102 protein-coding genes, 2 tRNA genes and 1 pseudogene (2 of these 105 running past the window's edge) are annotated in these 113,908 nt (G+C 71.7%); 61 read left to right on the plus strand and 44 right to left on the minus strand.

Features of this window, described 5'->3' with window-relative positions; translation table 11 throughout:
- From ACGF3C_RS08995 to ACGF3C_RS09010, 4 genes are all read left to right on the plus strand, one after another.
- On the plus strand, positions 1-2,103 hold the 3' portion of the coding sequence (locus ACGF3C_RS08995) for a UvrD-helicase domain-containing protein (protein WP_393220202.1). Its footprint begins 1,413 nt before the window's first position; only the last 2,103 of its 3,516 coding nucleotides appear in the window; the start codon falls outside the window, past its left edge; the stop codon is at positions 2,101-2,103.
- A 226-nt stretch (positions 2,104-2,329) separates the two neighbouring features.
- Positions 2,330-2,533 (plus strand): cold-shock protein, encoded by a 204-nt coding sequence (locus tag ACGF3C_RS09000; RefSeq protein ID WP_007464836.1) that lies wholly within the window; start codon positions 2,330-2,332, stop codon positions 2,531-2,533.
- A 224-nt stretch (positions 2,534-2,757) separates the two neighbouring features.
- Complete coding sequence (locus tag ACGF3C_RS09005) at positions 2,758-4,071, plus strand: DEAD/DEAH box helicase (RefSeq protein WP_357223465.1); 1,314 nt, start codon at positions 2,758-2,760, stop codon at positions 4,069-4,071.
- Between the two features lie 245 nt (positions 4,072-4,316).
- A complete protein-coding gene (locus tag ACGF3C_RS09010) occupies positions 4,317-4,517 on the plus strand; it encodes a hypothetical protein (protein WP_357223468.1) in 201 nt (66 codons plus the stop codon).
- Between the two features lie 243 nt (positions 4,518-4,760).
- Here ACGF3C_RS09010 and ACGF3C_RS09015 read toward each other — a convergent pair whose 3' ends face one another.
- From ACGF3C_RS09015 to ACGF3C_RS09030, 4 genes are read right to left on the minus strand one after another with little or no spacing between them, the layout of a single operon-like run.
- The gene (locus ACGF3C_RS09015) at positions 4,761-5,216 is read right to left on the minus strand and encodes an Rrf2 family transcriptional regulator (protein WP_357230300.1); all 456 of its coding nucleotides are present in this window, start codon (positions 5,214-5,216) and stop codon (positions 4,761-4,763) included.
- A gap of 1 nt (position 5,217) precedes the next feature.
- Positions 5,218-6,102, minus strand: a complete 885-nt coding sequence (locus ACGF3C_RS09020) for an ABC transporter permease (RefSeq protein ID WP_357230298.1) — start codon at positions 6,100-6,102, stop codon at positions 5,218-5,220.
- On the minus strand, positions 6,092-6,871 hold the full coding sequence (locus ACGF3C_RS09025; protein WP_355008194.1) for an ABC transporter ATP-binding protein: 780 nt from the start codon (positions 6,869-6,871) through the stop codon (positions 6,092-6,094). The genes ACGF3C_RS09020 and ACGF3C_RS09025 overlap by 11 nt, the downstream gene beginning before the upstream one ends.
- Complete coding sequence (locus ACGF3C_RS09030; RefSeq protein WP_393220208.1) at positions 6,868-7,932, minus strand: ABC transporter substrate-binding protein; 1,065 nt, start codon at positions 7,930-7,932, stop codon at positions 6,868-6,870. Before ACGF3C_RS09030 ends, ACGF3C_RS09025 begins: the two co-directional genes overlap by 4 nt.
- Before the next feature lie 173 nt (positions 7,933-8,105).
- Here ACGF3C_RS09030 and ACGF3C_RS09035 point away from each other — a divergent pair, with 173 nt between their 5' ends.
- Genes ACGF3C_RS09035 through nudC form a run of 4 tightly spaced genes read left to right on the plus strand, consistent with a single transcriptional unit; the run spans position 8,106 to position 12,879 of the window.
- On the plus strand, positions 8,106-9,221 hold the full coding sequence (locus ACGF3C_RS09035) for an LLM class flavin-dependent oxidoreductase (protein WP_357230292.1): 1,116 nt from the start codon (positions 8,106-8,108) through the stop codon (positions 9,219-9,221).
- A 10-nt stretch (positions 9,222-9,231) separates the two neighbouring features.
- Entirely contained in the window at positions 9,232-10,542 is a 1,311-nt protein-coding gene (locus tag ACGF3C_RS09040) for a M16 family metallopeptidase (protein WP_393220212.1), read from the plus strand.
- A complete protein-coding gene (locus ACGF3C_RS09045; RefSeq protein ID WP_393220215.1) occupies positions 10,539-11,882 on the plus strand; it encodes a M16 family metallopeptidase in 1,344 nt (447 codons plus the stop codon). Before ACGF3C_RS09040 ends, ACGF3C_RS09045 begins: the two co-directional genes overlap by 4 nt.
- Before the next feature lie 37 nt (positions 11,883-11,919).
- The gene (nudC, locus tag ACGF3C_RS09050) at positions 11,920-12,879 is read left to right on the plus strand and encodes an NAD(+) diphosphatase (protein WP_357204788.1); all 960 of its coding nucleotides are present in this window, start codon (positions 11,920-11,922) and stop codon (positions 12,877-12,879) included.
- 128 nt (positions 12,880-13,007) lie between these two features.
- Here nudC and ACGF3C_RS09055 read toward each other — a convergent pair whose 3' ends face one another.
- The 3 genes from ACGF3C_RS09055 to ACGF3C_RS09065 form a co-directional block, all read right to left on the minus strand.
- Positions 13,008-13,283, minus strand: a complete 276-nt coding sequence (locus ACGF3C_RS09055) for a hypothetical protein (RefSeq protein ID WP_357230283.1) — start codon at positions 13,281-13,283, stop codon at positions 13,008-13,010.
- Between the two features lie 234 nt (positions 13,284-13,517).
- Entirely contained in the window at positions 13,518-13,757 is a 240-nt protein-coding gene (locus ACGF3C_RS09060; RefSeq protein ID WP_357204785.1) for a DUF397 domain-containing protein, read from the minus strand.
- 74 nt (positions 13,758-13,831) lie between these two features.
- Complete coding sequence (locus tag ACGF3C_RS09065) at positions 13,832-14,812, minus strand: helix-turn-helix transcriptional regulator (protein ID WP_357204783.1); 981 nt, start codon at positions 14,810-14,812, stop codon at positions 13,832-13,834.
- A 214-nt stretch (positions 14,813-15,026) separates the two neighbouring features.
- Between ACGF3C_RS09065 and ACGF3C_RS09070 the strand changes: the two are divergent.
- Positions 15,027-16,244: pseudogene (locus ACGF3C_RS09070) on the plus strand (MFS transporter); the annotation flags it as partial.
- Positions 16,245-16,434: 190 nt separating this feature from the next.
- Here the strand turns inward: ACGF3C_RS09070 and ACGF3C_RS09075 are convergent.
- Entirely contained in the window at positions 16,435-16,677 is a 243-nt protein-coding gene (locus ACGF3C_RS09075; protein ID WP_112681335.1) for a mycoredoxin, read from the minus strand.
- Positions 16,678-16,769: 92 nt separating this feature from the next.
- Here ACGF3C_RS09075 and ACGF3C_RS09080 point away from each other — a divergent pair, with 92 nt between their 5' ends.
- The 3 genes from ACGF3C_RS09080 (at position 16,770) to ACGF3C_RS09090 (ending at position 19,801) form a co-directional block, all read left to right on the plus strand.
- Positions 16,770-18,935 carry an ATP-dependent DNA helicase UvrD2 gene (locus ACGF3C_RS09080; RefSeq protein WP_393220222.1) on the plus strand — a complete coding sequence of 722 codons (2,166 nt, stop codon included), beginning with the start codon at positions 16,770-16,772 and terminating at the stop codon, positions 18,933-18,935.
- Between the two features lie 154 nt (positions 18,936-19,089).
- Positions 19,090-19,305 (plus strand): hypothetical protein, encoded by a 216-nt coding sequence (locus tag ACGF3C_RS09085; RefSeq protein WP_393220773.1) that lies wholly within the window; start codon positions 19,090-19,092, stop codon positions 19,303-19,305.
- Positions 19,306-19,435: 130 nt separating this feature from the next.
- The gene (locus ACGF3C_RS09090) at positions 19,436-19,801 is read left to right on the plus strand and encodes a WhiB family transcriptional regulator (RefSeq protein ID WP_030490434.1); all 366 of its coding nucleotides are present in this window, start codon (positions 19,436-19,438) and stop codon (positions 19,799-19,801) included.
- Between the two features lie 340 nt (positions 19,802-20,141).
- Here ACGF3C_RS09090 and ACGF3C_RS09095 read toward each other — a convergent pair whose 3' ends face one another.
- The 3 genes from ACGF3C_RS09095 to ACGF3C_RS09105 all read right to left on the minus strand — a co-directional run bounded on the left by ACGF3C_RS09095 (position 20,142) and on the right by ACGF3C_RS09105 (position 22,989).
- On the minus strand, positions 20,142-21,488 hold the full coding sequence (locus ACGF3C_RS09095) for an ABC1 kinase family protein (protein ID WP_393220227.1): 1,347 nt from the start codon (positions 21,486-21,488) through the stop codon (positions 20,142-20,144).
- Entirely contained in the window at positions 21,485-22,597 is a 1,113-nt protein-coding gene (locus ACGF3C_RS09100; RefSeq protein WP_357232357.1) for a TOMM precursor leader peptide-binding protein, read from the minus strand. The genes ACGF3C_RS09095 and ACGF3C_RS09100 overlap by 4 nt, the downstream gene beginning before the upstream one ends.
- A gap of 221 nt (positions 22,598-22,818) precedes the next feature.
- Positions 22,819-22,989 carry a DUF5679 domain-containing protein gene (locus tag ACGF3C_RS09105; protein WP_167457767.1) on the minus strand — a complete coding sequence of 57 codons (171 nt, stop codon included), beginning with the start codon at positions 22,987-22,989 and terminating at the stop codon, positions 22,819-22,821.
- 513 nt (positions 22,990-23,502) lie between these two features.
- Between ACGF3C_RS09105 and ACGF3C_RS09110 the strand changes: the two genes are divergently transcribed.
- Complete coding sequence (locus tag ACGF3C_RS09110) at positions 23,503-24,036, plus strand: M48 family metallopeptidase (RefSeq protein WP_357207139.1); 534 nt, start codon at positions 23,503-23,505, stop codon at positions 24,034-24,036.
- Positions 24,037-24,207: 171 nt separating this feature from the next.
- Complete coding sequence (locus ACGF3C_RS09115; RefSeq protein WP_357207137.1) at positions 24,208-24,816, plus strand: hypothetical protein; 609 nt, start codon at positions 24,208-24,210, stop codon at positions 24,814-24,816.
- A gap of 141 nt (positions 24,817-24,957) precedes the next feature.
- On the opposite strand, the gene ACGF3C_RS09120 is transcribed toward ACGF3C_RS09115, so the two are convergent.
- On the minus strand, positions 24,958-26,274 hold the full coding sequence (locus ACGF3C_RS09120) for a zinc-dependent metalloprotease (RefSeq protein WP_355008179.1): 1,317 nt from the start codon (positions 26,272-26,274) through the stop codon (positions 24,958-24,960).
- A gap of 115 nt (positions 26,275-26,389) precedes the next feature.
- On the opposite strand from ACGF3C_RS09120, the gene ACGF3C_RS09125 reads away from it, so the two are divergent.
- From ACGF3C_RS09125 to ACGF3C_RS09150, 6 genes are all read left to right on the plus strand, one after another.
- Entirely contained in the window at positions 26,390-27,403 is a 1,014-nt protein-coding gene (locus tag ACGF3C_RS09125; protein ID WP_393220233.1) for a PDZ domain-containing protein, read from the plus strand.
- 96 nt (positions 27,404-27,499) lie between these two features.
- On the plus strand, positions 27,500-30,478 hold the full coding sequence (locus ACGF3C_RS09130; protein WP_393220236.1) for a UPF0182 family protein: 2,979 nt from the start codon (positions 27,500-27,502) through the stop codon (positions 30,476-30,478).
- Between the two features lie 191 nt (positions 30,479-30,669).
- Positions 30,670-31,179, plus strand: a complete 510-nt coding sequence (locus tag ACGF3C_RS09135) for a SigE family RNA polymerase sigma factor (protein ID WP_357229886.1) — start codon at positions 30,670-30,672, stop codon at positions 31,177-31,179.
- Entirely contained in the window at positions 31,169-32,092 is a 924-nt protein-coding gene (locus ACGF3C_RS09140; protein WP_357229884.1) for a hypothetical protein, read from the plus strand. Before ACGF3C_RS09135 ends, ACGF3C_RS09140 begins: the two co-directional genes overlap by 11 nt.
- Positions 32,093-32,179: 87 nt before the next feature.
- A tRNA-Met gene (locus ACGF3C_RS09145) sits at positions 32,180-32,253 on the plus strand.
- Positions 32,254-32,388: 135 nt separating this feature from the next.
- Positions 32,389-32,465: transfer RNA gene (locus ACGF3C_RS09150), tRNA-Met, on the plus strand.
- A 118-nt stretch (positions 32,466-32,583) separates the two neighbouring features.
- On the opposite strand, the gene ACGF3C_RS09155 is transcribed toward ACGF3C_RS09150, so the two are convergent.
- Complete coding sequence (locus ACGF3C_RS09155) at positions 32,584-36,357, minus strand: S8 family serine peptidase (RefSeq protein ID WP_393220241.1); 3,774 nt, start codon at positions 36,355-36,357, stop codon at positions 32,584-32,586.
- A gap of 163 nt (positions 36,358-36,520) precedes the next feature.
- Here ACGF3C_RS09155 and ACGF3C_RS09160 point away from each other — a divergent pair, with 163 nt between their 5' ends.
- Positions 36,521-36,769: a hypothetical protein gene (locus ACGF3C_RS09160; protein WP_030336617.1), complete on the plus strand. Its 249-nt coding sequence runs from the start codon at positions 36,521-36,523 to the stop codon at positions 36,767-36,769.
- A gap of 40 nt (positions 36,770-36,809) precedes the next feature.
- Here ACGF3C_RS09160 and ACGF3C_RS09165 read toward each other — a convergent pair whose 3' ends face one another.
- Positions 36,810-38,165, minus strand: a complete 1,356-nt coding sequence (locus tag ACGF3C_RS09165) for an ABC transporter substrate-binding protein (RefSeq protein WP_393220245.1) — start codon at positions 38,163-38,165, stop codon at positions 36,810-36,812.
- Positions 38,166-38,302: 137 nt separating this feature from the next.
- On the opposite strand from ACGF3C_RS09165, the gene ACGF3C_RS09170 reads away from it, so the two are divergent.
- A complete protein-coding gene (locus ACGF3C_RS09170) occupies positions 38,303-39,136 on the plus strand; it encodes a phosphoribosylaminoimidazolesuccinocarboxamide synthase (RefSeq protein WP_355008173.1) in 834 nt (277 codons plus the stop codon).
- A gap of 5 nt (positions 39,137-39,141) precedes the next feature.
- Here the strand turns inward: ACGF3C_RS09170 and glpK are convergent, their stop codons facing one another.
- On the minus strand, positions 39,142-40,626 hold the full coding sequence (gene glpK, locus ACGF3C_RS09175; protein ID WP_393220250.1) for a glycerol kinase GlpK: 1,485 nt from the start codon (positions 40,624-40,626) through the stop codon (positions 39,142-39,144).
- A 101-nt stretch (positions 40,627-40,727) separates the two neighbouring features.
- Here glpK and ACGF3C_RS09180 point away from each other — a divergent pair, with 101 nt between their 5' ends.
- A complete protein-coding gene (locus ACGF3C_RS09180; protein ID WP_091406120.1) occupies positions 40,728-41,666 on the plus strand; it encodes a ribose-phosphate pyrophosphokinase in 939 nt (312 codons plus the stop codon).
- Positions 41,667-41,961: 295 nt separating this feature from the next.
- On the opposite strand, the gene ACGF3C_RS09185 is transcribed toward ACGF3C_RS09180, so the two are convergent.
- On the minus strand, positions 41,962-42,417 hold the full coding sequence (locus ACGF3C_RS09185) for an ATP-binding protein (RefSeq protein WP_393220255.1): 456 nt from the start codon (positions 42,415-42,417) through the stop codon (positions 41,962-41,964).
- Between the two features lie 119 nt (positions 42,418-42,536).
- On the opposite strand from ACGF3C_RS09185, the gene macS reads away from it, so the two are divergent.
- Together macS and ACGF3C_RS09195 are read left to right on the plus strand one after the other, a co-directional pair.
- A complete protein-coding gene (gene macS, locus ACGF3C_RS09190; RefSeq protein ID WP_393220258.1) occupies positions 42,537-43,661 on the plus strand; it encodes a MacS family sensor histidine kinase in 1,125 nt (374 codons plus the stop codon).
- A 23-nt stretch (positions 43,662-43,684) separates the two neighbouring features.
- A complete protein-coding gene (locus ACGF3C_RS09195; protein WP_196924633.1) occupies positions 43,685-44,338 on the plus strand; it encodes a response regulator transcription factor in 654 nt (217 codons plus the stop codon).
- A 7-nt stretch (positions 44,339-44,345) separates the two neighbouring features.
- Here ACGF3C_RS09195 and ACGF3C_RS09200 read toward each other — a convergent pair whose 3' ends face one another.
- The 3 genes from ACGF3C_RS09200 to ACGF3C_RS09210 all read right to left on the minus strand — a co-directional run bounded on the left by ACGF3C_RS09200 (position 44,346) and on the right by ACGF3C_RS09210 (position 46,796).
- A complete protein-coding gene (locus tag ACGF3C_RS09200) occupies positions 44,346-44,918 on the minus strand; it encodes a DUF5709 domain-containing protein (protein WP_099848385.1) in 573 nt (190 codons plus the stop codon).
- Positions 44,919-45,006: 88 nt separating this feature from the next.
- Positions 45,007-45,798, minus strand: coding sequence for an ATP-binding protein (locus tag ACGF3C_RS09205; RefSeq protein WP_393220262.1), 792 nt, complete (start codon positions 45,796-45,798; stop codon positions 45,007-45,009).
- Positions 45,798-46,796: an SDR family oxidoreductase gene (locus tag ACGF3C_RS09210; RefSeq protein ID WP_393220266.1), complete on the minus strand. Its 999-nt coding sequence runs from the start codon at positions 46,794-46,796 to the stop codon at positions 45,798-45,800. Before ACGF3C_RS09210 ends, ACGF3C_RS09205 begins: the two co-directional genes overlap by 1 nt.
- Before the next feature lie 222 nt (positions 46,797-47,018).
- Between ACGF3C_RS09210 and ACGF3C_RS09215 the strand changes: the two genes are divergently transcribed.
- Positions 47,019-48,218: a glycosyltransferase gene (locus ACGF3C_RS09215; protein WP_355008166.1), complete on the plus strand. Its 1,200-nt coding sequence runs from the start codon at positions 47,019-47,021 to the stop codon at positions 48,216-48,218.
- Positions 48,219-48,263: 45 nt separating this feature from the next.
- Here the strand turns inward: ACGF3C_RS09215 and ACGF3C_RS09220 are convergent, their stop codons facing one another.
- Genes ACGF3C_RS09220 through aroA form a run of 4 tightly spaced genes read right to left on the minus strand, consistent with a single transcriptional unit; the run spans position 48,264 to position 52,458 of the window.
- Entirely contained in the window at positions 48,264-49,118 is an 855-nt protein-coding gene (locus ACGF3C_RS09220; RefSeq protein ID WP_355008243.1) for a hypothetical protein, read from the minus strand.
- A gap of 59 nt (positions 49,119-49,177) precedes the next feature.
- On the minus strand, positions 49,178-49,996 hold the full coding sequence (hisN, locus tag ACGF3C_RS09225) for a histidinol-phosphatase (RefSeq protein ID WP_393220270.1): 819 nt from the start codon (positions 49,994-49,996) through the stop codon (positions 49,178-49,180).
- A 28-nt stretch (positions 49,997-50,024) separates the two neighbouring features.
- Complete coding sequence (gene rsgA, locus ACGF3C_RS09230) at positions 50,025-51,101, minus strand: ribosome small subunit-dependent GTPase A (RefSeq protein WP_355008164.1); 1,077 nt, start codon at positions 51,099-51,101, stop codon at positions 50,025-50,027.
- Between the two features lie 55 nt (positions 51,102-51,156).
- A complete protein-coding gene (gene aroA, locus ACGF3C_RS09235) occupies positions 51,157-52,458 on the minus strand; it encodes a 3-phosphoshikimate 1-carboxyvinyltransferase (protein ID WP_393220274.1) in 1,302 nt (433 codons plus the stop codon).
- Between the two features lie 103 nt (positions 52,459-52,561).
- On the opposite strand from aroA, the gene ACGF3C_RS09240 reads away from it, so the two are divergent.
- From ACGF3C_RS09240 to rsrA, 5 genes are all read left to right on the plus strand, one after another.
- The gene (locus ACGF3C_RS09240; protein ID WP_357226185.1) at positions 52,562-53,272 is read left to right on the plus strand and encodes an SOS response-associated peptidase; all 711 of its coding nucleotides are present in this window, start codon (positions 52,562-52,564) and stop codon (positions 53,270-53,272) included.
- A 195-nt stretch (positions 53,273-53,467) separates the two neighbouring features.
- A complete protein-coding gene (locus ACGF3C_RS09245) occupies positions 53,468-53,860 on the plus strand; it encodes a WhiB family transcriptional regulator (protein WP_091406097.1) in 393 nt (130 codons plus the stop codon).
- Between the two features lie 51 nt (positions 53,861-53,911).
- Positions 53,912-54,529 (plus strand): alpha/beta family hydrolase, encoded by a 618-nt coding sequence (locus ACGF3C_RS09250; RefSeq protein WP_357226181.1) that lies wholly within the window; start codon positions 53,912-53,914, stop codon positions 54,527-54,529.
- A gap of 235 nt (positions 54,530-54,764) precedes the next feature.
- Positions 54,765-55,589 (plus strand): sigma-70 family RNA polymerase sigma factor, encoded by an 825-nt coding sequence (locus ACGF3C_RS09255; RefSeq protein WP_112583674.1) that lies wholly within the window; start codon positions 54,765-54,767, stop codon positions 55,587-55,589.
- Between the two features lies 1 nt (position 55,590).
- The gene (rsrA, locus tag ACGF3C_RS09260) at positions 55,591-55,878 is read left to right on the plus strand and encodes a mycothiol system anti-sigma-R factor (protein WP_030490399.1); all 288 of its coding nucleotides are present in this window, start codon (positions 55,591-55,593) and stop codon (positions 55,876-55,878) included.
- 133 nt (positions 55,879-56,011) lie between these two features.
- Here the strand turns inward: rsrA and ACGF3C_RS09265 are convergent, their stop codons facing one another.
- A complete protein-coding gene (locus ACGF3C_RS09265) occupies positions 56,012-56,086 on the minus strand; it encodes a 50S ribosomal protein bL37 (protein WP_369814844.1) in 75 nt (24 codons plus the stop codon).
- A gap of 221 nt (positions 56,087-56,307) precedes the next feature.
- Between ACGF3C_RS09265 and ACGF3C_RS09270 the strand changes: the two genes are divergently transcribed.
- The gene (locus ACGF3C_RS09270; protein WP_181518367.1) at positions 56,308-56,529 is read left to right on the plus strand and encodes a biotin/lipoyl-binding carrier protein; all 222 of its coding nucleotides are present in this window, start codon (positions 56,308-56,310) and stop codon (positions 56,527-56,529) included.
- Entirely contained in the window at positions 56,526-57,035 is a 510-nt protein-coding gene (locus ACGF3C_RS09275; protein ID WP_357202775.1) for a GNAT family N-acetyltransferase, read from the plus strand. Before ACGF3C_RS09270 ends, ACGF3C_RS09275 begins: the two co-directional genes overlap by 4 nt.
- A 78-nt stretch (positions 57,036-57,113) precedes the next feature.
- On the opposite strand, the gene ACGF3C_RS09280 is transcribed toward ACGF3C_RS09275, so the two are convergent.
- The gene (locus ACGF3C_RS09280; RefSeq protein ID WP_355008158.1) at positions 57,114-57,692 is read right to left on the minus strand and encodes a helix-turn-helix domain-containing protein; all 579 of its coding nucleotides are present in this window, start codon (positions 57,690-57,692) and stop codon (positions 57,114-57,116) included.
- A 111-nt stretch (positions 57,693-57,803) separates the two neighbouring features.
- On the opposite strand from ACGF3C_RS09280, the gene ACGF3C_RS09285 reads away from it, so the two are divergent.
- Positions 57,804-59,390 carry an MDR family MFS transporter gene (locus tag ACGF3C_RS09285; RefSeq protein WP_357226173.1) on the plus strand — a complete coding sequence of 529 codons (1,587 nt, stop codon included), beginning with the start codon at positions 57,804-57,806 and terminating at the stop codon, positions 59,388-59,390.
- 97 nt (positions 59,391-59,487) lie between these two features.
- On the opposite strand, the gene ACGF3C_RS09290 is transcribed toward ACGF3C_RS09285, so the two are convergent.
- Positions 59,488-61,314 carry a tetratricopeptide repeat protein gene (locus ACGF3C_RS09290; protein ID WP_393220283.1) on the minus strand — a complete coding sequence of 609 codons (1,827 nt, stop codon included), beginning with the start codon at positions 61,312-61,314 and terminating at the stop codon, positions 59,488-59,490.
- 189 nt (positions 61,315-61,503) lie between these two features.
- On the opposite strand from ACGF3C_RS09290, the gene ACGF3C_RS09295 reads away from it, so the two are divergent.
- Positions 61,504-62,535, plus strand: coding sequence for an SIS domain-containing protein (locus tag ACGF3C_RS09295; protein ID WP_357202824.1), 1,032 nt, complete (start codon positions 61,504-61,506; stop codon positions 62,533-62,535).
- A 25-nt stretch (positions 62,536-62,560) separates the two neighbouring features.
- Positions 62,561-64,159, plus strand: coding sequence for a histidine kinase N-terminal domain-containing protein (locus ACGF3C_RS09300; protein WP_357226165.1), 1,599 nt, complete (start codon positions 62,561-62,563; stop codon positions 64,157-64,159).
- A gap of 150 nt (positions 64,160-64,309) precedes the next feature.
- On the opposite strand, the gene ACGF3C_RS09305 is transcribed toward ACGF3C_RS09300, so the two are convergent.
- The gene (locus ACGF3C_RS09305) at positions 64,310-65,809 is read right to left on the minus strand and encodes a glycosyltransferase family 39 protein (RefSeq protein ID WP_393220779.1); all 1,500 of its coding nucleotides are present in this window, start codon (positions 65,807-65,809) and stop codon (positions 64,310-64,312) included.
- Between the two features lie 329 nt (positions 65,810-66,138).
- Between ACGF3C_RS09305 and ACGF3C_RS09310 the strand changes: the two genes are divergently transcribed.
- Genes ACGF3C_RS09310 through ACGF3C_RS09325 form a run of 4 tightly spaced genes read left to right on the plus strand, consistent with a single transcriptional unit; the run spans position 66,139 to position 69,552 of the window.
- Positions 66,139-67,851: a nitrite/sulfite reductase gene (locus ACGF3C_RS09310; protein ID WP_393220287.1), complete on the plus strand. Its 1,713-nt coding sequence runs from the start codon at positions 66,139-66,141 to the stop codon at positions 67,849-67,851.
- Positions 67,848-68,009, plus strand: a complete 162-nt coding sequence (locus ACGF3C_RS09315) for a hypothetical protein (RefSeq protein WP_165435836.1) — start codon at positions 67,848-67,850, stop codon at positions 68,007-68,009. The genes ACGF3C_RS09310 and ACGF3C_RS09315 overlap by 4 nt, the downstream gene beginning before the upstream one ends.
- Positions 68,006-68,767: a phosphoadenylyl-sulfate reductase gene (locus ACGF3C_RS09320; protein ID WP_393220291.1), complete on the plus strand. Its 762-nt coding sequence runs from the start codon at positions 68,006-68,008 to the stop codon at positions 68,765-68,767. Before ACGF3C_RS09315 ends, ACGF3C_RS09320 begins: the two co-directional genes overlap by 4 nt.
- A complete protein-coding gene (locus tag ACGF3C_RS09325) occupies positions 68,749-69,552 on the plus strand; it encodes a sirohydrochlorin chelatase (protein WP_393220294.1) in 804 nt (267 codons plus the stop codon). The genes ACGF3C_RS09320 and ACGF3C_RS09325 overlap by 19 nt, the downstream gene beginning before the upstream one ends.
- A gap of 115 nt (positions 69,553-69,667) precedes the next feature.
- On the opposite strand, the gene ACGF3C_RS09330 is transcribed toward ACGF3C_RS09325, so the two are convergent.
- Entirely contained in the window at positions 69,668-69,925 is a 258-nt protein-coding gene (locus tag ACGF3C_RS09330; protein WP_088950012.1) for a WhiB family transcriptional regulator, read from the minus strand.
- A gap of 449 nt (positions 69,926-70,374) precedes the next feature.
- The gene (locus tag ACGF3C_RS09335; RefSeq protein WP_355008151.1) at positions 70,375-71,325 is read right to left on the minus strand and encodes a diacylglycerol kinase family protein; all 951 of its coding nucleotides are present in this window, start codon (positions 71,323-71,325) and stop codon (positions 70,375-70,377) included.
- Between the two features lie 43 nt (positions 71,326-71,368).
- Between ACGF3C_RS09335 and ACGF3C_RS09340 the strand changes: the two genes are divergently transcribed.
- On the plus strand, positions 71,369-71,758 hold the full coding sequence (locus ACGF3C_RS09340; RefSeq protein ID WP_357224917.1) for a hypothetical protein: 390 nt from the start codon (positions 71,369-71,371) through the stop codon (positions 71,756-71,758).
- Between the two features lie 22 nt (positions 71,759-71,780).
- On the opposite strand, the gene ACGF3C_RS09345 is transcribed toward ACGF3C_RS09340, so the two are convergent.
- Genes ACGF3C_RS09345 through sodN form a run of 3 tightly spaced genes read right to left on the minus strand, consistent with a single transcriptional unit; the run spans position 71,781 to position 73,186 of the window.
- Positions 71,781-72,188, minus strand: a complete 408-nt coding sequence (locus ACGF3C_RS09345) for an ATP-binding protein (protein WP_355008149.1) — start codon at positions 72,186-72,188, stop codon at positions 71,781-71,783.
- 24 nt (positions 72,189-72,212) lie between these two features.
- Positions 72,213-72,785: a GNAT family N-acetyltransferase gene (locus ACGF3C_RS09350; protein WP_357224921.1), complete on the minus strand. Its 573-nt coding sequence runs from the start codon at positions 72,783-72,785 to the stop codon at positions 72,213-72,215.
- Positions 72,782-73,186: a superoxide dismutase, Ni gene (gene sodN, locus ACGF3C_RS09355; protein WP_030490383.1), complete on the minus strand. Its 405-nt coding sequence runs from the start codon at positions 73,184-73,186 to the stop codon at positions 72,782-72,784. Before sodN ends, ACGF3C_RS09350 begins: the two co-directional genes overlap by 4 nt.
- 84 nt (positions 73,187-73,270) lie before the next feature.
- Here sodN and ACGF3C_RS09360 point away from each other — a divergent pair, with 84 nt between their 5' ends.
- The 3 genes from ACGF3C_RS09360 to ACGF3C_RS09370 all read left to right on the plus strand — a co-directional run bounded on the left by ACGF3C_RS09360 (position 73,271) and on the right by ACGF3C_RS09370 (position 75,996).
- A complete protein-coding gene (locus tag ACGF3C_RS09360; RefSeq protein WP_220090464.1) occupies positions 73,271-73,621 on the plus strand; it encodes a S24/S26 family peptidase in 351 nt (116 codons plus the stop codon).
- Between the two features lie 145 nt (positions 73,622-73,766).
- Complete coding sequence (locus tag ACGF3C_RS09365) at positions 73,767-74,945, plus strand: NADP-dependent malic enzyme (protein ID WP_357224926.1); 1,179 nt, start codon at positions 73,767-73,769, stop codon at positions 74,943-74,945.
- 88 nt (positions 74,946-75,033) lie between these two features.
- Complete coding sequence (locus tag ACGF3C_RS09370) at positions 75,034-75,996, plus strand: zinc-binding dehydrogenase (RefSeq protein WP_355008145.1); 963 nt, start codon at positions 75,034-75,036, stop codon at positions 75,994-75,996.
- A 124-nt stretch (positions 75,997-76,120) separates the two neighbouring features.
- Here the strand turns inward: ACGF3C_RS09370 and ACGF3C_RS09375 are convergent, their stop codons facing one another.
- Positions 76,121-77,074, minus strand: a complete 954-nt coding sequence (locus ACGF3C_RS09375; protein ID WP_357224931.1) for a chlorophyllase — start codon at positions 77,072-77,074, stop codon at positions 76,121-76,123.
- Between the two features lie 97 nt (positions 77,075-77,171).
- Positions 77,172-78,221 (minus strand): aldo/keto reductase, encoded by a 1,050-nt coding sequence (locus ACGF3C_RS09380; protein ID WP_357224937.1) that lies wholly within the window; start codon positions 78,219-78,221, stop codon positions 77,172-77,174.
- Positions 78,222-78,312: 91 nt separating this feature from the next.
- On the opposite strand from ACGF3C_RS09380, the gene ACGF3C_RS09385 reads away from it, so the two are divergent.
- The gene (locus ACGF3C_RS09385; RefSeq protein ID WP_393220304.1) at positions 78,313-78,774 is read left to right on the plus strand and encodes a MerR family transcriptional regulator; all 462 of its coding nucleotides are present in this window, start codon (positions 78,313-78,315) and stop codon (positions 78,772-78,774) included.
- Here the strand turns inward: ACGF3C_RS09385 and ACGF3C_RS09390 are convergent.
- Both ACGF3C_RS09390 and ACGF3C_RS09395 read right to left on the minus strand, forming a co-directional pair.
- A complete protein-coding gene (locus ACGF3C_RS09390; RefSeq protein ID WP_357224945.1) occupies positions 78,656-79,201 on the minus strand; it encodes a nucleotidyltransferase domain-containing protein in 546 nt (181 codons plus the stop codon). The genes ACGF3C_RS09385 and ACGF3C_RS09390 overlap by 119 nt on opposite strands.
- Before the next feature lie 27 nt (positions 79,202-79,228).
- Complete coding sequence (locus ACGF3C_RS09395) at positions 79,229-80,125, minus strand: alpha/beta hydrolase (protein ID WP_357224949.1); 897 nt, start codon at positions 80,123-80,125, stop codon at positions 79,229-79,231.
- Positions 80,126-80,282: 157 nt separating this feature from the next.
- On the opposite strand from ACGF3C_RS09395, the gene ACGF3C_RS09400 reads away from it, so the two are divergent.
- Entirely contained in the window at positions 80,283-80,456 is a 174-nt protein-coding gene (locus ACGF3C_RS09400) for a hypothetical protein (protein ID WP_355008141.1), read from the plus strand.
- 117 nt (positions 80,457-80,573) lie between these two features.
- Here ACGF3C_RS09400 and ACGF3C_RS09405 read toward each other — a convergent pair whose 3' ends face one another.
- The 7 genes from ACGF3C_RS09405 to ACGF3C_RS09435 all read right to left on the minus strand — a co-directional run bounded on the left by ACGF3C_RS09405 (position 80,574) and on the right by ACGF3C_RS09435 (position 90,757).
- A complete protein-coding gene (locus ACGF3C_RS09405) occupies positions 80,574-81,689 on the minus strand; it encodes an acetate/propionate family kinase (protein WP_393220309.1) in 1,116 nt (371 codons plus the stop codon).
- Complete coding sequence (pta, locus tag ACGF3C_RS09410) at positions 81,686-83,755, minus strand: phosphate acetyltransferase (protein ID WP_393220312.1); 2,070 nt, start codon at positions 83,753-83,755, stop codon at positions 81,686-81,688. The genes ACGF3C_RS09405 and pta overlap by 4 nt, the downstream gene beginning before the upstream one ends.
- A 92-nt stretch (positions 83,756-83,847) precedes the next feature.
- Entirely contained in the window at positions 83,848-84,033 is a 186-nt protein-coding gene (locus tag ACGF3C_RS09415) for a DUF6104 family protein (protein ID WP_355008138.1), read from the minus strand.
- Positions 84,034-84,169: 136 nt separating this feature from the next.
- Positions 84,170-87,949 carry a multifunctional oxoglutarate decarboxylase/oxoglutarate dehydrogenase thiamine pyrophosphate-binding subunit/dihydrolipoyllysine-residue succinyltransferase subunit gene (locus ACGF3C_RS09420; protein ID WP_393220316.1) on the minus strand — a complete coding sequence of 1,260 codons (3,780 nt, stop codon included), beginning with the start codon at positions 87,947-87,949 and terminating at the stop codon, positions 84,170-84,172.
- Positions 87,950-88,223: 274 nt separating this feature from the next.
- A complete protein-coding gene (locus ACGF3C_RS09425; protein WP_393220319.1) occupies positions 88,224-89,036 on the minus strand; it encodes an ABC transporter permease in 813 nt (270 codons plus the stop codon).
- Positions 89,033-89,968, minus strand: a complete 936-nt coding sequence (locus ACGF3C_RS09430; RefSeq protein ID WP_355494508.1) for an ABC transporter ATP-binding protein — start codon at positions 89,966-89,968, stop codon at positions 89,033-89,035. Before ACGF3C_RS09430 ends, ACGF3C_RS09425 begins: the two co-directional genes overlap by 4 nt.
- 141 nt (positions 89,969-90,109) lie before the next feature.
- A complete protein-coding gene (locus ACGF3C_RS09435; protein WP_393220323.1) occupies positions 90,110-90,757 on the minus strand; it encodes a hypothetical protein in 648 nt (215 codons plus the stop codon).
- A gap of 149 nt (positions 90,758-90,906) precedes the next feature.
- On the opposite strand from ACGF3C_RS09435, the gene ACGF3C_RS09440 reads away from it, so the two are divergent.
- From ACGF3C_RS09440 to ACGF3C_RS09480, 9 genes are all read left to right on the plus strand, one after another.
- Positions 90,907-91,680: a GNAT family N-acyltransferase gene (locus ACGF3C_RS09440; RefSeq protein WP_357228713.1), complete on the plus strand. Its 774-nt coding sequence runs from the start codon at positions 90,907-90,909 to the stop codon at positions 91,678-91,680.
- On the plus strand, positions 91,677-92,615 hold the full coding sequence (locus ACGF3C_RS09445; protein WP_357228710.1) for a lysophospholipid acyltransferase family protein: 939 nt from the start codon (positions 91,677-91,679) through the stop codon (positions 92,613-92,615). The genes ACGF3C_RS09440 and ACGF3C_RS09445 overlap by 4 nt, the downstream gene beginning before the upstream one ends.
- A 128-nt stretch (positions 92,616-92,743) precedes the next feature.
- Positions 92,744-93,568 carry a DUF4097 domain-containing protein gene (locus ACGF3C_RS09450; protein WP_393220326.1) on the plus strand — a complete coding sequence of 275 codons (825 nt, stop codon included), beginning with the start codon at positions 92,744-92,746 and terminating at the stop codon, positions 93,566-93,568.
- Positions 93,565-94,176, plus strand: a complete 612-nt coding sequence (locus ACGF3C_RS09455; protein ID WP_357205138.1) for a PadR family transcriptional regulator — start codon at positions 93,565-93,567, stop codon at positions 94,174-94,176. The genes ACGF3C_RS09450 and ACGF3C_RS09455 overlap by 4 nt, the downstream gene beginning before the upstream one ends.
- 86 nt (positions 94,177-94,262) lie before the next feature.
- The gene (locus ACGF3C_RS09460) at positions 94,263-94,964 is read left to right on the plus strand and encodes a response regulator transcription factor (RefSeq protein WP_030336721.1); all 702 of its coding nucleotides are present in this window, start codon (positions 94,263-94,265) and stop codon (positions 94,962-94,964) included.
- Positions 94,961-96,517, plus strand: a complete 1,557-nt coding sequence (locus tag ACGF3C_RS09465) for a sensor histidine kinase (RefSeq protein ID WP_393220329.1) — start codon at positions 94,961-94,963, stop codon at positions 96,515-96,517. The genes ACGF3C_RS09460 and ACGF3C_RS09465 overlap by 4 nt, the downstream gene beginning before the upstream one ends.
- Before the next feature lie 62 nt (positions 96,518-96,579).
- Complete coding sequence (locus ACGF3C_RS09470; protein WP_393220331.1) at positions 96,580-98,199, plus strand: trypsin-like peptidase domain-containing protein; 1,620 nt, start codon at positions 96,580-96,582, stop codon at positions 98,197-98,199.
- 177 nt (positions 98,200-98,376) lie between these two features.
- Positions 98,377-99,048 (plus strand): BON domain-containing protein, encoded by a 672-nt coding sequence (locus tag ACGF3C_RS09475; protein ID WP_357229568.1) that lies wholly within the window; start codon positions 98,377-98,379, stop codon positions 99,046-99,048.
- 151 nt (positions 99,049-99,199) lie between these two features.
- Positions 99,200-100,255 carry a glycosyltransferase family 4 protein gene (locus tag ACGF3C_RS09480; RefSeq protein ID WP_357229574.1) on the plus strand — a complete coding sequence of 352 codons (1,056 nt, stop codon included), beginning with the start codon at positions 99,200-99,202 and terminating at the stop codon, positions 100,253-100,255.
- An 18-nt stretch (positions 100,256-100,273) separates the two neighbouring features.
- Here ACGF3C_RS09480 and ACGF3C_RS09485 read toward each other — a convergent pair whose 3' ends face one another.
- A complete protein-coding gene (locus ACGF3C_RS09485) occupies positions 100,274-101,764 on the minus strand; it encodes a serine/threonine-protein kinase (RefSeq protein WP_393220335.1) in 1,491 nt (496 codons plus the stop codon).
- 165 nt (positions 101,765-101,929) lie between these two features.
- Here ACGF3C_RS09485 and ACGF3C_RS09490 point away from each other — a divergent pair, with 165 nt between their 5' ends.
- The 6 genes from ACGF3C_RS09490 to ACGF3C_RS09515 form a co-directional block, all read left to right on the plus strand.
- Complete coding sequence (locus tag ACGF3C_RS09490; RefSeq protein ID WP_355008125.1) at positions 101,930-102,763, plus strand: patatin-like phospholipase family protein; 834 nt, start codon at positions 101,930-101,932, stop codon at positions 102,761-102,763.
- On the plus strand, positions 102,763-103,767 hold the full coding sequence (locus ACGF3C_RS09495) for a 1-acyl-sn-glycerol-3-phosphate acyltransferase (protein WP_355008124.1): 1,005 nt from the start codon (positions 102,763-102,765) through the stop codon (positions 103,765-103,767). Before ACGF3C_RS09490 ends, ACGF3C_RS09495 begins: the two co-directional genes overlap by 1 nt.
- Before the next feature lie 21 nt (positions 103,768-103,788).
- A complete protein-coding gene (gene cutA, locus ACGF3C_RS09500) occupies positions 103,789-104,109 on the plus strand; it encodes a divalent-cation tolerance protein CutA (RefSeq protein WP_091406014.1) in 321 nt (106 codons plus the stop codon).
- Between the two features lie 48 nt (positions 104,110-104,157).
- Positions 104,158-107,619, plus strand: coding sequence for an SCO7613 C-terminal domain-containing membrane protein (locus ACGF3C_RS09505; protein ID WP_393220340.1), 3,462 nt, complete (start codon positions 104,158-104,160; stop codon positions 107,617-107,619).
- Positions 107,620-107,755: 136 nt separating this feature from the next.
- Positions 107,756-108,808 (plus strand): acyl-CoA desaturase, encoded by a 1,053-nt coding sequence (locus ACGF3C_RS09510; protein WP_357235658.1) that lies wholly within the window; start codon positions 107,756-107,758, stop codon positions 108,806-108,808.
- Between the two features lie 389 nt (positions 108,809-109,197).
- Positions 109,198-113,908, plus strand: partial view of a DNRLRE domain-containing protein gene (locus ACGF3C_RS09515; RefSeq protein WP_393220344.1) — the 5' portion only. It continues 3,923 nt past the right edge of the window; only the first 4,711 of its 8,634 coding nucleotides appear in the window; the start codon lies at positions 109,198-109,200; the stop codon falls past the right edge of the window.

The following is a 113,908-nucleotide window of genomic DNA, read 5'->3' on the forward strand; positions in this document are numbered from 1 at the left end:
TCGGCGCTGCGTGAGCGGGGCCTACCTGTCGAGGTGGTCGGGCTGGGCGGCCTGCTGGACACCCCCGAGGTACGTGACGTGGTCTGCACGCTGCGGGTCCTGGCCGACCCGACCGATGGCGCCGCGCTGCTGCGGTTGCTCACCGGCGCCCGTTGGCGGATCGGGCCGCGTGACCTGGTGGCGTTGCACAGGCGAGCCCGGGCCATCGCGAACGCCCGGCGACAGGTGGCCGCCGACGAGGCCTCGGAGATCAGCCCCGACCTGTTGGACGAGGCGACCCTGGTGGAGGCGTTGGCCGACCTCGGGCCGGCGCAGGCGTACTCGGCCGAGGGTTTCGCGCGGCTGCGCGCGTACGGCCGGGAGTTGGCGCTGCTGCGCTACCGGCTGGACCAGGCACTGCCGGACCTCATCGCGGACATCGAGCGGACCATCGGCCTGGACGTGGAGGTCGCGGTGCGGGCCGGCCGGGACGGTGCCGGCGACGCGGGCCTGGCCCGGGGGCATCTGGACGCGCTCGGCGACGTGGCGGCCCGGTTCAGCGGGGAGACGCCCGGCGCGACCCTGTCCGGGTTCCTGTCCTACCTGGCCGCCGCCGAGGACGAGGAGCGCGGTCTGGCGCCGGGCGAGGTCGAGGTGGTGGAGGGCGCGGTGCAGGTGGTCACCGCGCACGCCGCCAAGGGCCTGGAGTGGGACGTGGTGGCGGTGGCTGGGCTCAGTCGTGGGCTGTGGCCGGGGCCGGTCCGCAACTCCGACCACTGGCTGGGTGGGCTGGGCGTGCTGCCGTTCCCGCTGCGCGGCGACGCCGACGGGCTGCCCGAGTTGGCGCTCGACGAGGCGGGGGACCAGCGGGCCGCGGCGCGGGCGGTGACCGACTTCACCGACGCGTGGCGGGCCCACGACGAGCGGGAGGAACGCCGGCTGACGTACGTGGCGGTCACCCGGCCGCGCCGGCTGCTGCTCTGCTCCGGTTACTGGTGGGGAGAGGGCACGAAGCGGCCGCGAGGTCCGTCGGTCTTCCTCCGTGAGGTGTACGACGCCTGCCTCGACGGCGGGCCGGGGCACCTGATCGACGCGTGGGCGCCCGAGCCGACCCCGGACGCGACGAACCCCACGGCCGAGGTGGTGCTCCGCGCGGAGTGGCCGGCCGACCCGCTGGGCGGTCGCCGGCCGGTGTTGGCCGAGGCGGCCGGGCTGGTGCGTCGCCTGATGGCCGACGGTCCGGCGGCGGCGCTCCCCGGGCCGGTCGGACCGGCGCTCCCCGGGCCGGCCGGGCCGGTGCTCGCCGGGCCGGTCACGCCGGTGCTCCCCGGGCCGGTCGGGCCGGCGCTCCCCGGGCCGGTCACGCCGATCGGCTCGACTGTCGAGTCAGGCGAGCCGGTCGAGCAGGTCGAGCCGGAGGTGGATCCGGAGGTGGCGCGCTGGCGGCGCGAGGCGGACCTGCTGTTGGCGGAGCGCGCCGAGCTGACCCGGCTCTCCGGTGCGGTCGAGGTGGCGCTGCCCGGGGCGCTGAGCGTCACCCAGTTGGTAGCGCTGCGGCGTGATCCGGCGGCGCTGGCGCGTACGCTGCGTCGCCCGGTGCCGTCCGAACCCAACCCGTACGCCCGTCGAGGCACCGCCTTCCACGCCTGGTTGGAGCAGCGCTTCGGCGCCGACCGCCTGTTGGACCTGGACGAGCTGCCCGGCGCTGCCGACGCCGACGCCGCACCCGACGAGGCGCTGGTCGAGCTTCAGGAGCGGTTCCTGGCCAGCGAGTGGGCCGACCGGTCACCGGTGGAGGTGGAGGTGCCCTTCGCCACGGTGATCGCTTCAGTGGTGGTGCGGGGCCGGATGGACGCGGTCTTCGCCCGGCCGGGTGGCCGGTTCGACGTGGTCGACTGGAAAACCGGCGCGCAGCCCACCGGGCCGGCAGCCGACGTGGCCGCCGTGCAGCTGGCGGTGTACCGGCTGGCCTGGGCGGAGTTGGCCGGCGTGCCGGTCGACCGGGTGGGCGCGGCGTTCCACTACGTCCGCCACGGGGTCACTGTCCGGCCCGCCGATCTGCTGGATGTGACCGGCCTCACGGCCATGATCGCCCAGTTGCCCGAGGATTCTGCCCAACATTGACCACTGCGGGGAAAACCGTGGTAGGTTGACCGGGTTGCAGTTTTGGTTACCAGAGACTCTGTGTGCGCCTGGCGGGATTGTGGCCCCAGGCGCTCTTTGTTGTGTCCGGAGTTCTCCGGGCGGGGCGACCAGAAGCGACAGGCGATTCGCGCATCCCCGCGCGGAGCGCTCCTCTTCGGGCACGCAACACGTGCGTGTCCGACGTTCCGTCAAGGAGACGAAACACATGGCTATTGGCACCGTGAAGTGGTTCAACGCTGACAAGGGCTTCGGCTTCATCACCCCCGACGGCGGCGGCGCCGACGTCTTCGCCCACTTCTCGGCGATCCAGTCCTCCGGCTACCGGAGCCTGGACGAGAACCAGCGGGTCGAGTTCGAGGTGACCCAGGGCCAGAAGGGCCCGCAGGCGGAGAACATCCGCCCGCTCTGATCTTCGGATCGGTCAGCATTACCTGTCGCGCCCTCCGGGTGTGACGGTGACGGGACCGGCCCGCCCCGCCGCCGCCTGCCTACGCAGGCGGCGGCCCGGCGGCGGGCCGGCCTGTACTCCCTTTCGGTTCGTGCTTGTGAGTCCTGGCGGCCTTGTTCCGCTGGTTGACAGCGCCGATTTCGGTGCCCTCCCTCGACACGTGCCGCGTCGAGGAAGGCTTCCGCATGACCACAGTTATTCCCTCTTTCGCTCATACCGGTCTGGCGCCGGCGCTGCTCACCGCGCTGACCGCGCAGGGCATCACCGAGCCGTTCCCGATCCAGACGGCGACGCTGCCCGACTCGCTCGCCGGCCGGGACGTGCTGGGCCGGGGTCGCACCGGCTCCGGCAAGACCCTCGCCTTCGGGCTTCCTCTGCTGTCCCGCACCGTCGGCCGTAAGGCGCGGCCGGGCCGCCCGCTGGCCCTGGTGCTGGTGCCGACCCGCGAGTTGGCTCAGCAGGTCACCACCGCCCTGGCCCCGTACGCCCGCGCCGTCGGGCTGCGCTGCGCCACAGTGGTCGGCGGCCTGTCGTTGCAGCGGCAGGCGGACGCCCTGCGCGCCGGCGCCGAGGTTGTCGTCGCCACCCCCGGTCGGCTGCACGACCTGATCAACCGTGGCGACGCCCGGCTCGACCAGGTCGAGATCACCGTGCTCGACGAGGCCGACCAGATGGCCGACATGGGTTTCCTGCCGCAGGTCACCAAGCTGCTGGAGCAGGTCGCGCCGCAGGGGCAGCGGATGCTCTTCTCCGCGACCCTGGACGGCGGTGTGGACCGGCTGGTCCGCCGCTTCCTGAGCAACCCGGTCACCCACTCGGTCGACCCGGGCACCGCGACGGTCACCGCGATGACCCACCACGTGCTGCACGTCGACGCTGCGGACAAGCCCGACGCGTTGACCCGGATCGCCGCCCGTGAGGGCCGCACCATCCTGTTCATGGGCACCAAGCACCGCGCCGACCGGCTGGCCCGCCAGCTGCTCTCCAAGGGCGTACGCGCGGCGGCGCTGCACGGCGGCAAGTCCCAGCCGCAGCGCACCCGGATCCTGGAGCAGTTCCGCAACGGTCAGGTGACCGCCCTGGTCGCCACCGACGTGGCAGCCCGTGGCATCCACGTGGACGGCCTGGACATGGTGGTCAACGTGGACCCGCCGACCGAGGCGAAGGACTACCTGCACCGCGGCGGCCGTACCGCCCGGGCCGGCGAGTCGGGTTCCGTGGTCACCCTGGTCCTGCCGGAGCAGCGCCGGGACGTGTCCCGGCTGATGGCCACCGCCGGTATCCGGCCCGAGTCGGTCCAGGTGCGCGCGGGTGACGGAGCGCTGGCCCGGGTGACCGGTGCGCGCGAGCCGTCCGGTGTGCCGGTGACCATCGTCGCTCCGCCGGCACCCGCCTCTCGGACCCGTACCTCCGGCGGCTCGGCCACCGATGGTGGCGCCCGTCCGGCGCACCGCGCGTCGGGCCGGTCCCGTCGGCCGCGTCGCCCCCGTACCGTCTGATCTTCTGCGCGTCGACCGACCCGTCCCGCTTCGGCGAGGCGGGTCGGTTTTGTCTGCGCGGTGACCCCGGCCGGTCGGCTGTCGGCCCGGCCCGACCGGTCAGCCGGCCGCGCCGGGTGGCCCCCTCTGCTGAGTCGGTAATCAGCCTCGTCCGGGTCGGCTGGCCGACTGCGCCCCGGTCGGTCGTGGTCGAGGCTGACCGACGGGGGGAAGTCGGGCGGGGGCCCGGCTCGGGAGGGGTGACCATGGCGGGCGAAGCCGGCTCGGGTGCGCTGCGTGAACTGATCCTGGTGGTCGCGGTCGCGCTCGCCGGGTTGTTGCTCGCCATGGTTGCGGCCTTCGCGCCCTGGCATGCCACCCCGGCGGGTAACGCTCCCGCCGGTCTGGTGGAGCTGCGCAGTCCTGGCGACCCGGGCCTCAGCCCGGCGACCGCACACGTGGGCTGAGCAGCGACCGGCCTACCGGTGCCGGCGGAGGGGCAGGCCCGGTCAGGATCGGTACGAGATGTGGTCGGGTCGGCGGGGCACCGACCCGACCACATCGCCCCCACACCCCACACCCCCCACCCCACACCAACCACCGCGCCGATCTTGCAGTTTCTGTTGCCGGTATGGGCCGTTACGTCTCATACGCGGCGACAGAAAGTGCAAGATCGCGAGACGGAAGTGGGCGGGGTGGGGTGGGGCGGGTCAGGCGGGGGGTGTGGGGATGGGGCTGACGGGGGCGTGGGTGAGCAGGTCGGCCAGGGTGGCGCTGTCGACCACAGTGGCGATCGCCCCGTGCACCGCCAGCCAGACGTCGGTGAGCCCGGCGGCCACTCCGTGATAGCCGGCCCGCTCGGCCGGCAGACCGCGCACCGTGGTGAGCGACCCGCCGACCGCACGCAGTACGTCTCCGACGGTGATCTCGTCGGCCGGGCGGGTCAGCGCGTACCCGCCGTCGGCGCCGCGATGGCTGTGCAGCAGACCGGCCCGGCGCAGGTCGAGCAGGATGCCCTGCAGGAAGCTGAGCGGGATGTCCTGTACCTCGGCCAGGCTGGCCGCCTTCGCCAACTCGCCGACCCGGTCACCGTCGCCGCCACCACCGGCGGCGGCGACGGCGAGCATCGCCCGGAGCGCGTAGTCGCTGCGCGCGGAGACGAACACGTCACTGACCAGCCTGGTCCAGTACGCCCCAGCGGCGCCGGATCGCCTTGTCCGCAGCGCCGAACGCGGTGTCTACGAGGAGTCCGACGACCAGGATGACGATCATGATGGCCATCAGCCGTTCCGCGTCCGAGAAATCCCTCGCGTAGGTGAGCTGAGCGCCGATCGACGTTCGCGCGGCGATGACCACGAGCAATTCACCGGCCATCAGACTCCGCCATGCGAAGGCCCAGCCCTGCTTGAGGCCGGCGACGATCGCGGGCAACGCGGCCGGCGCGATGACGTACCGGTACAGGTTCAGACCTCGGGCACCCAGGTTGCGGCCGGCGCGCTGCAGCAGCGGCGGGACGTAGTCCACGCCATGGATGACACCGTTGGCGATGGACGGCGCGGCACCGAGCACCACCACGAAGAAGATCGCCTGTTCGCTGAGTTCGAACAGCAGGATCGCCAGGGGGAACCAGGCAATCGACGGCATCGTCTGTAGTGCCGTGATCATGGACCCGATGGCGGCCCGGAGCACCTTCGACCGAGAGACGCCGAGGCCGAGCAGCAGCCCGACGGCCACTGCGGCGGCAAAGCCGATCACCGCACGCCGTGCCGTGGTGGCCAGCCCGTCCCAGAGCGCTTGACTCAGGAAGTAGTCGGCGAGGTCGGCGAAGACCGGCCCTGGGCCCGGCAGGGCCCACGGGTCCTTCCACCCGGTCCAGACCACGGCCTGCCAGATTGCGATGGCGATGGCCAGTGCGGCGAGCTTGGGCCAGGTGGCCGCCCAGATCCGGGCGCCCCGGGAGACCTCCTTGTCCCGACCGGCGATTTCCAGCGCGTCGAGGCCGGTGATCTCCGCGTCGGTACGCGCCGAACTGGTGAGGGTGTCACTGGCCATGGCGGCCCACCTCCGTACGGAGCCGCTCGGTGACCTCGGCGGCGATGGCGGCGACCTCGGGGGAGTCGATCCGGCGAGGGCGCGGGATGTTCACCTCGGTGGAGTAGATGATCCGGCCGGGTCGGCTGGAGAGCAGGATGATCCGGTCGGCCAGCCGGGCCGCCTCGCGGACGTTGTGCGTCACGAAGAGCACCGAGAGCTTGCGCTCGGACCAGATCCGTTCCAACTCGTCGTGCAGGATGTCCCGGGTCATCGCGTCCAGCGCGCCGAACGGTTCGTCCATCAGCAGCACCGGAGTGTCCAGGGCCAGCGTGCGGGCGAGCGCGACACGCTGCCGCATCCCGCCGGAGAGCTCGTGCGGGCGCTTACGGCCGAAGTCGGCCAGGTGGACGGTGCGCAGCAGCTCGGCCACCCGCTCGCGACGCTGGGCCCGGGGCAGTCGGCGAAGCTTGAGGGGCACCTCCACATTGGCGTCGACGGTCAGCCACGGGAAGAGCGCCGGCTCCTGGAACATCAGGCCCGGGTTGACGTCGCCGCCCAGGGTGATCTGCCCGCCGCTGACCCGGTCCAGCCCGGCCACCAGGTTGAGCAGGGTGCTCTTGCCGCAGCCGGACGCGCCGACCAGGCAGACGAACTCGCCGGGTGCGACGTCCAGCGACACTCCGTCCAGGGCCAGGACGGCGTTCGCCCCGCGCCCGTACACCTTTGTCACGCCGGAGAGCGCGACCGCTGTGGTCGCGCTCTGCGGCGTCGTCGTGGTCGACGTCATGGCTGGACGACCTCGGGCTTGCCCTGCGCCTTGAGCGCGTTGTTGAGGTATTTCAGGTCGTACAGGCCCTTGAGGTCCACCGGTTCGGTCAGGCCGACGTCGACGGCGTGGTCGAGCCCGGCCTTCAGGGAGGACGAGATCGGGTCGTTGGTGAACTCCAACGTCGGCCACGCCTGCTTGATGAGCTTCAAATCGAGCGGCTTTCCGGTGATCTTGCCGATCGCGTCGGAGATGGCCTGCTGCGCCTCGTCCGGCTTGGTGTTGACGAACTCGTTGGCGGCCACCTGACCGTCCACCAGCCTCTGCACCACGTCCGGGTGTGCCTTGAGGAACTTGGTGCTCACCAGCAGGTTGGTGATGACGAACTTCTTGTCCGGCCACAGGTCGCGCTCGTCGACGAGCACCTTGCCGCCGGCGTTGACCAGGCGGGAGACGAACGGCTCGGGCACCCAGGCGCCGTCGATCGCGCCGCTGTTGAACGTCTCGACGGTCTGGGAGTTCTCCTGCGGCACGATCTTGACGTCGCCGCCGCCCTCCTTGGTGGTGGTGAGGCCCTGCTGCTTGAGCCAGTACCGGATCGCCACGTCCTGGGTGTTGCCCAGCTGTGGGGTGGCGATCTTCTTGCCCTTCAGGTCCTGCGCGCCGGTGATGCTGGGCTTGACCACCAGCGCCACGCCGCCGGAGGCCGCGCCGGAGATGACCCGGACGGCCTCGCCTTTGGACTTGGAGAAGGCGTTCACCGTCGGGTTCGGACCGATGTAGGTGGCGTCCAGCGCACCGGAGAAGACCGCCTCGATGGCGGCCGGGCCGGCGTTGAAGGTCTTCGGGTCCAGCTTGACGTTGGTGCCGAGCTTCTCCGTGAAGATGCCCTTCTCCACGCCGACGACGGCCGGCGCGTGGGTGATGTTGGGGAAGTAGCCGAGGCGCAGCGTGACCGGGCCGGAGCTGCCGCCCGCGCCCTCGCTGTCGTCGCCGCACGCGGCGGTGCCGCCCAGGGTCGCCGCGCCGACCACGGCGAGGGTGGCCAGGGTGACCAACCGGCGCAGGGGGAGCCGTCTCATCGTCCATCCAATCCGCAGTATTCCTACTTAGTTGGTAGGAAGAGTGGGCCAGGCTGCGGTCAGCGTCAAGGCCCATCCACATGGCGGGATGGAGCATCTCAATTATGTCGGTATTTCCTACCAGCTTGCTAGGGTAATCGGCGATCGGTCACCGGCAGAGAGGCGACTTCGCGATGACCTTCCACTGGTTCCTGCCCACCTCTGGCGACGGCGACCAGGTCGGTGCCGCCACCGTCACCGCGGGCGCCGCGAGGCACGACCGGGCCGCGACGGTGGCCTACCTGGCCGAGGTTGGCCGGGCCGCCGAGACGAACGGGTTCACCGCCGTTCTCACCCCGGTGGGTGCCGGCTGCCCCGACCCGTGGATCGTCTGCGCCGCGGTCGCCCAGCACACCGAACGGCTCGGCATGCTGGTCGCGGTCCGGGCCGGTTTCGCGCTGCCCACCCTGATCGCCCAGCAGGCCGAGGCGTTCCAGGCCGTCTCGGGCGGCCGGCTCTCGCTCAACATCGTGACCGGGGGCGACCCGGCCGAGCAGCGGGCGTACGGCGACTTCCTCGGGCACGACGATCGCTACGCGCGCACCGGCGAGTTCGTCGAGGTGCTTCGCCGTGCCTGGGCCGGCGGGCCGTTCGACTACGCCGGAAAGCACTACCGGGTCGACGGCGGTGGCCTGGCCACCCCACTCGCCGCGCCGCCGCCGGTCTACTTCGGCGGCGCGTCCCCGGCCGCCGAGACGGTGGCCGCCCGGCAGGCCGACGTGTACCTGATGTGGGGTGAACCACCGACGTCCATCGCGGCCCGGGTCGCCCGGGTCCGGGCGCTCGCCGCCGAGCACTGCCGCACCCTGCGCACGGGCCTGCGGCTGCACGTCATCGCCCGCCCCACCAGCGCCGAGGCGTGGGCCGAGGCCGACCGGCTGCTGGCCGGGATGAGCCCGGAGCGGATCGCCGCCGCCCAGGCCCGGTTCCGTCGGATGGACTCGGTGGGTCAGACCCGGATGGCCGCGCTGAACGCCGGCCGCACCGACGGCCTCACCGTCGCACCGAACCTCTGGGCCGGCGTCGGCCTGGTCCGCGAGGGCGCCGGCACCGCGCTGGTCGGCAGCTACGCCGAGGTCGCGGCCCGAATCGACGAGTACGCCGCGCTCGGCGTCGACGAGTTCATCCTCTCCGGCTGGCCGCACCGCGAGGAGGCCGAGCGGGTCGGCGCCGAGGTGCTGCCCCTGGTGACAGCCCCGGTCGCGGCGGCTCCGGGAAGGTCGCGGGTGGCGGAGGTGTCGACGCGCTAGGGTCGACTCCGTGGCGGCGCGGAGATCCAGAATTCCAGCGACGAAGTATCCGGTCGAGCGGTTCACCCTCGACAACGGCCTGCGGGTGGTGCTCACCCCCGATCGCAGTGCCCCGGTGATCGGGGTGGCGGTGGTCTACGACGTGGGCATCCGCTCGGAGCCGGAGGGGCGTACCGGCTTCGCCCACCTCTTCGAGCACCTGATGTTCCAGGGCTCGGAGAACCTGGAGAAGCTGGCCCACTTCCGGCACGTGCAGGGGGCGGGCGGCACCTTCAACGGCTCCACCCACCTGGACTACACCGACTACTTCGAGACGCTGCCGAGCAACGCGCTGGAACGCGCGCTGTTCCTGGAGGCGGACCGGATGCGGGGCCCCCGGCTGACCGAGGAGAACCTGCGTAACCAGGTCGACGTGGTCAAGGAGGAGATCCGGGTCAACGTGCTCAACCGGCCGTACGGCGGCTTCCCGTGGCTGACCCTGCCTCCGGTCATGTTCGACACCTTCCCCAACGCCCACGACGGCTACGGCTCCTTCGACGACCTGGAGTCGGCGACCGTCGCCGACGCCGCGGACTTCTTCCGCCGCTACTACGCCAGCGGCAACGCCGTACTGGCCGTCAGCGGGGACATCGACGTGGCCGAGGCGACCGAGCTGGTCACCCGGCACTTCGGCGACGTGCCGGCCCGGCCGGCACCGCAACGGCCCGACTTCACCGAGCCCGACCTGACCACCGAGCGGCGCACCTCGTACACCGACGCCCTGGCGCCGCTGCCGGCGGTGGCCGGCGCCTGGCGCGTGCCCGACCCGGTCTCCGACTTCGCCGGCTACCTGCCGTACGTGGTGCTGGCCGAGGTGCTCACCGACGGCGACGCGTCGCGGCTTGTCGAACGACTGGTGCAGCGGGACCGTACGGTGACCAGCCTCGGCGGATACCTCGGTTTCATGGGCGACCCGTTCGACGTCCGCGACCCCACCGCGCTGCTGTTGCAGGCGCACCTGCCGCCCGGTGGCGACGTGGACAAGGTGCTGCGCACCATCGACGAGGAACTGGACCGGCTGGCCACCGACGGGCTGACCGACGGCGAGCTGGCCCGCACCCAGGCCCGGATGGCGACCCACCTGCTGCGGGACACCGACGCTGTGCTCGGTCGGGCGCTACGCATGGCAGTGCTGGAGCAGCAACGCGGCGAACCGGGTCTGCTCAACGAACTGCCCCGGCTGGTCGGCGAGGTCACCGAGGAGCAGGTCCGGGCCGCCGCGGCCACCCTGCGCCCGGAGCGCCGGGCCGCCATCGAGGTCATCGCCGGAGGCGCCCGATGAGTGTCACCACCGCTCCCGCCCACCCGCGTACGCTGCCGCCGCTCGGGCCGAACCGCAAGCTCAAGGTGCCCAAGCAGGCCGAGCGCACACTGCGCAACGGGCTCACCGTGATCGCCGTACGCCGGCCCGCCGTACCCCTTGTCGAACTGCGGCTCTGGGTGCCGTTCGGCCGGGTCCACCTGGCCCGCGGCGCGATGCTCTCGCAGACCATGCTCTCCGGCACCGGGTCGATGTCCAGCGTGCAGATCGCCGCCGAGTTGCAGAAGGTGGGCGGCGGGCTCTCCGCGGGCGTCGACCCGGACCGGCTGATGCTCTCCGGCGCCGGCCTGGTCACCGGTCTGGACCGGATGCTGGAGCTGCTGGCCGAGGTGCTGACCGGCGCCAGCTACCCCGGTGACGAGGTGGCCACCGAACGGGACCGACTCGTCGACCGGATCCAGGTGGCACAGAGCCAGCCTTCGCACCTGGCCCGGGAGGCGCTGCTCAAGCGGATCTACGGCCGGCACCCGTACGCGACGCAGACGCCGGAGCCCGGCCAGATCCGTGCCGTCCGACCGGCGGCGCTGCGCACCCTGCACTCGGAGCGGGTCCACCCGACCGGCGCGCAGTTGGTGCTGGTCGGTGACGTCCAGCCGGAGAAGGCACTGGACGCGGCCGAGCGGGCGCTCGGTGGCTGGTCGGGTGCCGGGCGGGTGGCCGAACTGCCGGCGACCCCGCCACTGGAGCCGGGGCCGCTGGTGCTGGTCGACCGGCCGGGCTCGGTGCAGTCCTCGCTGCGGATCGCGCTGCCGGCGGTGTCTCGCACCGACCTGGACCATGCCCCACTGCAACTGGCCAACCTGATCTTCGGCGGCTACTTCTCCTCCCGGTGGGTGGAGAACATCCGCGAGGACAAGGGCTACACGTACGGCCCGCACTCGGTGATCGAGCACTCCGTCGCCGGGTCGGTGCTGGTCGCCGCCGCCGACGTGGCCACCGAGGTCACCGGCCCGGCGCTGCTGGAGACGACGTACGAGCTGGGTCGGTTGGCGTCGCTGCCGCCGAAGCCCGAGGAGTTGGAGCAGGCCCGGCAGTACGCCCTGGGCACCCTCCAGCTCGGCATGTCCACCCAGGCCGGGTTGGCGGCGTTGACCAGCGCGTACGCCGGCAACGGTCTGCGCCTGGACTTCCTCGCCGAGTACGCGGCGAGGTTGGCGAAGGCGAGCATCGACGACGTCGCGCAGGCGGCGGCCCGCTACCTGGCCCCGGCCCGGGCGGCGATCGTGGTGCTCGGCGACGCGGAGCGGGTCACCCCGGGGCTGGCCGCGCTGACCACTGTGCAGACCGAGCAGCAGGCGTGAGCGAGCAGGCCATGGGGCTCAGCAGCGGGGCGCTGACGTGAGCGGGGAGGCGGCGCCGCCGTTGGCGCGGTCCACGCTGGATCGGGCCGCGCACCGGCGTGGTGACCCGCAGTGGTTGACCGAGGCGTGGTTGCGCGCCCGGGTGCTGCTGCTCGACTCGACCGACGAGGGTCGGACGCTGGCCCGTACCGAGACGTCGCCTCCGACGTTGGTGCTGTTCGGGGCGGCCGACGTGCCCGCCGGGTCGGAGTCGGTGGCGATGTTCCTGGGTGTCGAGCCGGACGGAGTGCCGGTCTTCGCTGTCGACGCGCCTCTTCCGGCGATCCCGGGAACCCGGGCTGTCCACCTCCGGGAGGTGGGTCACCTGCTCGCCGACCGGGAGGCCGGCATCTTCACCACCGCGTTGGCGCTGGTCAACTGGCACACCCGACACGGTTACTCGACGAGCACCGGCGCGCCGACCGCGATGGACGAGGCCGGTTGGTCCCGGGTGGACCGCAACGGTGGGCGGATCTGGCCGCGTACCGACCCGGCGATGATCGTGCTCGTTCACGACGGCGTGGACGGCCCGGACGGCCACTGCCTACTCGGCAACAACGCCGGCTGGCAGGGCACCCCGGGTGGTCGCCGCTACTCCTGCCTGGCCGGCTACGTCGAGCCGGGGGAGTCGGCGGAGGCGGCTGTGCTGCGCGAGGTCCGCGAGGAGGTGGGCATCGGCGTCGAGCGCATCGGGTACGTGGGCAGCCAGGCCTGGCCGTTCCCCGGTTCGCTGATGCTGGGCTTCCTGGCCACCGCCGATCCGGCCGAGCCGGTGCGGGTCGACCCGTCCGAGATCGCGTACGCCCGGTGGTTCTCCCGCCGGGAGATCGGGGCGGCGTTGGCCGGGCAGACGGTGGACGTGGGCGACGGGGCCCGGCTGATCCTGCCGCCTCCGTCGTCGATCGCGCTGTTTCTCATCCACCGCTGGCTGGACGGCTGGACGGACGCCGACAGCTGAGCACGGTCCCGACCCGTGGCCGCCGTTGCCGCGGCGGTCACGGGCCGGGAACACGGGCCGTCGTGGTCAGCGGGTGCGATCAAACGCGGCGGGGGAGCCGGTCCGACCACGACGGACGACCTGTGGAATCAGGTGCCGGTGCGGCCCGGTCTGCGTCGGAAGGCGGGCCGCGCCTCGATCAGCGGGAGGACCTTGACCCGTTGCTTGCCGGCGCGGACCGCGCCGACGGTGGCCAGGGCGCGGGCCAGTTGCAGCGCGGCGTCCCGGTTCTCGGCGTGGACGGTCTGCCGGCGCGGCTCGGGCGTGGTCGTCTCGTCGCGAAGTCGGTGGCCGTCCGCCCAGGCGGCGGCGATGTCCCCGTCAGCGACGGCGCGGATGTCGGTGCGAACGATCAGGAACCGCATGAGGGTCTCCGGATGAACCGCGACGGATGAGCCAGTGTGGAAGTTCCACGTACTCGAGGCCATGTTACGCCCCGTGTTCGTCGCAGCAACTGAAACGCGCCTATCGGTTTCGAGCCTCGTCCGATCGGCGGATGCCTGCTCAGCAGGGTCGCGGGTCGCGGAGCGACCGAGCCTGCGGGTACGACGCGACGGGGCCGCCGGCAGTGCGCCGACGGCCCCGTACCAGTCACCGGATCAGTTCAGATCGAACTGGCCCTTCTTCGCCCCGGTGATGAAGCCGAGCCATCCCGCGCGGTTGAACAGCAGCACCGGGCCGCCCCGGTCCTTGCTGTCGCGCAGGGCGACCGCCGACGGGCCGGCGGCCAGTGGGGCGACCTCCACGCAGTTGGAGGTCTGACTGCGTGTGCTGGTACGCCACGGGGCGTCCGCCAACGAGTGGGCGGAGACGGACGGCGTGTTGCGGATTTCGTTCATGGTTCTGCTCCTGATGTGCAGCGATCCGATGGGACGAGTGGTGCCGCACGTCCCGACGGCAGGTCCCCCGTGGATCACCGGTCCGTCAGTCGCCCCGATTCCCGGCGGCGTTGGGTCGGCGCCGTTGCCGGACCGAACGCCACTGTGGATGGGGGCGTCGCCTCGGTCAGCCGTCCCGTCGCCTCGATCAGCCAGGAGAGGGTGTCCGAGGCGTTAAGTGCCGCCTTGCATAGCCACTCGAACACCACTTTATAGCGATTTAGCGTGATTGCCTCGGTCGACATGACGTCGGTGAAGCCACCTTCGATGGCCAATGTCTCCGGATCGAGGGGATCGGCGAACCGATAGACCGAGAAGGCGGTCGGCGGAAGGTACCAATCGCCGATCTGGGTGTCCCGGGGTAGCACGTGCAGGGCCACGTTCGGCAGCAGCGCCAACTCGCAGAGCTGGAGCAGCTGTTCGTGCAGCACCTCCGGCGGCCCGGCCCGGCGGCCGAGAGCCGCCTCCTCCAACACGGCCGTGTAGCGGGGAGCGTGCGGCTCGCGGGTCAGCAGCGACTGGCGGGCCAGCCGCGCCTGCACCTCGGTCTCCGGCTCGTCGCCGGGCTCCGGCTCGCCCGCGCCCGCGTTCACCTGCCGGGCCGACACGATCCGGAGCTGGGCGTACCCGGGGGTCTGCAACAGGCCCGGCACCAGCACCGGGTTGTACTCGGAGATCTCCGCGCAGCCCGCCTCCAACTCGGCCCAACCGCGCTGTTGCTGCGTCATCACCGGGAAGTTCTTCAACCAGCCGCGCATGTCGCCGGCCTCGTTGGTGATGCCCAGCAGCTCGTCGTGCAGTGCCTGGTCGGCGCCGTAGAGGTCGAGCAGGTCGCCGACGTCCTGCGGGTCCGGTCGGCTACGGCCGTTCTCAAGGCGGGACAGTTTGGAGGCGGAGGCCCAACCGATACGCTCGATGACCTGATCGCCGGTGAGGCCCGCGGCCTCACGTAGGCGGCGCAGTTCGATGCCCAACCGGCGACGACGCAGGATCGGGCTGGGTGCGGCAGGAGGCACAGTGTCCTCTTTCCCGTCGACCGCCGCAGACGCGACGGTAACTGTATGAAATTCGCCCCCCACGGTCAGTATGGACGGCGCGACCGGTGTCGGAGGTTCCGGCGAGGGCGTGTCTTGCGAAAATCGCACCACGGGAATGCCGGATGACGACGGACCCGCGGTCGCGGCCCGTCGACCTCGCCCACCCGGGCACGCCATCCCGCCGGAGGGACCCATGCGCACGATCCTGCGCCGACCCGACTTCCGCCTGCTCTTCGGCGGTCTGCTGGCCAGCATGACCGCCGAGTCGATCCTGCTGCTCGCACTCGCCATCTGGGTCAAGGATCTGACTGGCTCGAACGGGTTGGCCGGTGCCACGATCTTCGCGGTCATCGCTCCGATGACGATGGCGCCGCTGGTCGGCTGGGTTGTCGACCGTTACCCGCGCCGACCGTTCTTCGTGGCCGCGAACGTGTTCACCGCAGCCCTGCTCGCTCCGTTGTTCACCGTCCGCGACGCGGGCGACGTCTGGGTCGTCTATCTGGTGGCGGCCCTGTACGGGCTCTCGTCCATCACGCTCGGCGCGGCCCTCAGTGGACTCATTCGCGAGATGGTGCCGATCGAGCTGCTGGCGGAGGCGAACGGCGTTCTGCAGACCGTACGTCAGGGGATTCGACTTGCCGGCCCGCTGGTGGGCGCGGCGCTCTACGCGGCGCTCGGCGGATGGGCGCTGGCCGGGATCGGCATGGTCGGATTTCTGATCGCGGCGGCGGTGGTCACCGCGCTGCCCACCCCGCAGCAGCGGCCACCGGCCGTCCGGCTGCGGTGGCCGGCCGAACTGGTCGCCGGTCTGCGGCACCTGGCCGGCGAGCCGGCCCTGCGGCGGGCCCTGCTCGGCTACGGGCTCGGGTCACTGGTGATGGGCTTCAGCGAGTCGCTCATCTTCGCCTACGTCGACCAGGGGCTGAACCGGGATGCCGCGTTCGTGGGGGTGCTGTTCACAGTGCAGGGCATCGGTGGGTTGCTCGGTGGACTCTGCTCACCGACGCTGGTCCGCCGGCTCGGAGAGGTCGGCACACTGGCCGCCGGGGTCGCCTTCTTCTCTCCGGCCGCGCTCGCGCTCGCGTTCCCCGATCTGTGGCTCGGGTTCGCGGCGGTGCTGCTGGCCGGGGTCTCGCTTCCGCTGACGATGGTGGGTCTGCACACGCTGATCCAGCGCCGCACGCCGCCTTCGCTGGTCGGCCGGGTCGCCGCCGCCACCCAGGCGGTGGTCCGCGGGCCGCAGGCGGTCTCCATCGGGGCGGGGGCCCTGCTGGTCGGGTTCCTGGACTACCGGCTGCTGTTCGCGCTGGTCGGGATGGCCACCCTGGCCGCCGGCAGCTACCTGTGGCGGGGCCGGCACCTGAGCGCCCCGGCCGGGGCCCGCCCGCCGACGCCGCCCACCCGCCCGACGCTCCCGGCACCCCGTCGTCCGGCCGAGGACGCCGACCGACCAGGGCTCCCGGCACCCCGTCGTCCGGCCGAGGACGCCGACCGACCAGGGCTCCCGGCACCCACCGACAGCGGCCACCGTGACCCGTTCCCGAACACGACGAGCGGCCGCCCCGGGTGGGGCGGCCGCGCACCGAGATTGAACCGGCGGATCAGGCGTTGAGCGTCTCCAGGTGCTGCTTCACCTGGGTGATCGAGGGATTCGTCAGGGCGCTGCCGTCGGCGAAACGCAGCGTCGGCACCGTCTGGTTACCGCCGTTGACGCTCATCACGAAGTCCGCGGCCTTCGGGTCCTGCTCGATGTCGACCACCTCGTACCCGATGCCCTCCCGGTCGAGCTGCGACTTCAGCCGGTGGCAATAGCCGCACCAGGGGGTGGAATACATCGTCAGCATGGTCGGATCCTCCAACTCCTCCGGCCGCGACTTGGGGATCAAGCCGAGGCTGTTCGCTGCAACGCTGGGAGGAGCTGAGATGATTCCTGGTTGTGGTGGTTCACTCAGCGTCGGAACAGGTGCTCGCCGGGCTGGACCCGGAGCAACGCGCCGCCGTGACCGCACCTGCGGGCCCGGTCTGCATCCTGGCCGGCGCCGGCACCGGCAAGACCCGGGCGGTCACCTCCCGAATCGCCCACCGGGCTCTCTCCGGGGAGATCTCCCCCCGCCACGTGCTCGCTGTCACCTTCACCGCCCGGGCCGCCGCCGAGATGCGACACCGTCTCACCCTGCTGGGGGCGCAGGGTGTCCAGGCGCGGACATTCCACGCGGCCGCGCTGCGCCAGGTGCGGTACTTCGCCCCCCGGCTGCTGGCCGGCCGTGCCATGCCCGAACTGCTGGACAGCAAGGTACGACTGGTCACCCTCGCCGCCGCGCGGGTCGGCCTGCGTACCGACCGGGCCGCCGCCCGCGACCTGGCCGGCGAGATCGAGTGGGCGAAGTCGTCGCTGGTCGAGCCGACCGAATACGTGGTGGCCGCTGCCCGGGCCCTGCGCGACACACCGCACGAGCCGACGAAGGTCGCCGACGTGTTCACCGCGTACGAGCAGCTCAAACGGTCGAACGGCGTGATCGACTTCGAGGACATGCTGCGGGCCGCGGTGTGGGGCATCGAGGAGCACCCGGACGTCGGCGAGCAGATCCGCAGCCAGTACCGGCACTTCGTGGTCGACGAGTACCAGGACGTCAACCCACTCCAGCAGCGGTTGCTGGACGCCTGGTTGGCCGGCCGCAACGACCTGACCGTTGTCGGCGACGCCAGCCAGACGATCTACTCGTTCACGGGGGCGACCTCGGCGTACCTGGTCGACTTTCCCCGCCGGCACCGCAACGCCACGGTGGTCCGGCTGGTCCGTGACTACCGCTCCACCCCGCAGGTGGTCGGGCTGGCCAACGCGGTGATCTCCCAGGCCCGGGGCACCGAGGCGCGCCTGCGGCTGGAGTTGAGCGGGCAACGTCCACCCGGCCCCGAGCCGGACCTGCGGATCTTCACCGACGAGCCGGCCGAGGCGAACGCGGTGGCCGCGCGCTGCCGGTCGCTGATCGACGCGGGCACACCGGCGAAGGAGATCGCCGTGCTGTTCCGCGTCAACGCGCAGTCCGAGGCGTACGAGAAGGCGCTGACCGAGGCCGAGGTGCCGTACGTCGTGCAGGGCGCCGAGCGGTTCTTCGAACGGACCGAGGTGCGCCAGGCGATGGTGGCGCTGCGGGCGTCCACCCGCTCGATCCCGGGGGAGACACCGCTGCCGGCCGCCGTCGTCGAGGCGCTCACCGCCGTCGGCTGGGCCCCGGACGCACCCCCGGCCGGCGGCGCCGCCCGCGAGCGATGGGAGGCGCTGTCCGCGCTGGTCCAGCTCGCCGAGGAGTACGCGGCCACCCCCGAGGTAGTGCCGATCGGCGAGGCCGCCTCGGTGGAGCCCCCGGTCACCCTCACCGACTTCACCGAGGAGTTGGCGCGCCGGGCCGCCCAGCAGCACGTGCCGACGGTGGACGGCGTGACGCTGGCGTCCCTGCACTCGGCCAAGGGGTTGGAGTGGGACGCCGTCTTCCTGGTCGGCCTCGCCGAGGGCACCCTGCCCACCACCTACGCCAAGACCGTCGAACAGGTCGAGGAGGAGCGCCGGCTGCTCTACGTCGGGATCACCCGCGCCCGGGAATGGCTCTGGCTGTCGTACGCCGCGGCGCGCTCGCCGGGCGGACGGGCCCGGCGGCCGTCGCGGTTCCTGCCCCAACTGGACCGCTCCGGCGGCACGGAACGAGCCACCGGCGGCACCGGTCCGGCCCGCGGTCCCGAGCGACGGCGAACCCAGATCGTCTCCTGCCGGATCTGCGGCGCGACACTGCTCGCCGGCCCGGACCGCAAGCTCGGCCGCTGCCCCACCTGCCCGTCCGACATAGACGATGAGCTGCACGAACGGCTGCGCGAGTGGCGACAGCGGGTGGCTGGTGCGCAGAAGGTCCCGGCCTACGTGGTCTTCACCGACGCGACGCTTGTCGCCCTGGCCGAGCGGCGACCGGGCCGCTCGGAGGAGCTGATCGCCATCGCCGGTATCGGTCCTCGCAAGCTGGGCCTCTACGGGGAGTCTGTGCTGGCTCTCGTAGCCGGCGCCGGGGTGGACGATGTCTGCCCGGAGAAAACTTTCGAAATCTCGTCGTAAATTCGTTTGCCCTCGCCCCGGCGCGAGGAATAGCCTCAGGACACACCACGCGAGCGGCGCCATTCCGGCTGCTCACGAGGTCGGTCCAGTCGATTCGAGGAACGTGAGGGAGGTGGCACCCGTGAAGATCTTCACCTATGAGCGTCTGGCGGCGATGCCGTCTGTCTGCGCTCCGCTGTCGGCTGTCCGGGTGGCCCTTGCGGCTGCACGACCGTCGGTTCCACAGGTGCACCAGGTTCAGGCCGAGCTGACCCTGACCGTCGCGCCCGCTGGAGTCGAGGGGACCAGTGGCTTCACGGGCAATGGCATCCAGGTCGCCAAGAAGCGCATGGATGTCCGCGGCGTTCCACCTCGAGGTAAACCGGTCTGACCATCAGACTCCGGCTCACCTCGAGGCCGCGGAACCCGCTTACCGGGATCCGCGGCCTCAGTTTTTTGCCCGCCGTAAGTACGTCGGAATGCGATCCACGAGATCGAAGTGAGAGAGAGGTGACCGGGAGATGAGTCTGGCGTTGGCCCCCCTCGACATGAGCGTCGAGATGGAGGCGAACCTGCCCTGCCGGAAGTTCGACCCCGACCTGTGGTTCTCCGACTCGCCCACCGAGCTCGAGCTGGCCAAGTCACTCTGCGGGGACTGCCCGCTGCGTGTCGAATGCCTGGCCGGAGCCGTTGAGCGAGCGGAGCCGTGGGGCGTCTGGGGCGGCGAGATCTTTGAGCGTGGCGCGGTTGTCCCGCGTAAGCGGCCTCGTGGCCGTCCGCGTAAGGAGGACGTCGCCCGTGACGCCGAGCTTCGGGTCGAGGCCGAGGCGCGCCTGGCGGCCAGTGGGCTGTCCGAGGTGCGCGGCGCGGTCCGGCTGGCAGCCTGACATGTTCCCGACCCGTTCCAACTACGCCGGTGGCACACCGGCAGTGAGTGAGAAAACGATGTTGAACGTTCCGAGTGGAGCCTTCGAAATGCAACTACTCCACGAAGCGTTGACCCGGGCTCGAATGCGTCGGCCTCAGGCCGGTCGTACCACCACGAGCACTGAGGCAACCCGATCCGCCCGTACCGTCGCCATGACCAGCCGCAACAAGGCGGCCCGCGACCTGGGCGTTCTCTAGTACCACGCCACGCAGAAGGGCGGGTGCCGACTGGCACCCGCCCTTCCCCATGTGATCAGCCGCCCGGGCCTCGACGTGATCAGCCGCCCCGGGCCTCGACGGTCAGGCGACCGGGGCGAAACCGGGCAGCCAGCGCTCCAGGATGCTTCGGTAGGGCGCCTTCGCCTCCAACTGGCAGAGCACCCCGATCGACCCGAGCGTCACCCGGTGGATCAGCAGGTACGACGGCGGCAGGTTGAGCTGCCTGCTCAGCTGGTACGTGGGGGAGCGAGGGCTGGCCAGTCGACCCGCCTCGGCCCGTAGCCAGGCCCGGGTGAACCGGAAGCCGTCCGCCGCTATGGGCTCCAGCATGGGGCGGATGAAGTCGAGCACCCCCTCGGCGTCGATCTCCTCGGCTGAGCCGATGAACCCCTCCGACCGCAGCCCCGCCACGACCTCGTCGGCATCGCCGCGCAGCGCCGTCGCGGCGATACGACCGATCGGCTCCGGGGTGCCCTCCGGCATCCGGGCCACCGCACCGAAGTCGATCACCCCGAGTCGACCGTCGGGCAGCAGCCGGAAGTTTCCCGGGTGCGGGTCGGCGTGCAGCAGCCCGGCCCGTTGCGGCGCGGAGAGGTGCAGGGTGGCCATCAACCGACCCGCCTCGTCCCGATCCTCCTCGGTGCCCTCACGGATGATGTCGGCCAGCGGGGTGCCGGTCATCCATTCGGTGACCAGCACTCGGGGCGAGGCATTGATCACCTCCGGGATGTAGATCTCCGGGTCGTCGGCGTACGCGGCGGCGAAGGTGCGCTGCGACTCGGCCTCCAGCTCGTAGTCCAACTCCTCGGTGATCCGTTCGCGAAGCTCGGCCAGGAGCGGCTTGACGTCCAGGCCGGGCTGGATGGCCCGGAACATTCCGCCCAGTCGGGAGAGCTGCTTGAGGTCGGCGAGCAGGGCGTCGCCTGCCCCCGGATACTGGATCTTGACCGCCACGTCGCGGCTGTTCGGTTCGTCCGACTCGTCGAAGCCCGGCTCGCGCCACCGCGCCCGGTGCACCTGACCGATGCTCGCGGCGGCGGCCGGGACGTCGTTGAACTCGACGAACAGGTCCCGCCAGTCGGGGCCGAGCTGCTCGGCCAGCACCTTGTGCACGCTGGCGGCCGGCAGCGGTGGCGCCGCCTCCTGCAGCTTCGTCAGCGCCTGCCGGTAGGGCGCGGCGATCTCCTCCGGCAACGCGGCCTCGAAGACCGACAGCGCCTGGCCGAACTTCATCGCCCCGCCCTTGAGCTGGCCCAGCACGCTGAACAGCTGCTCGGCGGTGCGCTGCTGAATCTCCGCGGAGATCACGTCGGAGGCCAGCCCGGTGACGCGCTTGCCCATCCCGAGAACGGTCCGGCCGGCGAAGCCGAGCGGCAGGGCGGCGAGCTTGGCGGTGCGGGACACGGCGCGGCGCGGGATGTCGGTCACCCGGTCATTGTTACCGACCGGAGGGCCCCGCTGCTGCTCTGCGGCGGGGCTGGTGCGGACACTCGCCCTCGCGAGCACGCACACGCCGGGTGTGGCGGCCAGCCCCGACGACGGAAACGGCCGGCAGCGGTGATCTCCATGGCGCTGCCCAGCGTCTCCGGGTGGCCGCCGTCCAGCTGCGTCAGCGCCTCGGCCAGGGCGTACCCGCAGGCGACGAGCAGCGTGCCGGTCGTCGCGGCGGCCACCGGGTCGGCGGCGGCGAGTTGCGCGGCGAGCCGGGGCCAGTCCGGGTCGCGGTCGGCCCGGTGCAGCTCGACGCAGTGCAGGCAGGGCCCGGCGGGTGGGCGGACCAACGGCCCGATCACCGGTACGCCCTCGCGCAGTGTGACCAGCAGGTGCGGCTGCCGGCGCTGGGCGAGACCGGCGGCCAGCAGCGCCGGGGGCCGGTCCGTGCCGAGCTGGATCACCAGGTCGATCCGCCCGGTGCGGCTCGGACGGGTGCCGGTGCCGGGTGCGACGCGGTTGACCGCGGCCCGCACCGCCGGTCCGAGTGGCCGACCCAGTTCAGCGGCGGGGATGCCCGTGCCGATCAGATCGACGGGGCGTACCGAGCCGGTGAGCTGGGGAATCACCTGTCCCACGCCGGACTGGGCCAGTGCCACGGTCAGCGGCCCGCCGAGCGCCCCGGCACCGGTGAGCAGGACGCGGGCCGCCCGCCGCCTACGCAGGACCTGCGCGGGGGTGCCGGGCAGTCGGGCGGCGGCCAGTGCCAGCGCGCCGGCCTCCGCCGCGAGCCGGGCGCGGACCGGGCCGGTCAGGTCGCGGGGGAGCAGGCTGTGCGCGGCCACCAACAGGCCGGCGGCCCGCAGGGTGTCGAGCAGGGTACGCGCGTCGTCGGCGCTGACCTGGGCGGAAGCCGCCTGGATCAGCACGGTCCGCTCGCTGCGAGTGCCGTCGAGCAGGTCGAGCAGGTGGGCGGCGCGGGGATTGGCCAACTCCAGTAGGGCGGCTGGCCCGGGGCCGACGCCGAGTTGGAGGGTGTGTCGGTCCCGCCAGAGCCGGTTGAGGCCGGGCAGCAGGGTGGGGCGGGGCAGTACGGTGCGGCTCATGGTCACGAATCGTGACCGCATCTTCGCGTTCGGTCGATCGTTGTCCACAGGCGGTCAGGCCGCTATCCAGCGCTATCCACAGGATTTCACGAGTTTTCCACAGCCCTTCCCGCCTGTTGTCGGCCACCCGACAGGGGTGCCGCAGCGGTGTCACCACTCCCGATCTGGCGACGGGGGTGGGGTGGCCACCCGGCCACCCCACCCCCGTTCACCCGTTCGGGTCAGACCTTGGCCTTGCCCAGGATGCGGTTCACTGTTGTACCGCATACCGGACACTTGCCCTTGGCCATGTTCATTCCGGTCTTCGAGACCTCGACGTGCCCCTCGAAGTCCCGCTTCTCCTTGCACTTCACGCAGTAACCGTTGTAGGTCGTCTGGGCCTGGTCGGCCACGGTGCCCTCCTCGTCTCGTCCGCCGGTCAAAACCGTCCCGGCGGGGTGCCCGGCGGCGGGCCACACGGGGCGCCGGCGCTGGGTCTCACTCCGCGGCCACCTTCGTGACCGCTGGTCCGCGGACCCTACCCAGGTCTGGGCAGTTCCATGTCAGCTGTGCATCGACACTGTGAGGAAGTCGACGTCGAGAGTGTGCATGGCGAAATAGGTCGGATAAGTCAGTTTGGCGGGGACACGCCGACCAAACCCTGACAGCCACCCGTGCGAGTACCTCCACAGCGCATCCGAGGCGGTGATCACCTACGGTAGGAGATGTGCCGCGGACCGACGCCGTCGACGTTCACCAAGGGTGACGAGATGGCGTGATGGCGCTGCGGTCAAGAAATTTTCGGGACGCCTGGCGACCAATCACCATTTTCTGGGCGCGTGTCGTGCGGTTGACCCTTGCGGTCCCCTGGTCAGTGGGCATTAGCTTTCCTTCGTGACACGTAGTCGAGGCTGCGCGGCCCAGTGATGGCGGGGACGCGCAAGCCGGTCGTCGAGGTGCGACGCAGTCAGCGTCGACGACGCACGGTGTCCGCGTACCGTGACGGTGAGCGAGTGGTCGTCCTCATCCCCGACCAGTTCTCCCGTGCCGAGGAGAGCGAGTGGGTCGACCGGATGCTCGCCCGGCTCGCCGCCCGGGAGGGCCGCCTTGCCCGGTCCGACGACGAGTTGCTGGCCCGCGCCAACCGGCTCATCGACCTCTACCTCGCCGGGTACGCCTCGAAGGCGGTGCCGGCCAGCGTCAGATGGGTCACCAACCAGAACGGCCGGTGGGGCTCCTGCACGCCGGCGGACCGCAGCATCCGCATCTCCCACCGCGTCCAGGAGATGCCCGACTGGGTGATCGACTACGTGTTGCTGCACGAGTTGGCGCACCTCATCGTGCCCAGCCACAACGCCCGGTTCTGGGCGCTTGTCGGTCGCTACCCGAAGTCGGAACGTGCCCGCGGCTACCTCGAAGGGGTCGCCGCAGCCTCCTCCTGCGCGCCGCTCCCCACCTGACCGCACACTGTCGCCCCGAAGATCCACTCGCGTTCCTGAATACCGCGCTGTCGGGAGCTCCGGGACACCGCGATTCCAGTGAAGCCGAGTCGATCATGCCGTGGGTCCCGGTCAGCTGGCTGGGTCGGGCGGGTTGGGCGGCTGTGTGGGGTGGGGCGCTAGGGTCGGGGGATGGCGCGACGGGTGGTGGTGGCGTTGCTCGGGCCGGTGCACTGGTCGCCGCCCGGCGTCGACCTGGCGCAGTGGCGAGCGGCGCTGGCAGAAGACGTCATCGACCTGTTCGCCACGCTCAACGAGGTGGAGGTCGCGGTCGCGGTGACCCCGGCCGACCGGGCCCTGGCCGATGCGTTGGTGTGGCCCGGAACGGCGGTGTACGAGGTGGCCGAGCCGACGCCGAACGCCGTCTTCGCCGCGCTGGAGGGGTACGACCAGGCGGCCGTGCTGGTCAGTGACGTGCCCGACCTGCCCGCCCTGACCGTCGGCAAGCTGCTTCGCCCACTCACCAGCAGGCCGGTCGCGGTGGCTCCGGTCGAGGGCGGTGGCCCGGGTCTGCTCGGGGTCGCGGTACGACTGCCCGCGCCCGACTGGCTGCCGACGCTGGAGTTGGACACGGCGACGCCGGCTGAGGCGCGCGCCAACGCCCCGCGCCCGGGTGACGTGGCGGTCACCACCGGCTGGCGACGACTGCGCGGCCCGGCTGACCTGGCCACGCTCGACCCGGCCTTCGAGGGTTGGGAAGCGACCCGCGCCCTGCTGTCCGGGGCGGGCCGACCCACCTGATCCTCTCCGGGCCGGGCCGATCCACCTGAACCTCTCCGGGCCGGGCCGGGCCACCTGAACCGTCGGCACCGCCGAACACGCCGCGGGTGCCCGCTGTGGATCTGCGGGGCACCCACGGCGCAGGCCGTCAAATGAGCGGGGTCAGGACCTGGCGTCGCCCTCGCCGTCGGTCTCGTCGGACGGACCGGGCCGCCCCGACTGATCCGACTGGCCGGGGGCCTTCTCCTCCACCCCGCCGGGGGCGGTGAAGTCGAAGCTGTCCAGCTCGCTGAGATCCATGTCGTTCATCGCGAAGGCGACCGGATCGGCGAAGTCGTCGTCCGACGGGAGCAGGTCCGGGTGGCCCCAGACGGCGTCGCGGCCCTCGATGCCACGGTGCTCGGTGAGCGCGGCCCAGAGCGCCGCGGCCTCCCGCAGTCGGCGGGGCCGCAGTTCCAGACCGACCAGCGCGGCGAAGGTCTGCTCGGCGGGACCGCCGGCGGCCCGGCGACGGCGGAACGCCTCGCCCAGCCGGACGACGTTCGGCAGCCGGTCGCTGGCGGCGCTGTCGACGACGTGGCACACCCAGCCCTCGACCAGGGCGAGTGCGGTCTCCAGGCGGGCCAGTGAGGCCTTCTGCGCCGGCGTGTCCTCCGGGGTGAAGATGCCCTCCAGGGCGATCGCCTGCATCGACTCGGGGTCGGTCGGGTCGACCCGGCCCATCGCCTCCTCGATCGCCTCCCGGTTGACCCGGATGCCCGAGGCGTACATCTCGACAGCGCTGAGCACATGCCCACGCAGCCACGGGACGTGCTGGAACAGCCGCTGGTGGGCGGCCTCGCGCAGCGCCACGTAGAGGCGGACCTCGTCCTCGGGCAGCTCCAGGCCCTCGCCGTACGCCCGGATGTTGGCCGGGATCAGCGCGGCCGTGCCGGCCGGGCCGAGCGGCAGCCCGATGTCGCCGGCGGAGAGCACCTCCGCGGCGAGCGAGCCGAGAGCCTGGCCCAGCTGACCGCCGAAGAGCGCGCCACCGAGGGAGGCCACCATCGACTGCATCGGGCCGAGCTGGGCGCGCGCCTCCGGTGGCACCAGGTCGCCCATCGCGCCGACCATCCGGCTGGCGACGGGGTCGCACAGCTTGCGCCACACGTCCAGCGTCTTGAAGATCCACTCGTTGCGGTTCCACGCAACGGGGTTCTGGATGCCGCTGGGCCACGCCGAGGCGGGCTCCAACCACAGGTCGGCGAGGCGTAGCGCCTCCTCGACCGCGTTGCGCTCGTACATCGACACCGCCGGGTCACCGGCGGCCGCGAGCTGACTGGCTGCTACCTGCCGGGCCAGGTCCCAGTTGACCGGCCCGCTGCCCGGCGCGGAGAGCAGGTGCTGCAACTGCGACATGAACTGCTGCATCTGCGCGGGATCGTTGGGGTCTGGTGGTTGCCCACCCGGGAGCGCGAAACCGAACGGAATATCAGGCACGACATCTACGGTACGCGGACCGCGCCCCAGGTAGCCGCCGCTGGCGTTGCGCTGAGGGCGAAGTCGCGTGGCGCATCCGGCGGGCGGGCCGCAACCGGTCGGTACGCTCTGCGGCATGAGACGTCGTGGCCTGACGGTCCTGCTCGGTGCCCTGTTCACCGCCCTGCTGAGCATCGGGGTGCTCCGGGTGCCGATTCCGTACGTGGTGCTGGGCCCGGGGCCGACCGTCAACACCCTCGGTACGACCGACGGCAAGGAGGTCATCCAGGTCACCGGTCGGGAGACCTCGACCTCGGCCGGCCAGTTGCGGCTCACCACGGTGGGGGTGCAACCCTCCGTGCGGTTGCGGGGGGCCATCGCGGGCTGGTTCTCTGACGACGAGGCGGTGGTGCCGCGTGAGCTGGTCTACCCGCCGGGGGAGTCGACGGAGCAGGTCGAGCAGCGCAACGCCGAGGACTTCAAGGCGTCGCAGACCAGCGCGGAGACCGCAGCGCTGCGGGAGCTGGGCTTCCCGGTGCAGGTGGTGATCAAGACGGTGGTCGGAGACGGCCCGGCGGCCGGTGCGCTGAAGGTCGGCGATCTGATCACCTCGGTCGACGGCGAGCCGGTGCCGGTGGCGGCGAAGGTCACCGAGCTGGTCCGGGCCAAGCCGGCGGGCACGGCGTTGACCATCGGCTACACCCGTGACGGCACGCCGGCCACCGCGACGGTGACCAGCCAGGAGCAGGACGGCCGACCGCGGATCGGTGTCGAGATCGATCAGCAGCAGCCGCACCCGTTCACGCTCGGCATCGACCTGGGGGACATCGGTGGGCCGAGCGCCGGTCTGATGTTCGCCCTGGGGATCGTGGACAAGTTGACCCCGGCCGATCTCACCGGCGGTAAGATCATCGCCGGCACCGGCACCATCGACGACGAGGGCGCCGTCGGGCCGATCGGTGGGATCGCCCAGAAGCTGGTCGGTGCCAAGCGCGCCGGGGCGAAGGTCTTCCTGGTGCCGGCGGACAACTGCGCGGAGGCGGTCCGCAATCCGCAGCCCGATCTGCCGCTGTTGCGGGTGGGCTCGTTGGACGAGGCGATGACCGCTCTGGACACGTTGCGCGCGGGTGGTCAGCCGACGCGTTGCTGACCGGTGTGACCGTGCCCCGACACGCTCAGGAACACCCCGTACTCTGGGTGCCTGGTCGGAGCCGATCATATCGAGCGTGCGGAGCCAACAGTGGTCATGCGTAGCAGCAGCCCCCTCCCGAGGATGAGCCGGCGCGGGCGCGTCACCATCGCTGTCCTGGTCGGGGTGTTCGTGCTCTTCACCCTGCTCGGCTGGGGTGTCCAGGCGTGGACCGACTGGCTCTGGTTCGACGAGGTCCGCTACACCGAGGTCTTCACCGGCGTCCTGCTCACCCGGCTGGTGCTCTTCCTCGCCATCGGCCTCGGCATGGCGGTGATCGTCGGTGGCAACCTGTGGCTGGCCTACCGGTTGCGCCCGCGACTGCGTCCGCACTCGGTCGAGCAGGCGACCCTCGAGCGCTACCGGATGCTGCTCAGCCCGCGTCTCGGCACCTGGATCTCGCTGACCGCCGGGGTGGTCGGGCTCTTCGCCGGTCTCTCCGCGCAGAACCGGTGGAACCAGTGGCTGCTGTTCCGCAACGGCGGTGACTTCGGCATCAAGGACCCGGAGTTCGGGGTCGACATCGGCTTCTACGTCTTCCAACTGCCGTTCTGGCGCTACCTGCTCGGGGTCGCCTTCACCGCTGTGGTGCTGGCCGTGATCGGCGCGCTGGCGGTGCACTACCTCTTCGGCGGGGTCCGCCTGCAGGGCGTCGGCGACCGGATGAGCAACGCGGCCCGCGCGCACCTGAGCACGCTGGTCGCGGTCTTCGTGCTGTTGAAGGCGATCGCGTACGTGTTGGACCGGCGGGCCATGCTGCTGGAGTACAACGAGGGCGCCAAGTTGTACGGCGCCGGCTACGCCGACGTCAACGCGTTGCTGCCGGCGAAGGAGATCCTCGCCTACATCTCGATCGTGGTGGCCATCGCGATCCTCGTGTTCTCCAACGCCTGGATGCGGAACCTGGTCTGGCCGGGGATCTCGCTGGCGCTGCTCGGCGTGTCCGCGGTGGCCATCGGCGGCATCTACCCCTGGGCGGTGCAGACCTTCGAGGTCAAGCCGAGCGCCAAGGACAAGGAAGCGCCGTACATCCAGCGCAGCATCGACGCGACGCGCGCGGCGTTCGGGTTGGGGGCCACCGAGACGACCCCGTACGCGGCGAACAACCTCACCCCACCGGGGAACCTGGCCACCGACACCTCGGTGGTGTCGAACGTGCGGCTGCTCGACCCGCAGTTGGTCAGCGAGACGTACACCCAGCTCCAGCAGGTGCGTGGCTTCTACGACTTCGGCCCGAAGCTGGACATCGACAGGTACGGGGTGAACGGGAAGGTCTCCGACTACGTGGTCGGCGTCCGGGAGATCAACTACGGCGAGCTGACCGACCAGCAGAACACCTGGATCAACCGGCACACCGTGTACACCCACGGGTACGGGCTGGTGGCCGCCCCGGCCAACCAGGTGGTCTGCGGTGGGCAGCCGTTCTTCGTCTCCGGGTTCCTCGGCGAGAAGACCCAGGAAGCGTGCTCCTCGCAGACCGAGCAGATTCCGGCCAAGCAGCCGCGCATCTACTACGGCGAGCGGATGGCGGCCGACGACTACGCCATCGTCGGGCAGTCCGACCCGAACAAGAAGGCCGAGTTCGACAGGCCGGTCGGTGAGGGCGGCGGCGAGTCCTACACCTACACCGGTGAGGGCGGTGTGGAGATCGGCTCCTTCACCCGGCGACTGCTGTACGCCATCAAGGAGCAGGAGTCGAACTTCCTGCTCTCCGAGGCGGTGAACAAGGACTCCAAGCTGCTGTACGTGCGCAACCCGCGCGACCGGGTGGAGAAGGTCGCGCCGTTCCTCACCCTGGACGGCGACCCGTACCCGGCAGTGGTCGACGGTCGGGTGCAGTGGATCGTGGACGGCTACACCACGGCGGCCTCCTACCCGTACGCGGAGCGGGTCAACCTGCAGACCGAGACCACCGACGAGTTGACCAACCGGGGCACCTTCCAGCTGGCCCGCGAAGACGTCAACTACATGCGCAACTCGGTCAAGGCCACCGTCGACGCGTACGACGGCACCGTGAAGCTCTACGAGTACGACGACACCGACCCGGTGCTCAAGGCGTGGAACAAGGCGTTCGGCGGCGACCTGGTGCTGCCGAAGGCGGAGATCCCGGTCGAGCTGAGCGAGCACCTGCGCTACCCGGCGGACATGTTCAAGGTGCAGCGCAACCTGCTCACCAAGTTCCACGTGACGAACCCGGGTGACTTCTACTCCGCACAGGACTTCTGGCAGGTGCCCAACGTGCCGGACGCCCCGGACAGCGGTCAGAAGCAGCCCCCGTACTACCTGTTCACCCAGTTCCCCGGGCAGGAGAGCCCCCGGTTCCAGCTCACCTCGGCGGTCACCCCGAACGGCCGGCAGAACCTCGCCGCGCTGATCTCCGGGTCGTACGTCGACGGGCAGCCCCGGCTGGAGGTGCTGGAGTTGCCGGATCAGACCCGAATCTCCGGCCCGGTGCAGGTGCACCAGCAGATGACCAACAACGCGAACATCCGTCAGCAGCTCAACCTGCTCTCCAGCAACCAGGCGCAGGTGCAGTACGGCAACCTGCTCTCGTTGCCCTTCGCCGACGGGATGCTCTACGTCGAGCCGGTCTACGTGAAGAGCAACCAGCAGGACGCGTACCCGCTGTTGCAGAAGGTGCTGCTCTCGTACGGTGACGGCGGCTCCTTCGTGGCGCTCGCCGACAACATCAACGACGGCATCAAGCAGTTGGTCGAGCAGGGTAAGAAGGCCGGGCAGGGCACGTCGCCGCCGCCGACGACCGGGGGCAACCCGACGACCCCGACTCCGACGCCTTCGGGGACGGCGGCGCCGTCGCCGACTCCGAGCGCCGGCACCCCACCGCCGACCGGTGATCTGGCTGCCGCCGCGGACCGGGTGCAGACCGCGATCACCGAGGTCCGGGCCGCGCAGACGTCGGGCGACTTCGAGCGGTACGGGCGTGCGCTGAAGGCCCTCGACGAGGCGCTCACCGCGTTCCAGCAGGCGCAGCAGGCCGCTGGTGCGCCGGGTGCCAGCCCGAGTGCTGGAGGCTGACCCGCCACCGCACGCAGTTCCTCCCCGAGCCCCCGTCCCTCGGACCGCATCAGGTCCGAGGGGCGGGGGCTCGGCCGTTGGCCTGATCTGTGCGTATCTGTCACGTCACCGACAGCACCGCCCGGGACCGCAACCTGCGGTGCCGGTCCGCCGTCCTCACTGCAACGGGGTGGGGACGAGGGGGAACAGTCGTGCGGGACGCGCAGAGCTTCGATGACTTCTACCGCAGCACCGCCCGCCGGACGCTGCGGTACGGCTACGCGGTCGCTGGCGACCACGGTGAGGCGCAGGACCTGGTGCAGGAGGCGTACACCCGGGCCTGGCGGCAGTGGGGGCGACTGTCGTCGCATCCGGCGCCGGAGGCGTGGCTGCGGCTCGTGGTGGCCCGGCTGGCGACCGACCGCTGGCGGCGCCTGCACCGTTGGCGGGTGGTGTTGAGCCGTACCGGACCGCCGGCGGTCGCACCTCCACCCAGCGAGGACGGGGTGCTCCTGGTCCGAGCGCTCCGGCAGTTGCCCGCCACGCACCGGCAGGCACTGGCCCTGCACTACCTCTTCGACATGTCCGTCGAGGAGATCGCCCGGGAGACCGACGTGCCGGTCGGCACCGTGAAGTCCTGGCTGTCCCGGGGCCGGTCCCGGCTGGCCGCGCTGCTGCCCGACCTCAGAGTCGTGGAGTTGGAGGCGAACGATGTCAGTTGAACTCTCTGACCTGTACCGGTCGCTCGGCACCGTCGCGGACGGGCACGAGCTGACCCGCCCCGAGTCCCTTCGGCGGTTCGCCGACCGGCGAGCCCGAGCACGGGTAGCCGGTTCGACGCTCGCGGTGGCGCTGCTCGTGGGCGTGGTTGTCGTCGGTGGCCGACTGGCGTACCCGGCGGACGGTTCCGCACCGCCGCCCGCCGACATCCCTGGCCCGTCGCCGACCGGGGCGACGGCGACCTCCCTGCCGTCACCCTCGCCGACTCCCTCGGCACCGCTACCGTCGCGGACCACCCCGAGTGGTACGCCGTCGCAGCCGGTCACCACCGGACCGGCGGCACCTCGGCCGCCCACCTCGATCCCGGACCGCGCCTTCTTCCTGCTGGCGGCCCCGAATCGGACCGGACTGGAATCCTCGGGGGAGGGTCCGGCACTGCCGACGCTGTGCGGTGCGCGCCTGCCCAGCGACTCGGCCATGGTCCAACGCCGTGGTCGCTACCTGGCCTACAAGATGCCGGAGACGCCGACGGGGCACGTGCCGGACGGTAGTTACCGGCACACCATCACCATCTACCGGGCAGGTCGCGCCGACGACGCGTTGCGGGAGCTGCGGCAGGCGGTGCGCGGCTGCCCCGACCAGAAGCTGCCCGACGACAACAGGACGTGGCGTCAGCGGCTGCTGGCCTCAGGGGCGTACGGGGACGGGTCGGTGCTGTTCGAGATGCGGGCTCCGATGCCGGACGGGATGGGTGAGCCGGGTACGGAGGAGGTTCGGCTGGTCCGGGCGGTCCGGGTCGGCGACGTGGTGACGGTGCTCTGGGAGCAGGGTTGGGAGCACACGGTCGCCGTTCGGTCCCAGGTCGATGCTGACAGTCGACGGGCGGTCGCGGCGATCGAGAACTGGCTCGACTGACAACGCCCAGGTCAGAGCTGTCCGTGCCGGCGGTATCGGAGTCGCTTTGCGGTGTCCCGGGTTGGTGCGCTACGGTTAGCGAACCGACGCGGGGTGGAGCAGCTCGGTAGCTCGCTGGGCTCATAACCCAGAGGTCGCAGGTTCAAATCCTGTCCCCGCTACGAGAGAAACACCAGTTCGAAGCCCGTCTCCGGTTCACCGGAGACGGGCTTTCGACATTCCGGGGTGCCGGCCACAGCGGATGGCGACCCCGCTGATCATCGCCCGGAACGGGTGAGTTAGTCTTAACCAGTCGACGCGGGGTGGAGCAGCTCGGTAGCTCGCTGGGCTCATAACCCAGAGGTCGCAGGTTCAAATCCTGTCCCCGCTACCACTGAAAGTGATACAGGTCCGGCCCCCACAGTGTGGGGGCCGGACCTGTATGGTGCCGCTGTCAGAAGCGAGGGGCCCGCAGGGGCCGGTACCTCGTCGGCACCGGCCCCCGGCGGGTTCTACCGCAGGCCGAAGGCCCGGGTGACGCTCTGGGTGACGCCGCCACCGTTGCGCTGCTTGGCGGTGACCCGGATAGACACGAAGTCGGCCCGGGGCGGCGCGTTCAACGACGCCTGCCAGGTTCCCTTCTTCTCCCGCAGGTCCTGCCGCTGCCAGGTCACTCCGTCGTCGTAGGAGATCTCCAACTCAAGTGACGACACGGCATCCCGAGCCGCGGTGCTGCCCACCACCACTGGCGTGATCGAGAAGTTGGTTCGGCGCTTCGTCCGACCCGCGAAGTCCACGTCCGTTCCGTAGTCCAGCTGGACCAACGGGATGGCCTGCACCTCGGTGGTGCCGCCGGAGATGAAGCTCCACTCGGTGTGCGTGGCGGTCGAGTACGGGCTGAACTCGGGTTTGCCCAAGGTGTCGACGACCAGTCGGTACGGCAGCTTCTCCGGCGACAGGTCACCCGCGCCGATCTCCGGCCAGCCGTTGAACTGGGTCAGCTGCTTGTCGCCCTGATAGAACGTGGCGATCTGCGACATGCTGGCCCCGCCGCTGTGGGCGGCGCCCGCGTCGCCGAAGCCCTGGATGTAGGCGCTCATGGCGGTCTCACCACGGAACGGGATCTCGGTGCTGAGCATCCGTGGCCGGGTGATGGGCCCGAACCAGCGGTCCTTCTGGACGCTGCCCGGCCGGTAGGCGATGGCCTCCGTGTTGGACCGCGCCCAGTCGGCGACGTCGGCGTACTGCATCCACTTGATGCCGCCACCCGCGGAGACCCAGTCGGTGCGCGGCCCCGGCGCGACCGGCTCGAACGGGAACGGCCGTGCCGCCGCGTACTCGTACGGCGGGAAGTCCATCCGGGTCTCGCTGGACTGCTTCCCCGGGGGCGGGGAGAAGGTGAGATCGATCCGGGCGAGGTTGCGCGGGTCGGTCTTGGCGGACGGGTCCTTCGGCACCCCGCCACTGTGGTAGTCCACAAGGTCGTACAGGTACTTCGCCCGGGGGTGGGCGACCACGACCAGGCGTAGCGGCTTGCGGCCGGCAGCGCTGATCTTCTGGATCAACGCCTCGCCCTCGTCCATTGTCACCGAGGCCACCGGGATCGGTCCGGTCGTCACGGCGTCGGTGTTGCCGTACCACTCGCTTTTGCGACCCGCGCGGTCGTTGACAACGACGAGCATCGCCGCGCCGGCGGTGTGCGCCGCCGCTGCCTGATCCGTGGGGGTCACCGCTTCGTTGCCGCGGACGACCACGGCCTTGCCGCGGGCGGCCAGGCCGGCGTAGTCGGCGGTGCCGCCGGCACCCGCGAAGACGGCGTCCAGGCGCGAGGTGCCGTCGGGCAGGGGCGGGGAACCGGGCTGGGCGAGCGGGTCGCTGAGCTGCCGGCCGGGGTAGCTGATGGCCAGCGGCGTCTGCTCGGCGCGGATCCGGGTGGTGAAGACGAAGCTGCCCCTGCGCACCTTGTTCCCGGTCGGCAGGGCCCACAGGCTGTCGTAGGCGGCACCCGGCCAGAACGTCTCGCGCAGGGCGTTCCAGTCGGTGGGTGTCGGCTCGCTCTCGGCGAAGGAGCGGTAGACGTCGATCCGACTGTTGACGACGGCGGTCGGCTGGGGTGTCGCCACCTTCACCTGGCGGGCCCGCGCGGCGTCGAGTTCCACGACCCGGTCGGTGCTCAGGTCGACCTCGGGAGCGGTCAGCATCGCGAGCCCGAGGGAGCGGGGCCCGTGCAGACCCTCCACGTCCGCCGCCGCGACGACGGTGTAGGAGCCGGGCGTCAGGCGGGCGGTGAGCTTTCCGTCCGGCACCCACATGAAGGCGGAGCCGGTCTCGGCGTTGACGACCTCGACCTCGCCGCTCATGGGCCGGCCGGCGCGGTCCTTCAGGTGGATGGTGAGGTCGTACTTCTTGGACTCGACGGCGACCCCGACGGCCGTGTGCACCTCGCCGGCGGCGAAGCGGGCGGTGACCTGGGCGGAGTACCTGCCGGGGGAGAGGCCGGCCGGGGCCACCACGACGTCGACCGTCGCGCTGGCCCGAGCGGGCACCGTGACGCGGTCGGCGGTTGCCGTGAACGTCTGTGCGGGGGCGGTGCCGTGATCGACGGAGAGCTCCAACGCGATCGGGCTGTCCGTCGTGTTGGTGTAGGTGATCGTCCGCTTGATCGGCTGTGGCGCGCTGCCCCAACCGACGAGTCCGGCGTCCACCGACCCGGACGCGACGACCTGGTCCTGGTGGTAGGCGGCGGCGACGTTCAACCGACCGCTACCGGCCTGGTAGGCGTCGTAGTCGGGCGTGCGGACGCTGGTGCCCATCAGCGCGTCCTTGAGCTGCCGCGCGCTCCAGGTCGGGTGCTTCTGCACCAGCAGGGCGGCCGCCCCGGCGACGTGCGGCGCTGCCATCGAGGTGCCACTGTCGGTGTAGTAGTAGCCCTCGCCCCAGGGGATGTGCTGCGAGCGTGCCGCCAGCACGTCCACCCCCGGTGCGGTCATGTCGGGCTTCAGGGCCTCGTCGTTCAACCGGGGCCCGACGCTGGAAAAGCCCGCCAGGTGGTCGGAGGTGTCCACCGCGCCGATGGTCAGCGCGGCGTCCGCGGTGCCCGGCGCGCCGAGGGTGTACGGGTCTGGCCCGCTGTTGCCGGCGGCCACGACGAAGAGCGCACCCGTCTCGGCGGTCAGCTGGTTGACGGCCTGGCTCAGCGGGTCGTCCTGGGTGTGCCAGGCGCTCACGCCGAGGCTCATGTTGATCACCTTGGCGTGCTCGGCCCGCGCCGCCCACTCCATGCCCGCGATGATCCCCGAGATGGACCCGCTGCCGTACTCGTCGAGGACCTTGCCGATCACCAGGTCGGCGTCGGGGGCCACGCCCCGTTCCTTGCCGCCGGAGGCGGCGCCCGTCCCGGCGACGGTGGACGCGGTGTGGGTGCCGTGCCCGTTCCGGTCGATCACGTCCTGGCCGGCGATGAAGCTTCGGGAGGCCACCACCTGGTCGGCGAGATCCGGGTGGGTGGTGTCCACTCCGCTGTCCAGGACGGCGACCCGGACGCCGCTGCCGGTGCCACCCGCGGCCCACGCCGCGGGCGCGCCGATCTGGGCGGTGGTGTCGGCCAGGGTGGCCTTCGCCTTGCCGTCGAGCCACACCTTGTCGACGCCGGCCGCGAAGGAGGGCGCCGGGGTGGCAGCGCTGCGGCCGGTCGGCGACTGTCCACTGGTGAGGGCCGACCAGAAGTCCGCCGCCTGCGATCGGCGTGTGCGGATCGCCTCACCACGGACGGAGGGCAGCTCCAGCGTGGTCTGCGCGCCCGGCAGCGTGGTGCCGGTCCTGAGCTTCGCCGCACCCGTGGTGCGGGTGACGATCAGGGGAAGGTCGGCGGTCCGCGCGTCGTCGTAGCCCTGGGCGATGAGCTGGGTGACGTCGAACAGCTGCTTGTCGAGTCGACCGGTGGCGAGGTACGGCAACGCCTCGTCCGGGTACACGTAGGTGTCTCGGCCCTCAGTGGAGATGCGTACGGAGCCGGTGGCGCCCGGGGCGCGCTTCACGTCCACCGATTCGGTTGCGCCGTGGACGCCCGGGGTCACCGTCACCCGGTCGCCGGTGATCAGAGTGACCGTGACGGGGGTGCGGTCCGCGTCGCCGCTCGGAGCGGCTCTCGTCGGCGGCGGTGGGGGTGGTGGGGCGCCGTGCGCGGCCGTGGGGGTGAGGAGAGCGGCGACGACTGTGACGCCGACCGCTGCCGCCGCAGATCTTCGGGTGCGAGAGATCCGCGCACTGCCTAAAGAGGTGAGCATGAGGCGAATCCGATCACCTCGATAGATTCATGTAAAGATCATCATCTTTGCCGGGACGTTGCGAGTGCGTTGCGCACCGGCCGGGGAGCTTCCGCGCCATCCGGACCCGTGATTCGGCGTGGACCGACGTGCCGAGGTTGCGCCCTTCGGCAAGGATGGGCACATGTCTTCATTCGGTAAGTGGTGGGGCCGCCTGAGCGCGGTCTTCGGTGCGGTCGTACTGGCGGTCTTCGTGCCGGTCGCAGCCTGGGCGTCCACGGGCACCGGCGAACTCGTGGTGGAGGCCGCCCGGCGGCGAGGCCGCAGTGGCTTCGGGGTGCTCCCGCTGCTCTGCTGCCTGGTGGTGGTCGCGATCGTCGTGTTCCTGGTGTTGCGTCTGATGCGCAACCGCCGGGGTGGCCCGCCGCGCTGACCGCGCTCGCCGCGCTGACCGCGCCTGCGACGCCGGAGGGTCACCAGCGGCCGGTTCCGGTCTGGCCGCTGGTGCTCACCGCCGCCAGGGCCGCGATGGCCTGGGACAGGAAACGCGCGGTGGCCTCGCGGGTGCCGTCACGCTTGACGCGGATCCGCTCGGCGGCGGCGACCAGCAGGGTGCGCACCTTGGCGTGCCCCTGGGGTGGCGGCGCCGGCGCCGGCCCGAGCAGGTCGGCGATGCTGGCACCGAACTCGGCGGCACGTCGCTGGGCCGGGTCGGTGATGCTGCCCTCGGCGTAGCGGCGGACCTGGGCACTGGCGTTCAGCCCACGTTCGTGGCCGAGAACGGCGCCGACCTCACCATTGGTGGTCAGAAAGTTGATCACGTCGGCGACCGTGTCCGGGTGGCGGGTGCCCCGGAACCCCGCCCAGTACATCGACGCTCGTGCCCACTGAGCTCCCGGCGGGCCGGGGAAGCCGACGATGCCCAACTCGGACTCGGTGAGTCGCTGAAGCTCCGGTAGCTGGTGCGACCAGGCGAAGGACGCCGCCGTCGCGCCGCTCACCACCAGTTGCCGGGCCGGCTCGCCGCTGTCGGCCTGCTCGACCAGGGCCGCGCTTGGCGTGGCTCGGCTCCGACGGGCCCGCTGCCACAACTCGAACCACGCGATCAGCTCGTCCGCGCCGAAGCCGAGCTGGTTGCCCCGGTAGAACTCGCCGCCCTGCGACCGCAACCAGAGCCAGAGTGCCCGGTAGTCGCCCGAACCGTCCATGGTGCCGGCCACCCGGCGGTCGCTGGCCTCGGTGACCTGCGTGGCCCAGGAGATGTAGTCGGGCCAGGTCATCCCGGCGCGGGGCTCCGGCATCTCCAGCTCCCGCAGCAGGTCCCGGTTGAACACCACCACGGCGTGGGTCTGCCCGGCGGCCACCGCCATCGTCCGCCCCTCCACCGTGCCGTAGCGGATCAGACCCTCCGGCAGGCCCCGAAGATCCAGGTGGTGATCGGTGAGGTCGAGAATGACCTGACGCTGGGTGTACTCGGTCAGCATGGCGTCGTCGATCTGGATCAGGTCCGGTACGTTCCCGCCGCCCGCCTGGGTGGCCAGCCGGTCGTAGTAGCCGTCGGCGCCCTGCCAGGTGACCCGGAAGGTGACCCGGGGGTTGCGATCCGAGTAGAGCCGCAGCGCCTTCTCGGTGAGCTCGGCCCGTTTGGTGCCACCCCACCAGAAGACCGACAGCTCGACGGGCCCGTCCTGGGTCGAGGTGGCGGCGTCGTCACTGCACCCCGCCAGTCCGCCGGACGCGAGCAGAGGTGCGCCGAGCAGCGCGCTGAGCAGTCGGCGCCGACCCGGGTCCGCGCCGAGGCGGTCGAGCGAAGGGCGAACAACGGGCACGGGGCTCTCCTGGACCTACGGGGGTGGCGGTCGGACCATTCACGCAGGCAGCACACGAAGGTGTCAACGTCCGTCCGGTCACCCTCGGCAGGGTGGTCGGATCAGGGCCCGCGGTCTCGCGTGGTGTACTAGGGCGCGTGGAACTTCTGCACTCGGGCAAGGTCCGGGACGTCTACGCCGACGGCGACGACCTGATCCTGGTGGCCTCGGATCGCATCTCGATCTACGACGTGGCGCTGCCGACGCCGATCCCGGACAAGGGTCGTCTGCTCACCGCGCTCTCGCTCTGGTGGTTCGAGCAGCTCGCCGACCTCGTGCCGAACCACGTCATCTCGGCCACCGACGTGCCCGCCGAGTTCGCCGGGCGGGCCATCCGCTGCCAGCGGCTGGACATGCTCCCGGTCGAATGCGTCGCCCGCGGATACCTGACTGGCGGCGGCCTGCGGGAGTACGAGAAGACCGGCGCGGTCTCCGGCGTGGAGCTGCCGCGAGGGCTCGGCGAGGCGTCGATCCTGCCCGAGCCGATCTTCACGCCGTCGAGCAAGGCCCCGGCCGGCGAGCACGACGAGCCCATCACGTACGACGACGTGGTGGACAAGGTGGGTCAGGCCACCGCGGAGCGGCTCCGGCAGATCACCATCGACATCTACCGGCGCGGCGCCGAGCTGGCCGCCGACCGGGGCATCCTGGTCGCCGACACCAAGATCGAGCTGGGTTGGGCGCCGGACGGCACCCTGGTCCTCGCCGACGAACTGCTCACCTCCGACTCGTCGCGGTTCTGGCCGGCCGAGTCGTACCAGCCGGGCCGGGTGCAGTTCTCCTACGACAAGCAGTACGTACGGGACTGGGCCACCGGCAGCGGCTGGAACAAGCAGGCCCCCGCCCCGGACATGCCGGCCGAGGTGGTCGAGGCGACCCGGGCCCGATACATCGACGTCTACGAGAAGCTCACCGGCAACCGCTGGGAGTGACCGGCTCACTCCACCCAGTCGAGGGTGCGCTGCACTGCCTTGCGCCACTGGCGCAGCTCCTGCTCGCGTAGCTCCGGGGCCATGGCCGGCTCCCACTGCGCGTCGGAACGCCACTGCGCCCGCAGAGTTGCCAGGTCCGGCCAGAAGCCGACCGCCAGACCCGCCGCGTACGCGGCGCCCAGGCAGGTGGTCTCGGTGATCCGGGAACGGACCACCGGCACGTCGAGCACATCGGCGAGGAACTGCATGAGCAGACCGTTCGCGGTCATCCCACCGTCCACCCGGAGACGACGCAGCGCCACATCGGAGTCGGCGTTCATCGCGTCGACCACCTCGCGGGTCTGCCACGCAGACGCCTCCAGCGCCGCACGCGCCAGATGTCCCTTGGTGATGTAACCGGTCAGGCCCGCGATGACCCCCCGGGCGTCACTGCGCCAGTGCGGGGCGAACAGCCCCGAGAACGCCGGCACCACGTAACAGCCGCCGTTGTCGTCCACGGTGCTGGCCAACTCCTCCACCTCGGCGGCCGTGGAGATCAGCCCGAGGTTGTCCCGCAGCCACTGCACCAGTGAGCCGGTGACCGCGATGGCGCCTTCGAGGGCGTACGCCGGTGGTTGGCCCTTGATCCGGTAGGCGACGGTGGTGAGCAGACCGTGCGTCGACGGGACCGGGGTGGCGCCGGTGTTGAGCAGCAGGAAGCTGCCGGTGCCGTAGGTGCATTTCGCCTCACCCGGCTGGAAACAGGTCTGCCCGAACAGAGCGGCCTGCTGGTCGCCGAGCGCACTGGCCACCGGCACCCCGGCGAGCACCCCGCTCGCCGTGCCGTACACCTCTGCGGAGCAGCGGATCTCCGGCAGCATCGCCGCCGGAACACCCATCGCGTCCAGCAGATCCGGCGCCCAGTCGAGGGTCGTGAGGTCCATCAGCATGGTCCGGCTGGCGTTTGTCACGTCGGTGACGTGCTCGCCGGTCAGCTTCCAGATCAGCCAGCTGTCCATGGTGCCGAAGAGCACCTCGCCGCGGTCGGCGCGCTCGCGCAGGCCCTCGACCTCGTCGAGCAGCCAGCGCAGCTTCGGCCCGGCGAAGTAGGTGGCCAGCGGCAGGCCCGTGCGGGCCCGGAACCGCTCCTCGCCGTACGCCGAGGCGAGCTCGCGCAACAGCGGCCCCGTCCGGGTGTCCTGCCAGACGATGGCGTTGGCCACCGGGCGGCCGGTGGCCCGGTCCCAGACGACAGTGGTCTCCCGCTGGTTGGTGATGCCGACAGCGGCCAGCCCGGACGCGTCGGTGCCGGCGGCCCGCAGCGCCTCGGCGACCACCTGCTCGACGTTGTCCCAGATCTCCTCGGCGTCGTGCTCCACCCACCCCGGTCGGGGGAAGATCTGCCGGTGCTCGCGCTGGGCCACGGCGACGATGTCCCCGGCCCGGTCGAAGACGATGCACCGCGAGGAAGTGGTGCCCTGGTCGATGGCGGCGACGTACTGGGGGGTCACCGCAGCACCGTACCCGGACGGCGGCGCGGCGCGACAGGCGTCACGGCGGGTTCCGGCCCGCCGCCGTCGGCGGCCGTCCGCTTCCCCTACGATGTGCGAACGTGCGCGACATCGCAGTTTTCAGTGGAACCGCCCATCCCGACCTGGCTGCCGAGATCTGCGCCCACCTGGGGGTGCCGCTGCACCCGGTGCGGGTCTCCCGGTTCGCGAACGACTGTCTGGAAGTCCAGTTGCAGGCCAACTGTCGGGAGCGGGACGTCTTCCTGATCCAGCCGTTGGTGCCGCCGGTGCAGGAGCACCTGGTCGAGCTGCTACTGATGATCGACGCCGCTCGGGGCGCCTCCGCCGGTCGGATCACCGTGGTGCTGCCGCACTACGCGTACGCCCGCTCGGACAAGAAGGACGCCCCACGGATCTCGATCGGCGCGCGGCTCGTCGCTGACCTGCTCACCTCGGCCGGGGCGGACCGGGTGCTCGCGATGACCCTGCACTCGCCGCAGGTGCACGGCTTCTTCAGCGTTCCGGTGGATCACCTGCACGCGCTGCGGGAACTGGCCACCCACTTCCGGCGCTACGACCTCAGCAACACCGTGGTGGTCTCGCCCGACCTGGGCAACGCCAAGGAGGCCGCAGCCTTCGCCCGGCTGCTCGGCACTCCGGTCGCGGCCGGGGCGAAGCAGCGGTTCAGCGACGACCTGGTCAAGATCAGCGCGGTGATCGGCGACGTGACCGACCGGGACGTCATCGTGCTGGACGACGAGATCGCCAAGGGCAGCACGGTGGTCGAGCTGATGGAGCATCTGCGCGGCCTGAAGGTCCGGTCGATCCGGCTCGCCTGCACGCACGGCCTCTTCTCCGGTGACGCGTTGCAGCGGCTCAGCGACCAGGACGGCGTCCTGGAGATCGTCTGCACCAACACGGTGCCCATCCCGGCCGCCAAGCGGGTTCCCAAGCTGCAGGTCCTGTCGGTGGCCCCCGCCCTGGCCGAGGCGACGCGCCGAATCCACAACGGAGAATCCGTCTCCGCCCTCTTCGCCTGACCCCAACCCGCGCCCAGCCCGGCGGGCCTTGCGCCCTGCCCCGCCCCGCGCCGTACCTGCCTCCGCCGATCTTGCAGTTTCGGTTGTCGAAAAGCGTGAATTGCCACCGATGTCGGGACAGTAAGTGCAAGATCGCGGCTCGACCCTGTGGATCATGGAGTTATGGTGCCTGGTTTGGCGTCATTCGAGGACTTTGTCACCCACCACAACTCCATGATCGACGGGAGCGGGGCGGGGCGGGGCGGGCCGGGAGCGGGGCGGGGCGGGGTGAGGCCGGGGGTGGGGCGGCGGTGGGTTAGTGCGGGGTGTGGTTGTGGTTGGTTAGGCCGGTGGTTATGCGGACGGTGGTGCCGGCGGTGCCGGTGACCACCTCCATCGCGTCGGTCAGCTCGCGGGCCAGCCAGAGGCCCCAGCCGCCGGCGGTGTCCGGGGCGGGCCGACTGCGGTCGCCCAGCCGTTGTGGGCTGATCCCGTGCCCGTGATCGGCGACCTCGCAGATCAGCGCACCCGACTCGTGCCAGAGTCGCAGCCAGCCGTGCCCGCCGCCGTGCCGCACCGCGTTGGTGATCAATTCGTTGATCGCGAGCACGAAGTCGTCCAGCCGTTGGCCGCTGAGGCCGGAGGCATGCGCGCAGGAGGTGACCGAGTGTCGAATCTCGGTCACCTGGGCCTGGTCAAAGGCTTCGGCGATCAGGAGGGCAGGTTCGATGGGCACAACCGTACGCGGTGCGTGCGGATCTGCGTTTGTCATGGGCCCGTCCCGGCGGCACATCTCGGAGTAATTCGCGGCTTTTCCACCGTACGTCAGGGTTTCCTGAACCGCACTCGCTGCTCGCCGTGTGCCGGACCGGTTGTGGCATCCTGACCGCCATGCCGTCGCCGCCGGGTGGGTTCGAGGTGCCGCTGTGGCGTGCGCTCACCGTATTCAGACTGGCCTCCCTGGCGTACGTCTGCGTGCTCGCGGTGCGCGACGCCGACCGGTACGCCCACCCGTACGCCGTCGGTGCCCTGATCCTTTTGATGATCGCCTGGACGGGCGCGACAGCGGTCGGGTACGCCCGGCCGGCCTGGCGGCGCTGGCCGCTGCTGCTGGCCGACCTGGGGGTGGTGATGGCCATCGTGCTGGCCACCCCGTGGGTGGTCGGCCGGACGGCGCTCGCCCACGGCGTACCCACCCTGGGGGTGGCCTGGATGGCCGGCCCGGTGCTGGCCTGGGCCGTCTCCGGTGGCCGGCGGCGGGGCACTGTCGCCGCGCTGCTGGTCGCCGGCGCGGACCTGGCCACCCGGGAGCGGATCGGTCAGTCCTCGTTCACCGGGGTGATCCTGATGCTGCTCGCCGGGGTGGTGGTCGGGCATGTGGCCCGGCTCGCGGTGAGCGCCGAGGAGCGGTTGCAGCGTGCGGTGGAGCTGGAGGCCGCCACCCGGGAGCGGGAGCGGCTGGCCCGGGACATTCACGACTCGGTGCTCCAGGTGCTGGCGCTGGTGCAGCGGCGCGGCGCCGACCTGCCCGGGGAGGCCGGCGAGCTGGCCCGGCTGGCCGGTGAGCAGGAGGTTGCTTTGCGGGCGCTGATCGCCGGGGCCGGCCCGGCCGCCGCGAGCCTCCCGGACGGCGGCGAGGCGGTGGACCTGCGGACCCTGCTCGGCCGGTACGCCTCGGCGGCGGTGGCGCTCTCCGCCCCGGCCACCCCGGTGCCGCTGCCTCGACGGGTGGCCGCGGAGTTGGCCGCCGCGACCGGCGCGGCCCTGGACAACGTGGGGCGGCACGCCGGCGGGCGGGCCTGGGTGCTGATCGAGGACGAGGGGACGACGGTGACCGTGTCGATCCGCGACGAGGGGCCGGGCATTCCGGACGGCCGGCTGGACGAGGCGGCCGCCCAGGGCCGGCTCGGCGTGACCCAGTCGATCCGGGGACGGGTGGTCGACGTGGGCGGCACCGTGCGGATCGTGTCCGCCCCCGAGGCGGGCACCGAGATCGAGCTGAGCGTGCCGAGGTGACGGCGGCGGACCCGGTCCGGGTGATGGTGGTGGACGACCATCCGATGTGGCGGGAGGGCGTGGCCCGCGACCTGACCGAGGCCGGTTTCCTGGTGGTGGCGACCAGCGGCGAGGGACGACAGGCCATCCGGGTGGCCGCCGCGGCCCGGCCCGACGTCGTCGTCCTCGACCTGCAACTACCCGACATCTCCGGCGTCGAGGTGATCCTGGGGTTGCGCGCGGCGCTGCCGGCCGTACGGGTGCTGATGCTCAGCGCCAGCGGCGAACAGCAGAGCGTGCTGGACGCGGTGAAGGCCGGGGCCACCGGTTATCTGGTGAAGTCGACAGCGCCCGCCGAGTTCCTGGAGGCGGTGCACCGCACCGCGGCCGGCGACGCGGTCTTCACGCCCGGCCTGGCCGGGCTGGTGCTCGGCGAGTACCGCCGGCTGGCCGCCGGGCCGGGGCGGGGGACCGGCCCGGCCGGCGCTGCCGAACCCGCGACGCCCCAGCTCACCGAACGGGAGACGGAGGTGCTGCGGCTGGTGGCGAAGGGGATGTCGTACAAGCAGATCGCCCAGCGGCTCGGCCTGTCGCACCGCACCGTGCAGAACCACGTGCAGAACACCCTGGGCAAGCTGCAACTGCACAACCGGGTCGAGCTGACCCGGTACGCCATCGAACGCGGTCTGGACGACTGAGCGGACGTCAGACCGAGCGCGGCGGCTCCGTCTCGTGGATGGCCAGCTCCTCGGCGGTGGCTCCGCCCCCGGCCGATCCGGCGTCGTACGCCACCGAGTCGGTCTCCTGGTCGGTGTGCGCCCCCTCGTCGGGTTCCACCAGCCGGCCCACTGTGGCGTCGGCAACGGTGCCGAGCTGACCGTGGTCGTAGAGGGAGACCGGTGAGTTCGGGTCCGAGGTCGGCCCGGGATCCATCACGTCGGCGTCCAGCTGAGCCTCCGCAGCGGCTTCCAGGTTGTCCGCCTCGAAGGCGATCTTCGGGTCGATGGTGCCGGCCAGCGGGTCGTCCGCCGGGCGCTCGTAGACCTCGCGGTCGAGCTTGTAGTCCAACGACTCACCGTCGAGCTGCTCCTCGGCGGTCGTGCCGAACCGGTCCACCGCCACCGGCGTCCGGTCGCCGGGCAGTTGGGCCGGGTCCGGGCCGTCCGCCTCGCGCCCGGTGAGGACGTCGTCGTTGGCGGTCGAGTCGTCATCGGCGGTGTCGGGCAGCCCTTGCGCCTCGGTGTCGGACACGGGGGTCGGGTACTCGTTGTCGCGCATGTCTGATCACTACCCGCTGCCCTGCCGCCGTAACCGGGCGGCAGTCGACGGTACGGCGCCGAATCGGGCGCCGATGGCGAAAGCCCCGTCAGGCGGCCTCGTCGTCGGGGTGCAGCACACACCAGACGACCTTGCCGTCCGGTACGGCAGTGCTGCCCCAGCGGCGGGTCACCGTGTCGATCAGCAGCAGTCCTCGACCGCCGGCCCGGTCTGGTGGGGACATCCCGGCGAACGTCGGCTGACGCGGGGAGTGGTCGCGAACCGCCAGGTGCAGGGTGGTCTCCCGGGGCGCCAGCCGAACCGTCATCGGGGTCCGGGCGTGCGCCACCACGTTGTTGACCATCTCGGTGATCGCGATGCACGCCGGGTCGGCGAGCGTCGGCATGCCCCAGCGCTCGCAACCGGTGGTGACCAGCTCGCGCGCCTGCCTGGCGGCGCCCACCGCCGGAGCCAGCTCGGCGGTGAGGACCGCCGCCATTGGTGTCGCCGCCACAGCGGCCAGCGCCCCGTCGAGCGTCGGCCAGGCCGGTACCCCGGCGAGCGCGGCGTCCGGCTGGGCGGGCCCGTCCACCGCCGGGTCACACAGCAGCAGGTCCGCGGCGGGCCAGTCGGCGACCTCCCGGCGTACGTCGGCGAAGACGTCGCGCCCGGCCGGGTCGACGACCCGCAGGCCGGTCACGTCGGCCACCACCGGGCCGGGCCGGGCCAGCAGACGGGCGAGCAGCGCGCCGCGTACCGCCTCGGCACCGGCGGCATCGAGCACGCCGGTCAGTCGGACCACCGCTGACGACTCGTCGATTTCCACGAGACAGCTCGACATGATCGCCCCATTGTGCGCGCCGGTGACGGTCAGCGCATTCGGGCGCTCGACATCGGCCATCAGCGGTCCGACCGGGAGCGGCGGTTGATGGCCGCCAGGGTGCCGACAGCGGTGCCGGCGGCGGCCAGACCGAAGGCGGCGGTCATCCGCGCCAACTGTCGCCGCCGACCGTGCCAGCCACCGTCCTGGCGCGCCTGAGCATCGCTGTGGAACACGTTGCCGCTGCTGTCCACCCGGGCGCCCGGGCCGAACTGGGTCCGGTGGGCGTACCAGCCGAGCGTGCGCTCGACCAGCGCGGGCGCCAGCCGCCACTGCAGGCCGATCAGCCGCGCGGCACCGCCGGCGTACGCCTCGCGTCGAGGCCGGCGCAGCAGCCGGACGATGGTCTCGGCCACCACCTCCGGCGGATAGATCGGAGGGGGTGGCACCAGCTCCCGACCGCTGTGGTTGCCGGTGTGCCGGAAGAACGGGGTGTCGATCGTGGCCGGCAGCACGGTGCAGACGGAGATGTGACCGCGACCGGTGACCCGCAGCTCCTGTCGGACGGTGTCGGCCAGCCCACGGATGCCGTGCTTGGTGGCGTTGTACGCCGACTGGTACGGCATTGCCACCTCGGCCAGCACCGAGGCGTTGTTGACCAGCACACCGCCACCGGCGGCACCCAGGTAGGGCAGGGCCGCCTTGATGCCGTGCACCGTCCCGAGCAGGTTGACCTCCAGCACCCGGCGGAACTCGGCGACCGGGATCTCGTCGAACAGCCCCACCGCGCTCACCGCGGCGTTGTTCACCCAGGCGTCGATCCGGCCGAACTCGGCCGCCGCCTGGTCGGCCAGCCGCCGCACCGACTCCAACTCGGTGACGTCGGTCGGTACGACCAGCGCCCGGCCGCCCAACTCCCGGCAGCGCTGCGCGACCTGTAGCAGGGCCGGCTCGCTGCGGGCGGCCAGCACGACGGCGGCACCACGGCGGGCCAGCGCGTACGCGGTCGCCGTGCCGATCCCGCTGGACGCACCGGTGATCACCACTGTCGAATCGGCGAGACTGCGGGTCAGCGGCATTTCTGAGCGGTACCCCCGGCCGGGCCTGGTCACACCGACGACGGCTTGTCGATCATCGTCGAAGTGCTGTCGCGTGTCGCATGTGCTTGCCGTGGCGCAAGTGTCGGTGGCACTCGCGGGGACTCTTCCTGATCTGCCAGGTTTCGGCTCAGCGTCGCGGGGTTAATGGGACGCTCTGACCGGGAGGACCACCGCCGAGGAAAGATCGCAGGGAGGTGACCCATGCGCGTCGGCCTCGTCTGCGCGCACGCCAGTTCCTACCGCCACGCCGACGGCCCGCCGGTAGGCACCCGACAGCACACCGCGAGGGTCGCCGCCGAGCTGGCCGAACGAGGCCATGACGTCCGGCTCTACGTGCGCCGGGACGACCCGACGCTGCCGGCGACGATGAACGTCGACGGCTACCAGGTGCACCAGGTGCCCGCCGGCCCGCCCACCCCACTGCCCACCGCCGAGCTGATCCCGTACGTGACGGAGGTCGGCCGCTGGCTGGCCGACGAGTGGTCGGGGTCCTGGCGGCCCGAGGTGGTGCACGGGCACTACTGGGTCGGTGGCCTGGCCGCCGCGCACGCCGTCCGGGAGACCGACATTCCGGTGGTGCAGACGTTCCACTCGCTCGGCATCGAGCAGCTGCGTCACCTGGGTGGTCACTACGACGGGCCGGGCCAGCGGATCACGCTGGAGCGCGCGTTGACCCGGGCCGTCGACATCGCCGTGGCCCAGTCCAACGACGAGGTCGACGAGCTGACCCGGATGGGTCTGCAACGCAGCTCGGTCGCGTTGGTGCCGGCCGGCGTCGACATCGACCTGTTCCATCCCGACGGCGAGGCGGCACCGCGCGAACAGCGGTCCCGGATCCTCTCGGTGGGCTCGCTGGCCGCCGGGCACGGCCAGGAGGACCTGATCCGGGCGATGCGGCTGGTCGGCGACGCCGAGCTGGTGATCGCCGGCGGGCCACCGGCCGACCAGTTGGTCAACCACGCCGAGGCGCGACGGCTGCGCGAGTTGGCCGAACAGCTCGGCGTCGTCGACCAGGTACGGCTCGTCGGGGCGGTGCCGCACGACCAGATGGCCACCTGGTACCGGTCGGCGGACGTGGTCGCCTGCACGCCGCACTACTCCTCGGCCGGACGGGTCTCGCTGGAGGCGATGGCCTGCGGTGTGCCGGTGATCGGCTACGCGATGGGCGGCCTGGCGGACGCCGTCGTCGACGAGGTCACCGGCCGCCTGGTGCCCCCCGGTGACGTGCGGGCACTCGGAGTGTCGCTGCGCCGGCTGCTCGGCGACAACGCCGGTCGGTTCGCGTACGGGCACGCCGCTGTGGACCGGGTGCGCAGCAGCTACACCTGGGAGCGGACCGCCGGTGCGCTGGAGCGCCTCTACGAACGGGTGGTGAGCCGCCGCAAGCCGGTCGAGGCGTGAGTCGGCGGTGCTGCGGGACCTCAACCGTGGTGCGGTGCCGGACGGTCAGCCCGGCTGGCCGGCACCGACCATGGCGGGGTCCCGACGGCGTGTCACCGAACGGTGCTGCTGCGGTTCGGCGTACCGGGTCAGGCCGATAACCGCGGCCAGGGTCACCAGGAAGCCGACCGCGGCCAGCCACTCCCGCCCCGGCCAGATCTTGTCGTTGAGCAGCAGCAGGCCGACGATCGCGGCCGGCACCGCGCCGGCGGCGTCCATCGCGGCGACCGCGGCGGTCGTCGAGCCGCGCTGCATGGCCAGACCGAGCAGCAGTTGACCCACTATCGAGTGGGCGATCAGCAGGTAGAACAGCGGGTCGGCGAGGAACGCCTCGGCGGACGGCGCGGATGCCAGTGGCCGGGCGGCGACAGCGGCCGAGCTGAACGCCAGCCCGGCGAGTGAGCCGAGGGCCACCGAACCCGGCGCCCCGTGCAGTCGGACGGCGAAGAAACCGAGCACCGCTATCACGCCCAGCGCCACCAGCAGGGCGATCGAGCCGGCGGTGCCGAGCTGCTTCGACGGCGCCGGCCGGGCGGACAACACCAGCGCGGTGATCCCCGCGAAGAGCAGCGCCAGCAGCACCACCTCCGCCGCCGGCAGCCGCCACTTCAACACCAGCACCCCGAGGATGGCGGTCACCCCGAGCCCGGCGGCCACGCTGGCCTGCACGAGGAACAGCGGCAGGTCCCGCCGGGCCAGGAAGGCGAGCACGAAACCGGCGATCTGACAGCCGAGACCGACCAGGTACGTCCGGTGCCCGGCGAGGCGCAGAAGCAGGCCCGGATCGAAGGTGTGGTGGACGGTGGTGCGGGCCGCCGCCACCGACTGGAGCAGATTGGCGAAGCCGTACGCGACGATCATCGCCGCGAGGAAGCACCAACCGGAGGAGACCACCTGGCGAGGATAGAGGTTGCCGGGGGTCAGCGCTCGGCTGGTCGGTTGAGGCGCACGAGGATGTCGGCGTGCAGCACACCGTTGGTGGCGACCACGCTGCTGTCGGTGCCCGGAGCACCGGCGGGAGCCGGTTGTCCGGCCAGATCCGTGACCGTGCCACCCGCCTCCGTGACGATCGGCACCAGCGCCGCCACGTCCCACACCGACAACTCCGGCTCGACCATCACGTCCAGTGCCCCCTCGGCCAACAGCATGTAGCCGTAGAAGTCGCCGTACGCCCGGTTGCGCCAGCTGTCCCGCATCAGGTCGAGCACCGCGTCGAGCCGCCCGGCCTCCTCCCACCCGTTCAGCGACGAGTAGCAGAAGCTGGCATCCGCCACCCCGCGCACCGCGGACACGCCGATCCGCTCACCGGTCGCGGGGCTCGGCCCGGCGTACGCGCCCGCGCCCGCGCTGGCCCACCAACGTCGTCCGAGCGCTGGTGCGGACACCACGCCGACCGCCGGCCGATCGCCGTCGTAGAGCGCGATCAGGGTGGCCCAGATCGGCACGCCACGGACGAAGTTCTTGGTGCCGTCGATCGGGTCGATGATCCACCGGCGGCCGTTCGGGTCGGCGGACGGCTGCGCGCCGAACTCCTCACCGAGCAGCCCGTCGGCCGGTCGATGCTCGGCCAGCAGGGCGCGGATCTCCCGCTCCACCGCGGTGTCCGCGTCGGAGACCGGGGTCAGGTCGGGCTTCGCCTCGACGCGCAGGTCGAGCGCGCGAAACCGGGCCGTGGCGATGGCGTCGGCCCGGTCGGCGAGCAGGTGGGCGAGGGCGAGGTCGTCGGCGTACCCGGTCATGCCGGCAACCTAGCCCACGCCCGTCGCGTCACTCGTCGGGGCCGCGCCGGTCATCCTCGCCGGGGCCGCGCTGGTCGCTGTCGCCGCGCGAGTCGCCCTCGCCGGCCCGGGAGGCGAGCAACCGACGGTACGAGGCCAGCCGGCGCGGGTCGGCCTTACCGGCGGCCACCCAGGCGTCCAGCCCACACTCGGCCTCGTCGGCCGTGTGGGGACAGTTCGGTGGACAGTCGACGGTGCCCTCGACAAGGTCCGGAAAGCCGTGCAGCAGGCTGTCGGCCGAGACGTGCGCCAACCCGAAGCTGCGGATCCCGGGGGTGTCGATGATCCAACCCGGGTCGGTGTCGATCCCGGGCACCGGTGGCAACCGCAGCGCCACCGCGCTGGTCGAGGTGTGCCGGCCCCGGCCGATCGCGCTGACCACGCCGACCGCCCGCAGCGCGTCCGGAACGAGGCGGTTGACCAGCGTCGACTTGCCCACGCCGGAGTGCCCGACCAGCACCGACACCTTGCCGCTGAGCAGCGCGCGGAGCGCGTCGAGGTCGGAGTCGGGGCGGTTGAGCACGTACGGCAGCTCAAGCTCGGTGTAGTAGCCGAGCACCTCCTCCGGCCCGGCCAGGTCGGCCTTCGTGAGGCAGAGCAGCGGCTCGACGTCCGCGTCGTACGCGGCCACCAGGCAGCGGTCGATGAACCCGGTGCGCGGCGGTGGGTCGGCCAACGCGCTCACGATCACCAACTGGTCCGCGTTGGCCACCACGACCCGTTCCAGCCGACCCTCGGCGGTGGTCTCGTCGTCGTCGGCGGTGCGGCGCAGCACCGAGCGACGTTCGGCGATCCGGACGATGCGGGCGAGCGCGCCCTCCGCGCCGGACGTGTCGCCGACCAGGCTGACCCGGTCACCGACCACCACCGACTTGCGGCCCAACTCGCGGGCCCGCATCGCGGTGACAGTGGGCAGCTCGGCACCGACCACGCCGCGTTCGGCCCCGGAGAGCACACAGGTGTAGCGCCCTCTGTCGACGGCGATGACGAACCCGTCGACCGCGTCGGCGTGCTGCGGGCGGGTGCGCGTACGTGGGCGCGACGACTTTCCGGGCCGGACCCGCACGTCGTCCTCGTCGTACTCCCGCCGTTTGGTCGCCAGGACCTGTCCTCTTCTCGCGTCAGCTCTTGCCGGTCACCATCGCTGACCATAGTGCCGGGAACTCGGGCATGGTCTTGGAGGTACACCCCACGTCGTCCACATCGATGCCCGGAACGGCGAGCCCGGCCACCGCGGCGGCGTGCGCCATCCGGTGGTCGTGGTAGGTGCGGAAGACGCCGCCGCGCAGCGGTCGGGGCCGGATCTCCAACCCGTCAGGTGTTTCGGTGATGTCCGCGCCGAGCCCGCCGAACTCGCGCGCGAGCGCGGCGAGCCGGTCGGTCTCGTGGCCGCGGATGTGCCCGACGCCGGTGAAGACCGACGGCGAGTCGGCCAGCATGGCCAGCGCGGTCAGCACGAGGGTCAGCTCGCCGACGTCGGAGAGGTCGGCGGTCAGACCGTGCACCACGCCGGTGCCACGGACGGTCAGCCCGTTGGTGGAGAGCGTGACCTCGCCGCCCATCCGCTGCAGCAGCGAGCGGAGTTTCTCGACCGGCTGCGCGCTGCTGTGCGGCCAGCCCTGCAAGGTGACCTCACCGCCGGTGACCAGTGCGGCGGCGAAGAACGGCACGGCGCCGGAGAGGTCCGGTTCGATGTCCCAGCCACGCCCGGTGAGTGGGCCGGGCTCGACGGCCCAGACGTCGGGGGTGCTGTCGTCGACCGCCGCGCCGGCGGCCCGCAGCATCTGCACCGTCATCCGAAGATGCGGCGCGGAGGGCACCGGCCGCCCGACGTGGCGGACCACGACGCCCCGGTCGAAGCGCGGGGCGGCCAGCAACAGCCCGGAGACGAGTTGGCTGGATGCGGACGCGTCGATCACGACCTCGCCGCCGGTGACCCGGCCGGTGCCGAGCACTGTCAGCGGCAGGCTGCCGGTGCCGGTGACGTCGATCCGGACGCCCAGCGAGCGCAGCGCGTCGACCAGCGGGCCGAGTGGGCGGGTGCGCACGTACGGGTCACCGTCGAAGGTGACCTGCCCGTCGGCAAGGCCCGCCACCGGTGGAACGAACCGCATCACGGTGCCAGCCAGCCCGACGTCGACGTGGGCGGGGCCGGCCAGCGGGTGGGGTCGGACCAGCCAGCGCTCGTCGTCGCTGATCGAGACGTGCGCGCCCATCGCCCGCAGGCCGGCGGCCATCAACTCGGTGTCACGGGCGCGCAGTGGCCGGGCCAGCGTCGACGGGCCGGCGGCCAGCGCGCTGAGCACCAGGGCCCGGGCGGTCATCGATTTGGAACCGGGCAGGCGCAGCGTCGCCGCCACCGGGTCGGATGCGGTCGGTGCGGTCCACGGCTGCGGCGGCCGGGTCGCGGTCAGGTTGCCCACCGTTACATTCTGCCGTGTCGGCGGGCGGGCGGCGGTACCCGGCGTTCGTACTCCCGGTTGGCGGGACAGCCGACAGGGCCTCCGACGCGTTAGCGTGTGCCCCATGTGCGGCAGGTACGCGACGACCCGGAGCTCCGGCGAGCTGAGCGCGCTGTTCGAGTCCTCCGACGACTCCGACGGCCTGGTCCGGGCGGACCACAACGTCGCGCCGACCGACCCGGTGCCGCTGGTCCGGGTCAGCCCGGAGGGGCACCGCAGCCTCTGCGTCGGCCGCTGGGGTCTGCTGCCGCACTGGTCCCGGTCCGCGTCGGGAGCCGCCCGGATGATCAACGCGCGGGCGGAGACGGTGGCCACCAGCCGGGCGTACGCCGGCTCCTTCTCCCGTCGCCGTTGCCTGGTCCCGGCCGACGGCTGGTACGAGTGGGTCCGGCTGCCCGACGGCGGGCGACAGGCGTACTTCATGACCCCCCGGGACGGCTCGGTGCTCGCGCTGGCCGGCATCTGGTCGGTCTGGGAGTCCGACGCCGAGACCCGGCTCACCTTCAGCGTGCTGACCACCACGGCGCTCGGCGACCTGGCCGAGGTGCACGACCGGATGCCGGTGCTGCTGCCACCTGAGCGGTGGTCGTCGTGGCTCGCGCCGACCGACGAGCCGGGGCGGCTGCTCACTGCGGCGTCGGCGGAGCAGTTGGCGGGGTTGGAGATCCGGCCGGTGGGTGCGGCGGTAGGGGACGTTCGTAACGACGGGCCACAGTTGACCGCGCGGGTGGCGGTGGCGCCGACGGTGTCACTGCAGGAGCTGACCCTGTTCTGACGCTGCGGCGCATAGTCGGCCGCCGATTTGCCAGGGTTCGCGCGATTCGTCTCCTGGCTGTTCAGTCATGTTCCCGGCAGACCCTTGTCCCGAGGTTGCGAAGTGCGATAGAACACAGCGCCGGTAGTGGCTGTCGGTCCGCACGGGGCGGACGACGTCCACAGCTTTTGCCGGTCCCACGGGGGAGGTGGGCGGATGACACGGGCACGTATGCCGCGCCCGCACGAGGTGGCAGCGGCGCGGCGAGATCCGCGACTGCTGCGGGCCGTGCGAGAACGGCGACAGGACGACGCGTGGCGCACCAGAGGAACCTGCCAGAGCGTCGATCCGGAGACATTCTTTCCGGCACCGAACGAGCCGGCGGACGCCGCCGTCGCGCTGTGTCGCAGTTGTGATGTGCAGGGGTCCTGCCTGGCGTGGGCCCTCGACGTCGGTGACTGCCACGGCGTGTGGGGCGGCACCACGCCGCGGGAACGACGGGCGATGCTGGTCGCCTGGCGCGGCGAGGTCGAACCCGATCCGGACGCCATCGACGACGCCGGCCCGCCGGTGCGCGATCGCCTGCTCGCCCTGGTCCCGCTGAGCTGATCGGCGGCCCGGTTCGCACCCGACACCCGTCCGGCGGCGCAGAATAGGCCGGTGCCAGCCAGCAACGAGATCGACACCCCGCGCGGCCCGGCGTGGATCGACACCGACCTGCCGGTCCGCCCGGCCACCGCCCTGCTCGTCCTCGGGCACGGCGCGGGCGGCAGCGTCGACGCACCCGACCTGCTCGCGGTCCGGGACGCGTCGGTGGCGGCCGGCCTGGCCGTGGTCCGGGTGACGCAGCCGTACCGGGTCGCCGGTCGACGTGCGCCGGCACCGGCAGGTCACCTCGACGAGGCCTGGACTGCGGTGCTCGCCGAGCTGCGCGCCCGGCACGCCGACGTGCCGACGGTGGTGGTCGGTGGGCGTTCCAGCGGCGCACGGGTGGCCTGTCGGACGGCCCGTGCGGTGGGCGCGGTGGGCGTGGTCGCACTGGCCTTTCCACTGCACCCGCCCGGCCGGCCGGAACGCTCGCGCGCCGACGAGCTGGGCACCGGCCTGCCGACGTTGGTCGTCAACGGCGACCGGGATCCGTTCGGGACGCCGGAGCCGGGACCGGCCGTGCAGGTGGTGAGTCGTCCCGGTGAGACGCACGACCTGCGCCGCGATCCGGCCGGCACCGCCGCCGTCGTGCGCGACTGGCTGTCCGCCCAGGGCTGGGCGGACAGCTGACCCGTCGTGCCCGGCTCGCCGGGTCGACCGTTTCCGGCGCGGGCACGGGTCGTTGCATCCGTTGGTGCCGCCGGCCCGAGCAGGGCCGGTGACACCAGTCCTCCCAGGCCCTTCCTGGTCCCAGCGCCGGCCGCCGTCGGGGCCGGGACCAGGAACGGGGAGGGGCGGCCGGAATGCCCCAGTGGTCATCTCGCGTTACTACCCCCGGACGACTTTTCTGCGAGGGGGGTGACCGGTGCCAACCGAGACACGAAGCCTGGAACGGGACGAGCGGGACGCCCGGCAGCTGAAGCGGCTGCTGGACGGCCCGGAATGGCCCGCGACAGCGGGACCGGGCGGGGTGGGTGCGGTGAGCACGGGCACACCGGCCGGAAGTGAATCTGCGGGCAGGTCCGTGCGCGTATCCTCGGCGGGAAAGCATCCGACGCGAGGGGATGTGCGGTTGACCACCGAGAAGACGGACGAGCGCAGGGCCCGATTCGAGCGGGACGCGATGCCATTCGTCGATCAGCTCTACGCTGCTGGGCTGCGGATGACACGCAACCCGGCGGATGCCGAGGACCTGGTCCAGGAGACGTACCTGAAGGCGTACGCCGCCTTCCACCAGTTCGAGCAGGGCACGAACCTCAAGGCCTGGCTCTACCGGATCCTGACCAACACCTACATCAACTCCTACCGCAAGCGGCAGCGCCAGCCGATCCAGGCGCCCACCGAGGAGATCACCGACTGGCAGCTCGCCGAGGCCGAGTCGCACACCTCCAGCGGGCTGCGCTCGGCCGAGACCGAGGCACTGGACCGGCTGCCGGACAGTGACGTCAAGGAGGCCCTCCAGCAGTTGCCGGAGGAGTTCCGCCTGGCCGTCTATCTCACCGATGTCGAAGGCTTCTCCTACAAGGAGGTCGCGGACATCATGGGCACGCCGATCGGCACCGTGATGTCGCGTCTGCACCGGGGCCGTCGTAATCTGCGCAAGCTGCTCGAGCGTTACGCGGGCGAGCGGGGCTTCAGTGCGGCCCGCTCGGCGAAGGGCTCGACCGCCGCTGCCGGCCGGGAGGTGTGACGTGAGCTGTGGGGAGCCGCACGAGACGGACTGCCGCGAAGTGCTCGCGGAGGTGTATCTCTACCTGGATCTGGAGTGCGCCGACGAGCGTCGCTCGCTGATCCGGCACCACCTGGACGAGTGCGGGCCCTGCCTGCGCGAGTACGGGCTGGAGCAGGAGGTGCGGGCGCTGGTGGCGCGTTGCTGTGGCAACGAGACCGCTCCGGATCAGCTGCGTGAGCGGCTGCGGGTCAAGCTCACCGAGCTGGTGGTCTTCGAGACCAGCGACTCCCGTGAGCTGGCCGACTGATCGTCTGAGAAGGCCGACCGAGCGTCGGCACCAGCTGGCAAGACCGGTGGCCCGGGTCGATGTCGACCCGGGCCACCGGTGTACCCGGCCTCGGCCGGCTGAGCGACGACGGGCAGTCGGCCCGCCGACCCGTTCAGGAGTTGGGACGCTTGCCGTGGTTCGCGGCGCTCTTCTTACGAGCCTTCTTCTTCCTGGACTTCTTCGCCATACTGACCTCCTCGTGATGGGTCGGATCCGTCCTGCGCACGACCTCGGCGCGGATGCGGCCACCGGCGGTCCGGCGTCGGGTCCGACCCGCTGATGGTAGTGCGGTCGACACCCGCCGCCTTCCCCAGGGCGGGCCTGTCATCCCGGCTGCGCCGCTGCCCGCCCACCGCCGGTCGACGCATGATTGGATACATCGGCAGGCACGTCGCGAAGAGGGAGGGCCTGGACATGGCCGAGGAGATCCGCGCCGAGATGGTGGCCAACGTCTGGAAGGTCGTCGCCACGGCGGGTGACACGGTGACCGAGGGCGACACCCTGGTGATCCTCGAGTCGATGAAGATGGAGATCCCGGTCGTCGCCGAGTCCGATGGTGTGCTCCAGCAGCTCGTCGTCAACGAGGGCGACGTCGTGCAGGACGGTGACCTGATCGCCGTGATCGCTTGACCGGGCTGCGGGTCCGTTCGGCCGAGTCGGTCGACTTCCCCGCGGTGGCCCGGCTGACAGTTGCCGCGTACGAGGCGGACGGCCAGCTCAAGGGCGAACACGGATACGGCGAGGTGCTGGCCGACGTGTCGACCCGGGCGGCCAGCGGCGAGGTGCTGGTCGCTGTCGACGAGGTGACCGGGGCGGTGCTCGGCTCGGTCACGTTCGTGCTGCCGGGCAGCCCGTTCGCCGAGCTGGCTGGGCCGGGCGAGGCCGAGTTCCGGATGCTCGCCGTCGACCCGGGCGCTCAGGGGCGGGGTGTGGGTGCCGCACTGGTCGAGGCGTGTGTCGACCGGGCGACCGAGTTGGGTTGCACGGCGGTGGCGATCTGCGTCCGGGCGGGGATGGCCGATTCGGCGCACCGGCTCTACTCGCGGCGCGGTTTCGTCCGTTCGCCGGAGAAGGACTGGTCACCCTTGCCGGGTGTGGACCTGCTCGGCCTCCGGCTGGAGCTGACACGCGGCTGAGCCGGCGACCGGCGGGCTCAGGTCGGCCGGCCGGCGGACCACCGACAGGCCGGACCGGCCACATCGATCACGAGATGGTCAGGCGTCAGGCTGCGTGCCGATGGCGGCCAGCAGTTCGTCGGCCACCTCCAGGGCGAGCTTGCGGCGTTCGTCGTCGCTGATGTGCGGCGCGCGGACCGCGAACCAGCTGGTGTGCACCGCGAACAGAGACAGCGCGGCGCGTAACTGGGCGGCGGGGGAATCGTCGCCCCGGCAGAGCGCTTCGGCCAGCTCCATCATCCGGCCGCGCATCTTCTGGCCGGATGAGAGGCTCTTGAGCGCGGTCTGGTTCTGCTCGAAGAAGCGCATCACCGACGGCTGAGTGCCGTCGAACATCGTATCGGCGTAGCGGGAGATCAGTTCGCGCCGGGTGGCCAGGGTCGCGGGCTGGGTGGCGGCCCAGGCGGTCAGCGCGTCCATCCGCTCCAGCCGGTCCTCGACGAAGCTGGCGACGATGTCGTCCTTGCTCTTGAAGTGGTAGTAGAGCGCGGCCTTGGTGACGTTGAGGCGCTCGGCGATCTCCCGGAGCGAGGTCTTCTCGTACCCCTGCTCGGTGAAGAGTTCGAGCGCGACGGCCTTGATCCGTTCCCGCGTTCCGCCGCCTGTGCTCTCGCTCACCCACGCCCCCCAAATGGCTTGACCGTTCCTCGTACCCAACTTACCGTGCGGCTAGTAAGGTGACTAGCCGGGCGGCAAGTAAGTACGGCAATCCTCGGGGGGAGCTTACCTATGACTCAGGCAACCCAGGCCGGCACGCGACCCAACAACATCCGGGTCGTGCTGTTCGGGCTGATGATCGCGATGATGCTCGCGATGCTCGACAACATGATCGTCAGCACCGCGTTACCGCGGATCGTCGGCGAGTTCGGCGGGCTCAACCACTTCACCTGGGTGGTTACCGCGTACGTCCTGGGCACCACCGTCTCCACCCCGATCTGGGGCAAGCTCGGTGACCTCTACGGCCGCAAGTCGGTCTTCCTGACCTCGGTCGTCGTCTTCCTGGTCGGCTCCGCCCTCTGTGGCATGGCCGGCTCCGGGATGTTCGGCGGTCCAGAGGACGGCATGGTCCAGCTCATCGCCTTCCGGGCCGTGCAGGGCCTCGGCGCCGGCGGCCTCATGGTCGGCGTGATGGCGATCATCGGTGACCTGGTCCCGCCCCGCGAGCGCGGGCGCTACCAGGGCATGATCGCCGGCATCATGGCCATCGCCATGGTCGCCGGCCCGCTGGCCGGTGGATTCATCACCGACCACCTCTCCTGGCGCTGGGCGTTCTACGTGAACCTGCCGCTGGGCGGTGTCGCGCTGCTCGTGCTGATCAGCACCATGCACCTGCCGAAGTACCGCACCGAGCACCGGATCGACTGGCTCGGCGCCGGGCTGCTCTCGGTCGGCATCACCGGGATCGTGCTGATCACCACCTGGGGTGGCAACGAGTACGACTGGACGTCGCCGCAGATCCTCGGCCTGGCCGTGCTGGCCGTCGTCGCGTTGGTGGCGTTCGGCCTGGTCGAGCGCCGGGTGACGGAGCCGATCCTGTCGCTGAAGCTCTTCGCCAACCGCAACTTCGCGCTGATCTCGCTGATCGGTTTCCTGCTCGGCTTCGCGATGTTCGGCGCGATGAACTTCCTGCCGCTCTACCAGCAGACGGTGCAGGGGGCGTCGGCGACGAACAGTGGCCTGCTGCTGCTGCCGCTGATGTTCGGCATGCTTGTCGTCTCGCTTGTCGTCGGCCGGGCAATCACGAAGACCGGACGGTACCGGGCGTACCCGATCATCGGTGGCGTGGTGATGACCACGGGCATGGGGCTGCTGTCGATGCTCGACGTCAACACCAGCAAGCTGGTGTCCTCGCTGTACATGGTCGTGCTCGGCGCCGGTATGGGCTTCCTGATGCAGACGTCGATGCTGATCGCGCAGAACAGCGTGGAGCAGAAAGACCTCGGCGCGGCCAGTGGCGCGGCGACGTTCTTCCGGTCGATCGGCGGCTCGTTCGGCATCTCGCTGTTCGGCGCGATCTTCGCCAACCGGCTCGCCGACTCCGCCGCCGGCGCGGCCTTCGATGGCGGAGGCGGGGGAGGCGGGATGGACCTGGCGAAGCTGAGGGAACTGCCCGCCCAGGCGCGCGAGGCGGTGCTCGGCGGTCTCGCCGACTCGATCTCGCACGTCTTCCTCTGGGCGGTGCTGTTCACCGTCGCGATCCCGGTGCTCGCCTGGTTCATCAAGGAGATCCCGCTGCGCACCGCGAACGAGGCGCCGCCGCAGGCCACTCCGGAGGAGGACGCCGAGGTCGCCCTCGGCAAGGCTCCGGTCGCGTAACCCCCAAACCCCGCGATCTTGCACTTTGTGCGCGTGCATAAGCACTGTTTCCGACAAAACGGCGACAGTAAGTGCAAGATCGCGGGGTTGCGGGGAATCAGCGGCGGAGCAGGCGTTGCCAGAGGCGGCGCAGGGAGTTGCGAGGGCGGGGAAGCCGGGGGGCATTGGCTCTCAGCAGGTTGGTGGCCAGTGCCGCCGTCGCCGGATCCAACTGCGGGGCGGCGAGTGCCAGGTGAGCCAGCGAGGCGGCGATCGGGACCGGTCGGCTGCGCGCCACGTCCGCCGCGTCGGCCAGCCGCTCCGCCACCACCCGGGCCACGTCCGGTCGCACCGAAGGGTCCACCCAGGCGGCGGTGACCAGGGCGAACAGGGCCGCCTCGGTGACCCAGTCCTCGACGCCCCAGACCAGATCGAGCAGCACCCGGCGTCGGGTCGAGCCCTCCCACGGCTCGTCGGTGCGGTGGTGCAGCAGCCCCAGACAGGCCCACACCTGGACTCCACGCACCCAGACCGACGGGTCGTGGGCCGCCAGCAGCCGACCCACCGCGTTCGCCGGTGCCGCCGGCGGGTGCACCAACAGACCGAGTAGGTCGTCCACGTCGAGGCCGGCCAGACCCACCGCGGCGTCGTACGCCGCCGGCGGATGTGCCCACGCCGGGTGGGCGATCTGCCCGATCCGTTCGACAGCCGTCGCCGAGGGCGCCGCCAGCGCGGGTGTGGGCACCGTGTCCGCGTAGTGCCACAGCCGCTGAGCGGACTCCCGCCGGGGCTCGCGCGGGTCGGGCTCGGGCGCGCCGACGACCTCGATCCGCAGCCCGGGGGCTGTGGAGATCGCCGTCCCGACCGCGCTCGGCGGGGCGGCGGCGGACAGGCGTACGGCACCGCCGAGACCGTTGTCGTCATCGGCCACCGCCTGGCGCATCGCGTCGACCAGGGGCCCGCCGGCCGGCGTGAGTTGGCCGAGCCAGGGCCGACCCCGGCAGCACTGGGCCAGGTCGCCGTGCTCGTGGCTGTCGTCCGGGTGGTCCCGTACGAAGTCGGCGAGCGCGACCAGGTGGGCGAGGTCGCCGTCGCGCAGGTGCCGCAGGCGGTGAGCGGTGTGCACCGCGCAGTCGAACGACGGATCGCGCGCCAGCGCCCGCTCGGTCCACTCCAACGCCTCGTCCAGCCGGCCGATCTCGGCCAGGGTGCCGGCGATGTCCGCGTAGATCGCCAGGTCGTCGGGGTCCAGCTCGACGGCCCGACCGAGGGCCGCGAGGCCGTCGCGGGTCCGGCCCGAGCTGCGGTACGCGTATCCGAGCCACACCTCGCCCATCTTCGAGGGCTGTGCGCGTACTCCCCGGGTGGCCCAGCGGACCGCCAGCTCGACCTCGCCGAGGCGCCGGGCCAGCGCGGACGCCGCGCCCAGCAGCAGGCCGTGTTCGGTGTGCACTGTCGCCGCGTTGCGGGCGAGCGTGAGGTACGGGGTCAGCGGAGCCCGGCCGATCCGTGGCACCGGGTCGGGCAGTGCGGCGCAGACCTGCATGAGGACGCGGGCGATGTGCTCCGGTTCCAGTCGTTCGACCAGCTCGGGTGCGGTGACCCAGGGCACGCCGGCCCACTCGGTGCCGGGCGCGTACGACGTCGCCGCGGCCAGCAGTTCCAGCCCTTCGGCGGGACGCCCGGCGGTGGCGAGGAGGTGAGCGCGGGCGACCACAGCACCGACGAAGGTGTGGTGGTTGATCGGGAAGAGGTCGAGGCCGCCGCCGCTCGACACGGCGAGCCGGGCGAGGGTCTCGTGCACCTCCGGCAGGGTGGGGGCCCGTGCCAACGCGCCGGCGAGGTGGCCGGCGGCGTGGTGCAGGTCGCCCTCGTCGAGTGCCAGCCGGGCCAGCGCCAGCTCCTCCGTCGCGGAGAGCGCGGGATCGTCCGTTCCCTCGGGCACGTCGTCCTCTCGTGGCAGTTAGACCGGGCGTAACGGGTAAAGCCTAGTTGATATTGAGATCAACTGGTGATCAGCTGCGCAGTCCTGCTCGTTCGATTGCTGAGATACGCTTAAAAGTGCAAGACTGAGCAAGAATCGCGCGGCAACCGCGCAGGGGGAGGGGTTTCCGTGACACGTGCAGGGGCTGGAATGGCCGCCGACATCGACGAGCAGCCGGCTGGCTACGCGCGCCTGCTCTCCGCCGCCAACGCCGCCGAGATCGCCCGGGTGGCAGCGGTCATCGCCGAACGTCGGCCACGGCACGTGGTCTTCACCGCGCGGGGCACCTCCGACCACGCGGCGCTCTACGGGGCCTACCTGACCGAGATCCGGCTCGGCCTGCCCGCCGGGCTGGCCTCGCCCAGCGTCGTGACCCTCTTCGGGGCCCGCCCCGACCTCTCCGACGCGCTGGTCGTCGGGGTCAGCCAGAGCGGCGGTTCGCCCGACCTGGCCGAGGTGCTGCGCGCCGCCCGAGCATCCGGTGCGCTCACCCTCGCGGTGACGAACGCTCCCGACTCGCCGCTGGTCGACGTGGCCGAGCTGAGCGTCGACATCGCCGCCGGGCACGAGCGGGCGGTCGCCGCCACCAAGACGTACACCGCGGAGCTGCTCGCCCTGCTGATGCTGGTGGAGGGGATCCGGGCCGGCGACGGCGTGCTCCCGAACGCCGAACGGGAGGCGCTCGACGCACTGCCCGAGCTGGCCGCCCGCACCCTTGCCGACGGCACCCCGGCCCAGCTCGCCCCGCGCTACCGGTTCGCCCGTCAGCTGGTCACCACCGGCCGGGGGTACGCCTACCCCACCGCCCGGGAGGCGGCGCTGAAGCTGATGGAGACCTCGTACCTGCCGGCGCTCGCCTTCTCCGGCGCCGACCTGCTGCACGGCCCGCTCGCCATGACCGACCCGGAGGTCCCGGTGCTCGCCGTGGTCGGCTCCGGCCCCGGCGGCCGGTCGATGGGTGAGGTGCTGCCCCGCCTCGGCGAACGCCGCGCCGACGTCGTGGTGGTCGGCTCCGCCGACGTGCCGGGCGCCACCCGGCTGGCCGTCCCCGAGGTCGACGAGCGGTACGCCCCGCTGCTGGACATCCTGCCGATGCAGCGGTTGGCGCTGGCCCTGGCGCTCACCCGGGGCGAGGACCCGGACGCGCCGCGCGGGTTGAAGAAGGTCACCGCGACGATGTGAGGCGTGGCGTGGCACCCTGGTCACCGTGTCCACGCTGCGCGACCTCGCCGAGGAGCACACCCATCTCCGTCCGGCCGACATCGACCACCTGCACCGGATCGCGGGCGACTGGCAACTGCTCTCCGATCTGTCCTTCGCCGACCTGCTGCTCTGGGTGCCGGTCGACGCCGAGGGCACGTTCCTCTGCGTCGCCCAGGTGCGCCCGACCACCGCACCTACCGCCTACCAGGACGACCAGGTGGGTCGGATCGTCGGCGGGCCGGAGGTAGCCCACCTCGGGGTGGCGTACTCCCAGGGTCGGATCTGGCGTGAGGGCGACCCGGTCTGGTACGGCGACGTGCCGGCCCGGCACGAGGCGATCCCGGTCCGGCTGCGCACCGCCGAGGGGGAGGCCGGCGAGGTGATCGCCGTGGTGGGGCGGGACACCAACCTCTCCACCGCGCGTACGCCCAGCCAGTTGGAGCTCAACTACCTCACCACCGCCGACGACCTGGCGCAGATGATCGCGGACGGCACCTTCCCGCCGCCGCGGCATCCAGGCGAGACCACCTCGGCGCCCCGGGTCGGCGACGGCCTGGTCCGGCTCGACGCCGGCGGCAAGGTCACCTACGCCAGCCCCAATGCGCAGTCCGCGTACCGCCGACTGGGCTACGCCTCGCACCTGGTGGGGGAGGACCTCGCCGCGTTGCACCGCCGGTTGGCCGGTGACCCGCTGGACGGCACCGAGGCGTCGAACGGCATCCTGGCCGCGCTGCGTGGTGAGGCGCCACCCCGCCGGGAGATCGACGCACGAGGTGCCACGATGCTCACCCGCGCGCTGCCGCTGATGCCGGCCGGGGTGCCGATCGGAGCGTTGGTGCTGGTCCGGGACATCACCGAGGTCCGCCGTCGGGACCGGGCACTCATCACCAAGGACGCCACCATCCGGGAGATTCACCACCGGGTGAAGAACAACCTCCAGACCGTGGCCGCGCTGCTGCGGTTGCAGGCCCGCCGGGTGGCCATGCCGGAGGCGCGGGTCGCGCTGGAGGAGTCGGTACGCCGGGTCGCGTCGATCGCCCTGGTGCACGAGACGCTCTCCATGTCCAGCGACGAGGCGGTGGAGTTCGACGGCATCGTCGACCGGGTGGCCAGCGCGGCAACCGAGGTCGCGGCGACCGAGGTGAGCGTCGGCATGCGTCGGCGGGGCAGCTTCGGGGTGCTGCCGGCGGAGATCGCCACCTCGCTGGTGATGGTCCTCAACGAGTTGCTGCTCAACGCCGTCGAGCACGGCTTCCCGCCGGCCGACGAGGCGGAGGAGGAGGCCCCGGTGGCCTCCGCCTCCGGCATGGTGCCGGTCGCCGCTCCCGAGGTGGACCCGTCGCTGCGGCCCGAGGTGGTGGTCTCCGCGCACCGGTTCCGCAAGATGCTGCACGTCTCGGTGACCGACAACGGGCGCGGCCTACCCCCGGACTTCGACGCCGAACGCGGGAGCCGGCTCGGCCTCCAGATCGTCCGAGCCCTGATCACCGGGGAGCTGCGCGGCACCATCGAACTGCGCGCCGGCGCCAACGGTGGCACCGAGGCCATGCTGGTAATCCCGCTGGCCCGCACCACCACCCACGACGGCCGCTCGCAGACCTGACCCGCTCTGCCGCCTCCGGTGGGGCGGGCGACCGGGCCCGCCCACCTCGACGCGCCTGATGACGGTGGGTCATCGTGATGACTGAGAGGCATCACGCCCATCCTGATGTCCGCTCCCGCCGCAGACCCCCGCCGGCACCTGGGGGTCGGGTCAGCGGTCGGGGCGGCTGGTCAGCAGGGCGACGGTGAGGCCGGGGCGCTGCCAGACCTGGGCGACGGTGAAGTCCCTGCGGAGCGCGTCGCCCTTGGCGTCGGGCACGGCGGCCAGCGGCTCGGCGTGCCGGCCGGAGACGACGAGCCACACCCGTGTCGTACCGGCCAGGCACGGTGCCGGCTGGGGGCACTCGGCGGCCCACAGATCGCCGCGGCGGACCTCGTCCTCGGTGACCAGCACGTCGTGTGGTGGGTCGCTGAGGTGGTATTCGATGCCGAGATCGAGGAAGAGCCAGCTGTGCCGGGGTGAGTAGACCACCGCGTCACCGGGGCGTTGACCGTCGGCGATCACCCGGGCCGCCCCCGCGTAGTCCACCGGCGCGCTGCGCGGCCACTCGTGGGTCCGTCGCAGCGCGGCCTGATCGGGCAGGCCGAGCAGCCCGGCCAGCACCACCACGACGAGCGCCGCCGGAGCGGCCACGGCGGTCAGCGCCGCGCCCGCCAGCAGGCACGCGAAGGGCACCACGAAGACCAGATACCGAGGCACCCACAGCGGTACGACAGTGCCGGCGGCGAAGAGCAGCAGTACGGGCAGCAGCACCGCGCTGACCGGCAGCAGGGCGCGCCGCCCGAGCCGGGCCGCGCCCAGCGCGGCGACCCCGAGCAGCAGGCCACCCACCACGCTGCTCTGTGCCACGCCGCCGGGCAGCGCGGTCAGGTCGTCCAGCCGGGCCAGGTGGACCCAGTTCAACTGCCGGGACTGCTGGGTCCGGGCCTTCACCAGCAGCGGGCCGGCCAGTAGCGCGGCCGGCAGCACGGCGACCAGCCACCGCCACACCCGCCGGTCCCGTGTGGCGTCGGGTTGGGCCGGGGTGGCGATGCCGGCCGGGGTCGGGCCGCGCCACCAGGCGACGAGGACGACCAGCGCATGGGCGGCCAGCAGGGCGAGCGCGATCAGGTGGATGAGCCCGAGAGCGGCGACGGCGGCCGCGTAACCGGCCCAACGGGCCCAGCTCGGTCGGCGCAGCGCGCTCACCAGCAGCAGTGTGGCGAGCACGGCGAGCATCGTGGCCAGCGCGTACGGCCGAGCCTCCTGCCCGTAGCGGGAGGTGCCGGGGAGCACCGCGAACAGCAGCCCGGCGAAGAGGCCGCCGCGCCGGTCGACGAGCCGCGCGCCGAGCACGGCGAGCAGCCCGGCGGCCACCGTCATCGCCAACACCGCCGGTACGCGCAGGGCGATGGTGGAGTCGCCGAAGACCCCCGTCCAGAGGTGCATCAGCAGGTAGTACGGTCCGGTGGCTGCGTCGATGGTGCCGGCCAGTCGGGCCAGGTCGCCGGGCGACCGGGTGGCCGCGCTCCAGGTCGCCAACTCGTCGCGCCAGAGCTGGGCGGAGCCCAGCCCGGTCACCGTCACCGCCAGTGTCACCAGCGCCGGGGGGAGCCAGACCGGCAGGCGGCGCAGGTGCCTCCACACCGCCCCGGCCGACCTCTCGGACAATTGCCCCACGGTTCGAGCCTGCCACGGTTGTCCCTAGAACTCGGCCCGTGATGTGGGATCCAGCACGCGGACATTGGCCGGCCCCCATGGGGTGTGGCAGCATGGGCCCATGACCGCCGCAGTCGTCCGCCGCTTCGTGGCACGTCGCCACGTCGATTACGGCCGCGTGCGCAGCGCGATCTGTCCGGCCTACTGACGACGCCCGACCAATCCGTCTCGGGCGCGCTCCGCGCCGGCTGTCTGAAGACACCGTTGTCCCGCCCGCTTCGCCGGGCCGGCCGCCGCGCCCCGCGTATCCCGAGGCACAGCAGACAACGGAGGACGCCGCGATGGCGGTCAGCAGCATCCCGGCCCGTTCCGAGGACCCGACGGCTCGTCCGGCCCGAGCGCCGCGCCGGCCACGGGGTGAGGGTCAGTGGGCGCTCGGCCACCGCGAGCCGCTCAACCCCAACGAGCGGATCAAGAAGGACGACGACCCGCTCAACGTCCGGGCCCGCATCGAGACCATCTACGCGCACCGGGGCTTCGCCTCGATCGACCCGCAGGACCTGCGGGGCCGGTTCCGCTGGTGGGGCCTCTACACCCAGCGCAAGGCGGGCATCGACGGTGGGCGTACCGCCGTGCTGGAGCCGCACGAGCTGGAGGACGAGTTCTTCATGCTCCGGGTCCGCATCGACGGCGGGCAGCTCAGCCTCGCCCAGCTGCGGGTGATCGCGGACATCTCCCGGGAGTTCGCGCGGGACACCGCCGACATCACCGACCGGCAGAACATCCAGTACCACTGGATCCGGGTCGAGGACATGCCGGAGATCTGGCGTCGGCTGGAGTCGGTCGGTCTGCAGACCACCGAGGCGTGCGGCGACTGCCCGCGCATCGTGCTGGGCAGCCCGGTCGCCGGGGTGGCCCGCGACGAGCTGCTCGACCCGACCCCCGCGATCGACGAGATCGTCTCCCGGTACGTCGGCGACAAGCAGTTCTCCAACCTGCCCCGCAAGTTCAAGACGTCGATCTCCTGGCTGGTGGACACCCCGTACGAGTCGAACGACATCGCCTTCCTCGGCGTCGACCACCCGGAGCACGGGCCCGGTTTCGACGTCTGGGTCGGCGGGGGCCTCTCCACCAACCCGATGCTCGCCAAGCGCCTCGGCGTCTGGGTGCCGCTGGCCGAGGTGCCGGACGTGTGGGCCGGGGTGGTCGGGATCTTCCGCGACTACGGCTACCGCCGGCTGCGCAACCGGGCCCGGTTGAAGTTCCTGGTGGCCGACTGGGGCGTGGAGCGCTTCCGTGAGGTCCTGGAGAAGGACTACCTCGGTCGTACGCTGCTCGACGGCCCGGCACCGGTCCTGCCGTCGAAGCCGGTCGACCACGTGGGCGTGCACGAGCAGGCCGACGGGCGGCATTACGTGGGCGCCGCTCCGGTGGTCGGGCGGGTCTCCGGCGCGCAGCTCAGCCAGCTGGCCGACGTGGTCGAGGCACACGGCAGCGACCGGGTGCGGCTCACCCCGTACCAGAAACTGCTGGTGCTCGACGTGCCGTCGGAGCGGACGGAGTCGCTGATCGACGGGCTGCGCGCGATCGGTCTGGAGGCCCGGCCGTCGGCCTGGCGGCGCGGCACGATGGCGTGCACCGGCATCGAGTACTGCAAGCTCGCCATCGTCGAGACGAAGGCCCGCGGCGAGGAGTTGGTGGCCCGGCTGGAGCAGCGGCTGCGCGACTTCGACGCGGACATCTCGATCCACATCAACGGCTGCCCGAACGCGTGCGCGCGTACCCAGGTGGCCGACATCGGGCTCAAGGGTCAACTGGTGGTCGGCCCGGACGGCCGACAGGTCGAGGGCTTCCAGGTGCACCTGGGCGGCGGGCTGGGCATGGCCCAGGGGCAGACCGCCGGTTTCGGCCGCAAGCTTCGCGGCCTGAAGACCACCGCCGACGAACTTCCGGAGTACGTGGAACGGCTGGCCCTTCGCTACCTGGCCGGTCGGAGCGAGGGCGAGACGTTCGCCAACTGGGTGATCAGAGTCGACGAGGAGGAACTGCGGTGAGCAGCGAGAACCGAGCGGCACCCCTGTACTGCCCGTACTGCGGCGAGGAGGACCTGCGGCCGCACGAGGCGGGTCACGGCGCCTGGGAGTGCCACGCCTGCACCCGGGTCTTCTCGGTGAAGTTCACCGGGCTGCTGAGTCGGGCGGTGACCTCATGAGTCTCGTCTCGGCTGCGAACCTGCGCCTGGTGGGCCCGGGCGGCTCGACGTCGGCCGACCCGGCCCGGCGCGACCCGGACGAGCTGCGGGCGCTGGCCGAGCAGGCCGCTCGGGACCTGGAGGGCGCCCCGGCACTGGAGATCGCCCGCTGGGCGGCGCAGACCTTCGGTGAGCGGTTCTGCGTGACCAGCTCGATGGCCGACGCCGTGCTGGCGCACCTGGTCTCCCGGGTGGCCCCCGGGGTGGACGTGGTCTTCCTCGACACCGGCCTGCACTTCCCCGAGACGCTGCGGGTACGCGACGAGGTCGCCCGGACGCTGCCGGTGAACGTCCGGTCGATCCGGCCCCGGCTCACAGTCGGCCAGCAGGACGGCCAGTACGGCCCCCGGCTGTTCAACAAGTCACCGGACGACTGCTGCCAGTTGCGCAAGGTGGAGCCGCTGGAACGGGCGCTGACCGGGTACGACGCCTGGGCTGCCGGGCTGCGCCGGGACGAGTCGCCGAGCCGGGCCAACACACCGGTGGTGACCTTCGACGCGCGTCGGGGCAAGGTCAAGGTCAACCCGATCGCGGCCTGGTCGCAGAAGGATGTGGACTCCTACATCGCCCGTTACAACGTGCCGGTCAACGAGCTGTTCAAGCAGGGTTACGGGTCGATCGGCTGCTGGCCGTGCACCCGCCGTACGAAGGCCGGCGAGGACGCGCGGGCCGGCCGGTGGGCCATGTTCGAGAAGACCGAGTGCGGGCTGCACGTCTGACCTCCCCGGCGACGACCCCGACCGGCCTCGGTGCGGCCGGCGGGGCGGATCCGGTGGTGTTGGTCGCGCACGGCAGCCGTGATCCACGGGCGGCCGATGCCACCCGGGCGCTGGCTCGGGCGGTGTCGGCGGCCCGGCCGGGCACACCGGTGTGGGCGAGTTGGCTGGACCACACCGAGCCGGGGCCGACCGAGGTGCTGCGCGACCTGGCCGTGGCCGGTCACCGCCGGGCGGTGCTGGTGCCGCTGCTGCTGACCGCCGCGTACCACCATCGGGTGGACATTCCGGCGGCGATCGCCGCGGCGGCGCGGTCCGGGCCATCGCTGTCGGTACGGGTCACCGATGTGCTCGGGCCGGCGGACGACACGCCCGATCCTGGGCTGCTGGCCGGGCTGTGTCGACGGCTGGGCGAGACGCGTGAGGGCCGTTTCGACGCGTTGGTGCTGGCTGCGGCGGGCACCCGGGACGCGCGGGCGCGACGGTCGGTGGGCCGGGTCGCCGATGCGCTCGGTGTGGAGTTCGGGGTGCCCTGCCGGGTGGCGTACGCCTCGGCGGCTCCACCGGCGGCCGGTGTGGCGGTGTCCCGGTTGCGGGCGTCCGGCGCGCGTCGCGTCGCGGTGTCCGCGTACTTCCTGGCGCCGGGGCTGTTCCACGACGCGGTGACCGAGGCGGCCGGGGCGGCGGGTGCGGTGGCGGTCGCCGCGCCGTTGACCGACGCGCCGGAGCTGGTCGAGTTGGTGCTGCGTCGGGTCGACGACCGGCCCGCGCTGGCGTCCACGGGCTGACCCGTGCCGGCCGGCACTGTGGGATCCACGGTGCCGACACTGGGTGATCCGGTGCCGGACGGCAGAACGCCCCGGCGGGCGAACCCACCGGGGCGTACAGCTGTGTCGTTGGGGATCAGGCGGAGTGAGCGCGCAGCACCCGGAGACCGCCGCGCCGCTTGACGGCGCGCCGCTCTTCCTCGCTCATTCCGCCCCAGACGCCGGCGTCCTGACCAGACTCGAGTGCCCACTGAAGGCACTGGTCGGTCACGGAGCAGCGCCTGCAGACGGCCTTGGCCTGCTCGACCTGCAGGAGAGCCGGACCGGACGTCCCGATCGGGAAGAACAGCTCGGGGTCCTCGTCGCGGCAGACACTATGGTGACGCCAGTCCATGGCGGCAACACTCCTCATTCTGGATGGGTGGCGAACAATTGCTTGTCGTGCTTTTCCTATATGCATCCGCAGTGCCGATGGTGACAGTTAGCGTCTGTCCATTCGGCAGTGCGTGAGCAGGCGTTCAGCGCCGGGGACCTGCTGGAACAGCTCAACCTGACGAGCATATCCAGGCAATGTCCCGGTAACTCAAGTTCGCTTGTGAATACTTTCACGAACAGTCGCGATGTCAAGGGTGACGCTCGGAAAAACTCCGGGCGGTGAGCAAGCCCACAACCCATTTGTCCGGGTTCCAGTGCTTTCCTGGTTACCCGCCGTGCCACAGTCGAGGATCAATATAGTACAGTCCGCGTGACATTGCTGACATTTCCGGCACCTGCTCCTCGGTGTGGCGGCGACCGGGTCGATCGGTTGTGGCCACCGTGTCGACCAAGGGCAGTACCCGAGACCTAGCAGATTACTCTCAGTGCGGCGGGAACGGAGGTGAATCTGACTTTCTCCCGCTCGCCGAGATAGTCCCCGTCGAGCTGGAACGCCTGCGGACGGCCTGAGACCAGCGTGAACTCCGGCGTGTCATGGAGTCGTAACACCTGCCGACCGCGTGGATCCGGTTGCCGGGACAGGAACTGCGTCACTGTCCGTGTTGTGCTAGCCACCCGGAGCTGACGCAACGCCAGCACATCGAGCCCGAGATCGAACGACGCGGCCGGGTTCGGGTTGACCTCCCGGTCGCCCAGGTACGTCCACGGCGCCGTGTTCTGGATGATGACGGTGGCCAGCTCGGCCTCCGCCGGCTCGCCCGGACGCTCCAGGACGATCGCCGGGTGCCGGCGGTCCGAGGCGAAGAAGTACTGATTCATGATCGAACGCAGATAGAGCGACGGCGTCGAGACCCGACCCTTCCGCCGGGCCTGCTCCACCCGGTGGATCACCGCGGCGTCCAGGCCGAAGCCGGCGCAGAAGGTGAAGTAGCGGTCGTCGGCGAGGCCCAGCCCCACCGTCCGGCTCCGGCCCAGCCGCAGCCCTTCCAGGATCATGCTGGTCGCCTCCGGCCACTCCCGGGGCAGACCCACCGCGCGGGCGAACACGTTGGTCGAGCCACCGGGGACGGTCGCCAGCGCGGGCAGCCGCTCGGCCATCGGCGCGTCGTCGGCGCGAGTCGGCGGTTCGGCCGTCATCAGGCCGTTCACCACCTCGTTCACTGTGCCGTCGCCACCCAGGGTGACGACCAGGTCGACGCCCTCAGCGGCTGCCTCCCGGGCCAGCGCCACGGCGTGCCCACGCCGACGGGTGTAGCGCACGCTGAGATCGACTTCGCTGCGCAGCGCCCGGACGAGCACGTCCCGGCTGCGTTCGCTGGTGGTGGTGGCCTTCGGATTGACCACCAGGACGGCCCGCATGGGCGGCACTGTACCTTCCGGCAGCCCGGGTATCGTGGCGCGCGTGACCATCGACTCGGCCCCGATCCCCGTCACGCTCCGCTGGGCGGTCCGGCTGCTGTGGGCGGAGGCCTCCGTCGTCGGGCTGATCGCCGTCTGGCTGGTCTGGGCCGACCTCACCGCCACCCGCACCGACCTGCTGGCGGCACTGCTGGTGACCGTGTTCGCCGTCGGGGCGGCCGTCGCGCTCTGGGCCCTGGGTCGGGCGCTGCTACGGCGTCAGGCGGGTGCACGAGCCCCCGCGATCGTGCTTCAGTTGATGCTGCTGCCGATCGGGTGGTTCATGATCCAGGCCGGCCTGGGCTGGCTGGGCGTGCCGCTGATGGTGTTCGGCCTGGGCGTGGCCTGGCTGTTGATCTGCCCACCGACGACCCGCGCCCTCGGCTTCGAGTGACCGCGCTGGTGCGTCGGACCGGTCAGTAACCGCCGGAGCGACGGGTGAGCAGCGCGATAGTGGCCCGATCGCCAGCGGAGGTGGCGGACGCCGAGGTGGTCAGCGCGGTGAGCACTTTCCAGGCGAAGGACGACTCGGCGGGCAGGGTGGCACCGCGCACCGTCGGCACCGTCACCTCGACCGTCAGCGCGTCGTCGGTGACCGCGAAGCGGCACTCCAACTCGGCGTCGCGGGTGGCGATGGCGAGCAGCATGGCGCACGCCTCGTCGACAGCGATCCGCAGATCCTCGATCTCGTCGAGCGCGAACTGCAACCGGGCCGCGAGACCCGCGGTGGCGGTGCGGAGCACGCCGAGGTAACCGCCGTCGGCAGGCACCGTGAGGTGCACCACGTCGTCGTCGGTCGCTGGCTGGCCAGTCAGTTGAGTCACGCCTCATCCCCCCGGTCGGGGACTCTACCCGGTCGGTCGCCCATTACGCGTGCCGGCGGTAGTGGCTTGCTCGGCCAGCTCGCGGAGCGCGGTGCCGCTGAGCCGGTAGGCAACCCACTCGCTCATCTGTTCGGCGCCGATCGAAGCGTAGAAGCCGGCAGCCGGATTCCAGTCGATCATCTGCCACTCCAGCCGCTGGTAGCCCCGCCGTACGCAGATGTCGGCCAGCGCGGCGAGCAGCAGTCGACCCGCTCCGGTGCCCCGGGCGGACGGCCGGACGTAGAGGTCCTCCAGGTGGATGCCGTGCACGCCGGCCCAGGTGGAGAAGTTGAGGAACCACAGCGCGAAGCCGACCGGCTCGTCGTGCTCGTCGACCGCGACGTGACCGAAGAGCGCCGCAGCGGTCGTACCACCGCTGCGGCTCGGCGCGCCGCTACCTTGAGCAGCCGCGAAGAGCGCCGAGGTCAGCTGCTCGTTGGTGAGGTGGCACTGCTCCGGGGCACGCTCGTACTCGGCCAACTCGTGCACCATGGCGACGACGGCCGGCACGTCCTCGGGACGTACCGGCCGGATCGTCGGAATGACCGGGGAGGTCACGCCTTCTTGGTCTCCCAGAAGATCTTCGAGATCTCGTCGATCTTCGCGAGCAGCTTGTCGGCGGTGGCCGGGTCGAGGCTGCCCTTGACGCCGCCGGCGCCGGCGAGCTTGGTGGCCTCGTTGAACAGGCTGTGCAGGTTCGGGTACTTCTCGAAGTGCGGCGGCTTGAAGTAGTCGGTCCACAGCACCCAGAGGTGGTGCTTGACCAGCTCGGCGCGCTGCTCCTTGATGATGACGGCGCGGGTGCGGAACTCCGGATCGGTGTTCGACTGGTACTTCTCGCAGATCATTTTGACCGACTCGGCCTCGATCCGGGCCTGTGCCGGGTCGTAGACACCGCACGGCAGGTCGCAGTGAGCGCTCGCGGTGACGCGGGGCGCAAGGATGCGCGGAAGTCGCATCAGGATCCTCCATGGGAAGTTTGCGATGATCAAAGGCGACATTACTCCTGGGAATGCTCCCCGAACCGGGTGGAGGTGAAACCAGTGGCCGCCGATCACCCGGCTGAGGTGCCCCGGTTGCGGAGGCCGCTGACCGCCGTCCTGGTGACCGGCCCGTCCATGGCCCCGACTCTGCGCCACGGTGACGCGGTGCTGGTTCGTCCCGGTGGCCGCCCGATCCGAGCCGGCGACGTGGTGGTCGCGGTCTTCCGGACCCGGCCCGATCTGCTGGTGGTAAAGCGTGCGGTCCGGCCGCAGGACGGCGGCTGGTGGCTACGCGGCGACAACGACCTGATCACCGATGACTCCCGGGCGTACGGGGTGGCCGACGTACGTGGACGGGTGGTGGCCCGCTACTGGCCGCGCCCCGGACGGGTGCCTCGTCGGCAGTTATGACCCTGCTCACATCCGGGGGGTGGTGCCGACACTATGCTCGGAAAGTGCCCGGGTGACCCCCCGCACCGCGTGCCACCGCTCGCCGCCCACCTCGCGGCGGGGCAGGCCGCCTCACATCTGCTCGACAGATCCTGGAGTCACCACCATGTCTTCGTCCACCGTGGACCCCGCTGATCCCGTCTTCCTGCTGCACCGGGGCGGCAAGATGGCCGTCACCTCGACCGTGCCGCTCACCAGCCGGGAGGACCTCTCCCTGGCGTACACCCCGGGGGTGGCCCGGGTGTGTGAGGCGATCGCCGCCGACCCCGCCCTGGTGGACGACTACACCTGGGTGTCGCACACGGTCGCGGTGGTCACCGACGGCTCTGCGGTGCTCGGGCTGGGCAACATCGGCCCCCGGGCCGCGCTGCCGGTGATGGAGGGCAAGGCGGTGCTGTTCAAGCAGTTCGCCGGGGTGGACGCGGTGCCGGTGTGCCTGGACACCCAGGACGTGGACGAGATCGTCGCGGTGGTGCGGGCACTGGCGCCCTCGTTCGGTGGGATCAATCTGGAGGACATCAGCGCGCCGCGCTGCTTCGAGATCGAGCGTCGGCTCGACGAGGCGCTGGACATCCCGGTCTTCCACGACGACCAGCACGGCACCGCCATCGTGGTGCTGGCCGCGCTGCGCAACGCCGCGATGTTGCTCGACCGCAAGCTCGGTGACCTGCGGGTGGCGGTGAGCGGCGCGGGCGCGGCCGGCGTGGCCGTGACGAAGATGCTGATCGCCGGGGGCGTCAACCCCGACCAGGTGGTGGTCTGCGACTCCAAGGGGATCATCGGCCGGCACCGCACCGAGCTGACCGGCACCAAGGCCGAACTGGCGGCGAGCACCAACGCCGACGGCCGCCACGGCGACATCACCGAGGCGCTACGCGGCGCGGACGTGCTGATCGGGGTCTCCGGCGGGCAGATCCCCGAGGCCGCGGTGGCTCAGATGGCACCCGGCGGGGTCGTGTTCGCGCTGGCGAACCCGACTCCCGAGGTGCACCCCGAGGTGGCCGCCCGGCACGTCGCGGTGGTCGCCACCGGGCGCAGCGACTACCCCAACCAGATCAACAACGTGCTGGCGTTCCCCGGGGTGTTCCGCGGCGCGCTGGATGCCGGTGCCACCCGGATCACCGAGGCCATGAAGGTCGCCGCCGCGGACGCCATCGCCGGTGTGGTGGCGGAGTCCCTGACCGCCGACGCGATCGTTCCGTCCCCGCTCGACCCGCGCGTCGCGCCGGCAGTGGCCGAGGCGGTCGCCGAAGCCGCCCGCCGCGACGGCGTCGCCCGCCGGTAAACCGCACGCGTGGGCCAGGGGCGCTCCGGCGCAGCATGCGCCGCTGGCCTACGCGCACGGCTTCTTAACGAGCGCTCAGCTTGTTACCGTGCCGATCATGCGTGCTGCCTTTGCCTCCCGTTTCGACGACGCCGACCCGCTCGCCGCGCTCACCGTCGGCGAGCGGCCCGAGCCGACCCCGCCGGCCGACGACTGGGTGACCGTGCAGTTGCGGGCCACCTCGCTCAACCACCACGACCTCTGGTCGCTGCGCGGGGTCGGTCTCACCGAGGCCCAGCTGCCGATGATCCTCGGCTGCGACGCGGTCGGGCTGGACCCGGAGGGACGCCCGGTGGTCGTGTACCCGGTGGTCGTCACGCCGGGTGACCCGCGCGGGGTTTCCATCCTCTCCGAGCACTTCGCCGGGACGCTCGCCGAGCGGGTGGTCGTACCCCGGTCGAATCTGATCCCGCTGCCCGACGGCATGGCGGCGACCGACGCGGCGTGCCTGCCCACGGCCTGGCTGACCGCGTGGCGGATGCTGACCACCAAGGGACGCGTCGCGGACGCCGACAGCGTGCTGGTCCAGGGCGCGGGAGGCGGCGTGGCCACCGCGGCCGTCGCACTCGCCGTCGCGATGGGCAAGCGGGTGTACGCGACCAGCCGCGACGCCGTGAAGCGGGACCGGATCTCGGCCCTCGGCGCCACCGCCTTCGAGCCGGGTGCCCGGCTGCCGGAGCGTGTCGACGTGGTGATCGAGACGGTCGGCGCGGCCACCTTCGACCATTCGCTGAAGTCGGCCGCGCCGATGGCCCGGATCGTGGTCTCCGGCGCGACAGCCGGGCACGAACCGTCGGTCAACCTGCGCCGGGTCTTCGCCATGCAGCTGGAGATCCTGGGCACCTCGATGGGCACGCCCGGCGAGCTGTACGAGTTGCTGGCGTTCTGCTCCGACAACGAGGTGCGCCCGGTGGTGGACAGCGTCATCCCGTTCAGCCGGGTCGAGGACGCCTTCGCCCGACTGCACTCCGGCGACGCCTTCGGCAAGGTCGTCATCGACCACACCGCCTGACGCCCGGTCCTCGGGCGTGCGCGTCAAGATCCGCGCATCATCGGGGAAACTGCTGCCTCCCGGCGTGCCGGGGCAGCAACATCCCTGATGGTGCGCGGATCTTCGGTTGGCTGACCGGCGGGCCTCAGAGATGGTCGTCGAAGGTGGCGATGTCGCCGCGCGTGGCGTCGGTGGAGATGCGCTTCTTGGCATCCGCGTCTCCATAGAGCGACCAGCGCAGGAACTCGATCGACGTGTCCGACACCACCCGCAGCGCGGCCTTGTCCTTGAGCATCGTCCGCCCATGGTCGCCCTTCGGCAGGCTCAGCATCGCCTTCGGCCAGGGCACCTTGTCGTACGCGGCCCTGCCCGCCGCGTACTCGACCACCTCGTCCAACTCGCCGTGCACGAACAGTTGCGGTGCGGCGGCACCGGCGAACGCGGTGCCCACGCCGAGCGCCGTGCCCGCGAACACCACACCCGCGTCCAGCCGCTTGTCCCGGCTCGCGGTGAACAGGCCGATGGTGGTCACGCCGCCCGCCGAGTGCCCGGCCGCGGCCACCCGCTCAGCGTCCAGCCGGCCCTGCAACTGGTCGCCGGCCCTGCCGTCCAGCGCGAGCACCTGGTCCAACGCGTACGACACGTCGGCGGGTTGGTTGAGCACGTCGAGGACGTTGTTGTCCGCGCCCCGCGAGGTGTGCGGGAACGTCGGCGCGGCCACCACGAAACCCGCCGCCGCCCAGCGGGTCAGTAGCGTGGCGTAGTCGTCCGGCCGGCCACCCAGGCCGTGACTGAACATCACCACCGGGAACCGGCCGTGCGCCCCCAGCAACCCCGGCGTGACGGGGCCGTTCTCGCCGAGCGCCGGGTACCAGATCCGCACCGGCAGCGCCCGGCCGTCGCGGTTCAGCTTCAGGTCGCGTACGCCGACGGGGTAGGGATTTTCCGGCGCGTGCCCGGCCGGGACCTGTGGCGTCGCCGGGGCGGTGGGCTCCGGCGCGGCCGGCGCCCGCCGAACCGGGGCGTCCGTGGAGCACCCGACGAGAGCGGCCAGAAGCAGGGCGGTGATCAGCATTGTGGGGGTGACGCGACGCGGCATGAATCTGATTGTGCCCTGCCCGGTGGACCCGCCCGGCTGGCTTCGTCGCGCTGTGCCCACCCGGTCACCGGCCGCTGCGTCCCGGCATCAGGCTCAGTCAGGCCGCAGCACGTTCGGTGAGCGGACGTCGCCGTCGTGCGGTGTCGGTCAGCGCGCGCGAAGGGAAGGCGGCGTTGGGGTCGTACCGGTTCGTTCCGGGCGGAACGATCTCGTCGATCCGGTCGAGGGTCGCGTCGTCCAGGGTGAGCGTGGCGCCCTTGAGCAGGTCCTCCAGGTGCGGCATGGTCCGCGGTCCGATGATCGCCGAGCTGACGGCCGGATGGGCCACCGTGAAGGCGATGGCGAGCTGCGGGAGCGTGCAGCCGATGCTCGCCGCGAGGTCGACGAGCTGTTCCACGATGTCGAGCTTGGCGGCGTTCTCGGCGATCGTGGGGTCGAACTGCGCCGGCCGGAGCACGGCCCGCCCGGTCGACAGGTCGATGGGCTGGTCCCTGCGGTACCTGCCGCTGAGGAACCCGAAGGCGAGCGGGCTCCAGACCAGCACCCCCATGCCGTAGCGCTGGCAGACGGGGAGGGTCGACGCTTCGACGCCGCGGGCCAGGATCGAGTACGGCGGCTGCTCGGTGCGCAGGCGTCCCAGGCCACGACGCTCGGACACCTGGTGCGCCTCGACGATCTCCTCGGCCGGGAAGGTCGAGCAGCCGAAGGCGCGGATCTTCCCGTCGCGGACGAGGTCGCTGAGCACCGAGAGCGTCTCCTCGATGTCGGTCGAGGGGTCGGGACGGTGGATCTGGTAGAGGTCGATCCAGTCGGTGTTCAACCGCCGGAGGCTCCCCTCCACCGCTTTGAGGATCCACCGCCGCGAGTTGCCGCCCTGGTTGGGTCCCTCGCCCATCGGAAAATGCACCTTGGTGGCGAGCACGACGTCGTCCCGGCGGCCCCGCAGCGCCTTGCCCACGATCTCTTCGGACTCGCCCCGGCCGTACATGTCGGCGGTGTCGATGATGTTGATGCCCTGGTCGAGGGCGGTGTGGATGATGCGGGCGCAGTCGTCGTGGTCGGGGTTGCCGACGGCGCCGAACATCATGGTCCCGAGGCAGTGGGTGCTCACCTGGATGCCGGTGCCGCCGAGGGTGCGATAACGCATGTCGATGCTCCTTGGCTGATGTGCTAGCGATCACCGCGCACCCTAGGAGCTAGAGTCAGCTCTAGGTCAACTCCTCGTTACCCTGCTCGGCATGGCCGAGATCACCGCGGGTCTGAGCATCGGGCAGGTCGCCGAACGCACCGGCTTGAGCGTGCACACCCTCCGCTTCTACGAGCAGGAGGGCCTCTTCGTCGGCCCGGTGCGGCGTGGCCCTGCCGGGCGTCGCAGCTACAGCCAGGACGACGTGGACTGGCTGACCGTCTGCATCATCCTCCGCGCCTCCGGGATGCCCCTGCCCGCGCTCCGGCGGTACACCGACCTCGTCCGGGAAGGCGCCGGCAACGAGGAGGAACGGCTCGCGCTGATGCGCGAGCACCACAGTCGCGTCACCACCCAGATCGACAGGCTCACCCAGAGCCTGGACCTGATCACCTTCAAGGTCGGGGTGTACGAGGACCTACTCGACCCGCACCGGAGCGCAGCCGAGCCAGATCCTCGGCGTCCTTCGGGCGGCGGGGACGTTCCGGCATCCAGACCGGGTACATCTGCTTGAACTCGATCTGGGCCGCCACCGAGATGGTCGGCGCGCAGAGCGGGCCGACCCGGCCGGGTGGGGCGTCCAGCATGCCGGCCGGCAGCGGGGTGCCGGTCCAGGACCCGGCACCCACAGTCGGTCGGCCGGCGGCGTCGCGACCCAGGTACGCGAAGCTGACCTCCACGTCGGCGGCGAACAGGTCGAGCTGCGACTCCACGGGCATCCTCGGGTCGGGAAGCCAGCCCCGGGCCAGCAGCAGGCCGGCCAGCCGGTCGGCGTCGTCGCGCCAGCAGTACCAGTCGACGTCGAGGTGCGGGCGGGTCACCACGCCGAGCTGGAAGTCCATCGCCCAGCCGCCGCGCAGCCACACCGGGATGCCTTCCGCCCCGGTCACCTCGATGACCTCGGCGATGCTCGCCAACTGCCGGCGCGCAAGCTCGTCCACCGGACGACCGTACCGGTGTCGGTCGGGTCAGTGGGCCGGGCGGGACTCGTAACGGGTCACTGTGGGGGAGTGGGCGTCGGCGGGGAGGCGGGCAGCGGCGGCCCGGTCGCCGTAGAGGGTCCAGCGCAGGAAGTCGGTGGTGGTGGCGAGGACCGGGGCGAAGCCCGGGTGGCCCGGCGCGAGGTACGTGCCGTGGTCCCCGCCGAGCAGGCTGAGGAACGCGGCCGGCCCGGGGGTGCGCGCGTACGCGGCCCGGCCGACCGTCACCGGCACCACCGGGTCGGCAGTGCCGTGCACGAAGAGCACCGGCGCGGCCGGTCCGGCGAAGCTGCCCGGCAGCCCACCGCCGGCGATCACGATCCCGGCGCGTAGCCGGGCCGGGTGGCCCTCGCTGAACATGCCGGAGGTGGTGAAGCCGCCCGCCGAGTGCCCGGCGGCGGCGACCGAGGTCAGGTCGAGGTGCCCGGCGAGGGGATCGACAGGGCTCCGGTCGAGGTCGCCCAGATACCGGATCAGTCGCCAGGCGTCGGCCGGCTGGTGGCGTACGTCGGCCCGGGTGAAGTGGGCGGCACCCTGTCGGGTGTGCGGATACGCGGGTGCGGCCACCACGAAACCGGCCGCCGCCCAGCGGGTGGTCAGGCCGGCGTGCAGCTCGGGTCGGCTGCCCAGCCCGTGGCTGTAGATCACCACCGGGAACCGTCCGGCCGCCACCTGACCGGTCGACGCCGGGTACCAGATCGTCACCGGCAGAGGGCGCGCCGAGCGCGGATCGAGGGTGAGCGTATGCACGCCGACGGCGTACGACCCCTCGGGCGCCCGACGCGCCGACGCCGGCCCGGTGGCCCCGCCAGCCACGGCGGTGGCCGGCGCACAACCGGTCAGCAGCGCTGTCACCAGTACGGCCATCAGCCGGCCCGCCCCCATCGTTCCACGGTAGGTGCCTGGGCGGGCGTAGCGTCCCCGCCGTCCGGCTCGGGTGCACCTGCCACCCGGTCGGGTCCCCTCCGCCGGCCGGGTCCACCCCTGGGACGCAGCGGGCCGGGGACGGTGCGGCGTGACCAGCTTCGCTAGGGTCACCGACATGCCTGAGAACTACACGGACCCCAGCGGCAACACCGAGGCGTTCCGCGCCTTCAACCAGACGCCGGAGACTGCGACGCCGACGGAGGCTCCGTCCCGCCTGCCGCTCATCATCGGCGCGGCAGTGGTCGTCGTGGTGCTGGTGGCACTCGTCGCCTGGCTGGCGACCGGCTGACCGAACCGCCTGGCTGGCGACCGGCTGGCCGAGCTGCCTGGTTGGCCCCGGCACTGAATGGGCTTCACCGACTCGCGCGCACCCTCGGGCCCCCCGGGGGTGCGCGCCTCAGTGGTGTCAGGCCGCCCCGACCACGTCCCGGGTCTGCCTGGCGATTTCCCGCTCCTCGTCGGTGCGGATGACGCAGACGCTCACCTCGGCGCCGTCGGGCGAGATGAACCGGTCGCCCTCGCCGTCGTTGCGCGCGTCGTCCACAGTGATGCCGAGCCGGCCCAGGCCGGCCAGCGCGGCGGCCCGCACCGGCGCGGCGTGCTCGCCGACCCCGGCGGTGAAGGTGATCGCGTCGACCCGGCCGAGTAGCGCGTAGTACGCCCCGACGTACTCGGTGATGCGCCGGCAGTACACGTCGAAGGCCAACGCCGCCGCCCGGTCACCGGCGGCCCGGCGTTCCAGCACCTCGCGCATGTCGTTGACGCCGGTCAGCCCGAGCAGGCCGCTGCGGTGGTTGAGCAGGTCGTCGATGTCGTCCACCGACAGCCCGCCCTCCCGGCGCAGATGGAAGATCACGGTCGGGTCCACGTCGCCGCTGCGGGTGCCCATCACCAGCCCCTGCAACGGGGACATGCCCATCGAGGTGGCGACGCTGCGGCCGTTCGCCACCGCGCAGGCGCTGGCCCCGTTGCCCAGGTGCAGGGTGATCGTGTTGACCTGCTCGTACGGGCGGCCCAGCAGCTCGGCGGTGCGCCGGGACACGTACGCGTGTGAGGTGCCGTGGAAGCCGTACCGGCGGATGTCGTACCGCTCGGCGGTGTCCCGGTCGATCGCGTACGTCGCGGCGGCCTCCGGCAGGGTGTGGTGGAACGCGGTGTCGAAGACGGCGACCTGCCCGACGTCCGGCAGCGCCGCGCGGGCCACCTCGATGCCGGCCAGGTTGGCCGGGTTGTGCAGCGGGGCGAGCGGCACCAGATTCTTGATCGCGGCCAGCACCGCGTCGTCGACAAGCACCGGCGCGCTGAACATCCGGCCACCGTGCACCACCCGGTGTCCGACCGCCGTCAGCCCGGTCAGGTCCAGCCCGTCCAGGATCTGCCGTACCGCCTCGGCGTGGTCCGCCGGGCCGCCACCTGGCTCGCCGATCCGTTCGACGGTGCCGTGGTCGACTGCCTGGTCCCCGTCGTAGCGGCGCCACTTCACCGACGACGACCCGCAGTTGAGCACCAGCACCCGACTCACGACGCCTCCTCGGTGGCCGCCTGGATGGCGGTGATCGCCACGGTGTTGACGATGTCCGGAACCGTGGCACCCCGCGACAGGTCGTTCACCGGCCGCCGCAGGCCCTGCATGACCGGGCCGACGGCGACCGCCCCGGCCGAGCGCTGCACGGCCTTGTACGTGTTGTTGCCGGTGTTCAGGTCCGGGAAGATGAAGACCGTGGCGTGCCCCGCGACGGGGCTGTCGGGCAGCTTCGTGGCCGCCACCGCCGGGTCGATCGCGGCGTCGTACTGGATGGGCCCCTCGACCAGCAGGTCGGGCCGGCGCTGCCGGACCAGCGCGGTGGCCGCGGCGACCTTCTCCACGTCGGCGCCCGCGCCGGAGCTGCCGGTCGAGTACGACAGCATGGCCACCCGGGGTTCGATGCCGAACCGGGCGGCGGTGTCGGCCGACGAGATCGCGATGTCGGCGAGCTGGGCCTCGTCCGGGTCGCGGTTGACCGCGCAGTCCCCGTAGACCAGCACCCGGTCGGCGAGCAGCATGAAGAAGACGCTGGAGGCCACCGAGACGTCCGGCAGCGTACGGATGATCTCGAACGCCGGCCGGATGGTCGCGGCGGTGGTGTGGGTGGCGCCGGAGACCATGCCGTCGGCTCGGCCGGTGGCCACCATGAGCGTGCCGAAGTAGTTCGGCTGCGCGACGATGTCGTGCGCCAACTCGGCGGTGACGCCGCGGTGGGCGCGCAGCCGGGCGTACTCGGCGGCGAAGTCGTCGCGCCACTCGCTGGCCCCCGGGTCGACGACCCGCACGTCGCCGAGGTCGATACCCAGCTCCCGGGTGCGTCGGGCGATGTCGTCCGGCCGGCCGAGCACCGTCAGCTCGGCGACTCCACGCCGTAGCAGGATCTCCGCCGCGCGCAGGACCCGCTCGTCGGTGCCCTCCGGCAGCACCAGGTGCCGGGGCTTCGAGCGGGCACGGTCGATCAGCTCGTTCTCGAACATCAGTGGGGTGACCCGCGTCGACCGGCTGACCCGCAGCCGACGGGCCAGGTCGTCGGTGTCCACACAGCGCTCGAACGCGCCGAGCGCGGCCTCCACCTTGCGGGGATTGGTCGCGCTGGGCCGGCCCTCGATGCGACTGGACGCGGCCACCGTGTCGTAGCTGTCGAGACGCACGGAGAGCACCGCCAACCCGGTGTTGAGCCCCTCCACCAGCCGCATGACCCTGGGGTCGGGCTGCTCGCCGAGGGTGAGCACCAGTCCGGCCACCGACACCTGTCCGGCCACGTGCGCGGCGCTCGCGGCGACGAGCAGGTCGGCCCGGTCCCCGGGGGTGATCACCAGGGCGCCCTCGGTGAGGTGGCCCAGCAGGGTCGGCACGTGTGCCGCGCCGACCACGAAGTCCAGCACGTCGCGACCGAGCGCGGCGTCGTCCCCGGCCAGCAGGGTGGCGCCGAGGGCCGTCGCCACCTCGGCCACCGTCGGCGCGGACACGCTCGGCACCTCGGGGATGGCGTACGCGGGGACCGGCAGCTCGGGCAGCGTCATCGGCTCGGTGACCCGGTTGGCGATCACCGCGAGCACCGTCGCGCCGAGGTCAGCCAGATCGTGGTACGCCCCCCGCATCGCCGACGCGACAGCCGCCGGCTCCTGCCCGAAGCCGTCCACGACCGGCACCACCACGCTGCCGAACTCGGTGGCCAGCCGGGCGTTGAAGGCCAGCTCCCGGGGGTGGGCCGGGTCGCCCGGCTCGTCGAAGTCACTGCCCACCACGACCACCGCCGGGCACTGCCGCTCCACCGCCCGGTAGCGCTCGACGATGGCGGAGATGAGCTGCTCCCGTCGGCCGTCGGCGACCAGTGCCGAAGCCTCGGCGTAGCTCGCCCCGGCCAGTTCGGACAGCGGCACCTCGACGCGGTAGCGCTCGCTCAGCAGGGCGAGGATCGGGTCCTGGCCGGTGTCGGCCACCAACGGCCGGAACACGCCGATCCGCCCGACCTGGCGGGACAGCAACTCCGCCAACCCGAGGGCAATCGTCGACTTGCCCCCGCCGGACCCCACGCTGGTCAGGTAAACACTCCGAGCCACGTTCCCACCCCCTGCCCGTTGATCAAGAAGTTTGCGTCAGCCCCGGCCCCCATCGTGACCGAAGTTTCTTGATCACCGGGTGCGGAACGGGGTCAGGCGTCTTCGTCGTCGGGGTCTTCCAGGCGGGCGAGGTAGGTGGCCAGGCGTTCGATGGGAGTTTCGAAGTCGGGGTTGAGGTCCACGAAGTCGCGCAGCCGCTCGCCGAGCCACTCCAGGGTCACCTGCTCCTCGCCCCGGCGCTCGACCAGCTCCTCAATGCCACGGTCGGTGAAGTACATGGGTACGTCCTCGTGCTCGGCCCGGCACGGGCCGGGCGGGTGGTGGGTGAATGGTCAACCGGCTGGCGGGACCTACGAGAGCCGGGGCAGGACCGTGGTGAAACGGCCCTACCCCGGCTTCCGTGCTCAGGTCAGGTCACGGGCGGGGGAGAGCCGCCTCGATCAGCGCGTTCTGCTCGACCTCGTGGGTCTTGGCCGAGCCGACCGCCGGAGCGGCGGCGGCCGGGCGGGAGATCCGCCGCAGCCGAACGTCCGTGAGGTGCTCCAGCAGGTTGAGCGCGACGAACGACCAGCCACCCTGGTTGGCCGGCTCCTCCTGCACCCAGGCGAAGTCCTCGGCGTTCGGGAACTGCGCGAGGGCGGCCCGGATCTCCTCCACCGGCAGCGGGTACAGCTGCTCCAGCCGGAGGATCGCGGTGTCGGTGACGCCGCGCTCCTGCCGGGCCTGGAACAGGTCGTAGTAGACCTTGCCGGAGCAGAGCAGCACCCGCTTCACCGCCTCCGGTGCCGGGGCGGCCGTGTCGCGCAGCACCGGCTGGAAGGTGCCGGTGGTGAAGTCCTCCACCGGCGAGACGCAGAGCTTGTGCCGCAGCAGCGACTTCGGCGTGAACACCACCAGCGGCTTGCGCTTGGGCGACAGGGCCTGGCGGCGCAGCAGGTGGAAGTAGTTCGCCGGGGTCGTCGGGATGGACACCCGCATGTTGTCCTCGGCGCACATCTGCAGGAACCGCTCGGGCCGGCCGGAGGTGTGGTCCGGGCCCTGACCCTCGTGGCCGTGCGGCAGCAGCAGGGTGATGGCGGAGCGCTGGCCCCACTTCACCTCACCGGACGAGATGAACTCGTCGATCACCGACTGGGCGCCGTTGACGAAGTCGCCGAACTGGGCCTCCCAGGCGACGAGGGCGTTGATGTTCTCCACCGAGTAGCCGTACTCGAAGCCCATCGCCGCGTACTCGCTGAGCAGCGAGTCGTGCACGAAGAACCGGGAGCGGTCGCCATCGCCGGTGAGCGACTTCAGCGGCAGGTAGTCGTCGCCGGTGCGGGAGTCGACCACCGAGGCGTGCCGCTGCACGAACGTGCCGCGGCGGGAGTCCTGCCCGGCGAGCCGGACGGTGACCCCGTCGTGCAGCAGCGCCCCGAGCGCGATGATCTCGCCGAAGCCCCAGTCGATGTTGCCCTCGACGGACATCTTGGCCCGCCGGTCCAGCAGCTGCTGGATCCGCTTGTGCGGGGTGAAGCCCTCCGGCAGGTTGATGTGCGCCTCGCCGATGGCCTTGACCACTGACGCGTCGGTGGCGGTGTCGACCTGCGGCTCCGGCTCCTCCTCGCGGCGCGGCCGGTTGAGCTGGCGCGGTGCCGAGGCGGCGTCCCGGGTGGCCTTGAAGACCTTCTCCAGCTGCGCCTGGTAGTCGCGCAGCAGCTCCTCCGCGTCCTCCACGGTGATGTCACCGCGACCGATGAGCTCCTCGGTGTAGAGCTTGCGGACCGAGCGCTTCGAATCAATGATCTTGTACATCTGTGGGTTGGACATCGACGGGTCGTCGCCCTCGTTGTGCCCGCGCCGGCGGTAGCAGACCATGTCGATCACGACGTCCTTGTTGAACGTCTGCCGGTATTCGAATGCCAGCCGGGCCACCCGGACCACTGCCTCCGGGTCGTCGCCGTTGACGTGGAAGATCGGCGCCTGGATCATCCGGGCCACGTCGGTGCTGTAGAGGCTGGACCGGCTGTATTCCGGCGCGGTGGTGAAGCCGACCTGGTTGTTCACCACGACGTGCACGGTGCCGCCGGTGCGGTAGCCGCGCAGCTGGGACAGGTTGAGCGTCTCGGCGACCACGCCCTGCCCGGCGAAGGCGGCGTCACCGTGCACCGCCAGCGGCAGCACGGTGTAGCCCTCCAGCTTGAGGTCGATCCGGTCCTGCTTGGCCCGGACGATGCCCTCCAGCACCGGGTCGACGGCCTCCAGGTGCGACGGGTTGGCCACCACCGACACCTTGACCGCGTGCTCGCCGTCCGGGGTGGTGAACTTGCCGTTCTGACCCAGGTGGTACTTCACGTCGCCGGAGCCCTGCGTCGAGCGCGGGTCCAGGTGACCCTCGAACTCCGAGAAGATCTTCTCGTACGGCTTGCCGACGATGTTGGCCAGCACGTTGAGACGACCCCGGTGGGCCATGCCGATGACGACCTCGTCCAGCCCGTTCTCGGCGGAGGATTCCAGCACCTCGCCGAGCAGCGGGATCAGCGACTCGCCGCCCTCCAGCGAGAAGCGCTTCTGGCCGACGTACTTCGTCTGCAGGAAGGTCTCGAACGCCTCGGCGGCGTTGAGCCGGTTGAGCACGTGCTTCTGCTCGTCGGCGGACGGCTTCTCGTACTTGCGCTCGATCCGTTCCTGGACCCAGCGACGCTCCTCCGGGTCCTGGATGTGCATGTACTCGATGCCGACGCGGCGGCAGTACGAGTCGCGCAGCACGCCGAGGATCTCGCGCAGCTTCATCCGCTGCCGGCCGGCGAAGCCGTTGACCGGGAACTCGCGGTCCAGGTCCCACAAGGTGAGCCCGTGCTGGAGGACGTCCAGGTCGGGGTGCTTGCGGATCGTGAATTCCAGCGGGTCGGTGTCGGCCATCAGGTGACCGCGCACCCGGTAGGCGTGGATCAGCTCGTGCACCCGGGCGGTCTTGTTGATCTGACCCTCGGAGTTGACAGCGACATCGCGCATCCAGCGCACCGGCTCGTACGGGATGCGCAGCGCGGTGAAGATCTGGTCGTAGAAGCCGTGCTCGCCCAGGATCAGCTCGTGCATCACCTTGAGGAACTCGCCGGACTGCGCGCCCTGGATGATCCGGTGGTCGTACGTGCTGGTCAGCGTGATGATCTTGCTGACCGCCAGCTCGGCGAGGGTGGCCTCGGACATCCCCTGGTAGGGGGCCGGGTACTCCATCGCGCCGACGCCGATGATCGCGCTCTGCCCCTGCATGAGCCGCGGCATCGAGTGCACGGTGCCGATGCCGCCCGGGTTGGTCAGCGAGATGGTGGTGCCGGAGTAGTCCTCCATGGTCAGCTCGTTGCGCCGCGCCCGTCGGACCACGTCCTCGTACGCCTGCCAGAACTGCCGGAAGTCCATCTGCTCGCAGCCCTTGATGGAGGGGACCACCAGGTTGCGGCTGCCGTCCGGCTTGGCGAGGTCGATCGCGATGCCGAGGTTGACGTGTGCCGGGCGGAGCACCGCCGGCTTGCCGTTGGCCTCGGCGAAGGAGTTGTTCATCTCGGGGTGCTGGACCAGCGCGCGCACCATCGCGTAGCCGACCAGGTGGGTGAAGCTGACCTTGCCGCCCCGCCCACGGGCGAGGTGGTTGTTGATCACGATGCGGTTGTCCACCAGCAGCTTCGCCGGGACCGCGCGAACGCTGGTCGCGGTGGGCACGCTCAGCGAGGCGTCCATGTTCTGGACGATCTTCGCGGCGACGCCCCGCAACGGCGTGGTCTGCGGGCCGTCGGCGGTCGGCGCGGCGGCCTTGGCGGCCGGCTTGGCCGCAGCGGCCTTCTCCGGCGTCTTCTCCGGCGTCTTCTCCGGCGCGGCCTTCGGCGTGGCCGGGGCGGCGGGCTTGGCCGGCGCCGTCTGGGCGGCGGCCGACTTGCTCGCGGTCGCCGGCTTGGCCGGGGCGCTCGGCTGGGTGACGGTGGCGGCTGCCTCCGGCTGACCGTCCGGCTCCGGGGCGGCGGCCGGCTTGTCCGACGACTCGGCGCCGCGCGGGGTGCCCGCTCCCGGTGCCGGTCGGTAGTCGGCGAAGAAGTCGTGCCAGGCCGAATCAACGCTCGATGGGTCGGCGAGGTAACGCTGGTACATCTCCTCGACGATCCACTCATTCGGGCCGAAACCCGCCAGTGGGTTCTCCTGCGAAGTCTGCTGGGTCGACACGGCCGGTAATCGCCTCTTTCACGCGGGTTTGTGTGGCACGCGGTGGGTCCGTCGCGCCCGATTAGGAGCACGGACTGGACGTCTCCCAGGCTACGCCGTACCGATCCCGCAGGCATTTCCGCCTCGGTCCCGTGGCCGGTTTCACAGAAGATGCCAGAAGTTCAGCAACGCCTGCGCACACCGTGTCGAACTGGTAACAGCAGGGGCCGGACGCCGAGCGGCCGCCCGACCCCGGAACGGCCAGCTCGTTGCCGCCCCGGGGTCGCAGACGCCGTCAGGCGATGTCGCGCCGTCGGGTGAGCAGGATTCCGACGACTCCGCTGACCAGCGCGTAGCCGATCAGCACCAGGGCCCCGACCCACCAGGACGGGGTGAACTCCGAGGTGCCCTCCGTGATCATGACCTGGGATGCCACAGCGGGCCAGACCACCTGCCACTTGAGCACCGCCTCGCTGTCGAGGAGGTTCGACAGGAGCAGGAAGAGCAGACCCACCACCTGGGTGCCGATCAGGTAGAGCACCGCCGCCGTGATCACCGCTCCGAGCTGGTTGGTGATCAGCGTGCCGATGCCCACCCCGAGGATCGTCCAGATGGCGTAGGCCAGCAGGTTGAACAGCAGCGCCCGCTGCACCGGCCACTCACCGAGCTGAGTGCCGTAGTCGTTCGCGGACAGGAAGATCGCGCCGGCGGCCAGGTCGATCAGCGTGGTGGCCAGCCAGAACATGAAGCCGAGCAGGCTGGCGGCGACGAGCTTGCTGACGATGACCGACGTTCGCCGGGGGGTCGTCAGGAACGTCGTGGTCGCGGTCTGGTGGAAGAACTCGTTGGTGACCATCAGGATGCCGATGAGCATCACGAACATCAGCCCGAGGTACTGGCCCGACGTGTAGAGGTTCGCCGCCTGCGCCGGCGCGGTCGCCTGCTCGGGGCTGACACCGATGTTCTCGGCGTCACCGCCGAGCGCCGTGACGGCCAACCACGCGTTGACCGCGAACGCCAGGGCGATCGAGAGCAACGCGCCGATAGCCAGCCACCACCAGGTGCTGGTGGTACGGATCTTGAGTAGCTCGGATCGGACCAGGTTCATCGGATGCCCGCCTTTCCGGCCGTCAGCTCCAGGAAGACCCGTTCCAGATCGGGCCGTTCGGTGGTCAGTTCGTGCAGCTCGACCCCGGCCGCGAGAGCGGATCGGCCGATCGTCGGGGCGTCCACCCCGCCGACCAGCAGCACACCCTGCTCGTCGGTCTCGACGGTCGCCGACTGCGCCTTCAGGGCGGCGGTCAACACCTCGGCCTGCGGGGTGCGGACCCGGACGCGGGCGCCCTGGGCCATCGACCCGAGCACCTGGTCGACCGGACCCTGCCGGACCAACTGCCCAGCCGCGATGATCACCACGTCGTCGGCGAGCAACTGCATCTCCGACAGCAGGTGGCTGGAGACCAGCACCGTACGACCCTCGTGGGCGAGATTCTTGAGGAACCCACGCATCCACCGGATGCCCTCCGGGTCCAGCCCGTTGGCCGGCTCGTCGAGGATCAGCACGCGGGGGTCACCGAGCATCGCGGCGGCGATGCCGAGCCGCTGCTTCATGCCCAGCGAGTAACCCTTGAACTTGCGCTTCGCCGCCGGGGTCAGCCCGACCAGGGCCAACGCCTCGTCGGCCCGCTGCTTGGGCAGCCCGGCCGCGGCGCAGATGACCCGCAGGTGGTTGATGCCGGTGCGGCCCTTGTGCGCGCTGGAAGCCTCCAGCACCGCCCCGACCTGCCGCAGCGGGGTGGCGAGGTCGGTGTACCGCTGGCCGCTGATGGTGGCCGTGCCGGCGGTCGGCGTGACCAGGTTCAGCAGCATGCGCAGCGTGGTGGTCTTGCCTGCGCCGTTCGGGCCGAGGAAGCCGGTCACCCGTCCCGGCGCCACAGTGAAGGACAGGTTGTTCACCGCCCGGACGTTCTTGTACTGCTTCGTCAGACCGGACACCACGATCTGACCGTCGCTGGTGGGGCTTCGCTGCCCGTCAGTCATCGTTCTCCTCCCGTGTGTGGCGTAGAGGTACGCCGTGGCACAGCGTGACGGCCCGTGGCTGCAAGGTCAATCAGGCGCGGTCGGTACGTCTGCCTCCGTCGCGGGGCGGAGGCGACTCATCCCTGCGGACTACGCCCGGGTTCAGCGGGCGATCCAGGTTGCCCGCGCCGCGCCGAGCAACGACCCGTCCGGGCCGTACAGGCTGGTGTGCACGAGCGCCTTGCGCCCATCGACGCGCAGCAACGCCCCGGTCACCACACACTCGTCGCCCGGCCCGGGCAGCGCCGCGACCACGGCGGCGATCCGGCCCAGCAGGTACGGACGGCCCGGCGCGAGCACCGCCCAACCACCGGGACAGTCCAGCGCAGCCCAGACCGTTGCCGCGCTGACCTGTGCGGGCGCGCGGAACGGGGCGGCGGTCCGCCCGTCCGGCAGTCGGCCGGGGAAGATCCGCAGCCCGTCGGCCCGCTGCGGCCCGCAGACGTAACAGGTGGGGAACGGATGCTCGACCAGGCCGGGGTATCGGGCCGCGGCGGCGACCGCCGTCTCCAGGTCGACAGGGGGTACGACGGCGTCGATCACCCCGGCCGGGCGTACCTCGGCCACCAGCTCGCCGGCCGGGTCCCGAACCTCGCCGTCGACAAGGGTCAGCTCGGTCTCCAGCGGTGGTGGCCGGCGCAGCGTCACCTCGACCGGCCCGCCGCCGCCCGCCTCGGCGGCGAAGATCCCCGCGCTCCAGCCGCCGTTGCCGGAACCGGCGGGCCCGTTGTAGCGGGTTTCGATGCGCATTGTCGGCCTCCGGTGGAACGTGCCGGCGTCGTCGCCGGGCCGTACCGCAGCCTCGCACGATCGCGGTGAGAGCCATCTGCCGGCCGGCGTTCATCCTGCCGACACCAGTGGTCCCCGTGAATGGCAACCCGGGCCCTTACACAGATCCCATGGCCGTTCTGCATGCCGCTGGCGCACCCCTGAAGACCAGCGGATACACCCTGCTGATCGCCGACGACCCCACCCAGGTCGCGGCCGCGCAACGCCTGCGCCACGAGGTGTTCGCCACCGAGCTCGGCGCCACCCTCCTTCCCGGCGAGGCCGGGTTGGACGTGGACCCCTTCGACGCGTACTGCGACCACCTGATCGTCCGCGAGGACAGCACCGGCGAGGTGGTCGGCACGTACCGGCTGTTACCGCCGGGGCGCACCAGCCGGCGCTACGCCGAGGACGAGTTCGACCTGAGGCCGCTCGACCCGCTCCGCGACGACCTGGTCGAGGCGGGCCGGTCCTGCGTGCACCCGGACCACCGCTCCGGCGCGGTGATCAACCTGATGTGGGCCGGCATCATCCGGTACCTGCACCTACGCGGCTCCCACTGGCTCGGCGGCTGCGCGTCGGTGCCGGTGGCTGACGGCGGGCGGACGGTGGCCGAGGTGTGGACCCAGGCCCGGGCCCGGCACCTGTCGCCGCCGCCGCTGCGGGTCCGCCCGTTGCGGCCCTGGTTCGCCGAGGCGGCTGCCGCCAGCCCGGTCGCCGGTGCCCCGGCCGGGCGGGTGGCGGTTCCGCCGCTGCTGCGTGGCTACCTCCGACTCGGCGCGTGGATCTGCGGCGAGCCGTCCTACGACAGCGACTTCGGGTGCGCGGACTTCTACGTCCTCTTCTCCCTGGACCGGATGAACCCGCGCTACCTGCGGCACTTCCTCGGCGGTGAGCAGCGGTGAGCGCCGTGCCGCTCGACCTGTGGCGGCCCTCCTCGGGCTGCGACGACGACTGCCTGCCAGCGGCCGGCGAGGTGCCCACGGTGCCGCTGGCCCGCCGGGTGCTCCGGCTGGTCGCCGTGCTCGGCATGCTGCTGGCCGGGATTCCGGTGGTGGCGCTGCTGCCGGTGCTCCCCACTTCGGAACGGCAGGCGCTGGTCAGTGGCTGGGCGCGGACCACTGTGCGCGCGTTCGGCGTCCGCCTCGTGGTCCGGGGTCGGTTGCCCCGGCGGCGCGCGCTGCTGGTCGCGAACCATGCCTCCTGGCTGGACATCCTGGCAGTGCTGGCGGTCGCGCCCACCCGGATGGTGGCGAAACGGGAGATCCGCTCCTGGCCGGTGGTTGGTCTGCTGGCCGCGGCGGCGGGCACGGTCTTCGTGGACCGCGCCCGGCCGTTGGCGCTGCCGAGGACCGTCGCCCGGGTCGCCGACGCGCTGCGCGCAGGGCGGTCGGTGGCGGTCTTCCCGGAGGGTACGACGTGGTGTGCCGGGAACGATGCCACCGACTGCCGCCCCGGCGGTGGGTTCCGGCCCGCGACGTTCCAGGCGGCCATCGACACGGGCAGCCCGGTGGTCCCGCTGCGGCTCACCTACCGCTGTGCGGCCACCGGGGCGACCACCACGGCAGCCGCCTTCCTCGGCGCCGACACCCTGCTGCGCTCGGTGGCACGGGTGGTGGCGGCGCGGGAGCTGGTGGTCTCGGTGACGATCGCCGCCGCGCTGCACCCGGCCCGTGACGCCGACCGGCGGTTGCTGGCCCGGGCCGCCGAGTCGGCCGTACACCTGGTGCCCACGGCGGGTGCCGTGGCGCGGCCCCGGCTGCGGCCGGTCCCGACGGCGACCCCGGCCGTTTCCGTGCCACCGCCCGCCACGGGCAGCGACCTGGACCTGGCCGCCTAGGGGAGGTACGCCCGCACTACCGCCCCGGCGGCGCGAGAGTCGCGACAGTCTTGTGATGTCGCGATGTATCGCGTTACAGTCTTCTTCTGTTCGGCGTGCCCTCCGCACGTCGTCGAGAGGGGGACGCCATGGCCGGTTGGACGGTCGAGAGCCCGCAACGGCTCACAGTGGACGCTCCGGTCGTCCGGCTGGACGTTCGACTGATCAGTGGGCGGCTCAACGTGGTCGCCACCGACGGGCCGACCCGGATCGACGTGACCCAGGTCGGCCGTCGGCCGGTCCTGATCGACCACACCGACGGTCGGCTCAGCGTCCGCCAGGAGCGTGGTCGGGGCTGGCCCGACGTCCTGCGCTGGTTCCGGATGATCCACCGCTATCCCCGGGTGGACGTCTCCATCGCCGTGCCCGCCGACGTCCTCGCCGATCTGGGCCTGGTCGCGGGCTCGCTGGTCGCCTCCGGCCTGCGTCGGCAGACCACCGCCCACGTCGTCGCCGGCCAGATCACCCTGATGGGGTTGCGCGGCAGCACCTCGGCGAAGCTCACCTCGGGCCCGGTGGAGGCGCTCGGTGTCCGCGGTGATCTCACGGTGGAGACGATCTCCGGGGAGGTGATCCTCGCTGACAGCGCCGCCGACCGGGTGCGGGCCCAGACCGTCTCCGGCGCCATCACCTGCGATCTGGACAACCCCCGGGGCAGCGAGATCCGGTTGACCACCATCTCGGGCAGCATCACCGTCCGGGTCCGCGCGGACAGCGACCTCGCCGTCCAGTTGAACACCGCCTCCGGCCGGATCACCAGCGGCTTTCCGCAGCTGCGCAGCTCGACGTTCCCGCTGCCCAGCAGCGAGGGGGTGCTCGGCGCCGGCGACGGTAAGCTCTGGGCTTCCGCGACCTCGGGGAGCATCGCCCTGCTCGCCCGAGCCGTCGACGACGATGGAGAGGAGCTGCCGTGACCGCCGTGTTCAGCCACGGGCGGCTCCGGCTCTACCTGCTCAAGCTCCTCGACGACGGCCCGAAGCACGGCTACGAGCTGATCCGCCTGCTGGAGGACCGCTTCCTCGGTCTGTACGCGCCCAGCGCCGGCACCATCTACCCCCGCCTGCAACGGCTGGAGGTCGAGGGTCTGGTCAGCCACACGGCGGCCGGCGGCCGCAAGACGTACGACATCACCGACGCTGGCCGGGCGGAGCTGCGCCAGCGGGCCGGTGAGTTGACAGCGTTGGAAACGGACATCGCGGCCTCCGTGGCGGACCTCTCCAGCCTGGCCGGCGAGATCCGCAGCGAGGTACGCGGATCGGCCCGCGACCTCAAGCGGGAGTTGAGCGAGGCCACCCGGCAGACCCGGCGGGCCCGGTGGGAGGCGCCCGCACCGCCGCCCAGGCCGGCGTCGACCGCCGGGCCGCAGGCCGAGCTGTTCGACGAACTTGACCAGCGGCTGGCCGCGTTCACCGCCGAGGTGGGCCGGCTGATGCGCGCCCGACAGTTCAGCGACACCCAGCTGCGCACCGCGATCCGGCTGCTCGACGGCGCCCTGGACGGGTTGCGTCGCCTGCTGCGCTGATCGGCGTCGCCGGACGGTCGGTGACTCACAGCCTTTTTGCAGGAAGCGTCCAGCGGTGGCGCAGTGACGTCACCGATGATGGGCGCATGCCCGCTACCCAGACCGAGGCGCGACTGCTTGTCGTCGAGGACGACCCCAACATCCTCGAACTGCTCTCCGCGAGCCTGCGGTTCGCGGGCTTCGACGTGGCCACCGCGACAAGTGGAAGCGCGGCGCTCAACGCCGCCAAGGACCACCGGCCCGACCTGGTGGTACTCGACGTGATGCTCCCCGACCTCGACGGTTTCGAGGTCATCCGGATGCTCCGCGAGGGCGGCACGCGTACCCCCGTGGTGTTCCTGACCGCCCGGGACGCCACCGACGACAAGATCCGTGGGCTGACCCTGGGTGGCGACGACTACGTCACGAAGCCGTTCAGCCTGGAGGAGCTGACCGCCCGGATCCGCGCCGTGCTGCGTCGCACCACCACCGGCGAGCAGGCCCCGTCCCGGCTCACCTTCGCCGACCTGGAGCTGGACGAGGAGACCCACGAGGTGCACCGGGCCGGCCAGCGGGTGCAGCTCTCGCCGACCGAGTTCAAGCTGCTGCGGTACCTGATGCTCAACGCCAACCGGGTGCTGTCCAAGGCGCAGATTCTCGACCACGTCTGGAACTACGACTTCCGTGGCGACGACAACATCGTCGAGTCCTACATCTCGTACCTGCGGCGCAAGGTCGACACCACCCAACCCCGGCTGATCCACACTCTTCGCGGGGTCGGGTACGTCCTGCGCAAGCCGGCGGCGTGAACGCTGTCCAGCAGGCGAAGGGGCGGGTGCGAAGCGTTCCGCTGCGGGTGAAGCTGGTCGCCTCGGTGCTCGCGCTGGTCGCCGTCGCGCTTCTGGTGATCAGCTCGTTGACCGCGTACTTCCTCCGCAACTACCTGGAGGGCCAGGTCGACGGGCAGGTCCGGTCGACCGCCCAGGGCCTCGGCCAGTTTCTTCAGAAGCTGCGCAGCGGTGAGGTCGGCGCGATGCTGCCCAGCGACTACGTCGTGATCGTGGCCGACGAGCGGCAGGTGTACGACCCCCAGTACGACACGCGCACCTTCTACCCCGCCCAGCTGCCCACGTTTCCCGCCACCCGCAAGGACTTCGAGGCGGCGGAGGGCGAGCCGCGCACCGTCATCTCACACGATCGCCTCACCCGCTGGCGGGTGTACTACGCCCCCCAACCGGACGGCTCGGTGCTGGCCGTGGGTCAGCCGCTGACCGAGGTGGACCGGGCGGTGAAGCAGCTCGTCTGGATAGACCTCCTGGTCGGTGGCGCAGTGCTGATCATGCTGGCCTCGGTCGGCGCCGCGATCGTCCGGACCAGCCTCAAGCCCCTCGTCGAGATCGAACAGACCGCCGCCGCGATCGCCGGCGGTGACCTGACCCGCCGGGTGCCCGACCCGGAGGAGGGTCAGGCCGAGCCAACCTCGGAACTGGGCCGGCTGTCGCGCGCGCTGAACGCGATGCTCACCCAGATCGAGGCGGCGTTCACCGCCCGGGCCGCGTCGGAGACCTCGGCCCGATGGGCGGAGAGCGCCGCCCGGGATGCCGCCGCCGCAGCTCAGGCGTCCGAGGCGCGGGCCATCCGCTCCGAAGAACGGATGCGGCAGTTCGTCGCCGACGCCTCGCACGAGCTGCGGACTCCGCTCACCACGATCCGCGGCTTCGCCGAGCTGTACCGGCAGGGTGCGGCCCGTGAGCCGGAACAGACCGCCGGCCTGTTGCGCCGGATCGAGGACGAGGCGTCCCGGATGGGTCTGCTGGTGGAGGACCTGCTGCTGCTCGCCCGGTTGGACATGGAACGGCCGCTCTCGCTGACCCCGGTGGAGCTGCCGGTGCTCGCCTCCGACGCGGTGCAGGCCGCGCGGGCGATGGCACCGGAGCGGCGGATCGAGTTGGAGATCGCTCCCGAATCGGGCCCGCTCGTCGTCTCCGCCGACGACGCGCGGCTGCGGCAGGTGATCGGCAACCTGGTCACCAACGCGCTCACGCACACCCCACCGGAGGCTGAGGTCCGGGTACGGCTGCGCGCCGAACCCGGGGGCTTCGCCGTCGTGGAGGTGGTCGACACCGGCCCCGGTCTCTCGGCCGAGCAGGCCGAACGCGTCTTTGAACGGTTCTACCGGGCCGACGCGGCCCGTACCCGACGAGCCGACGGCAACACCGGGACCGGCCTTGGCCTGGCCATCGTGGCGGCGCTGGTCGCCGCCCACCACGGTTTGGTCGAGGTGGCCGAGACGCCCGGCGGCGGGGCCACCTTCCGGGTGCGGCTGCCGCTGCTGGCGCAGGCCGACAGCGCGGGGGAGTGACTTTCAGCCAACTTCCAGGACGGTTCCAGGTTGATTGCAGTGCGGAGGGAGAAGGTAGTCCCATGACCGAGTTCGAGTCCGACCCGCAGCGCCGGCCGGCCCCCACCGACGCCGAGCCGTCGCACCCCACCGCCGAGCTGCCGCGCGACGAGCGTGTGCAGTCCGACTCCCCGACCACTCCCGTACCGGTCGTCTCGACCGGCGGCGACCCGACGGTCGCCTCCACCACCGGTGACGCGGAGACCACCGCCGCCACCCCGGCCGGGTACGCCGTGCCCGCCGGCCAGCCGACCGGGTACGAGCCGTCGACCGGCTACGAGCGCCCGGCCGCCACGCCGTCCGCACCGCCGTACCCGGTCTCCGGTCACCCGGCGCCCGGCCAGCCCGGCTACCCGCAGCCGGCCGGCCACTACCCCGGTGCCCCCTGGTACCAGGGCCAGCAGTCCGGCTGGGCCGGCGGGGGCCAGCCGGGCATGCCGTACGCCCAGCACCAGCAGCACCCCGGGCAGCACCCGCAGCACCCCGGGCAGCACGCCCAGCACGCCCAGCACCCCGGACAGCACCCGGGCCAGCCGGTCCCGCCGTGGGGCCCGCAGGTCGCGCCGCCCGGCAGCGGCCCCCGGCCGGGTCGAATCGCCAAGTTCGCCGGTGCCGGCGTCGCGGTGTTCGCCCTGATGCTCGGTTCCGGTGTCGCCGGTGGTGCGCTCGCCCTCGCCCTCGACGGCGACGGCGGCGGCATCACCCGCACCTACTCCGCGGCTCCCGTGATCAATGGCGCGGACCTGCCGAAGATCGCCGCGTCGGTGCAGGACAGCGTCGTCTCGATCACCACCGGCAGCGGTGAGGGCTCCGGGGTGGTGCTCAGCGCCGACGGGTACGTGCTGACCAACAACCACGTGGTCGCGTCCGCCGCCGGCGACGCCGTGCGGGTGGTCTTCGCCGACGGCACGACCGCCGACGCGAAGATCATCGGCACCGACCCGAAGACCGACCTGGCCGTGGTGAAGGCCAACGGGGTGAGCGACCTCAAGCCGGCCAAGTTCGGCGACAGCGACGCCATGCAGGTCGGCGACCAGGTGCTCGCCCTGGGCAGCCCGCTCGGTCTGCAGGGCTCGGTGACCTCCGGCATCCTCAGCGCCCGGGACCGCACCATCCGGGCCGGTGAGGGTCAGCCGCAGGACCCGACCCAGCAGCAGGGCCAGGCGGTCTCCTCGATCTCCGGCCTGCTCCAGACGGACGCCCCGATCAACCCCGGCAACTCCGGCGGCGCGCTGGTCAACACCCGGGGCGAGGTGATCGGCGTCAACACCGCCATCGCGACCTCCGGGCAGAGCACCGGCAACATCGGTGTCGGGTTCGCCATCCCCAGCAACAAGGCCAAGGACGTCGCGGGCAAGCTCCAGCGTGGCGAGAAGGTCAGCCACCCGTCGCTCGGAGTCGGCGTCAACCCGGCCGAGGGCGGCGGCGCCCTTGTCGCGTCGGTCACCCCGGGCAGCCCGGCGGAGAAGGCCGGCCTCCAGCGCGGCGACGTCGTCACCCGGTTCGGCGACAAGCCCGTCAACGACTCGGACGACCTGGTCGGCGCGGTGCAGGCCGGCAAGGTCGGCGACCGGGTCGAGGTGCAGTTCAAGCGCAACGGTGTCGAGAAGTCGGCGACCGTGACGCTCGCCGAGACGTCCTGACCAGTTACTGAACCTGCTTCCTCCCTCCGGCGGCGGGTGACGGGGCCGAGGGGGTCGGCTCCGTCACCCGCCGCTTCTTTACGCCCGGACAGCGGTTCACCCGGATCGGGTGAACCGCCGTCACCCGTCCGCCCGGCAGGTTCGCAGGGCGACGACCGGAACCGGGGGTGGAGTGCCATGACCGAGGTGGTGGGTGTCCGCGAGGACCAGCGGATCCAACGCGACGTCCTGGCCGAGCTGGCCTGGGACCCCCAACTGCAACCGAACGAGATCGGGGTGACAGTCGACCAGGGCGTGGTCACCCTGACCGGGTTCGTGGACGGTGCCGCTCGCGGCTGGGCGGCGACCCGGTGCGCACAGCGGGTTCGCGGCGTACGGGCGGTGGCCGACGAGATGGAGGTGCGGCTGCCCGGCACCCCGGGGCGTACCGACGCCGAGATCGCCGACGCCGCCACCCGCGCCCTGGAGTGGGACAGCTTCGTGCCCGCCGAACGGCTGGACGTGACAGTGGCCAACGGCTGGCTGATGCTGCGCGGCGAGGTCGAGTTCGGGTGGCAGCGGCGGGCCGCCGAGGGTGAGGTGCGCCGGCTCGACGGCGTGCGGGGAATCACCAACCTGATCGAGGTACGACCCTCGGCGCCACCGGACGCCGAGCGGCTGCGGCGGGACGTCCAGCGGGCGCTGCTGCGCACGCTCGGCGGCGAGCGGGTGACCGTCGAGGTGGACGGCGACACGCTGGTCCTCGCCGGGGTGGTCCGTTCCTGGTGGGAACGCGACCAGGTCGAACGGGTGGCGTGGTCCGCGCCCGGGGTGCGGGTGGTCCACGACCAGCTCCTGGTGGGCGGGTGATCGTCGTCCGCCATGTCCGGTTTACCTCGGACGCCACCGGGAAACCGCCGCCGACCAGCGGCGCCGCCGTACCGGGGAGCAACGGGGAGGACTCGTGGCCGTGAACCACCCGCCTGCGGGACGCCCCGAGGAGCGGTCGTTGCGCATCGCGATGGTGGTTCCGCCGTGGTTGTCAGTTCCGCCGCCCGGCTACGGCGGCCTTGAACAGGTCGTCGCCGCCCTGGTCGACGCGCTCTGCGGGCAGGGGCACTCGGTGACCCTGTTCGGCGCCGGAGATGACCACGGCACAGCGGCCGACGGCTTCGTCTCCACAGTGGCCGAGGTCCAGTACGAGCGGCTCGGCGAGTCACTGCCCGAGCTGGCACACCTGGCCCGGGTGAATCGGCTGATCAGCCCGGCCGACTTCGACGTGATCCACGACCACACCACTATCGGTCCGCTGGTCGCCGGCCGTCGGGCCGTGCCGACGGTCGCGACAGTGCACGGCAACCCCGTGGGGGAGTACGGCGACGTGCTGAGCGACATCGACGCGGGCGTGGCACTGGTGGCCATCTCGCACGCCCAGCGCCGGCTGAACCCGAACCTGCCCTGGGCCGGCACCGTGCACAACGCGCTCGACATCCGCGGTTTCCCGCGCAAGCACACGCCCGGCGCGGGGCCGGTGCTGTGGTTGGCCCGGTTCAGTCCGGACAAGGGCCCGGACACCGCCATTCGGGCGTGCCGGGCGGCCGGACTGCCGCTGCTGTTGGCCGGCAAGTGCAACGAGCCGGCCGAGCGCCGCTACTACGAGCAGGTCGTCGCGCCGATGGTCGACGACGACGTGACAGTGGTGCTCAACGCGGACCGCGCGACGACGCTGCGGATGCTCGTCGACGCGCGGTGCCTGATCATGCCGATCCAGTGGGACGAGCCGTTCGGCATGGTGATGCTGGAGGCGATGGCCACCGGCACGCCGGTGGTGGCGCTCAACCGGGGTGCGGTGCCGGAGCTGGTGCGGCCGGGGCTGACCGGGCTCGTCGTCGAGCGGTCGGAGGAGCTACCCGCGGCGTTGCTCGCGGCGGAGCGACTCGACCCGGAGGAGTGCGTGGCGCACGTGGCCCGGAACTTCTCGGCCGAGCGGATGGCGAGCGGCTACGCCGAGGTCTATCGGCGCTTCGCCCTCGGCCGGCACGACGTCCGTGAGCCGGCCCGGGTGCCGGTGCGCTGACCCACCGGTGTCGCCGGGTCAGGCCCCGGTCGCCCCCAGCTCGGCGATGGCGGCGTCGAGCCGGGAGGCGTACGCCGGGCTGATGCCGCCCTCGCCGAGACGGACGGCGACCTTGGCGCGCAGCCGGGCCACCGGCGGTGCCAGCTCTTCGCGGCCGGAGCTGACCGCGACGGTCAGGTTGCGCAGCTCGTTGCGCAGGTCGAGGGCCACGTCGTCGCGGATCTCGCCGGCGCTCAGCCCGGTGCCGATCAACCCGTCGACCCGGCTCGCGACCTCGGTGAGGGTGCCCGGGTTCGAGGTGGGCGGCTTCGTCGAGGGCGTCGGGGTCGGCGGGGTGGACGTGATCGGCGTGGACGGCTGGGGGGTCGGCGGGTCGGTCGACGGGGTCGTCACCGGCCCGGCGGAGGGCTGTGCCCGGCGGGTCGGCTGCTGTTCGGGCAACAGCGCCACCCCGGCCACTGTCACCCCGACGGCCAGCACCGCCAGCAGCACCACCAGTCGCCGCCGCGACCAGCTCGACCCGGTCGGCGGCTCGCCCGCGTTGGAGGAGGCTCCGCCGTCCGAGGCGGCTCCATCCAGTCGCGCCGCCGCCGGGACGCTGGCCGTCGCGACGGTGGGCGACTGCGGTGGCAGGGGCTGGGTGGGCACCCGGATGGTCGCCGTCGGGGGCTCGGCGGGCAGCGTATGGTCGCGGAGCGCGGTGGCGACCTGCCGGGCGGTGGGTCGGTCGGCCGGATTCCGGGCGAGGCTGCGCAGGCAGATCTCGACCACCGGCGCGGGCAGGTCCGGTAGATCGGCCAGCGTCGGCGGCGGACCACTGGCCAGCGCGGCGCTGAGCTGTTCCCAGGTGTCCGCCGGATACGGGACCCGGCCGGTGAGCGCCTCGTGCAGCAGCACGCCGAGCGAGTACACGTCGGTGGACGGCTGGGCCGGCGCGCCGTCGAGACGTTCCGGGGCGACGTACGCCGGGGTGCCGAAGGTCTCGCCGTCCTCGTCCTCGTCGGGCGCGCCGATCCGGGTGGCGATGCCGAAGTCGAGCACCTTGACGCCCGTCCCGGTCATCATCACGTTGGCCGGGGTGATGTCCCGGTGCACGATGCCGAGCCGGTGCGCGGCCGCCAGGGCGTCCGCCACCTGCGCCCCCACCTGGACCGCCTCGGTCCACGGCAGCGGCCCCTCGGTGAGCCGAAGCTTCAACTCCTCGCCGCTGAGCAGCTCCATCACCACGAACGAGGTGATCGAGCCGTCCGGGTCGACCGTCTCGCCGTAGTCGTGCACGGAGGTCAGGTGCGGGTGCACCAACTGGGCGGCGGCCCGTGCCTCCTCGCGCACCATTCCCCGGAACCGCGCGTCCGCGGCGAGTGACGGGGCGAGCACCTTGAGCGCGACCACCCGGTCCAGTACCTCGTCCCGGGCACGCCAGATGACCGACATGCCACCGGCGCCGATCTGGTCCAGAAGTCGGTATCTGCGAGCCAGCAATCGGCCCGGATGCAGCGCTGCCTTCACGGATCGCACCTGCCTCAGGGGTGGGAGCGGTATCAGGTTGCGCGAATGTGTCCTGCCTGTCAACGCCGTCGCCGCCGGCCGTCGACGGACGGTGCCTGCCGTGCGCCGACCGCCGGCCGACGGCGGCCCACCGGTCGGCGGCGGGCCCGTGCCAGGATGGACGACATGGCGGGGGGACCGGTGGCGTTCGTGCTCGGCGGCGGGGGAGTGCTCGGCGCGGTCGAGGTCGGCATGTTGCGTGCCCTGTTCCGGGCCGGCATCCAACCCGACATGGTCCTCGGCACCTCGATCGGCGCGGTCAACGGCGCGCTGGTCGCCGCGGACCCGTCCGAGGCGGTGACCGACCGGCTGGTCCGGCTCTGGGCCTCACCCGAGGCGAGCGAGGTGTACGGCGACTCGGTCGCCCGGCAGCTGCGCCGTTTCGCCGCCCGCACCCACCTGCACTCGCCCCGGCCGCTGCGCCGCCTGTTGGAGACCGAGCTGGGGGTGGACACCACCTTCGCCGATCTGCGGGTGCCGTTCCGGTGCTGCGCCGCCCACATCGAGCGGGCCGCCGAGCACTGGTTCGACAGTGGTCCGGTGGTGCCGGCGGTGATGGCGTCGGCCTCGGTGCCGGGCCTGCTTCCGCCGATGGAGATCGACGGCGCGCACTACGTGGACGGCGGGATTGTCAACTCCATCCCCATCGGCGAGGCGGTGGCCGTCGGCGCCCGCCGGATCTACGTCCTCCAGGTCGGTCGGATCGAACGGGAGCTGACTCCACCCCGTCGGCCGTGGGAGATCGCGCAGGTCGCATTCGAGATATCCCGCCGGCACCGCTTCTTCCGGGAGTTGGCGGCTCTGCCGGAGGGGGTGGAGGTGCACGTCCTGCCGACCGGCGGGCTCAACCCCCGCGACGACACGCCGTGGGCGTACCGGGACATGGCGGCGGTGGGACGGCGGATCAGTCGCGCCTACACGGCCTCCCGGCGCTACCTCGCCGCCCACCAGGAGCGTTGATGCCGTTACCTCCACGGTGGCTGCGTCGGTTGCTGTTCGCGCCCGCCGTCGTCCTGCTCGCCTTCCTCGTGGTCACCACGTTGCCGATCTGGGCGCTGCTGGCCGCAGCCGCGTCGCCGCTGGTCCCGGGCCGGTTGCGTCCACTGCGACTGCTCTGGATCGGCTGCTTCTACCTGGTCTGGGACGCAGCCGCGCTGCTCGCGCTCTTCGTGCTCTGGGTCGTCTCCGGTTTCGGCTGGCGGACCCGGTCGCCGGCCTTCCAGCGCGCGCACTACGTGTTGGCCGGCTGGTTCCTGCGGGTGCTGTTCTGGCAGGCGCGTTGGACACTGCGGTTGAGCATCGACGTGGTGGGCACCGACCCGGACACTGCGCTGCCCGGCCGGCCCGAGCTGGTGCTCTGTCGGCACGCCGGGCCGGGCGACTCGTTCATCCTGATCCACGGGCTGGTCAACTGGTTCCACCGGGAGCCTCGGATCGTCCTCAAGGACAGCCTCCAGTGGGATCCGGCGATCGACGTGCTGCTCAACCGGCTGCCCAACCGGTTCATCGCGCCGACTCCGGAGCGCGGCGAGGAGACGGTACGCCAGGTCGGGCACCTCGCCACCGGCCTGGACGACAACGACGCGTTCGTGATCTTCCCCGAGGGCGGCAACTTCACCCCCCGGCGACGGCTGCGCGCCATCGCCCGGTTGCGCTCCCTCGGCCTGGAACGGATGGCCCTGCGCGCCGAGCGGATGCGCCACGTGCTCGCCCCGCAGCCCGGTGGGATGCTCGCCGCGCTGGACGCCGCACCCGACGCCGGGGTCATCTTCGTCGCCCACACCGGTCTGGACCGGATGCTCACCGTCGCCGACGTGTGGCGGGAACTGCCGATGGACAAGCGGATCGTCATGCGGTTCTGGTCCGTGCCGCCGGAGGACGTACCGACCGGACGGCAGCAACGCATCGACTGGCTCTTCGACTGGTGGGCGCAGATTGATGCCTGGATCGCCGCTAATCGGTAAATGTCCGCGTAGGGTGCGGGCGTGGACGAGATCTGCGTGGTGACAACGGTGGTGGACGCGCGTTCGGTCGCCGACGTGCTGGCGGCTGCGGCCGTCGCCGGCAGGCTCGCCGCCTGCGCCCAGGTGGGTGGTCAGGTGGACAGCACCTACTGGTGGCGGTCCGGAATGGAGACGAGCACCGAGTGGTCGGTGCAGTTCAAGACCGCACCGGATCGGCTCACCGCGTTGCTGGACCAGATCCGGGTCAGCCACCCGTACGAGGTGCCGGAGATCCTGGTGTCCAGGGTGGAGAGCGGGAACCCCGACTACGCCACCTGGGTGTACGAGCACACCCGATCCTGAGTACGCGCACTCTGGGTCCCGCCCCGGTCCGTTGTCGATGATGACCCGGTGGACGACACCCGTTACCCCTGCCCCGCCTGCGGCGCACCGGCCGATCTGAGCGCCGGATGCTCCGGCTGCCGGCGCGCACCCGACCCGATCGCCGCCGAGGTGGTTCGGCTGAGCCGGGAGGTCGCCGAGCTTGAGCCGCAGGTGGAGCGGGCTCGTCGCACGTACACCGAGCTGGCCGGACGGCTGTCGACAGTGTCCGGGCGACGAGCCGAACTGGCCGCGGTCGTCCGCGCCGGGCTGGCGGCCTCGGTCGTGGCGCGCCCGGTGCCTGCCGCCGGACCGGCGCCGTTCATCGGCCCCGGCCCCGGCGTCGCGACGGGTTCGCGGCCGGGTGCGGCGGAAACCTCGACCCGGACGGTCCAGGGTCTGCTCTTCGTCCTCGGTGGACTCCTGCTGGGCACCGCGGCGGTGGTGTTCACCGCGGTCGCCTGGGCGGCGGTGGGGGTCACCGGCCGGGCGTTGATTCTGGCGGCGTTCACCGCGCTCGCGCTGGGCGTACCGCTGCTGGCGGTCCGCCGAGGGCTGCGCGGCACGGCGGAGACGTTCGCCGCGGTGGGGTTGCTGCTGGTGGTGCTGGACGGTTACGCGGCCTGGTCGGTGGACCTGGCCGGCGTGACCGGCTGGCCGGGCAGCCGGTACGCCGCGCTGGTCGGGGGGGCCAGCGCGGCGGTCGCCGTGGCGTACGGCCGGTGGAGCGGGTTGACGGGGCCCTGGTTCGCCGCCCTGGTGGCCGCCCAGCCGGCGTTGCCGCTGCTCGCCGCCGAGGCCGGGCTGGGTGCGGCGGGGTGGGCGTTGGTCCTGCTCGGGGTGGCGTCGCTGAACCTGGCCGTGCTGGCCGCGCTGCGTGGCCGGGGAGGGGCGGCGCAGCTCGTCGGCCGGGTGTTGGCCGGCGCCGGTCACGTCGCCGCGTTGGTGGGCGCTTCGGCGTGCGCGGTGGTGCCGCTGGTCGGTGGGCGGGCGGGGGGCTCGCCACTGCTGGCCGGGGTGCCGCTGTTGCTGGTCGCGCTGACCGGGTTCGGCGCGGCCTGGCTCGTCGGGGGGCGGGCGCTGCGGGCGGTGGCGGCAGGGCTGCTGGTGCCGGTGCTCGCCGCCGCCCTGCTGCGTCCGGTGGCGGAGCTGCGGCCGTCAGTGCTGCTGCTCGCGGCGGCGACTGTGGCGCTGGGGATGGCCGCCGCCGTGCGGTTCCTGCCGGGGGCGGTGGACGGTGGCGGCGGTTGGCGGACCGGCCCGCGGGCCGGCGCGCTGTTCGTCGCGGCCGGCACGGCGCAGGTCACCGTGTTGATCACCGTCGGGCTGGCGGTCGCCGCCGTCGGCCGGTCGTTGCCGGCCTGGGGCGGGGCCGGGACGGGGCCGGACCTGAGCTGGGGTTGGCAGCTGGCACCGGCGGTGGCACTGACGATCGGTGCCACGGCGCTGCTGCTCCCGGCCAGCACGCGGGCGGTGTTCGCCACGACCGGCGCGGTGGCGGTGCTGTTCGCCGTACCCGCCGGCTGGACGGCCTCCTGGCCTCAGGTGGTGGCCATCGACCTGGTCGGCGGGGTCGCGTTGTTGTTCGCCGTACTGGCCCGTCCGACCACCGCGCCGGTCGCCCTGCGCTCGCGGGCGCTCGGCGGTGCCGTCCTGCTCGGGCACGGGCTGCTGGTCGCCCTGGCCGCCCCGGCCGGTGCCCTGGTGGCGCTCGGCGTGCTCGCCGTGGTCGGGCTGGCGCTGGCCGTCCGACAGGGGCCCGGCGCGTACCGGGAGGTGGCCGGCGCGGGTCTGCTGGTCGGGCAGCTCGCGCTGCCACCGATCGCGGCGGTGGCGACGTTCGCCGTGGGCGGGCCGCCCTGGTGGCAGGCCCGGCTCGCCCTGGCCGCCGCCGGGTTGTCGCTGGTCGCGGCGCTTGCGGTCCGTCGCCACCGGGTGGAGCTGATCGGGTACGCGGTGACCGGCGCCGTCGCCGCGGTGACCGTGCCCGGCCTCGCGCCGCTGGTCGCGGCGGGTGACGAACCGCTCGCGCCGTACGCGGCGCTGGCCGCGTTGGGTGTCGCGTTCGTCGCCGGCTGGCTGCCGTCGGCGAGCGCCTCCGGCCAGGCGGCCCTCGGGGAGCGGCCGGCGGTTGACGGGCGCGGCTCGGCCCGGTCGGCGTTGTTGCTGGCGGCCGGCGGAACGCTGGCGGTGGTCGCCGTCCTGGCGGCCCTGCCGACAGTGCTGACCGCGCTCGGGTCGCCCTACGGCGGCTGGAACCGGGTGTGGTCGGGGGCGCCCACCGTCGTCGCCGACCCGACGGTGCTCCCGGTCGGGTTCGCGCTGGTCGTGCTGGCGGTGGCCGGTGCGCTGGCCGGTCGGCGGGTCGGCCTGCCGGTGCCGGCCGCGCTGCCGTTCGTCGCGGCGGCGCTGCCGGTCCTGCTCATCGCGATCGGCGCGCCGTGGCCGGTGCTGCCGGCGGCCGTTCTGCTCGCCGGCCTGGCGGTGCTGCTGTTCACCGCGCTGGCCGCCGCCCGCCCGGCGCTCACACCGGTCGCCGTGCCAGTGGGCGTGGTGCTGGTGGCCTCCGGTGTGCTCGGCCTGCTGGCCACCCGGGCCGGGACGCTTGCCGCCGAGGGGGCGCTGCTGGTGGCGGCGGTCGCGGTCGCCGCCGACGCGCGCCGGTTCGAGGTACGGGTCGCCGGCTGTCTCGCCGCCGTGGGCGCGGCGTCCGCGTTGGCGGCGACCGCGCCCCTCGCCGGTGGGCTGCCCCTGCGGGCTGCCTCGTATCCACTGCTGGGGGTGGCCGCGTTGGCGCTGGCCGCCGCGGCGGTCACCCCGGCGCGGGTCCGGCTGGGACGGGTGCTGGACGCCGCCGCGCAGGCCGTCGCGTTGGTGGCGGCGGTGCTCGCCGTCGAGGCGGCGCGGCACCTCGCCACCATCTGCGTGCTCTGGGGTGCCGCCGTCGCGCTGCGGCTGCTGCGCCGGGGGGAACCGGCCGGCCGGCGGTGGGCGTTCGCCGGGATCGCCGCCGGCAGCGAGTTGCTCGGGGCCTGGGTGCTGCTGGCCGCCGGTGGGGTGACAGTGCTGGAGGCGTACACACTGCCGGCCGCGGCGCTCGCCGTCGGAGCGGGTCTGCTGGCGCTGCGCACCCGGCCGGGGCTGATCAGCTGGCCGGCCCTCGGCCCGGGGTTGGTCGCGGCGTTGCTGCCCAGCCTCGTGTCGGTGCTGGCCGGGGCGGACCCCCAGCCGTGGCGGCGACTGCTGCTCGGCGCGGCGGCGACCGGCGCGGTGCTGGCCGGCGCGACCCGCCGGTGGCAGGCGCCGGTGCTGCTCGGCGGCGGGGTGCTGACGCTGCTGGCGCTGCACGAGCTGGCCCGCGGGTGGGATCTGCTGCCCCGGTGGATCTACCTGGGGATCGGCGGGCTGGCGCTGGTCGGGCTCGCCGCCACCTACGAGCGGCGTCGACGTGACCTGGCTCGACTGCGCGCCGCGGTGGGCCGACTGAGCTGAGCCGGACCCGTAGGGGTAGGGCCTGCCCTACCCCCCATTCGGGGGCTGTCGGGGTTACTCAGCGCTACCGCGATCGGGAGACTTGACAGTAAGCCCGAACCACCCTGGCGCGGGCGCAAGAGGAACGGGAGCAGCGATGGCGCTCGGAGCGGTGGCGGAACCGCCGGTACGACGGCGAGGCAGTGACTACGCACAGTTGTCCCGACGGATCAGCCAGGCGGGCCTGCTGGAGCGGCGCCCCGGCTGGTACGTCACCCGCATCGTGCTCACCCTCGGTGCCTTCGTGGCCGGCTGGGTGGCCGTGTTCCTGCTCGGCGACTCCTGGTGGCAGCTTCCCCTCGCGGCCCTGATGGCGGTGGCCACCACGCAGGTCGCGTTCCTCGGCCACGACGCCGGGCACCGCCAGATGTTCCGTCGGCGTCGCCCCAGCGAGCTGGTGGGCCTGTTCGCCGGCAACGCGGCGGTCGGGCTCAGCTACGGCTGGTGGGTCGACAAGCACAACCGGCACCACGCCAACCCGAACCACGAGGACGAGGACCCGGACGTCGGCGCGGGCGCCCTGGTGTGGACGCACGAGCAGGCGCTGGAGACCCGTGGGATCGGTCGCTGGATGGCCAAGCGGCAGGCGTACCTCTTCTTCCCGATGCTCCTGCTGGAGGGCCTGAACCTGCACGTGGCGAGCATCCGGGCCATCGTCGGCCGGGAGCCGAACGGCGGGTACACCGTGCCGATGCGGTACCGGGCGGCCGAGGCGGCGCTGCTCCTCGCGCACACCGTCGGCTATGTCGCGCTGCTGCTGGCGGTCATGTCCCCGGTCAAGGCGCTGCTCTTCGCCGTCGTGCACCAGGCCCTGTGGGGTCTCTACATGGGGTGCGCGTTCGCGCCGAACCACAAGGGCATGCCGATGCCGACCGCCGAGGACGAGTTGGACTTCCTGCGTAAGCAGGTGCTGACCTCCCGCAACGTGCGGGGCAGCCGGTTCGTGGACACCGCGTTGGGTGGGCTGAACTACCAGATCGAGCACCACCTCTTCCCGAACATGCCCCGCGCCAACCTGCGCCGGGCCCAGCCGATCGTCAGGGCGTACTGCGTCGAGCAGGGCATCCCGTACGCCGAGACCGGGCTCGTCGAGTCGTACCGGCAGGCACTCGGTCACCTGCACGAGGTGGGCTCGCCGCTGCGCGGCTGACCAGACCGGCCGCTGCGCGGCTGACATGAGGATCGAGCGGTGGGGCGGGCATCTGACGATGCCCGCCCCACCGTCGTGTACCTGGACCGCGGTTCGGCGCGAGCGTCACTCGACGCCGATCTGACAAATCTTAATGTCCATATTGGGCCATTGTTCGTGGCCTTGGGGCAGAAATTGCCCTAGGTAAATAGTTGCTGCAATCAATCAAAAGTTGCTAGCTTCACTGCGGCACCCACGGGGGGCGCTGATCCGACTCATTTTTGAGCCTCGTCGCGGTGTCCGGCGCTCTTTCAGCGTGCGCCGATTCCCTTCTTCGTGGCAGTTCGACCGGCGCGTCATGTGCCGTGGTCCTCGTGTCCTCGTCGTACGCATCGCGTGAAGGGCAATTGATGAGCAGAATTGGTAATGGACGCCGCCTAATTGCGGCACTGGCCGGTGTCGTGCTGGTGATTTCCGGCACTCCGGCGTACGGAAAACCCCCAGGTGAGGCCGAGCCGGCGCCCCGGCCCGGCACCGTACTGCGCCCGCCGACGCCGCAGGGCCGAGACGTGCCTCCCACCCCGCCGGGTCCGTCGAGCGTGCTGCCCTCGGTGGCCCAGGCGACCTCCGCGAAACCCATGCCGCCGGTGCGCCGGGTCCGCGAACTCACCGACCGCCGCACCGCGAGCACCAAGGTCTTCCTGCTGGCCGACGGGCGGATGCAGGCGGAGGCCAGTCGTGAGCCGGTCCACTACCGCGACAGCAAGGGCCGCTGGCAGGACATCAAACCGACGGTGTCGGCCGGCCGCACCTCGGGCTATCCGTACGCCGCCACCCAGAACGCGTTCGCCAGCAGGTTCGGCGACCGCAGTGACCGGGTGCTGTCGTACTCGACAGGCGACCACGGGCTGACCCTCGGGCTCGCCGGCGGCCTGCGTGCCCTGCGCCCGACGGCGAGCGGCAACCGGGTCACCTACCCGGGTGCCGTCGCCGGCGCTGACCTCGTCTACGAGGTGACGCCGTCGGCGGTGAAGGAGCAGATCGTGCTGGCCGCCCCGCCGAGCGGGCCGGCCACGTACACCTTCACGCTGGACACGGACTCCGTCCGCGCAGTGCCGCAGGCCGACGGCTCGGTGTCGTTCTTCGCCACGGACCGGCAGGGTCCGGCGCTGTTCACGATGCCTCGGCCGTACATGTACGACAGCGCCGACGACCAGGCCTCGGTGGTCGGCAAGGCGATGAGCTACCAGGTCAGCCAACGGGTCAGTCAGCAGGACGGCCGCACTGTGGTGACGGTCGCCGCCGACGACGCCTGGCTGCGCGACCCGGCCCGCAGGTACCCGGTGGTGATCGATCCGACGATCAAGGTTCAACCGACGTTGAGCCAGGCCCAGGACGTGATGATCGCGTCCGGCGGCCCCTCGGAGAACTTCGACAGCACCTGGAAGCTCTCCGCCGGCGCCTCGACGGGGGGCACGTTCCGCTCCCTGACCAAGTTCGACCTGTCCAACGTGCCGGCCAACACCGTGCTGGACTCCGCGCAGTTGCAGATGTACTTCGACCAGACCCACGGTGGTGCCGACGACGCCTCGATGGCGTTCGAGGCGCGTCGGGTGACCGCGGCGTGGAACGAGACCACCGCGACGTGGGGCACCATGAACACCAAGTTCGCCGAGGTCGGGGAGAACCGCGAGCAGGTGGACGAGGCGGACGGCACCAAGGTGTCCGCCAGTGGTGAGTGGGTCGGCGCCACCGCCACCGACCGCAGTCAGGCGAACAACGGCGCCTACCGGTACAACGCCGACGCGTCCACCGGTCAGACGTTCACCTGGGTGCCGCGGCTGACCGAGGACGGTCAGTACGAGGTTCTCGTGCACTATGTGCCGGGTTCCGACCGCGCCACCAACGCGCCCTACACCGTGTTCTACGACGGTGGCTCGGTGGTCAAGACGGTCAACCAGACCACCGGCTCCGGCAATCAGAACTGGGTGTCGATCGGCACGTACGGGTTCAAGGCGGGCACCACGCACAAGGTCGTGCTCGGCGACGTGGCCAACAAGAAGGTCGTGGCCGACGCGGTCCGGCTGGTCAAGCGGGCCGAGGTGACCAAGCCGCTGCACCAGACCAACGCCTGGCACAGCTACAGCGTCCGCTCGACGGTGCAGGGCTGGCTGGACAACCCCGCGACCAACTACGGCTTCATGGTCAAGGGCAAGGACGAGTCGAACAAGAACGGCGGCCCACGGTACGAGTCCGGCGACTTCTCCTACGGTGGCGAGGACGACCACGGCCCGAAGTTGCTGCTCACCTGGGGCAAGCCCGGAGTCGCGCTGAACCCGGTCACCACAGTGCGGGCCACCGGCGCGGACCTGTCCTGGTCCACCTACGCCGACCCGTCGTCGTCACCCGACGACGACCTGGTCGAGTACCAGGTCCACTCCAGTAAGACGCAGAACTTCATGCCGAACGCGGCCACCCTGGTGGCCCCGGTCAGGCCGGGCCGGACGACATACTCGGACACCCACGCCACGCCCACCCCGGCGAACTCGGCGAGCCAGTTCGGCGACGCCTACTTCTACATGGTTGCCGCCCGGCTGCGGGACGGCACTGTCATCCCGGCGCAGACCCAGATGGTGCGGCTGCCCAAGGCCGGTCAGGTGATCAGGTTCTTCACCGGGGCGGACGACAACACCCTGACCAGCCTCAAGCCGGACAACAACTGGGACAAGCTGGATGCCGGCGGCGAGCTTCAGGTCGGCAACAAGGGCTCGATCTACGGCACCAGCCGGGTAGTGCTGAAGTTCCCCACCGTCACCGGGCTGCCCGCTCAGGCGAAGGTCATCAACGCGCAGGTCGGCCTGTGGGGCTGGTACGCCGAAGGGACGGGCGTCGGCCAGCAGCAGTTCCAACTGCGCGGGCTGACCCGTGACTTCAGCGAGACCACGTCGACGTGGAAGAGCGCCCAGACCGGAGTCGCCTGGACCACGCAGGGCGGCGATGTGGAGTCGACCGTGCAGTCCAGTGTCGGCTCGGTCAACGGTGACCCGGGCTGGGTCAACTGGGAGGCCGGGCCGCTGGTGCAGCGGTGGGTGGACAGCGCGAGCAACAACAAGGGCGTGCAGATCCGGCTGGCCGACGAGGCTGGCGCGGAACAGCGGTCGCTCTTCCTCTCCGCCGAGGCGGCCGAGCCGTCGCTGCGGCCCCGGCTGCGGGTCATCTACACCGTGCCAAACAGCGCCAGCACCTACCACGCGCCGAACACGCCGGGCCGGATGGTCCCGGGCGACCAGTACCTCGTGCCGGTCACCGTCACCAACACCACGTCGTCGGTGTGGTCGCCGGCCGACTGGGTCCTGTCGTACCACTGGACGCGTCCGGACGGCACCCCTGCCCCCAACGCGGGCAACCCGATCGAGACGCCCCTGCCGTCGGCGCAGGCGCCCGGCGGTGTGGTCACCATCAACGCCACAGTGAAGGCCCCCGCCGGCGGTGGTGACGGCGATCGCCGCGAGGACTACGTCCTGAAGTGGGAACTACGTAACAAGACCTCCGGGCAGTGGTTGTCGGCAGGCACCCAGATCGAACCCCTCGACCAGGCGGTGGCCGTCGAGGACCCGACCTCCGACCAGCTCGGGCTGGAAAAGTTTTACCAGTACGCGGGCGGCAGCGCAGGCTCCGGCTCGTCGCTGATGGTCAACCAGTTCTCGGGTAACGCCGTCTTCGGCTACAACCCGCTGGCCAATCCGAGCCGGGGTGTGTCGACGTTCGTCCGGCTGACCTACAACAGCCAGGACACGTCCACCTCGTCGATGGGTTTGGGCTGGTCGTTGTCCACATCGAGTGCGGTCCGGCTCGGTTCCCCGTTGCAGTTCCGGGGCGGGGACAGCACGTGGCCGCAGCAGGTCGCGATGACCGACGGTGACGGCACCACCCACTTGTTCAACCTGGACAAGCACAACAGCGCGAATACCGCTGACTGGCGCTACGTGCAGCCCGCCGGGGTGCACCTGTACCTGCAACGCACCGGCAGCGGCGACACCAGCCAGGCGTGGACGATGACGCGCCCGGACCGCAGCCAGTTCATCTTCGACGAGCAGGGCTACCAGAGTGCCGTGCGGGACCGCAACGGCAACCAGCTCCTGTTCACCTACGAGCGGATGCAGGTCGACTACCGCGACACCGCGGTGCTGCGCTACCTGACCGATCCGGACAACCGGCGGACGTTGTCGCTGGACTACTACGCCGCGGGAGACAGCTACACCGCATTCGTCAACGGCACGAAGCAGAGCCTGACGAACCTGCAGAACCGGCGGATCATCAACCAGCTCAAGTCGATCACCGACGTGAGCGGGCGGGTGATGTCCTTCGTCTACAGCGACGGTGGACTGCTCCGGGAGGTCACCGACGGGTCCGGCACCGCCGACGCCAAGCCCTTCGGCTTCGTCTACGACGAGTCACAGGGGCCGCAGAACGCCCGCCTGACCAGGGTGACCGACCCGCGTACGGCCGTGACGAAGGTCGCCTACAACGAGGCCGGTGATCAGTTCCTGCAGGGCAAGGTGAGCATGCTCACCGACCGGTTGCTCAAGAACACCCTGGTGGACTACCAGGACCCGGACGGCGGTGCCAGTAACGGGGTGATCACCACGGTGACCGATCCCAAGGGCCGGGCCACCGAGAGCATGATCGACGGTTTCGGCCGGGCCACGCGCATCACCAACGCCAAGAACCAGGCCACCCTCCTGGGCTGGGACGCCGACAACAACGTCTCCCGAATGGAGGAGGCGAATGGGGCGATCACCACCTGGCGGTTCGACCAGGTGACCGGCTACCCGCTGGAGATCAAGGATCCCGAGGCCAACCGGAACAACACCCCTGGCCTGCGGATGGACTACAGGTACGGGTTAGCCGGGCACACCGCCGAGCTGACCGACAAGTACTCGCCGGAGGGTCGGCACTGGAACTTCGGCTATGACAGCGTCGGCAACCTCACCTCAGTGACCGACCCCAAGGGCACGGCGACGAGCACAGAAGGTGACTACACCTCGAGCTACGCGTACGACCCGTTCGGGCGGATGACCACTGCGACGGACGCCAACAGGCACAGTACCGGTTACGCGG

This window comes from Micromonospora sp. NPDC047762, assembly GCF_043204655.1.
Classification (GTDB): Bacteria; Actinomycetota; Actinomycetes; order Mycobacteriales; family Micromonosporaceae; genus Micromonospora.

Bases quoted from the DNA above. Each gene is read 5' to 3' on its own strand.
- ACGF3C_RS09330 (WP_088950012.1), bottom strand. From the start codon at position 69,925: ATGGACTGGCGTCACCATAGTGTCTGCCGCGACGAGGACCCCGAGCTG.
- ACGF3C_RS09495 (WP_355008124.1), top strand. From the start codon at position 102,763: ATGCCGTTACCTCCACGGTGGCTGCGTCGGTTGCTGTTCGCGCCCGCC.
- ACGF3C_RS09075 (WP_112681335.1), bottom strand. From the start codon at position 16,677: ATGCTGACGATGTATTCCACCCCCTGGTGCGGCTATTGCCACCGGCTG.
- ACGF3C_RS09010 (WP_357223468.1), top strand. From the start codon at position 4,317: ATGGCGGGCGAAGCCGGCTCGGGTGCGCTGCGTGAACTGATCCTGGTG.
- ACGF3C_RS09160 (WP_030336617.1), top strand. From the start codon at position 36,521: ATGTCTTCATTCGGTAAGTGGTGGGGCCGCCTGAGCGCGGTCTTCGGT.
- ACGF3C_RS09200 (WP_099848385.1), bottom strand. From the start codon at position 44,918: ATGCGCGACAACGAGTACCCGACCCCCGTGTCCGACACCGAGGCGCAA.
- ACGF3C_RS09395 (WP_357224949.1), bottom strand. From the start codon at position 80,125: ATGGGGGCGGGCCGGCTGATGGCCGTACTGGTGACAGCGCTGCTGACC.
- hisN (WP_393220270.1), bottom strand. From the start codon at position 49,996: ATGACCGGGTACGCCGACGACCTCGCCCTCGCCCACCTGCTCGCCGAC.
- ACGF3C_RS09400 (WP_355008141.1), top strand. From the start codon at position 80,283: ATGCCTGAGAACTACACGGACCCCAGCGGCAACACCGAGGCGTTCCGC.
- ACGF3C_RS09155 (WP_393220241.1), bottom strand. From the start codon at position 36,357: ATGCTCACCTCTTTAGGCAGTGCGCGGATCTCTCGCACCCGAAGATCT.
- ACGF3C_RS09310 (WP_393220287.1), top strand. From the start codon at position 66,139: ATGGCGGTCAGCAGCATCCCGGCCCGTTCCGAGGACCCGACGGCTCGT.
- ACGF3C_RS09240 (WP_357226185.1), top strand. From the start codon at position 52,562: ATGTGCGGCAGGTACGCGACGACCCGGAGCTCCGGCGAGCTGAGCGCG.
- ACGF3C_RS09035 (WP_357230292.1), top strand. From the start codon at position 8,106: ATGACCTTCCACTGGTTCCTGCCCACCTCTGGCGACGGCGACCAGGTC.
- ACGF3C_RS09185 (WP_393220255.1), bottom strand. From the start codon at position 42,417: ATGACAAACGCAGATCCGCACGCACCGCGTACGGTTGTGCCCATCGAA.
- ACGF3C_RS09285 (WP_357226173.1), top strand. From the start codon at position 57,804: ATGACTCAGGCAACCCAGGCCGGCACGCGACCCAACAACATCCGGGTC.
- ACGF3C_RS09335 (WP_355008151.1), bottom strand. From the start codon at position 71,325: ATGCGGGCCGTCCTGGTGGTCAATCCGAAGGCCACCACCACCAGCGAA.
- ACGF3C_RS09365 (WP_357224926.1), top strand. From the start codon at position 73,767: ATGTCTTCGTCCACCGTGGACCCCGCTGATCCCGTCTTCCTGCTGCAC.
- ACGF3C_RS09385 (WP_393220304.1), top strand. From the start codon at position 78,313: ATGGCCGAGATCACCGCGGGTCTGAGCATCGGGCAGGTCGCCGAACGC.
- ACGF3C_RS09415 (WP_355008138.1), bottom strand. From the start codon at position 84,033: ATGTACTTCACCGACCGTGGCATTGAGGAGCTGGTCGAGCGCCGGGGC.
- ACGF3C_RS09130 (WP_393220236.1), top strand. From the start codon at position 27,500: ATGCGTAGCAGCAGCCCCCTCCCGAGGATGAGCCGGCGCGGGCGCGTC.
- ACGF3C_RS09195 (WP_196924633.1), top strand. From the start codon at position 43,685: ATGGTGGTGGACGACCATCCGATGTGGCGGGAGGGCGTGGCCCGCGAC.
- ACGF3C_RS09320 (WP_393220291.1), top strand. From the start codon at position 68,006: ATGAGTCTCGTCTCGGCTGCGAACCTGCGCCTGGTGGGCCCGGGCGGC.
- ACGF3C_RS09140 (WP_357229884.1), top strand. From the start codon at position 31,169: ATGTCAGTTGAACTCTCTGACCTGTACCGGTCGCTCGGCACCGTCGCG.
- ACGF3C_RS09090 (WP_030490434.1), top strand. From the start codon at position 19,436: ATGAGTCTGGCGTTGGCCCCCCTCGACATGAGCGTCGAGATGGAGGCG.
- ACGF3C_RS09030 (WP_393220208.1), bottom strand. From the start codon at position 7,932: ATGAGACGGCTCCCCCTGCGCCGGTTGGTCACCCTGGCCACCCTCGCC.
- ACGF3C_RS09245 (WP_091406097.1), top strand. From the start codon at position 53,468: ATGACACGGGCACGTATGCCGCGCCCGCACGAGGTGGCAGCGGCGCGG.
- ACGF3C_RS09430 (WP_355494508.1), bottom strand. From the start codon at position 89,968: ATGACTGACGGGCAGCGAAGCCCCACCAGCGACGGTCAGATCGTGGTG.
- ACGF3C_RS09000 (WP_007464836.1), top strand. From the start codon at position 2,330: ATGGCTATTGGCACCGTGAAGTGGTTCAACGCTGACAAGGGCTTCGGC.
- ACGF3C_RS09490 (WP_355008125.1), top strand. From the start codon at position 101,930: ATGGCGGGGGGACCGGTGGCGTTCGTGCTCGGCGGCGGGGGAGTGCTC.
- ACGF3C_RS09100 (WP_357232357.1), bottom strand. From the start codon at position 22,597: ATGAGCCGCACCGTACTGCCCCGCCCCACCCTGCTGCCCGGCCTCAAC.
- sodN (WP_030490383.1), bottom strand. From the start codon at position 73,186: ATGCGACTTCCGCGCATCCTTGCGCCCCGCGTCACCGCGAGCGCTCAC.
- ACGF3C_RS09475 (WP_357229568.1), top strand. From the start codon at position 98,377: ATGACCGAGGTGGTGGGTGTCCGCGAGGACCAGCGGATCCAACGCGAC.
- ACGF3C_RS09045 (WP_393220215.1), top strand. From the start codon at position 10,539: ATGAGTGTCACCACCGCTCCCGCCCACCCGCGTACGCTGCCGCCGCTC.
- ACGF3C_RS09110 (WP_357207139.1), top strand. From the start codon at position 23,503: ATGGCGGGGACGCGCAAGCCGGTCGTCGAGGTGCGACGCAGTCAGCGT.
- ACGF3C_RS09125 (WP_393220233.1), top strand. From the start codon at position 26,390: ATGAGACGTCGTGGCCTGACGGTCCTGCTCGGTGCCCTGTTCACCGCC.
- ACGF3C_RS09005 (WP_357223465.1), top strand. From the start codon at position 2,758: ATGACCACAGTTATTCCCTCTTTCGCTCATACCGGTCTGGCGCCGGCG.
- ACGF3C_RS09220 (WP_355008243.1), bottom strand. From the start codon at position 49,118: ATGATCGTCGCGTACGGCTTCGCCAATCTGCTCCAGTCGGTGGCGGCG.
- ACGF3C_RS09480 (WP_357229574.1), top strand. From the start codon at position 99,200: ATGGTGGTTCCGCCGTGGTTGTCAGTTCCGCCGCCCGGCTACGGCGGC.
- ACGF3C_RS09510 (WP_357235658.1), top strand. From the start codon at position 107,756: ATGGCGCTCGGAGCGGTGGCGGAACCGCCGGTACGACGGCGAGGCAGT.
- ACGF3C_RS09055 (WP_357230283.1), bottom strand. From the start codon at position 13,283: ATGCGGTTCCTGATCGTTCGCACCGACATCCGCGCCGTCGCTGACGGG.
- ACGF3C_RS09460 (WP_030336721.1), top strand. From the start codon at position 94,263: ATGCCCGCTACCCAGACCGAGGCGCGACTGCTTGTCGTCGAGGACGAC.
- ACGF3C_RS09085 (WP_393220773.1), top strand. From the start codon at position 19,090: ATGCCGTCTGTCTGCGCTCCGCTGTCGGCTGTCCGGGTGGCCCTTGCG.
- ACGF3C_RS09060 (WP_357204785.1), bottom strand. From the start codon at position 13,757: ATGAACGAAATCCGCAACACGCCGTCCGTCTCCGCCCACTCGTTGGCG.
- ACGF3C_RS09025 (WP_355008194.1), bottom strand. From the start codon at position 6,871: ATGACGTCGACCACGACGACGCCGCAGAGCGCGACCACAGCGGTCGCG.
- ACGF3C_RS09205 (WP_393220262.1), bottom strand. From the start codon at position 45,798: ATGGCCGATGTCGAGCGCCCGAATGCGCTGACCGTCACCGGCGCGCAC.
- macS (WP_393220258.1), top strand. From the start codon at position 42,537: ATGCCGTCGCCGCCGGGTGGGTTCGAGGTGCCGCTGTGGCGTGCGCTC.
- ACGF3C_RS09450 (WP_393220326.1), top strand. From the start codon at position 92,744: ATGGCCGGTTGGACGGTCGAGAGCCCGCAACGGCTCACAGTGGACGCT.
- ACGF3C_RS09470 (WP_393220331.1), top strand. From the start codon at position 96,580: ATGACCGAGTTCGAGTCCGACCCGCAGCGCCGGCCGGCCCCCACCGAC.
- ACGF3C_RS09210 (WP_393220266.1), bottom strand. From the start codon at position 46,796: ATGCCGCTGACCCGCAGTCTCGCCGATTCGACAGTGGTGATCACCGGT.
- ACGF3C_RS09380 (WP_357224937.1), bottom strand. From the start codon at position 78,221: ATGCGTTATCGCACCCTCGGCGGCACCGGCATCCAGGTGAGCACCCAC.
- ACGF3C_RS09115 (WP_357207137.1), top strand. From the start codon at position 24,208: ATGGCGCGACGGGTGGTGGTGGCGTTGCTCGGGCCGGTGCACTGGTCG.
- ACGF3C_RS09295 (WP_357202824.1), top strand. From the start codon at position 61,504: ATGGCCGCCGACATCGACGAGCAGCCGGCTGGCTACGCGCGCCTGCTC.
- ACGF3C_RS09440 (WP_357228713.1), top strand. From the start codon at position 90,907: ATGGCCGTTCTGCATGCCGCTGGCGCACCCCTGAAGACCAGCGGATAC.
- ACGF3C_RS09425 (WP_393220319.1), bottom strand. From the start codon at position 89,036: ATGAACCTGGTCCGATCCGAGCTACTCAAGATCCGTACCACCAGCACC.
- ACGF3C_RS09215 (WP_355008166.1), top strand. From the start codon at position 47,019: ATGCGCGTCGGCCTCGTCTGCGCGCACGCCAGTTCCTACCGCCACGCC.
- ACGF3C_RS09435 (WP_393220323.1), bottom strand. From the start codon at position 90,757: ATGCGCATCGAAACCCGCTACAACGGGCCCGCCGGTTCCGGCAACGGC.
- ACGF3C_RS09020 (WP_357230298.1), bottom strand. From the start codon at position 6,102: ATGGCCAGTGACACCCTCACCAGTTCGGCGCGTACCGACGCGGAGATC.
- ACGF3C_RS09375 (WP_357224931.1), bottom strand. From the start codon at position 77,074: ATGCCGCGTCGCGTCACCCCCACAATGCTGATCACCGCCCTGCTTCTG.